Genomic DNA, 115343 nt, shown 5'->3' with positions numbered 1-115343 from the left:
ATGCTACGCCAGTGGGGGTATTAATTGCTTTAGATCGCCAAGAAAAAGGCAATAATGACACATCTGCCATACAAGAAGTTAGTATTTTGTTTCAGATACCGGTTGTTTCTATAATTACATTGGCAGATATCATAGAATACACTAAACTCAGTTCTAACTATTCCGTTGATGTGATTTTGGCCTATCAGCAGCGTTACGGTATTTAAGATAAAAGTATTTTTTCACTTTTCAAAAATAAAAACATCTTACGCTAACAGTTATTTGTATATAGGCTACAATTAACGGGAATCGTTCACTTAATTCACTCGTTCGACTTACATCATAGAATTGTGTTAGCAATAAAAGGCTTGCCATGAGGAATCTGGAATTTAAAGATCAAATGCACGAGTATGCGCTCTGGCGTGCCAAGGTGGTGCAGGCTATAGAAATGTATCATCAGTGGCGCATTCGTTACGGAATGAATGATCCGCACAGCACCAATACGATTTTAAACGCAATCAGTAATTTGCAAACTGACCGTATTACCTTGGCTTTTGTCGCGGAGTTTTCGCGCGGTAAAACCGAGTTAATCAATGCGCTGTTCTTTGCTGAAACGGGAGTGCGTTTATTACCATCCACCGCTGGACGCACAACCATGTCGCCCACCGAGCTTTTTTACGATGAAGAAGGTGGCAGTTATATCCGCTTGTTGAATATAGAAAGTCGTTTAGAAGATATTTCTTTAGCGGAATTAAAGCAGCAACCGCAGCGTTGGACACAATTTAAGCTGGACAGCAATTCACCAGGGCAAATGCAAGAAGCCTTTAAAGAATTGTGCGCTACCAAAATGGTTGATCGGCAAGTGGCTGATAAATTGGGTTTATGGAATGATAGATTGGCCGCTGAACAAGGCGTAGTCAACCCAGAAAAAGTTGAAATTCCGTGTTGGCGACATGCGTTAATCAGTTTTCCACACCCGTTATTACAGCAAGGCTTATGTATTTTAGATACGCCCGGTTTAAATGCCTTAGGCACTGAGCCTGAGCTAACTTTAAATATGCTGCCGAGCGCACAAGCCATTGTTTTTGTATTGGCGGCGGATACTGGCGTTACTAAAAGTGACATGGATATGTGGATGAATCATGTCTGTTTAACACGCGGTGGCAATAAGCAAGGTCTTGCTGTCGTCATGAATAAAATTGACGCGATGTGGGATGATCTTGCCGGAGAGCGTGGCTATCAAGATGCAATTAACTCGCAAATTAAAACCGCAGCAGCTACTTTAAAGCTTGATGAAGCGGCTATTTTTCCCGTGTCAGCCAAGCAAGCCTTATTAGGTAAGGTTAAAAATGACAACGCAGTATTAGAAAAAAGCCGTTTAGCAGCGCTGGAACAATATTTGTCGCGGGATATTTTAAATCAGCGTCGTACCATATTGATGGGATCATTGGTGCGTGATATTGGTTTTTTAGTGAATGAGTCTTCCAGCATTACCGAATTAGCAATGACTAATGCGGGTAAACAGTTAGAAGAGTTTAAGAAAATTGATTTTGAAAATCACGATATGACTGCCAAATTAATGGCCGAAACCCGTGATAGACAACAGCTGTATATGGCCAATATTGAAAATTTCCAAGCCAGTCGTCGGGTATTTTCTGTGCAGGCTAAAATGCTGATTGATTCGTTTTCTAAAGAAAAAATCGATCCGATTATTAGAAGTACCCGCACCGATATGGCCAAAAGCTTAACGACGTTTGGCATGAAGCAAAATATGCGTAAATTGTTTGATGATTTACGGGATTTGCTACAAGATTCTATTGATATTACCAACGAAACACGCCGTCTGGTAAAAGCGATCCACAAAAAATTTAAAGATGAATACGGTTTTAAAGAGATTGAGCCGCCGTTGTTTTCAATAAAACCTTATCAAGTTGAATTAGAGCAAGTATTTGCAGAAGGTGAGGCGTTTCGATTAAGCGCAAAAACCACGATGACCGAACAAAGTTTGGTTATCCATAAGTTGTATAGCACCTTGATTGCTAAAGCCAGAAACGTATTGCGACAAGCACATGCAGATGCTATCTCGTGGAGTAACGGTGTATTAACACCCTTAATGCATCAAATTAAAGACCATAAAAAACAAATAGAAAGTCGGATGCAGTTGCTGAGAAAAATCAATGACTCAAAAGGTTCGGTAGCAGAAAAAATTGCTTTACTGGAAGCTGAGATTGATCCACTGAAACGGCAAAAAGACGAGTTGGCAATGATGATCAGAGCCATGCAGCTGGATGCTGTGGTTAAGGAACGTGCATGAAATAAGTTGAACAACTTAAACGCCACTTCCGTTCGTGCTGAGCCTGTCGAAGCATGAACTTGCTCACGTTATTTCATACACGTTGCTAAGCATTGAAGACAGAGTATCGTTGTGTCGAACAACGATACTCAAACCATCAAACCCTTAGTTTTTAGTAAAAACTAAATCCCATACGCCGTGCCCTAAACGTATTCCGCGTTGTTCAAACTTTGTTAAAGGCCGATAATCAGGGCGCTCGCAGTAAGTGTGTGTTGGGCTGGTATTATTAAAACCTTGCACCGGAGTCAACATGTCCAAGATATGTTTGGCGTAGTTTTCCCAATCGGTTGCAGTATGGAAGTAACCGTTCACTCTAAGTTTTTTCAGTAACACTTCAATAAAACTGGGGCGCACGATGCGTCTTTTATGGTGTCTTTGTTTGGGCCACGGGTCAGGGAAAAACAAATGCACACCGCCAAGGCTATTGTCCGAAATATGGTTTTCCAGAATATCGATGGCATCGTGGTTATAGATTTTTAGATTAGTGATGCCATTTTGCTTAATCAGCATCAGTAAATGCCCAACCCCAGGCCGATGTACTTCGATACCGATATAGTTATTGTCCGGATTTTCTGCGGCCATTTTGGCCAAGCTTTCGCCATTACCAAAACCAATCTCGATAATTAACGGGGCATCACGGCCAAAAACCTGGGCAAAATCATAGTGAATGTTGGTGTCGAGACCGTATTCCATCCAATAATTTTCCAAAGAAAACTCTTGGCCAGCGGTGATGCGGCCTTGGCGTGGCATAAAGCTTCGGATTCTTGGTGTCACAGTAGGAGCGGGTGAGGTCATGCGTGCAGGTTTATGGTTATTGAGAGGGTATAGACAAGAATAATGGCTACATATTTACGTTGGGATATTATTGTAGGTTGGGGGTAAGGTAACGAATCCCAACGATGCAGTGCGTTATGTGTTGGGGTTCCTAGCGTCACCCCAACCTACATGGCCGGTGTTAAAAAAACAAACCATCCAGCGGCGATGATGCCGACGCAAAACGGCGTTTCGGCATACGGCCTGCCAAATACGCCTCACGTCCGGCTTCTATGCCTTTGCGCATGGCAGAAGCCATCAGTATTGGATTTTTTGCTGCCGCGATAGCGGTGTTCATTAACACACCATCACAACCCAATTCCATCGCCAGTGCCGCATCGGATGCCGTGCCGACACCGGCATCCACCAAAATCGGTACGCTGGCGTTTTCCACAATAGTTAAAATATTATAGGGATTGCGGATACCCAAACCAGAACCAATTGGCGCTGCCAGTGGCATCACGGCAATACAGCCAATGTCTTCGAGTTTTTTGGCGGCAATCGGGTCGTCGTTGGTGTATACCATCACGTCAAAGCCTTCTTGCACCAGCATCCTGGCGGCAATAAAGGTTTGTTCGACATCTGGAAATAAGGTTTTTTGATCGGCTAACACTTCCAGTTTTACCAGCTTATGGCCACCGAGCAATTCTCTGCCTAAACGACAAGTACGCAAAGCGTCTTCAGCGGTGTAACAACCGGCGGTATTGGGCAATATAGTGTATTTGTCTGGTGAGATCACATCCAGCAAATTGGGTTCGCCAGGATTTTGGCCAATATTGGTACGGCGAATAGCTACAGTAACAATCTGTGCGCCGCTGGCTTCTATCGCCAAACGGGTTTCTTCCATGTCCTTGTATTTACCGGTACCGACCAGCAAGCGTGACTGATACGCTTTGCCCGCCAGTACAAAACTGTCGTTTTGGCCACCGCCAATGGCATGGACAATTTCCAAGCGATCACCCTCGGCCAGTATTTGGCTGGGGTAGTGTTGGAAGGGCAGGATTTCCAGATTTAATTCGACGGCTATTTTTTTGCCCGTTAAACCTTGTTTAGCAACCACATCCGCCACCGAGATAGCTTCGTTAACATCGTGGGTTTCGCCATTAATAATAATTTTCATACGCTAAAACTCCGGCGACGTTGCACAGCGCTGGCCAGTGTTTGTAACAGCGGCAAGGTATCTTCAAAGCTTAAACAGCCGTCGGTGATACTCTGGCCGTAGACTAAGGGTTGTCCGTCTATTACTTTTTGGCTACCGGACTTAAGATGGCTTTCGATCATGACTCCCATAATGCGGGTATCGCCGCTGGCGATTTGTTCGCTGACATCTTCACCGACGATCAGTTGTCTGTGGCATTGTTTAAGGCTGTTAGCATGGCTGAAATCAATCATGATGTTGGCTCTTAGCTGGGCGTTGTCTAAGCTTTGTGCAACTTTTTCGACGCTGACCGCATCGTAGTTTGGTCCTTCGTTGCCACCACGTAAAATAATGTGTACGTCCTGATTGCCGGTGGTGGAAAAAATTGCTGAGCGACCTGCTTTGGTCAGCGACAAGAAATGATGCGGACTCATCGCAGAGCCGATGGCATCTATGGCGATTTTGGCAGTGCCGTCGGTGGAATTTTTAAAGCCGATAGGGCAAGATACGCCGGAAGCCAGTTCGCGGTGACCTTGGCTTTCGGTAGTTCTGGCACCAATTGCGCCCCAGGCAATCAAATCAGAGACATATTGCGGGGTGATTAAGTCCAGGTATTCGGTAGCGGCCGGCATACCAAGGTTGTTGACATCAATTAGCAATTGTCTTGCAACCCGTAAGCCTTTGTTGATGTTAAAACTGGAGTCGATATCAGGATCGTTGATCAAACCTTTCCAGCCCACGGTAGTACGCGGCTTTTCAAAATACACCCGCATGATGATGAGCAAGTCATCGGCCAGATCGTCTTTGGCTTGTTTTAGCAGTTGTGCGTATTCTAATGCCGCCTGGGTATCATGGATGGAACATGGGCCGACCACCACCAAAAGCCGGTCATCTTCACCAGTAAGGATTTTATGTACCGCCTGGCGTGCTTCCAGCGTGGTTTTGGCCGCTTGTTCGCTGATCGGCATTTCGTCATGTACTTGATTCGGTGCAATCACTTCACGGATTTCACAGATTCGAAGGTCGTCAGTTTTATATTTAGTGTGCATGTAAGGGCTACCACCCCGTTGATTTAGTACAGAATTAGGTGTTTAACTGCCCCATTTTAACCGTTTTTGCCTTGGCTTGGTTAGTTTTTGCCGCGTTTATTTAGGGGCGTTGTGGTATGCAGCTTGAAGAGGGCGTTGTTTCGTCGATTAAATCTGCCCAATTCAGGATTTCCCGTGCTATGTTTTGCGTGAGGAATTCGGCGATTTGCTGGCTATCGGTAAAGTTGCCGTAGGCCAGCGACAACTTGACGTAAGCCGCTTCCAGCGATATATTCCATAACATGCTTACACCCAGTTCCAATAAGACTCGCGTACTGTGGTAAGCCTCTGCGGTTTTTAAGGCGGGTGTCAAATAGATCGGAATGCCTTGTGCTGAGCAGCGTTTGATAAATTCAAGCAAAGAATAATCATCGCCCCAGTGTTGGCTGACACAGGCGGTACCGGAATGGTATAAATCGTGTAAGACGGCCACGGTGTTATCCAGATTAAAATGACTGTAATTAAGGCCAGGGTAGGGCGTTATCAACAGAATTTTGTCAGAGAATAGTGCTTGCAAGGGCGCTATGCTTTGGCTGGGTGCGGGTATGCTGAGGTTGAGTTCTGAGAAGCGCCCGTAGTCATAAATTAAATAGTGTTTGTTCTGTACGCTGATGAAGTCACTGCTCAGTTGTAAGGAGGCGGCCAGGTGTGTGCCTCTGTGGATGTGCATGACATGGTAGGGATTCCGGTACGGCACAAATACGCCGGGTTCACTGACTTGCAAGATAAATTCTACCGCGCAGATGAAGTTCTCCAGGCCGTTGGCTTTGGGGTTATTTAATGGGTAGTTGCTGGATACCAGTAATATGGACTTTTTGATGGCGTAGAAATAATAGCTTAACGCGCAGGCGGTAAAGCTTAAGGTGTCGGTGCCGTGGGTTATTATGATGGCATCGTAGTTTTCGGGTTGTGCGGCTTCTATGGCGGTGATTAAGGTTGTCCAGGCCGGTGGTGCTAGATTTTCGCTTAAGATTTGTAGCGGCTGTATGCTAGTAAAGTTAATGTGATGGTGAGGGTAATGTTGTTGGTACAACTGGATGAGTTGGTAGGCTGTGGCGGGGTTAGTGTTGATGGTGCCTTGAGTAGCGGTGGATCCTATGGTGCCGCCGGTAAATACGACTAGTATTTGTTTGGTCATGATGGTGTCGGCTGTCTAGCTTCTGGGTAATCTATTGTACCGAACTTTTGGATAATGGCTTGTTACGCCAAGTATCGCACATACATTTCAATGGCTTTTTCGACGGTTTTTGCCATATTGGTAATGCGATATGTTGCCCAGCGTAATGCCTATTCGATTAAATTTTCCGTTAACATTTTATCGTTACGTTTTATTTGCTCATCGGTATGTCTCATTTGCACAACCGCGCTTTTGATAGCGGCTTGCCTGGCTTACAACACCCTCAAATGTTCGCCACTTTCGGTATGAACCACATCACCACTGCGTTGCAAAACAAAATAACCGCGTTTTAACGCTTCTTCTTTAGCATCGTCGTTAATGTGGAATGACGCGATAGCACCGTATTGCTTGTAGTGTTGATAGATTGGAAACAGCTGTTTAAAGTGTTTCATCTTGCGATCTAATTTATCCAGATCATGGGTATGGGCTTTGTATTTCACTTCAACAATACCGAGGGCAGTGCCGTTAGTCATAACCAAATCGTATTCTTCTTGAATTTTGCCACGGTGCTTTTGCATATTTTTCGTTATATCATCAAAACGGATACTACCTAAGTGATTGTCTTTTAATAGACTTTGCAAAAAGAACTCTTCCGCCACGTCACCTTGATTTTGTCCTATGTTACCCAGCGTAATGCCGATTCGATCGAGCTTTTCCGTTAACAATTTATCGTTGCGCTGCATTTGTTCGGCAGTACGCTGCATTTGTTCGTCGGTATGCTTCATTTGTTCAGCAGTTTCCCTCTGGGCAACAATCAAGCTAGTAATTTGTTCATCAGTTTCTCTTTGTGCAACAGCAAGACTTGCAACCAAAGCTTTTAATTCATCATCTGTCATTGTATTCTCCAGATAGGCTATTCAATGTCTGAGATTTTAGCATAGCGAAACACCTGTCAAGTTTCAAAAACATCGAATACAAAAAACCGTTTGAGTAATCTGGCGGGGATTAGGATTTTGTGGCTATTTATGGCTTAGGAACGCGCACGAAATAACTTGAGCAAGTTCATGCTTCGACAGGCTCAGCACGAACGGTGGTGGCGTTTAAGTTGTTCAAGTTATTTCATGCACGTTCCTTAGCATCAGTTGTTTAGTACCGATGAAACATGAAAAATAACCGATTAATGCAGTGCCAGGCATCGACCTCGTGGGTTTTTGCCATAGTAATTATCGCCTGGTTTGCTGTCTTCTAATACGTGGATAAAAATGACAAAAGCACCAATAATAGGCAGTAAATAGATTAATTGCCACCAGCCACTGCGGTTGGTATCGTGTAGTCGTCTTGTTGTGACGGCGAGGGTAGGGCAGAGCATTATCAGCATGTAAATGCCGTTTAACAGGCCTATTTTTAGATGCATGGCCAGTTCGATTTGGCTTATATTGCATACAGATTCCACTGTCGCCAACGCGATAATTATCAGCAAATTAATTGAAATAAACCACCAATATTCTTTTCTGCGTGCCCGGCCTTTAAAATCCGAATATTTTTTTAACGCGCGTATAAACCAATTAATACTTTCCATTGTGCGAGTTCTCTCATCTTGTGCCTCTCAAATAGGTGTTAATCAACTTTGAGAGGGTAGTTACAGCTGATTAACTCTGCACGCAGTTAACGACAGTTGTTTACAACTGTAGTTGAGTTTTCTCAGCATTCAAGACAGTATTTAATTTTTTTATATCTAGCTCATTTTCCCATTTAGCGACTACCACAGTAGCCACACCGTTGCCGATTAAATTAGTTAACGCTCTGGCTTCGGACATAAAACGATCAATTCCCAGTATCAAGGCTAAGCCTGCAAGGGGAATCGTCGGTACACTGGCTAATGTGGCTGCTAAAGTGATAAAACCACTGCCAGTTACCCCTGCCGCACCTTTTGAGGTCAGCAATAATACCCCCAATAAAGTCAGTTCTTGTGTAAAGGTAATCGGTGTATTAGTCGCTTGGGCAATAAAAATAGCCGCCATTGCCAAATAGATGGATGTGCCATCTAAATTAAACGAGTAACCGGTGGGAATCACTAAACCCACGACCGATTTCGCACAGCCCAGCTTTTCCATCTTAATCATAATCCGTGGTAACACCGATTCTGACGACGACGTGCCAAGTACAATTAACAACTCTTCTTTAATGTAGATAATAAATTTGATGATGCTAAAGCCGGTGAGTTTGGCAATCAGCCCCAGCACCACAAAAATAAACACTAAACAGGTCAGGTAAAAGCTAGCCATTAATTTGGCCAATGCTAGTAACGAGGCAATACCGTATTTGCCGATAGTAAATGACATGGCACCAAACGCGCCAATGGGTGCAAGTTTCATCAGGGTTTCCACGATACCAAACAACACATGCGATACTTTGCCGATAAAGACAACCACTTCGCTGCCAGTATCTTGCATGGCTGCCAGTGAAAAGCCAAACAGCAATGAAAACAATAACACCTGTAAAATCTCGCCTTTGGCAAAGGCATCAAACACCGTGCTGGGGATAATATTCAGTAAAAACTCTACGGTGCTGTGGCTTTTAGCTTTCTCGGTGTAATCGTGAATATCGCTGATATTTAACGTGCTAACATCAATATTCATGCCGGCACCGGGTTTTAGCGTATGCACGACGATAAGGCCAATAATCAGTGCCAAGCTGCTCACTACTTCAAAATACAATAGTGCTTTGCCGCCAATACGCCCCGCTTTGCCCATATCTTGCATACCGGCAATACCAGTTACTACCGTACAGAAAATAATCGGCGCAATAAGCATTTTTATCAGTTTGATGAAACCCTCTCCTAAAGGCTTCATGTGGGTTGCTAAGTCGGGATAAAATTGCCCTAATAAAATGCCTAAGCTAATAGCAAATAACACTTGCAGGTAAAGATGGTGGTGTGGTTTTTTGACGGTCATAAAATTTTTGTCCTAAACAAATCAGTGAATCCTTCAAAATCCGGGCTACCCAATTAAGACGGGACAGTTTCAGGTTAAGCCGTTCGTGGTGAGCTTGTCGAACCATGAACAACAGCCTTCGACAAGCTCAGGCCGAACGGTAGTTGTAGTTTATTGTTTGGTCTTAAGTGGATAGCCAAAATCCGCTTAGGAACGCGCACGAAATAACTTGAGCACGTTCATGCTTCGACAAGCTCAGCACGAACGGTGGTGGCGTTTAAGTTGTTCAAGTTATTTCATGCGCGTTCCTTAGCTTTTCATAGGAAGGCAAATTGAGTTTTGCTTGTCTCACCGAAGAGCTGGCGAGTTGCTTATCCCCTTTACAATGGCTTTATTAACGCAGCGCTTTTTCCCAACGACTGATAACAGCAGCGGCCATGCTATTACCGAAGACATTGGTGGCGCTGCGTCCCATGTCCAAAATCTGATCTATGCCCAATAGCAGCAGTAAACCGGCTTCTGGAATATCGAACATGGACAATGTTGCCGAGATAACGATGAGTGAGGCTCTGGGTACACCCGCCACGCCTTTGCTGGTAAACAGCAGTACCAGCAACATGGTCAGCTGGTCGGTTAGCGCCATGTCGATACCGTAAGCCTGGGCAATAAACAGTACCGCAAAGGTCATGTACATCATGCTGCCGTCCAAATTGAATGAATAGCCTAGCGGTAAGACTAAGCCACAGACTTTGTCATCGCAGCCAAAGCGTTCCAGTTGCTGTAACAGTTTTGGGTAGGCACTTTCACTGCTGGCAGTGCCGAATGCCAATAGCATGGGTTCACGAATATGGCGCAGCAGCGAAAAAATGCGTCGCCCGATAAATACGCTACTGATGCAGCCTAATAGAGTACACAGCAGCAGCAAGCCAAAATAAAATTCACCAATAAATCGGCCATAAGTGATTAATACGCTGATACCTTGTTGGGCAATAACTGAAGCCATCGCCGCAAATACCGCTATCGGTGCTGAGTGCATGATGTAGCTGGTGACTTTAAGCATGATATGAGACAAAGAATCCAGCGTTTTAACAATAGGCAGTGCCAGCTCGCCCAATGCTGCACAGGCAACACCAAAAAACAGCGAAAACACCACGATTTGCAGGATTTCATTATGTGCCATAGCATCAATAATGCTGCTGGGAAACATGTGTTCGGCAAAGCTTTTTAATGAGGGCGGCACTTTGGCTAGGCCGTTATCTGCGTCAATAGCGGGTAAAGCGATATGTAAAGACGCGCCAGGCTCTAACACATTAACTAACAACATACCCAGTAACAAACTGAAGATAGACGCAGAAAAAAACCAAAAAATTGCTTTACTGCCAATGCGACCAACCGTTTGGGTGTCGCCCATTTTGGCCATACCAACAACCAAAGTAGAAATCACCAGCGGCGCGATAATCATCTTTACCAGACGCAAAAACACTTGGGTTAGTACGGTAAAAACATCAATAATATGGGCAAGTGCGGGATGTGCGTTACCGGTTTCACTGTCGGTAAGGGTTACATTAAGTAACTCACCAACCGCAATGCCAAGTAACAGGGCAATGCTAACATACAAGGTTTGGTGATTGGGTTTTGGAGTGCTGTGCGTGTGGGGTTTCATGGTCATAGCCGTTCCTACGTTAAATTGTAAAACGTGGTTTGACTGCGATTAAGCAGTGTCTGGTTTTTGATTATCCCTAGAAATAACATGAGATGCCATCGTTGCATGGCGAATTGGCGAATTAGCGTTGTGAAATGCCGTTTTTGGGTGGTATAAGCAGCGTTTAATAAAATGAATGGCAGGATAAGTCGCTGATATTTTATGTTTTACAAAGTCTGTATTTACTTGATATAACTGCGTAAAATGTAATCATCCAAATTTATTCGATACCACGCGATGCGTTTTTGTTAAATTGGCTGAACTGATAATGAATAAATAATCTTTTGAAATCAAAGGTAACATGTAAACATTATGGCTTGCTAAGCCAATACCAATATTGAGTCATTATTAAATGAAACATTTTACCCATATCGATGGGCTTCGGGCGATAGCGGTGTTAGCTGTTGTTTTTAATCATCTTGGAATCCATTGGCTACCAGGTGGTTTTGTTGGAGTCGATATTTTCTTTGTGATTTCTGGTTTTGTTATTACCTACGGCATAAAAGACAGGTTAGCCAAAGGCGAATTTTCACTTCTCGATTTCTATGATCGCCGTGTACGGCGTATTTTTCCCGCAATGTTGATTATTGTGGGGTTATCCTTAATCTATGGTTATTTTGCGTTACCTTCCGGAGATTATGCGTCGCTCGGAAATAGTGCGTTCAGTTCAGCGTTGTTTTTCGCCAACGTTTATTTTATGCACAACACCGGTTATTTCGATGCTTCGGCACACGCAATGCCGTTACTTCATCTTTGGTCATTGGCTGTTGAGGAACAGTTTTATATTGTCTGGCCAATAGTTGCCTGGTTGTTGTGGAAAATGACCGAGTTTAAAGGCATTGTATTTGCTTCTATTTTAGGTATTTTGCTGAGTACCAGTTTATTAGCCTGTCTATTTGTTACCTTGCATGAGCCAAAAGCGGCTTTTTTTCTGCCGTATTATCGGGCTTGGGAGTTTTTGTTGGGTACGGCTTTAGCCGTTGGGTATTCACGGTTAAACTTAACCGGTTTTTTGTCAGCTATGTTAGGTGTCATTGGTTTTTTTTGCATGACATACGCACTGTTATTTATCACTGAGGATGATGCCTTTCCAGGTATTTACGCACTGCTACCCGTCATTGGAGCACTGCTATTAATTGCTTCAGGACTCTATACGAATTGGTGGGGCGTGCGCTTTCTTTCAAGTGCAATCCCCCGTTTTTTTGGACATATTTCATATTCACTCTATCTTTGGCACTGGCCGTTGATTGTTTTTTTTATTTTTTACAAAGGAGGAGGGGAATTAACGCGTTATGAGCAAGGCTGTATTTTTATCGCGTCTGTTGTGTTAGCAACTTTAACCATGTATCTGATTGAAAACCCTTTGCGCTATATGAAAATGTCGGCGATACGGCGTGTTTCTATCGGTATTGTCGCTGCGGGTTTGGTTGCACTATCGGGTCATATCATTAACGCTCAAGAGGGATTTCCACATAGGTTGTCAGCGAATGTTCGCGGGTTATCAAGTTTAAAAGTAATGTGGGATTGGCCATGTTCACAAACGCGTGCTATTGAAGGTCTCGCCGGTAACGAATGGTGTGTCTTAGGTGCAGACTGGGATAAAGCAAGCAGAAAAGGCGTGTTATGGGGGGATTCTCATGCAGAACATTTTGCGCCAGAAATCCATGAAGTGGCAAAGCAACAAAATCTTTCATTGTTGCTTTGGCGTGCATGTCCAGCGTATGCCAGTTACGATATAAAGCTGTTTCGATCCAAAATGCCAGAATATTATTTAAAATGTGCAAATTCACGAAAGCGGCTTGAGGAATGGATAGCGGAAAAAAAATTGATACAAACGATGGTATTGGCTGGTGCATGGCGTGATCAACCGGAAGCCATTTATAAATCGGACAGTGATATTCGTTCACGCGCCTATGGCCTTAAGCTTATGAAGGATGGGTTTGTTGATCTATTTAAAGTATTACCTGCCACTATTGACCACATTGTGTTATTGGGTGATGTTCCCCGTTTTTCAAACGATCCAATACCTTGCGCACGACGAAGAATAGATGCCAGCTTGATACAGCAATCTTGTGATTTAGATATTCTTAATTCTGCTGAAGTCATCCGCCGACATGCGGATACTGACGCTGTGTTAAAAGCGGCGGCATTAACGGACAAACGGGTTATTTTTATTCCTAGTGCTGCTCGGATGTGTACTGATAAAAATTGCTTAACGTATGTAAAAAATGAATTTCTCTATCGCGATTCCCACCATCTGCGGCGAAATTTTAGCTTTGTGGCTCGAACCGCTCTTATTACTAAACTTGGATTGACTGAGGCACTTGCGATACAACCTGTAAAGACAGAATAAACGCTTTATATGCAGTGGCGGACAAAAAAGCACTGTCAGCTTATATTTTAAAGCAGATACAAACACCTTTTAAATGGTTATTTGTAAATCAGAAACCGCTGTGTTTTAGAAAACGACCACTCACTTTCGTCGGTGGTCGTTTAATTACGGTGACTTAAAAGCGCTTATTAATCCTTGCCGCGCACATCCAACTCAATCTTCCAGCGGCTGTTATTTTTATGTGATACTGCTTGTAATTCCAACGTACCCACTTCAGTGACTGCTGCACACAAATGCACCGGAATTACTTCGCCGGCACGGAAACCTTCTTCTGGCAAAGTAACTTCAATTTCATCCAGCTCAGAAATTTCATCTGCTGTCCAATGATCTAAGCGCGTACCGACACGGTCTTCACGGCGCGTAGTAGAGGCAAAGAAACGGAAGCGTACTGGTTCACCAATCACTAAACCGAATTCATCATCAGGTAATTCCTGTTGTGTACCCTCTTCCATACCGAACGGTGCAATACACAAGGCTTCAAGTTCTGGTGGTCGCCCTGGCACGGCTGGCATGGCGCTTTCCACGCCGACATAATACGATGCCGCCGTACCGCCTTTAATACGCACGCCTTTGCCTTTACGCACATAACCGTAGTAAGACGCACCGCGTGCTACCGCCAAATCCAGATCAGCACCGGCTAGCAACCGCGCTTCCGGCGCTTGCTCTGTACTTAACCAACTGTTCATTACCTGCATTAAGCGATTGGCTAATGGCTGCGCCTTTAACACGCCACCGTTAAATAACACTGCGGTGGGGTGTAAGAAAGTCGCATTTGCGGGCAGATTGATATCTTTTAAATCTTCGGTAGCGCCTTGTTGCTTGGTTAAAAACGCCGCCAAGTGCCGCGTAATCCCTGCATCTTGTGCATACGGTAAACCGGTGGTGCGCAAACCCGTACGAGTACGGCTCACGGGTCGCTCACTGACATTAACTTGTGGGAAAAACCCCTCCACTAACACGCTATTGACTTCATCGCGGGTTAATTCGGTACGTAAATTACCACCAATTAATGACGAACTGCGGTTAGCCACCACGATGGGCATGGAATCCACATCAGCACTGTTAAAGATTTTTTCTTTGGCTTCGCGGCAAGCATGGGTTAAGGCTTGTAACTGCCACGGCTCTAAACGCTTGCCGTCTTGTTCCAATTTGGCTTTAACGGTATACGCTAACGCCAAATCCATATTGTCGCCGCCGAGTAAAATATGATCACCTACCGCGACACGGGTTAATTCCAGATTACCCCCGTGTTCAGTAACGGCAATGAGCGATAAGTCGGTGGTACCACCGCCAATATCCACTACCAAGATAATATCGCCGCACTTGGCCTGTGTGCGCCATTTGCCTTGGCTTTTTTCTATCCAGCTGTACAGTGCCGCTTGTGGCTCTTCCAGCAAAATCGCCTGACCTAAGCCTACGCTACGGGCAGATTCTATCGTCAATTCCCGTGCCGCAGGGTCAAACGAAGCCGGTACGGTAATAACTAAACTTTGTTCGGATAACGGTGCATTGGGGTGTGCGTATTTCCAGGCATCGCATAAATGTTGCAAGAACGCCGTGGTTGCAGCAAATGGTGAGATACGGGCGATTTCATCCGGTGCATCAACCGGTAAAATTGGCGCTTTGCAATCGACACCGGCATGACACAACCAGCTTTTGGCACTGGACACCAAACGTATCGGGGTTTTGCTGCCCAAATTACGCGCAATCTCACCAACCAAATGTTCAGGATGCGCGGTCCACGGCAACACAATCGTATTTTCAGCCAGTTCCGCTGCGTGTGGCTGGTACAAAAACGACGGCAATTGCTTGCCATCTTCCACCATGCCAGGTGCGGTTAGTTGCGGTATTGGCATAACATGCAGATTAAATTCATCATCCTGTATGTCGGTAATATCCGCATACGACAGCACGCAGTGAGTCGTGCCCAAATCGATACCGATGGAATAATGCCGGTCACTGCGCGTATCTATTGCAGGGGTCGACATTGTTGTGGCTTGTGGGCTGGGTGCTGCTGGTGTATTTACAGCAGGCTCTGTACTGATCGGTGCCGCATCTATAACAGCTTCAACAGGCGCAGGGGTACTGATTTCTGGTTCTGGCTCTGGTTCTACCACAGCTATTAACTCTGGTTCAGGCTCGACGACAGCTGCAACAACAATTTCTGGCTCAGTTGGCGTGGGTGCTTCAGCGATGGTTTCAGTGACTTTAGGTGGCTTAGCCGCACTGACTTCAACGTCTGGGGCAACCGGTTTTGCTTCGGTTTTGGCTGCTTGTTTTTTTTTGATGTGATCGAATAAACTCATATTTCAACTTCCGCTGCGGCGATGATATTGGCGCTATGGCCTTGGGTTAATTTGGGTAATCGGGTGTGGGTAATTTGCCAGCCTTTGTGTACCAACGTGCCATGAAATGGCGCATTACCTACAATATTGCCGGTTAATCGGACTTCTGCGGCATTAAAGCCTTTGAGTAGCGTGATATTGTTGCCTTCGGTTTCGTTACGGATAGGTGCGAGCGTGAAATGCTCGTTAATAACTTTATTACAGCCTTCATGAACCACTCGTGCTGCAATACCGATGTCTTCATCGCTGTATTCGGTAATATTTTCTTTAACAAAGTCAATGAATCTGGCTTCTTTTTGCAGCAAACCTAATAATTGCAACGCCGCATCGGGGGTGGCTTCTTTAAGCACCACAGGTTCTGGCGCAGGCGCATGAACAATTTTTTCCACTTCAACAATCTTTTCGACGATTTTTTCAACGACCTTAATGACCGGTTCCGGCGCAGGTGCTTGCACATATTGAATGATCGGCTCGGCAACGGGCTGTGGTTTTTTACTGCGTCTGGACAGGCTAATAACCATCGCCAGTAACAGACAAATTAGCATCAGCGCCAACACCGCCACGGTGCCTGCCAAACACACATGCCATAAGTCGAAGGTGGTCGGTTTCAAGGCTAAGTCGATTGTATAATTACTCATAACAAGAGGCTCTTCCATATTATTTCTGCTGCCCCGCTTTGCGGGCTGCTTCGCCATACATCATGTTTTGCAGCACGTTACGGATGGTTTGTAGGCGCATTTTTTTTAAATGCCGATCGGCCACTTCGCCAGGCACTTTTTCAGATAAATACATCGTGCGCATTTTGGCTAGCGACGGTTCACATTGCTTGATGATTTTGCCAGTAGCATCACGACTTTCCAGGCTTTGGTAGTCTGGTTTTTGCATTTCATCAGACACACATTTTTTGTATTGGTATTGCGCCTCCTGAATTTTTTTAATCAACTCGTCAGACAAACTGGTGCCTTGCTCCCAATCGTTTTTTGTCTCTGCGGCAAACGTGCAGCTCGCAAACAGTAACATCGCAATAAAAAACAGCGGTTTCATAATCTTCCTCGTGTGGTTTGATGGAATTTGTCTTGATTTTACGTGAATTGGCAATAAATCTCACAATAAACTCGATATGATTTACAGATAATCGAGGCGAGAATGTGTTTTTCAAGCTTTGCTGTGCCAATTTATGATTATTTTGTTACGGATGCGATGCGCCGTCTATGAAAAACGCTAAAGCCACGAAAATATTCTTATAAAACACTTATTAACCAGATTTTGTTCATACTAAGGTTTGTTATCTCTCCCCAACCTATAAAACCTGATCAAGCTTAAATGGGTAGGCTATTTTATTTCAGGTATAATCAGGCTTTGAATAAAAAAGCAATTTAAAGCCGGTATATGTATAAATACAATGGACTTCTGGTTCACCAGAGCCACGATGATGACGGTATTGTAGAGGTGATTGAACGTGGTGGGGTCAGATCGCTGCATTTTGGTTCTGCGGCACGGCAAAGTAGCATGAAAATCGCCGAACCTTACCGGCTAGAACTGGATTACGCACGCGCCATGTCCTGCTGGCTACTGTTTCAAGAAAGCCTAACAAGTGAGGCATTACTGGTAGGTCTTGGCGGAGGCTCGTTGGCTAAACATTTATTGTATCATTTCCCTGACTGCCATCTGGACGCGGTAGAATACCGGCAAAGCGTGGTGAAAATTGCCCGCAGTCATTTTGGTTTGCCGTTAGACAAACGCTTAAAAATCATCATGGGCGATGGCGCACACTATATGCAGCAGCGGGTAGAAACTCACGCACAGCATTACAACCTGATGTTTATTGATGCCTTTGACCATGAAGGCATGGCTCCATCCATGTGCAATGAAGCTTTTTTTAAGCAGTGCAAAACCTTGTTGCAAGCTAATGGCTTATTGCTGGTTAACTTATGGGGCGGCATGAACAACAAGCCTTTTCAAGACTGTGCTATGTGGCTAAGCCGCATGTTTGATTGGCGGGTGTTATTTTTACCGGTACGCGGCAAGGGCAATATTATCGCCATCGGCTTTAATGATGGGGCTGCCTTGTTTTCTATGAAGACATTGAAAGAGCGTGCGCTTGACCTTGAACACCAGTATCAAATCGAATTTCCCGTATTTTTAAAAGACCTTACCAAGCACAACGCTAGCGTAATCAACAACGTGATAAAACCTTAATGTCGGCTATCTTACAATCAGAACCCACTCTTTTTAGTTACCGCAAATATTGGGCGCAGCGTTTTGGCGTGTCTCCCATGCTGCCCATGACGCGTGCGGAAATGGATGAATTAGGCTGGGATAGCTGCGATGTGATATTGGTGACCGGTGATGCCTATATCGATCACCCCAGCTTTGGCATGGCGCTGATTGGTCGCTTGCTGGAAGCCCAAGGTTTTCGGGTTGGCATTATCTCCCAGCCCGACTGGACTAGCGCTAAAGATTTTACCGTGTTAGGCCGCCCCAATTTGTTCTTCGGTGTGACCGGCGGCAATATGGATTCTATGGTCAATCGCTACACGTCTGACAAAAAAATTCGCTCCAACGATGCCTATACACCCGATGGCGCGGCAGGTAAACGCCCGGATCGTGCTGTTAACGTGTACTCGCACCGCTGCCGCGAAGCTTTTAAAGAGGTACCGATTATTATCGGTGGCATAGAAGCCAGCTTGCGTCGTATTGCGCATTACGATTACTGGTCGGACAAAGTGCGTAAATCGGTGTTGCTGGATTCTAAAGCCGATTTACTGGTATACGGCAATGCCGAACGGCAAGTAGTGGAGATTGCCCACCGTTTGGCCAATGGCGAGGCGATTTCTGAGCTAAAAGGCATACGCGGCACCGCGCATTTTGTGAAGCAAATTCCGGAAGGCTGGCAGCTAAAAGATTCCACCGAAATCGACAAACCTGGCAAGATTGCGCCTGTGGTTGATCCGTATCAAGAGCAACCAGCGTGTGATTTAAAAGACGACACCCCCAGCATTGACCCCGAAGTCAAAGTTATTAAATTTGATCGTCAGCTGATTAAAGACCGCCGCGCCAAAACCGTGATTCGCTTGCCGGATTACGAAGCCGTTAAAAACGATGCCATTTTGTACGCCCATGCCTCACGGGTGATGCACGGTGAAACCAATCCGGGAAATGCGCGGCCACTCATCCAGAAGCACGGCACGCGTGAAGTGTGGATCAATCCACCGCCAATTCCGCTCACTACCAAAGAAATGGACGGTGTGTACGATTTACCGTATTCACGCGTGCCGCACCAGTGCTACGGCGATGCTAACGTACCGGCGTTTGAGATGATTCAGCATTCGGTGAATATTATGCGCGGCTGCTTTGGCGGCTGTACGTTTTGTTCCATTACTGAACACGAAGGCCGCATTATTCAAAGCCGCTCGGAAGATTCCATTATCAAGGAAATTGAAAACATCCGTGATATGTCGCCCAAGTTTACCGGCCATATTTCTGATTTAGGTGGCCCGACCGCCAATATGTACCGGTTGGCGTGTAAAGATCCCAAGATTGAAGCTGCCTGTCGCTTGCCATCGTGTGTGTATCCGGGTATTTGTCCTAATTTAAATACCGATCATTCGTCGTTGATAAAGCTGTATCGCCGCGCCCGCGCCTTGCCAGGTATTAAGAAGATTTTTATCGCTTCAGGCTTGCGTTATGATCTGGCAGTAACCTCGCCAGAATACGTAAAAGAGTTGGTGACGCATCATGTGGGCGGCTATTTAAAAATTGCCCCCGAACACACCGAACAAGGCCCGTTATCCAAAATGATGAAGCCTGGCATGGGCAGTTATGATCGCTTTAAGGAAATGTTTGATAAATATTCCAAAGAAGCGGGTAAAGAGCAGTATTTAATCCCTTACTTTATTGCCGCACACCCTGGTACACGCGATGAAGATATGCTGAATCTGGCGCTCTGGTTAAAGAGTCATGGTTTTCGGGCGGATCAAGTGCAGGCGTTTTTGCCATCACCGATGGCGATTGCAACGGCAATGTACCATTCTGGTAAAGATACTTTGAAGAAGGTCAATTATAAAGCCGAGGACATCTCGATACCGAAAAGCGTTAAACAGCGCCGGATACACAAAGCTTTTTTGCGCTATCACGACCCGAAAAACTGGCCGTTATTGCGGGAGGCTTTAAATGCTATGGGGCGTAATGATTTGATTGGTAATGGCAAACACCATTTGATTCCCACCTTTCAGCCTAAAGGCATGGAAGAAGACTCTGGCAAATTTCAAAGCTTTAAGACCAAGCATGTCAATATGGCCAGCCAGTTTGGTAAAAATAAACTGCGCTCTTCAGTAAAACGGTAAAGTAACCGGTTGAAGAGACGCAGGTTTGCGTCTCTTCAATAACACTTAGATAAATTTAGATTTTCGTTGATTAGCTTCTGACAGTGCTTGAGCAATGGCTAAGACAATAATCAAAATATCAACAGTAACCACCGACATCGAAAAAACCGATGCCGTGACTGGCATAATTTGTACAACTGGCAAGGCCATGTTATGCACAAACTCTACAGCCGCCATGCCCGTATAGTGCATGCCGCATACCGCAGTAGCCATAATGAGTGAGCTGATGACCATCTGCCAAAAATGTTGCACATGCACAGCCAGCCATAACGCAACAATGGCAGCGACTACTGCAATAACAATAGAGGCCATAATCAATAGGCTATTCCAATGCGCATCTGCCTGCACTTGCATAGATAATATGCCCGTGTAGTGCATGGCAACAACACCCAATCCGACCAAAACACCCGCTATAATTAATTTTCTATACCTGAATTTCCCCGTCGTCATATACGCTAGGCCTGCGTAAACCACACCGACACCGACAACAAAAGATAAAGCAGTCAGCCATGCGTTATAACTCATAGTCATATCCTGCATATCAAATGCTGACATGCCGATAAAATGCATAGACCAAATAGCCACACCGCCTAAGCACAGTGCCGCTAATATAATTAAACCACGACGACGATCAGCTGGTCGTTGCAAAGCATCGCGGGTCGCGATTAAAGCCATTAAAGACCCAATCACTGCCACAACATAGGACAGTAAAACCAAGGAAATATTGTAATTAGCCACTTTTTAATCTCTGTATAGGTCAAATAAATTGAAAATACTGTTATGACAGAATCGACAATAGGGTTTGTACTTAGTAAAACCATATCTAAACTCTGTAACAACAGTCACCAATATAACTAAGCATTATTCATACCGTAAATAATTTTTTAACCACCCATTTAAATAGTTTAGTTGAATGTAAGAAATATTCTTACTGATGATTAGCTATTGTGAAATACTAGGGTTTTTAAAATTATAAAATCAATAAGTTACATATTTTTTACCAAAATTATTATAAACACGTAGGTGGCTTAGGCAGACCAGCCAATTTACACGCAGTTTTTAAAGGTCCATCGGGAAATAATTGATGCAGGTAACGACTGTTGCCTTTATCTTCGCCCAGTGCTTTAGCAAGCGCTTTAGTGAATACACGGGCATTGGGTAAGTGTTTAAATTGTTTATAATAATGCCGGATAAACGAAATAATTTCCCAGTGACTATCGGTTAGTTGGATATAATTTAAATCTGCTAATGTCTGTGCAATGTCTTCATTCCACTCTGCACTGTTTAATAAAAAACCCTGATCAGTTAAGTTTAAATGCGAGCTTGGCATTACGTCCATGACTGAATAAGTGTGTTACTAACGCTTAAGTTAACCAGTTCGGTATAATCAATAATGTCTAGGCCACATAGCAAGGTATCTGCCGCTATGCCGCGTACGACTAGCTCATCCGCTACCACGCACAGCCGATTAGTTTTTAATTTTTCAGTCAATAACTCACTGAATACACCTGTTTTAAGTAGTTTAAATAATGCACTTTCAAAAAACACTACCACGTCATCGGCATCAATACGCGCTAGTGTGGCAGAGTCTATAGGTAATTGAAAAATAAAGTGTAGCATCTAATGCGTGTCCGTCAATTTAAGACCAACAATGCCAGAAATAACTAAGGTAAGTGCAAGTAAACGATACCAATCAGCGGATTCTTTAAATAATAGGATACCTAATAAAGCAACACCCACGGCTCCCATACCCGTCCATACGGCGTAAGCCGTTCCAAGCGGCAAGGTTTTAATGGCCCACATCAGTAAGCCAAAGCTGCTAATGCCAGACACCATAGTTACCAAACTAGGCCAAAGTCTGGTGAAGCCTTGGTTATATTTGAGACTTAATGCAAAAACTATCTCCACAAGGCCTGCGGAAAACAAAATCAACCACGCCACATATTTCCCCATTTTATTATGAACTAAGCATGTGTTCGTTATTAAAAATGACTGGATTTTTATTTAATCCAGTTATAAAGTTTTAAGTTAATGATTTGTTTGTTGTGTTTGAAAGTTAAACAATAAAATAAAGCTGTTTATATTGTTGCTAGAGCGTAGCACAGCGCTTAAAATGCTTCAGGTAGAGCCAAAGGATAGCTTTTTAATAAAGTAATATACATGGTTACAGATTAACGAAAATATTTTACAAAAATATAATTATTGGTATTATCTAAAGGATGAATTGTATAGTCATTAGCTGTCATTTTGATTTACACAGTGCCCTGTTTAATTTTAGATCATAAACTCATTATTCGTAATAAATAACATAACATAAAGTTATAACTATTCTTTAATTAATTGAACTGTAATGCTTTTTAATTTTTATCTTTGCATGGTTAGGTTTTTAGCGGCTTGTGCGATTTATGGTGTGTGTCGTATTAATTTACACTAGGTAAAAAATAAAAAGCAATTACTTTGGATTTTTAATAAAAAATTAAGTAAAATATTGAAAAGTAAAATAAAAATGTTTTTGGCATAATATATGCTGTGTATTTTGTGAGCGTATCAGTATTACGCAATAAGTGACTGACAAGAAGTGATTATACAATTACGGCCATAAATATTTTTAGCAACCGATACATAATTGTAATAAAGAATCTTTAAAGTCTTCATCTCTACTACCTTCAACTCGCCACATTACATTATGTCTCTTTATAAATATGAAGTTGATAAATTAAGCAAAACCGATTGGCATCAGGTTTTATTGGGCTTTACGGATGCGTCGATTGATCAAAGCCGTTCTTATGCTGAAGCACGTTGGCAAAAAGCCTCTATCAGCAACTTGGTTGTGCGTCGTGATGATCAAATTGTTGCTGCCGCTCAAGTAGCTATTCGCAAAATTCCTTTTTTGCGCTCTGGTGTTGCTCATGTTAAATTCGGTCCGTTATGGCAACAACGTGATCAACCGACTAATCCAGAGCATTTAAAACAAGTACTGCGTTTTTTACGTGAAGAATATGTCGTTAAACGTGGTTTATTATTACGCGTCATGCCGCCGCCGTCCAAAGAGGGTGTCGATATATTTTACAATATTTTACAGCGAACTGGGTTTAAATCGACTGGAGATGTAAGCTCTGAGCGCTTTTTTGTAAATTTATCTTCTTCGCTCGACGATATTAGAAAAAATTTAAAAAGTCGGTGGCGAAATCACCTTAACCGTGCTGAAAAACACAATTTAGTGTGTAAATGGTTAGAAGGCGAAGAAGCTATTAATATATTCATGACGCTGTACGGCAACATGATAAATCGAAAATCATTTATGGATACTTCGGCAATTTCAGAGCTGCCTATTTTTTATCGTGACCTTGAGCCTGCCTTAAAACCCAAAATTTTAGTGTGTTTTGATCAAGATACGCCTGTGGCGGGTGCGGTTATTTCTGTGATGGGTGATACTGCGCAATATTTGTTTGGCGCAACCAATAGCAAAGGATTGGAGCTAGATGCTGGGTATTATATGCAATGGCAAGTAATTAAAGTATTGCACGATCAAGCAATTGCATGGTACGACTTAGGTGGGAGTTGTGATAACCAAGGCTTGCGGCAATTTAAGTCGGGCTTAATTGGTAAAAATGGTGTGGAAGGTGTATTGCCCGGCGAATTTGATTGCTGTGAACATGCGTTTAGTCGAGTAACTGCTACAATAGGCTTTGAGCTACGTAAGTTGCATGCTTTTATGCGCACGTACACTTGGCAAACATACCCTTGATACCTAGTACACCAAATTGTAAATCAACAGGATTTAAATATTAACTTGATGTAGTACACAACAGCGTTTCATTCATGATTTGAAGATTTTTATTATCCTGTTTTTATATGATTTGATGTACTAGTATAGATAACTCAGGCTATACTCTAGGGAAATAAGTTTTTAGCCAAGGCTTAATAGGCTTTGCTTGATGGTCATTATTGTCCATAGTTAAGAGTTTATATTTTTATTTTCAATGAGATAAAAATATAAGTTACAGGATGTGTTGCCTTAGGTAAGAAGCGCATCAATTGCGTTAAATTCAGCAAATGTGCTTCATTTATCCAAATGAGCAAAAAAACCAGCCGATTTAGGGCGGGATGAATGCGACCTGCACAGCAAGCATAGACCGAGCCTTAAAAGGGTTTAGTCACTTGTTTAGTGCGGCTATATTCGCTACAATCAAGACCGCTTAGGCTCGTTTTATAACGGCAATTATGAAATCAACCGTTGGGCTGACGGGGCTAGTCTGTGAAGTGAACGGTGCAACAATGTCGTCAGCAGCAGAAACCAGCAGGTAATAACGATGTACGCCTGCTCCTTAGCAATAAGGAATCCCCTTGCTTTAGCTAGGGGAGGAGGTCAACTTAGTAGTCAATTCACTCACAAAAAATCCATTTTCCAGATAGTATTTTTAGTACTTACAGTGTTTTCACCGTTCAATAGTTACAGCGTAACCGTTCGTGCTGAGCTTGTCGAAGCATGAACGGCACACTTCGACAAGCTCAGTGCGAACGGTGGCTGTAACTGTCCTAAGTTGAAAACGCTGTACAGTGTTTTTATTCTCAATTGATAACAGGTAAAGTGTAGATTAGGTTAGACGTTGCCTGTAACTCACTTAGTGATACTGTGAGAAAATTTTGGGTTACTTCAACTTAGGTCGTTATATTACGGCTTATTCTTATTAAAAATACTGTATTTGCAGGTAAACGCGTTATTAATGAATTGAGGCTACCCATACAAATGGGACAAAAATAATATTATTCAAGTAGGCTGAGCTGCCTGCTGTTTGGCAACCCAACATTTACAATGGGAATGTCGGGTTGAGAAAAGCGTTCAATTCAACCTACATTTTGTCTCTTATTAAGCCGGTAGCCTGAATTGACGATTTTATAAGAAAGCCAAAACACACACACTTACTAACGTCTTTTTATGTTAATTTAAAAATGCTGGATTACCTGAAAAAAAAATTTTATCAAAATATACCACCGCACTTACAGCAGCAAATAAAATCATCTATTTTGCATGTGTGGAGTCGAATGTCTCCGTGCATTCCGGTGTATCGTATTGAAAGTTCGACGTTAACAGTCACCTTCATAGGTCGCAGCAGCTGTGATCCCTATTTGATTTCTTTGCTTTATGGCGAATGCCTAGACTGTAAAAAAATAGCTATAACCGCTACGTGGAATATTAACAAAACCATTTTGTATTGGGAAAAAAACTCTGATCTTATTGTATTTCGAGACCGAGGTTTTCAGCCGTCAGGAGCGCTGGTAGATAGTCTGTTTAATATACCGTATTACGTGACACAAACCGCGAATATACCGCCTAAAGACAGTGATTTATTACCCGCTTTTCGTGATCCCTCTACCGTTAGCGATATACATAAAATTCAAAAAGCCGGATTTGAATACCACATTTCAAGCGATCCTGCACAACTTGAGCATTTTTATCAATGGTTGTATAAGCCTTTTATTCTCAGTCGACACCGCGATTCTGCACGTATACCTTCTTGGCCATCTTTTAAGCGCATCCATGAAAATATGGAATTACTGTTACTCAGTAAAGAAGGGCAACTGGTGGCGGGAGCATTAAATTTACAAACCGATGATTGCTATACGGGTTACGCAAATGGGGTATTAAATGCAGACCGAAAATTAATAAAAGACGGTGTCGTTGCGGCTATTTATTGGTTTGGTATTGTTGAAGCACACCGTCGGGGCTGTCGCACTGTAAATTTAGGTACTTCACGACCTTTTCTTAAAAACGGGGTCTTAGCTTACAAAAAAAAATGGGGCGGACACGTTGTTACTGATGATAATGAGCCAGAATTTCGCGTGTTGACTTGCGGTAATCAATTGGCTGCACAGCGTTTTTTTGAGACCACGCCTTTTATTAGTCAGTATAACAATAAACTCACCAGTCTTATTTTTTTGGGGGAACACACCGTTTTAAATGACAGAGAACTCTCCAGTTATTTAAGAGCCAGTCTGTTTCAGGGGGATCAGCTGAGTACCTGGGTTGTTTTGTTGAATACAGAATGGGTAGCTCGCATGGAAACCATACAGTCAATATTGCCTCGTGCTACACAATCTGTACAGATTATTGATTTATCAGCAGCATCATTACGTGAATTACCGGCTTTGATCCATAAATCACAAGCCACAGCTAATTCAGTGGCGCTTATGTAATGTGTAAGCGGTACTCCTGTGCGATTATTGGCAGGTAGAAAGATATTTTTCTTTTTTAATCAAAGACTATAAAAATGTTTTATTTTATTTACAATATGTAAATAAATATATATTTTCATGCTATTGATTAAAGTATTTTTTAATGAAAGAATAGTGTTTTCTGTAAATTAATTTTACATATATAAGTCAATGAAAAAACATCACCTATTCCCTATAGTACTCAGCGCATTAACGTTGTCTTGGCATGTTGATACGCTTGCTGCAACATATATTAGATATGACGCACACTCCCCGCAAGGTAAAAAAGCCTTGGTTTCCATGCAGAAAGCTTTTGTTAAATTAAAAGCGTTGAATTGCAATAAAACAATGAGCTGGTATTATCAAAGTGCCATGCACGGCGTACCCAATCCAGGCCAAGAAGGAAACTTAACAAGTAATCCTTTGTGCCCATCCTTTATTGTTAACACAGCTCCAAAGCCATCGTGGTCTAAATGTGCCTCACATGACCGTTCTGGTCCGCCATCAGATATTCATTTTTTGCCCTGGCACAGATTGTATGTTGAAAATTTTGAAAAAATAATCCGTAAATATTCAGGCGATCCTAAATTTGCATTACCGTATTGGGATTACGAAAAAACGCCTATTTTACCTGATAGATTTCAGGTAAAAGCCAAAGGCAGTTTGTATGAGCCAGCAAGATTAGATTCATTAAACAAAGGGTTGCGTATTGTAAATAGCGCCACTCAAACTATAAAGCAAGAAAATCAGGCATTAACTGATATTTTTGATTACGCAACTTATAATAGCCAAATTAATAAAGGCTTACATGATTTCTTACACGATTATATCGGTGGCACTACAACCTCTTATAATAAAGTGTATAACCAAGAAATTTCGGCAGGATTAATGGGTAATGTCGCTTCGGCAGCATTTGACCCTATTTTTTGGTTACACCACAGTAATGTTGACCGGTTATGGCAAAAATGGATGGCGGATCATCCCGGTCAAAATGTTACCTTAGAGCAGCTTAACAACGTTAAGTGGCCATATATGTTCTTTAAGGATAATGGTTTAGCGATTAATTATACTATGGAGCAAGTGTTAGCAGCTATTAACAAGCCTAGTTATATCTATGACAAACAATTGGTTACGCGTAGTAAAGCTAAGGTGGCTACACAGCGTTTGGTAGAACACACGATTATGTCTACCCCGCTGAGTGCTGTTGTCACTCAAACTGAATCTGCTCATATTGCGCTTAATTTAACCGATGACAAGCTGTTGCTAGTCACTCAGGCGCTGAATGAGCGTATCATATTGGCGTTGGATACCCACTACGCTGGCAAACCGAAAGGTCGTTACGAAGTTTATGTTAACTTGCCAGAAAATATGCTAACGACAAGTACAGAAGCGCAGGCTTATTTTGCTGGCGCAATCTCATTTTTTGTTAACGATCCCACGGGTAAAGGCGGTGATAGATCGTTCCGTTATGACATTACTGATGAATTAGCAACATCGAAGCAATCACTCAAAACAATACATTTAACTGTAGTAAAAACCATGGGTTCAGAAGATGGCTCAGTGGCTATTAAAAACGCTGAGCTACTGTATTTAAATTAACAACAGTTATTTTATCCGCAAAAAAATCAAAAAAAGCCATATTCCACAGTGGTTAATCTGACCGATAATGGCAGAGTGCCTTTTAACTATTGATCTGATGAGGCATCAAAAGTGGCGCACTATGATTTGAACTTGGTTATTCTGTCTTTTATTGTAACCGTGGTAGGTGCATTCATAGCATTAATCGTTATGCGTGATGCCTTGTTACGCCCTAGCGACAGTCGGCGCGGTTTAATTGCTTTGGCCGCATTGTGCTTAGGCGGTGTTGCTATCTGGTCGATGCATTTTATGGGTATATTGGCCTTCGACCGGGATGGTGTCGCAATAAGCTATAACCTGTGGCTTACGGCATTTTCGTTTTATATCGGTGTGGGTGCGGTTTATGTTGGTCTGACTATTATTGCGATTGATGAATTTAAGATCGGCGCAGTCATTTCAACGGGTATTTTGGTGGGTATTGGTGTTGCAGGCATGTATTACAGCAGCTTATTATCCATGCAAATACAAGCAGATGCACATTGGAATTGGGGGGTGGCTGCGCTTTCGTTGCTCATCGCGATAACGGCTTGTATTATCGCCTTGTGGCTTGCTGTGCATGTTAGCCGCGTGTGGCAGATGTTGATTGGCGCGATGTTGTTGGGTGGTGTTGTGTGTGCTATGCACTATACGGTGATGGCGGCAGTAGAATTTGTATATAACCCTGCTTTGCCTGCTGTTAATGCTATTAATGTCACAGCATTGGTATTTTCACTTAGCATTGCTACGCTGGATATGTTGGTTGTGGTATTAGCGATTGCACAATCCGTGTCAGAAGCCAATCAGCGTAAGTTTTCAGCTTTGTAAAGGCGTTATTATTTTGCAGGCAGCAAGCGGTCAATCAGGTATTACCTTATTTTATCAGGTAAACATTATCAGCGGTTCTTATCGTATGGGGTGTAATATGTCATCACACCCCACGCTTCTATCTTACTAAGTTACTGTATTTTAATTGCAAGTTTTTAAAATCGCAGCTTGCTTTGCTGCTAACGTAAGCCCCGTTACCGCTTGCCCATTGATATTTTTATAGCCATTAACCAGAGAAGTCGTTTTGGTTGGTCTATCGGGTTGATTTAATAACACACTGCCGCAGACAAAATCTCGACGCCACAAACTATTCCACAGGTAGCGCTTGCCTTTAGCATTGCCTAGGTTTATATCATAACCCTGCCACCAGGTGTTGGGTGCATTCCATTTCATTCTATTGGTTGCTAGATTACCAATAAGATCATTGCCTTGGCTGATAAGCAACCAGGTTGCTAACCCATATTCAAGTTTTTGGCTGTTAGTAGCTGCACTGAGGCTGTTGTCCATAATAATGACATCTGCGCCACGTCCGTGCGCATAATCAACAAAATTTAAAAGGCTTTCATAGCCCCATTGGCCATTTCCGCCCGCCAATCCGTCATCATTACCCCCGCGTTCAATCATGATATAGTCCGCTGCATCAATCTCACGGCTAATATAAGGATTTTTGTTATCCAATGCGCCGGCAAACCAAAGGATATTATGCGTAATTTCAGTTTTAGGAAGTGTAGCGCGAACTTGCTCTAAATATTGAGCAAAATATAAGCGCCAATTATCGAGTGTCATGACTTGGCCGGTATTTTTATCAACGGGAGCAACAAAATTTCCATAACCGTCACTGATTCGCCAAGTGAAGTTGATATCATCCAGCCATAAGCCACGATAGCCTTTGGCTGTCAAAGTCGTCATCTTTTGCAGCATATGGTTTCGGAATCCTGGGTTGCTGAAATCGCCGGCATATTGCGGACAAACACCCTTTTTACAAACCCAAGGAATATACAGTTTATTGCCTTTTGTATCACGCATAATCCATTCTGGGTGATTTTTTACCACAGGATCATTCAGGTAAATAGCGTAGGCATCTACATACGCTTGGCCACCGGAATACCACGGCATGTTTTTATCAAAATAAGGTGAGTGAACCAGCATTCGGTAATAATGTGTTTGCATCCAATTTTTTTCAGCAACACTGGGGTTGCTTAGATAAGGATCAAATTCGCTATTAGCATTATGAAAAAATCTGACTTTTCCTGCACTGGTAGGGCTTGTGGTTACAGCGTGTGCAGAGTGATATAACAGAGAGGTCGATAATGCGGTGGATAATAGAAATTGGAGTCCAAAAATTAATTTTTTCATGGGATCTTCCCTAATAAAGTTATGATTATTAAATACCTATGCCAAAATGTGTGTAGTCAGTTAAAAATGATTATTACATTATTTTGGCTACCGACTTAACGCGGGATAAATATTGCACCTGCTCCAGGGGGGGAGGCGGCTGGGATGAGGGGGGGTAATACCTTTTCTAATCCAGATTCTCAGGTATTGTCCTGCATTAAGTCGGTAACCTGTTAAATGTTATAAATAGCTGGGTTACGGTGTTAGTGATTGCGTAAGTTGTGCCAGAAGCTAGCTGGCATAAAATTTTGTTTTGTAGGTATTAATATTTTTAAGGCTGTAGTGTTCAATGAAAATTTTGTTGTGTTATGGGGTTGGTAGTGGGCTTTAAGCTGCAATAATGCCAGCTAATTAAAGTGAGGCACTCAATAGTGTATGGGAATTTATCACTAGCGGATTAAGTGATTCTTTTTTGGCTTGATGATGTATCGGGGTATTTAAATTAAAATGACCTTACCAAAATGAAGGTTGATCTAAATACCAATCGACTGTTTTAGCTAAGCCCGATTGAAAAGTCTCGGTCAGTGAATAACCTAATTCACGGCAAATTTTACTGTTGTCACTGGCGAAATGCCGACAACGTTCGCGCCTGTCGGTAACATAGGTAATGTATTGACTGTGTGGTACATGTGTTGAATGTGAAAAACGGGCATCTAACAATGCACATAATCCTTGTACCAAATTTAAATCAGTTTGCGCATTATTAGCCGTTATATTGTAAGACTCGCCGACTTGTCCAGAACGAATAATCAGATCAACGGCTCGATTATGATCATTGACATACAGCCAGTCGCTCATTTGTTGGCCATCTCCGTAAATGGGTACACACTGGCCTTGTAGCAGTTGAGTAATAACCAGCGGAATAAGTTTTTCTGTGTACTGATAAGGCCCGTAATTATTAGACGAATGACTGATTGTCGTTTGCAGTCCGTAAGCATGATGATATGCTCGTACCATATGATCGGCAGCGGCCTTGCTGGCAGCATAGGGCGAATCTGGCGAATAGGGTGTTATTTCTGTCGCCGCTAATTCTGTGGCTGGCAACGCCCCGTATACCTCATCGGTAGAGACGTGGTGAAAGCGGTGACGTGAATCAGGATTTTCATCCAGCCACACTTTTTTCGCTGCTTTTAATAAACTATGCGTACCCTCAACATTCGTTTTTAAAATAGCATCTGCGCCATAAATTGAATCATCTGCCTGAGATTGCGCCGCAAAATGCACTAAGGTGTCAATTTTTTCATCACGCAATAGCTGTTCTACTAGCGTTTGATCGAGTATATCGCCTTCAACAAATCGAAAATGGTTATCACCCTCTAAAACCAGTACATTTTCGTAACATCCTGTCTCCGTTAGCGCATCCAATACCACAACTCGTGTATCTGGGTATTGGTGTCGCCAATAATGCACAAAATTACTGCCTATAAAGCCAGCACCGCCGGTGACTAATAAATTATTAGGGTGATATAGCGTCATCATAGTGTCATCGTTTGTTGTTTGAGCTTGCTTTGTCTGGATACAGGGCTAGCTCACCTGTGTGTATGAATCAAGTTGAACAACTTGAAAATTAATTGCGCTCGTGTTGTATTTTTAAAGGATGGGATTGATTGAAATTAATCATGCCTAGTTTAGTATAAAAAAATTAGTACACTATTTTTAAGGTTAAATTTTTTAGACACCCCAGAGGCCGCACACCATAAACAGCATTAATTAATGCTGAGGTATTAAAATAATTTTTAGACGTTCTGTATTTTCTGTATTTATTGGTTTTTTTTGGGGCGCTGTGCATAATAAGGACAATCAATATAATGTAAAAAAAATAGACATAAATGCTTGTTTTATTGCAGTGCAGTGGCTAAAAAATGCTGTAAATCTGGCAATAAGCATTGTAATCTTACTTGTTAAATAACATAGCAAGTCTTGCGCCAATTTTTGAATTACTTGAAAAAATCTTTACAGTCTCATTAAAAACTAACTATAAATTTATCTGCCTAGACAAAACATCAAAATCCATAGCATTCATATAGGGCAAAATACCTAATAATGGCGTATTTAATACAGCGCTTAACGTGTGAATATTATTATCCAGACACAATAACTGTGGCTCGGTACACACGCCAATCCAGCCCGCGCATGCCAATCCAGACTGCCCAATCGCCTGAAAAGTCAATCTGGCATGATTAATACAGCCTAACTTAATAGCCACCACCAAAATAACCGGCAAGCCTAAAGTTTGTGCCATATCGCTGACATCGTGCTGGTTATTGATCGGCGCATACCAGCCACCAACACCTTCAACCAAGACAATATCAGCCAAGGTGCTCAGTTGCTTAAACGTGGCCGACACCACCGCTAAATCGACCGGGTTATCAACACCGGCAATATGTGGCGATACTGGCAATAGATAAGCATAAGGATTAATTACATCATAAGTCACTGGCACAGAAGCATTTTCCTGAATCAACAACGCATCTAAATTCCTGAGCGAACCTTTTTCCATAAAACAACCGGATGCCACCGGCTTCATGCCAACTACCGATTTACCCTGGCGTTTAAAATAGCGCATTAACGCCACGGTAGACCAGGTTTTGCCCACGTTAGTATCGGTGCCGGTAATAAAATAGCCTTGTTGCATAAGTAGTTACACAATAGAAAGATGAATGGGGTATTACAAAAACCTGCTAGGTTTAACGGTAACATTAGGTGATTTCTAATAATGAACCTACCAAAAGGTAGATCACCAGAAAACATAAAAAGCATGGAATATAAAGACTTTTTTTGTGTTTTTCGTGCCTTTTGTGGGCATATAAAGCTTTTATTTGGGATATTCTTTCGTGAAAATTAACTTACTTGGGAGTACGAGCAACGACGCTAATCACTTCAAACGTCGCGCAAACTCCGGTACTGTCTTTATTATGAGGATACGCTGCTAACATGGCGTGTAGCTGAGATTTGCTGGTCAACTGCTTATTACGCTGACTGTTAACATTGTGCGCACCGATGGCTTTTAGCTCTTTCATTAAAGCCCATACCGAATCATACTGAGAAATATAGTGTTGCTGATGAGTTTTGATAATTTCAAAACCTGCATCCTGTAAAAACTGCTCTAGCTCATGCAGAGCGTAAAAATAATTGACATGGCTATAGTCATCCACCGCCGCCCATGCGTGCTTCAGTTCTTGCAAGGTAGCAGGACCAAAAATGGAAAAAATCAGTTGTCCATTGGGTTTTAGTGTGCGTTTAATCTCGGTAAAAATCGCTGCCAAATCTACACACCATTGCAGCATAAGATTTGAAAAAATACTGTCAAACGATTGATTTAAAAACGGTAATTTTTCTGCATCGGCACATACATAAGTCACTTTATTGAGCGCAGACAGTTTATGACGCGCCGCGTACAGCATAGGCAATGCCAAATCTACCGCCACCATGCGTTCACAACGCAACATAGCCACTAACTCAGCGGTTAAAAAGCCCGTGCCACAGCCTAAATCCGCCACGCTATCTGTGGTACGGGTTATTTCTAAATGCTGTAATAAGGCATTGCCGATCGTGCGTTGCAATTGCGTTACCGAGTCATAGCTTAGTGCCGATTGAGAAAATGCCTGCTTAAGCTGTTGTTTATCAAGTTTAAAACACTCAGTCATTGTTGCTCCATAAAACGCGACACAGCTTCCAACACCTCATCTGCGTGGGATTGAAATACGGCATGCCCCGCATTTTCTATAAGGTTTAACTGTAGCCTTGGCTGGCACGTCAGCAGATAATGACCTAATGCAGCCGGTACTAAAGCATCTTTTTCAGCCATTATGGCCAACACCGGAATATCCAGTGCAGCCAGTGTTGCACGCAGATCGCTGTGCTGCAATAAGGCTAATCCAGACTGTAAAATATTTAGACACGGAAACTCACAGCCAGCTAAGCGCTGCTTAAGCTGTAGTAACTGGCTTTTAGCGCCAGACAATCCTATGCTTTGTAAAATTAAAAACTGTTTTAGCGCTGCCACACGATCTTGTTGTAAGCTTTGGCTGAACGCGGTAAATATATCGTTGTGCATACCAGGCCAAGCATCAACACCGGTGGCAGTTTGCACAAAACGTGGATTACCGGCCAGTAAAATCACCGAACTGACTCGCTCAGGGTATCGTGCCGCCAAATCCAGCACCACACTGGCACCTAATGACCACCCTAACCAGCAACTTTTTTCTTCAACCGTATCCGCCAACGCAGCGCTAATCGTTGCCAAAGACAGGTCATCACAGGCTGCACTGTAGCCATGTCCTGGTAAATCTAGGCAAGTCACCCGATAATACTGTGCTAATTGTTCGGCAAAATTATTCCATACGCCGCTGTGCATGCCCCAGCCGTGTACTAATACGAGGGATTTACCTGCCCCCACGGTGCGCTGATAAAGTTTGCTCATAGTTTTACGGTGGACAAGGCATCGAGTAAGCCATCAACGTGCTGTATTTCATGCAAGGCAGAAAAAGTGATGCGCAAACGAGCGCTGCCTTGCGCTACAGTGGGAGGCCGAATGGCGCTGACCAAAAATCCTGCCTTGAACAGTGTGTTACTTAAGGCGACCGCCGCTTGGCTATCTCCAACCAGAAGTGGTTGAATCGCCGATGCCGATGGCATGAGTGGTAAACCCAAGTCGTTAGCGCCCGCTTTAAAACGATCAGATAAGACGTGTAATTTCTCTCGTCGCCATTGGTCTTTTATCAGCAGGAGCAAGCTGGCACGGGTTGCCGCTGCAACTGCTGTGGGCATGGCGGTGGTATAGATATAGGTTCGGGCTTTTTGAATCAAGGTTTCAATCAGGGTTTCAGAACCTGCTACAAACGCGCCGAACGTACCAAAACCTTTACCCAGCGTACCCATTAATATCGGCACATCATCTTGAGACACGCCGTAATAATCCAGTACGCCTTTGCCTTGTGTACCGATCACGCCCAAACCGTGCGCATCATCCACCATTAACCAGGCGTTGTGCTGTTTTGCTAAAGCAGACAATCTATCTAAGGGTGCAAAATCACCGTCCATGCTAAACACGCCATCGGTTACGATCAATTTATTGCCGCTGGCTGCTTGCAGATGCCGCGCCAAAGCATCGGTGTCCGCATGGGCATAGCGTTTAAATATAGCCCCCGATGCCAAGCCGCCATCTAACAACGAGGCATGATTTAAACGGTCTTCAAACACCGCATCGGTACGCGCCAATAACGCGGTGATGATCCCCACATTGGCCATGTAGCCAGTAGAGAACAACAGTGCCCTGTCACGGCCGGTAAAATCGGCTAATTCGTCTTCAAGCGCGTGATGAATTGCACTGTGCCCGCAAATCAAATGCGCCGAGCCGCTGCCCACCCCAAATTCATCCACAGCATTTTTAAAGGCATTGATGACATCAGGATGCTGCGCTAAGCCCAGATAATCGTTGCTGCAAAAATTAACCAACTTTCTGCCGTCCATCTGCACGTAAACGCCTTGCACAGATTGCACAACACGCCGAGAACGGTAGCGGTTTTGTTGGCGCAGATTGTCAAGATCATCCGCCAAATGTGCAAACGCTGGCCGCATTACACAGCGTGGCTAGAACCGCCGGAATACACACCCAAGCGTTTGAACAAGGCCAAATCATCATTGGTCATCGGGTTGTCGGTGGTCAGTAATTTATCGCCGTAGAAAATGGAATTAGCACCGGCCAAAAAGCACAGTGCCTGCATTTCATCACTCATTTGATTGCGCCCTGCCGACAAACGCACACGGGATTTTGGCATCATGATCCTGGCGACAGCCAGCGTGCGAATAAATACCAGCGGGTCTAGCGCTTCTGTGCCCATTAACGGTGTACCTTCCACTTGTACCAGCATATTCACCGGCACACTTTCGGGGTGCTTGGGCATATTGGCCAGTTGTATCAGCAAATTAGAGCGGTCCACATCGCTTTCGCCCATGCCAACGATGCCGCCGCAGCACACGTTAATACCGGCATTTCTGACCCGCTCCAGGGTATCTAAGCGGTCTTGATAAGTGCGCGTAGTAATTACTTCGGTGTAATATTCTTCCGAGGTATCCAGGTTATGATTGTAATAATCCAGTCCGCCTTCTTTTAAACGCTCGGTCTGGGCATCGGTTAACATACCGAGCGTGACACAGGTTTCCATACCCATCGCTTTTACGCCTTGTACCATTTCAATCACCCGCTCGACATCTTTGTCCTTGGGTTTGCGCCAGGCAGCACCCATGCAAAACCGTGACGCGCCCTGATCTTTAGCACGTTGCGCCATCAGCAAGACTTCATCCACCGGCATTAAAGCTTCGGCTTTAACACCGGCATCGTAACGGGCGCTTTGTGGACAATAGCCGCAATCTTCTGCACACGCGCCGGTTTTAATGCTCAACAGACTGCTGATCTGGATTTCATTGGGATCAAAATGGGCTCTGTGTACGGTTTGGGCTTTAAAAATCAAATCATTAAATGGCATAGCGTACAGGGCTTGTACTTCTTCCAACTGCCAATTGTGGCGTATAGCCGGTGCAAGATGACCGATATTTGCGAGGTTTGCAGACATTTTAGAAAACTCCAACTACAGTTAAGTGGCAACACTGCTAACACACTCGTCAACTTGTCACCATGAAAATAGGATACAACTGGCTTAATATTATACAGAAGAACCTGTTACCGCCTATCTGTATCTTATGCGGCAATCAAGGCATGGCAGATTTGGATTTGTGTACGTCATGCTACCGGCATTTACCGCATAACACGCATTGTTGTCCGCAATGCGCTGAGGCATTGGACGTAAACACACCTGCATCCAGTGTGTGCCAACGTTGCACACACGGCAAACCAGCTTATGATTGCAGTTATGCACCGTTTTTACACCAAGGCACGCCGCGCTTTTTGATCGCGTCTTTAAAATTTAGCGCCCACTACAAAAATGCACGGCTATTGGGACATCTCATGGCTGATTATTTACGCCAGCATGCACAGCAACCGGAATTAATTATCCCTATCCCCTTGTATAAAGCCCGCTACAGTGAACGCGGCTTTAACCAATCGATAGAGATAGCCCGCACGGTCGCCAAGCAATTGGCACTACCACTGGATGTTACCAGCTGTGTGCGCCAGCGCGATACCGGCCACCAAGCGGCATTGACCGCCAAAAAGCGCCGACACAATATAAAAAATGCCTTTGCGCTCATCAAACCAATAAACGCATGCCACGTTGCGATTGTTGATGATGTGATGACCACTGGCTCAACCGTACATGAATTGGCGGCGGTGTTGAAAACAGCCGGGGTGCGGCAAGTGGATGTGTGGGTGTGTGCCAGGGCGTAATACGCCCTTTCAATAGCGCGCTATTGGGCAATAATTAAGATTTTGCGGTTGTATTGCTCGGTGTAATCCAGTTTATTTTTTGCCCGACCGTAGTTTTGGTGTGTTTAGTTATTGGGCACGATTAAGATTGTTGTAAATAGCATCACACAGCTGTGCCAGTTGTTGCGTTTTAGCTTGCCTTGAATGTTGATTGATAACGGCGTTTGATGCTATCGGGGCTTGCTGTGTTTTAAGTTGCTCAAGAAAAGCGCTGAGTGCTACGATAATAGCGTCTTTATCATCCAACGCTACAATGCTTGATAAACCTGCTTGTTTCAGTACACTCGCGGTATCGCCCGCAGGGTCGGTTAAGGCAAAAATAGGGCGTTTAGCACGTAAATACTCGTAGATTTTGGCCGGAATCTGGTGATTGCAATTAGCCGCCTGAAAAATCAGCAAGGCATCTGCACTCAACATTTCGGCCAGTGCCGTCTCGTAAGCAATATTAGGTGCAAAGTGGACAATATCTTGTAAATGATAGCTGTTTAATAATGGCTGATATAAAGCGTCGTGACCTGTCGCCCTGAGAATGATTTTTAAATTGTCAGCACCGATAATACCTTGCTGTTGCAGTGCTGCCAGGGCTTGAAAAAACTGACTAGGATCACGTTCAGAAGGGTATAGCACGCCGCTGTGTAATAATACGAGTTGGCCGGATTTTTTGGCGCTTTTAAGCGCGGCTAAGTCTGTGGACTGTTCGGCGCGAACAAAATTTTCTTCATCATAACCATTAGCAATCAGTGCCCATTTAGACGTGCAAATGTCAGGGTAACGTGCACGGTACATACGAATTGCGCCAGGGGTAGTAAATATGGCGCGTGTGCAATAGGTGATAGTTTGGCGTTCTATCCAGCGGTAGAGTGTGCGTTGCAATGGATTAGCGGGGTAATTGTCTTCGGTCATCGAATCACGAAAATCTGCTATCCAAGGCAATTTGGTAAAACGTTGCAACAGTAAAGCCAGTAAATGTGCGCTGGCGATGGGGTAGGTAGAAAAAATAATGTCTGGACGATGTGTGTGGATCAGTGTCAGTCCAGACCATAGGCCGCCAATACACCAACTTACCCAGCGGTCAGGCAAAGCCATCCAGCTGATATAGCGACCTTTAAAGGCTAAATGTTTGGCGGTATCTAAAGCAAATACTCGCTTAACCAGTACTTGTGGCGAGATTTCTTTGATTTGGTCATTGCTAATCAAACTATAGGCGCGAGGATGTACGGTTAAGATTAAGGCTCGCCAGTGATGATCTAACAAGTAGTGTGAAAATTTGAGCGTTCGTTGTATGCCACTGCTGCCTTTAATCGGCGGAAAGTGATAGGCAATCATCAAGATATTTTTCATTAATATTATTCAGCAGGGTTACAAATTAATTTTAGGGCTACTAGCTTATGACGGGACATCCGTTCATCCTGAGCTTGTCGAAGGATTTGTGGTTCATGGTTCGACAAGCTCACCACGAACGGTTTTATTTAAAGTTGTCTATTTTTAAGTTGGTAGCCAATTTTAGAAATTAGCTAATACGCTGTGCTTAGGAACGTGCATGAAATAACTTGAACAACTTAAACGCCACCACCGTTCGTGCTGAGCCTGTCGAAGCATGAACTTGCTCAAGTTATTTCGTGCGCGTTCCTTAGCTACTTACAAACAAATAGGGTTTGTGTCGAAAGTATAGCCATAGACGTTAAGTTATTTTTGTATTTGTATTTGTTCTTGTCATTTTTTAGCCTACTTCATTGTTGTGTGCAAACAATGTAGCGCTCAATAACGCGTTATAATAACCACTGTGTGTATCTTCATTAATTTTCCTCAGCTTGTTTGGTTTATCACTTAACAGTACGATAGTAACGGTGCGGCTTGTCGTGTGGTGGGTAAGCAGCTGATGGTTAGTAAGCTCATCATGAACGGTTTTACTTGTTGCATTGGTGTTAAGTGGCAAGCTTAACTGTATGAGTCTCGGATTAAAGAGTCTTTATTTTTGTATGGCGTACTATGTCTGAAAATTATGTGTTTGATCGTGATTATGCAATGGAATCTTTAAAAGTTCCACCCAGCTCTATTCAAGCCGAACAATCGGTTTTAGGGGCGTTAATGCTGGATAATCAAACCTGGGATTCCATCGCTGATAAAGTCAGCGAGGTTGATTTTTACCGCAGAGATCATCGGTTGATTTTTAAAACCATTGAGCAATTAGCGGAAAAACAAATTCCGTTTGACGTAATCACTATTTCGGAAGCGTTGGAAGTATTGGGTGAGTTAAGTGATGCTGGCGGTTTAGCGTATTTGGGTATGCTAGCCAAAGACACCCCTAGCGCGGCCAATATTGTTAATTATGCCAATATTGTGCGTGACCGTTCTGTGTTACGGCAGTTGATTCATATTGGTACAGAAATTTCCGACTCAGCCTTTAATACCGATGGCCGCGACACTTCCGAGCTGTTAGAGAGTGCTGAGCGGGCAGTGTTTAAAATTGCTGAACAAAAACAACGTGGCCAAAACAGTGGGTTTACCTCGATTAAATCTTTACTTGCTAAAGCGGTTGATAAAATTGAAACGTTATACGGGCAAGAAGGCACAATTACCGGTGCCGCAACCGGATTTACTGATTTTGATGAATTAACCTCTGGCTTGCAACCTGCGGATTTAATTATAGTGGCGGGTAGGCCGTCCATGGGTAAATGTTTTGGCAAAGGCACGCGTATTTTAATGTACTCCGGTGCAATCAAGGCGGTAGAAGACATACAGGTGGGTGACGTTTTAATGGGTGATGATTCCACGCCAAGACAGGTATTATCGTTGGCACGCGGCCAAGAGGCCATGTATTGGGTGCGACAAAATAAAGCCTTGGATTACCGCGTGAATGCGTCACATATTTTGTCATTAAAACGCAGTCGTAATGAAAATAACTCTAAAAACGGGGATGTTCTCAACCTGCCGCTCACTGATTATATGGCGGCCTCAGCTAAGTTTAAGTCTAATTACAAAGGTTATAAAATGGCTGTAGAGTTTGCAGAGCAAACTTTGCCGCTGTGTCCGTATTTTTTGGGTTTATGGTTAGGTGATGGTACGAGTGCTTCGGTAGATATTGCCACGACGGATAGCGAAGTGGTTGCGTATTTACGAGATTATGCTGAGCAATTAAATTTGCATTTGACTGAAAAATTGTCTACAGATAAAGACGGCAATCATAAATGTCTATTGTATAGTATCAGTTCTCAACAGTGTGGTAATCATCAGCACACTTTTTCGTTGCAGAAAATCTTAAGGCAATTGGCGTTACTTAATAATAAACATATCCCATCGCTGTTTTTAATCAATTCTCGCGCTAATCGATTAAAGTTGTTAGCAGGCTTGATAGACAGTGATGGCCATTATGCACAGTCGTATAAAGTGTACGAAATCACCCAGAAGAATTTTGCATTAGCGACACAGATTAAATTTTTATGCGATAGCTTGGGTTTTAGAACGTCTCTTGTTGAGAAGCAGGCGCGTATTAAAAAAACAGGCTACGAATGCACGGTGTATCGGCTACGTTTTTCGGGTAATATCAGTGATATTCCGGTCAAAATTGTGCGCAAAAAAGCCGCTATCTGGACATCTAACCGAACCTGGCAACACACGGGTATTAAAATTGAATACGACAAGGTAGACGATTATTACGGTTTTGTTTGTGACGGTAATCGATTGTTTTTATTAGAAGACATGACGGTGGTGCATAACACCACTATAGCGATGAACATGGCGGAAAATGTCGCCATACGCAGTGGGATGCCGGTTGCGGTTTTTAGTATGGAAATGCCCGGTGATGCACTCGCTATGCGGATGATGTCGTCCCTAGGGCGTATAGATCAACACCGTGTGAGAACCGGTAAATTGGAAGACGATGAATGGCCACGGTTAACCTCGGCTATTAATATGTTGGCAGAAACTAAGCTGTTTATTGACGATACCCCCGCGCTAACCCCCACGGAAGTGCGTGCCAGAGCGCGTCGATTAACCCGTGAGCACGGGCAATTGGGTTTGATTGTGTTGGATTATCTGCAATTAATGCAATCGCCTTCTAGCGGCGAAAATCGGGTGCAGCAAATTTCTGATATTTCCAGAGGTTTGAAAGCGTTAGCCAAAGAATTACATGTGCCGGTTGTGGCCTTGTCTCAGCTTAACCGCAATCTTGAACAGCGGCCTAACAAACGTCCGGTGATGTCGGATTTGCGTGAGTCTGGTGCGATTGAGCAAGATGCCGACTTGATTGTCTTTGTCTATCGTGATGAAGTGTATAACGAAGACAGCCCTGATAAAGGCGTTGCCGAAATAATTATCGGCAAACAGCGTAATGGGCCTTTAGGCACGGTTAGATTGACATTCTTAGGGCAATACACGCGCTTTGAAAACTTCTCTGGCGCGTATACAACCCAGGATTATGAATGATTGTTGGGGCGTATGCACAGCTTAATGACGAGGCTTTACGCCATAATTTGGCGCTGGTTCGTAGCCATGCACCACATGCTAAAGTGATGGCGGTAATAAAAGCCAATGCGTATGGGCATGGCTTGTTACGTGTTGTCAGTGCCTTAGCCGATGCGGATGCGTTTGCTGTTGCCAGAGTGGATGAGGCTATTCGCTTACGGACAGCGGGCTGTACAAAGGCAATCACGGTATTAGAAGGTTTTAGCACAGCGGAACAATTGGCGGCTATCGTGCATTATCAACTGGATACGGTGGTGCATACGGTTGAGCAAATACGCTTGTTAAATAACAACGCACACCCACAGGCGCGGATTACGGTATGGTTAAAAATTGATACTGGTATGAATCGCTTAGGTTTTAAAGTCAATGATTTTTCTATGGCGTATCAGGCGTTAAACGGCTGCGCTATGGTAAAACATCCTGTGGGATTAATGACGCATCTTGCCAATGCGGATGATAGCAGCGATGATTTTACCTTAAGGCAAATGGCTTTATTTAATAAAGTAACACAAGGCTATTTAGCGCCGCGCAGTCTTGCCAATTCCGCAGGATTATTAGCATGGCCAGCAACTTTGAGTGATTGGGTTAGACCAGGCATTATGTTGTATGGTATTTCGCCTTTTTCTGATCGGGTAGGGCAAACGCTTGGCTTGCAGCCGGTGATGAGTTTGCACTCACAGCTGATCGCGGTAAAATCCATCGCAGTAGGTGAGACAGTGGGCTATGCGGGCAGTTGGCGTTGTGAGCAAGCCACACGTATTGGCGTGGTTGCTATGGGCTATGGCGACGGTTATCCACGATGTGCCAAAGTGGGCACGCCGGTATTGGTTAATGGTTACCGTGTGCCGCTGATCGGTCGTGTGTCTATGGATATGATGACGGTGGATTTGGCCAGTCAACCGCAAGCTAAAATGGGCGATCCGGTTATGTTGTGGGGTAAGGCATTACCGGTTGAAGAAATTGCCGGTTGCGCTAATACCATTGCTTACACTTTGGTATGCGGTATTACCCCGCGTGTTCAATTTGTGTAAAGCTTGGCGATTATGGCTACCCACATAAGACGGGACACAGTACAAGGATTAACCGTTCGTCCTGAGCTTGTCGAAGGGTGGGCGGTTAATCCGATCATGGTTCGACAAGCTCACCACGAACGGCTTAAGCTGAAACTGTCCCGTCTTATGTGAGCAGCCGCGGTTATTCTTTTAATAGGCTGTCAGCAAACTTTTTTCTGTCCATCAAGCTAATGGATTCATGGTTAATAATATTGCCATCGTCATCAAAACTGACACTGATGTACTTAGAGGATTGTTGTTCTATTAAGGAAAACAAATTGACATTAAAGTGATCCGCCAAATCTTTGCCTACTACATGAAATGCTTGACCTCTTCTTTCGATATATCGAAAGCGGTAATAATTGTAAGATACCCACGCAGCAAAAGTCAGGCCAAAAACGGTTAATACTTTACCAAAAAAATACAGCTCGCCAAAAAATTTTGCATTGTGTTTTAGCTCAATAATCTGAAAATGGATTAAGTCGAAACCCATATACCAACTGAGAAAGGTGGATAACGGTATCCACAGATAAAACCAGATAAGCCAAAAAATAAATGACAAAAACGCAGATGAGGATTTTTGTTTTAAGTTAAGGATGGACGGTGTGTTAATAATAAGCTCTTTCATCGATTTCCTCGGTCTGGGCTAGTCCAAACGGCGCGTTTTTTCTTGCCTTTAGCAAAAAACGTTTTACGTACGGCAAGATAAAGCCCAGTGACAGCCACTAACACATTAACTGCCCAATAGATAATGGGATACCAGATAATCCAGTAATATTCTTTACCCATGCCTTTTTCATAGCGTGAGTCAATCACTAAGCTGACCGCGAATTGCAGTAAACAGGTTAAACCCAGTAACATGCCGCCCCAGGTTGGATACATACCTGGCACCATGACACCGTCAGGCAGTTTAGTAAACAGGCTGATGACCCAGAGGATAAAAAACATCATCATGACATAAGCCCAAAATACACTGATCATGTATTCCAGGTAAATAGGTATCATGCGACGGGATTTCCAGGTAAGCATGTTTCTAAAGTGTTTTAGCAGCACTTCTGAGCCGCCTTGTGACCAACGTTTACGCTGACTCCACAGGCCTTTAAAGGTCTCTGGCATTAAAATCCAGCACAGCGCACGCGGTTCGTAGCGTATGTCCCAATGATCCAGTTGTAATTTACAAGTGATATCAATGTCTTCGGTAATCATGTCGGTACTCCAGTAACCAACACGATGCAACGCCGCTTTGCGAAAACCACACACCACACCAGACACGGTAAAAATACGCCCGTATATTTGCTGGCAACGTTTGATTAAACCAATAATCGCTGAAAACTCACCCACTTGTATTTTACCCAGTAGCGTTGAGCGCGTTCTGATTCTAGGATTACCGGTTACTGCCGCCACGCGTGTACCAGAATGAAAATGCTGCATAATTAATCGGGTAGCGCCCGGATCAAGTAGGGCATCGCCATCAATGCAAATAAGAAATTCATTTTTTGAAAACAACGCGGCGGTGTTTAAACCCATGGCTTTACCCTGGTTTTGCTCCAGGTTAATTACCCGCACCCGCTCATGCTTAGTGGCTAGAGACAATAATACTTCTAAGGTGTTATCGGTGCTGCCGTCGTTAATAGCAATAATTTCAAAGTCAGGGTAATCTTGCTGTAATAAAAATTCGATAGTCTCTAAAATATCATAGCCTTCATTATGGCAAGGGATAAGAATGGATACAGGTGGGTATTCTGTTAACTCAAGCTTCTCGACTGAGTTGTTATTTTCTTTGCGTTCCCACCGATAATAATAAATAAGCCCGCCGATAATCCACATGTAGGCCATTAATAACGGATAGTAAAAAGCAAAATCCATTAAAAATCGAAAAATACTGGTTACGCTTGCTGTGCTAGGGTGAAAGATAGCATTACCTATGCTATCTGAGTGGTTTAAAAAGGCTCGCCACAGCGCCGAAAAAAAATCTGACCACTTGGATGCGAGCGTGGCATCAATAACAGATTCGTAAAGTTTCATACCTAGTTACCGTATGGGTGGGTTTCCAGCGACATCATCGTTTTTAACATTGTCAGTGAAGGTTGGTTAAGAAGGAAATTGTCAGGGTAATAACCAAAATTTAAGGCATTATGTCTTTGCAATAATTCCATTTGTGATGCAACTTCTTCATCTGGTATTGGTTGTCGTGTTTTCCAGTCTACGGCTTGTAATTCAAAAACAGTTTTTTTCAGGCCTTGCGGGTGTAAGGCAATTTTATTGATTAACTCGGTTAACCATTCGCTAGGTTTTTCTGCATTTTCCATTTGTGGCATAGCCATAACCGCGACATAGTCATAGCTTTGTAAAAAATTAGGTAAAGATTGCGATAGCCAGGCGCTGCTAGCAGGGTTTAAAGCGACGTTGGCATAAAGATTACGCGCGGTTTTAATTTCTGGGCGGTAATGCCGTACTTTTTCGGCGAGGTGTAAAGTAAAATCGGTTAAGGCCGATACTTTAACAGCCATCTGTTCTTCGGGTTTTAAGCCTTTGGTATGCGATAACGCCGCTGGGCTCATGTCTTCAAAGTCGGTTAACATAGCATCATCGTGAAACAATACGCCGTAAAAATGCGCGTTTTTAGCTAAGTCTTCATAAATTTCAGTAATAAATTCACGGGCTTCGTGATGAAACGGTGACAAGCGTTGGTAACTGTTTTTACTGCGCATTGTTTTGCCGTCTTTTAATTCATGAACCCACCAATCATCGGGCGCATCCACCGCAAAAGCCAATACGGGCAACCAGGCAAATACGTTTACTCTGGCTCTGGTTTTTAATTGCCAAGCGACACGGTTAAATAAGTCGCTGCGCATGGGTAAGTGTCGGTTGGGGAAATACAGGGCATCGGCATTGCCGTTACCATCTGGATCGGCATAGGCTTGCAGATAAACTGTATTGATGTGCAGGCTTAACATACGATCCAGCAATTTATCCAGATTGCGATCAAGTTGCAGCGGATCTTTATCGTAGACGTAGTCAAGGTCAACATGGGCAACACGAACCGGCTCAGATTCATTAAAGTGTGTCAATGTATAAGCAAAATCGGCTAATGTTTTGTTGTCTGTTATTAAATGCCGTTTCACTGCAATCAGATCATACAGATTGTTCATGCCATCTTGCAGGCTCATAGTAACAGAAAAACCATTGTCACGGGCAATGCCAATAGTTTCGTGGCTGAAACTACCATAAGGCCAGATTAAGGCTCTGGGTCTTTTGCCTAAATGCTGGAATAAGGTATCAGCGCTTTTTTGTAAATCGGCATCAATACGCGCTCTAAAAGCGTTGTCTGATTCGTAACTTTTGGTATCGGGATTATAGCCGCGTGACGTAGCGGCAGGTTCTGAGCTATTTTGTGGGTTGCTGATAATACCGTGATGTAAATCATCGGTGTGGGAAGCCATTTCAATGAGACCGGAGTCAACCATTTCTTGCACTTGTGGCCAACTGATAAAGTCTTCGCGTGGTTTTAATTGACTACCGTATTTTACCATTTGGCCTTGCTGTATTTCCATCCAGCTGGTGACTAAGCCATAAACGGCAGGGTAGTGAAATGATTTTAAAGCGGGGTAAATACGGCTGTAAAAACTGCTGTAACCGTCGTCAAAAGTCAGTAATACGGCATTTTCCGGCAACGGTTTATCACCATTCCGCGCATCGACAATATCTTGTATGCTAACCGGATGAAAATTGTGGGTTTTAATCCAAGATAAATGGCTGAGTAATACATCAACGCTAACCGTGGTTGGGTCGTCGTCCCAGCTGTCTTTAACATCGTGATAACACAGTGCAATAAAGCTATCTTGGTAAGCACTAGCTGCCGAGCTAGCCAGTAAACACAACACAAAAGCGAGTTTTTTAAACATGTTTAGAATCTTAAATCGGTATTCAGGTAAAAAATCCAGTTTTCTGTTGGCGTTCCATCGTAAGATGTATAACCTCGGCTTGCGCCGTAGGTTAGTTCAAAGCGGTCAAGGGTTTTCCAGCGATGTTCATATTGAATACTTCCTATTAAGTCAGAGCCATAGCCTTGTTGCCAATAATTGCCTACGGACAAAGCCAGTCTTTGATGGAATGTCGTGTCATAATAACGGTAGGTCAGGTAGTCGTTATCTACTGTTAAAGATACCGTCGCATCATTTTTAGGATTAAAGTAGGGTAGGCCGCTGCGTAACGTAGGCGTGTATCCTTCTGAGTTATTGGAGTAGCCCGCGTTTAACCGTGTGGAAAATTTGTAGCGCGGACCACTGTACCAGCGCTCATAGTAACTGCCGCCGACTTCAAAGCGATTATTATTGTCTGAGTAAGCGGCATACTGTGTATTGAGATCAAACTGCCTAGACTCATGCACTCGGTAGGTTACACCCAGTTTACCTGACGTTGCGGTAGTGCCAGCGCTAAGTGCGCGTAAAGAAATATTGTTGTCGAGGCTATCAAATCCTGCGGACAGTTGCCAGCGATCATTAAATTCATAGCTGACAGCACCATTTATGCCAACGTGCGCATGGTCTTGGCTAAAGTTATCATAGTGAATTTCAGAGGTGGCGATCAGATTTCTAGCAGAATATTCTAGTCCTAATCCGTAAGTTCTTAAGTAGGCACGCAAATCAGGCTGTGGCTCTAGAGGCGGGCGAGCTTGCCCTGGCTGTGCCGGTCTTTGAATTGATTGCATAGGAAATAGCCCTGTACTCCAGCCTTGATGCGCAAAAATGCGGAAATTGTAATCAATAGGCGGTGTGTACAGATAGTTTTCCGTACTGATATCTTCACTACCTCTGGGGTTGTTATTGGTATCTGACTTGGGATTGGTGCTGATTCCGCCGTTATTAGAGGATTTAAACTGCCAATCGTTATGAATATCCCAAAGCTGTTTTTGTTTTTGCACGCCTTTATCTTCGGGGTAATCGCGGAATAATGTCAGTGTTTCTTTTTCTGCTTTGCGGTAAGACTGTAATTCGCGCATTATTTCAGCATGACCTACTTTAAGACCTAAGTGTTTAGGCGCGATATTTAACGCCATATCAAAATGTTTTTCGGCGCGGCGCGGCCAACCACGAAAATAGTAAGCACGGGCTAAATCGTGGCGGATGTCGGTATTAAAAGACGCTCTATTATATAAAGCTTCTAGCTTATCCACAGCGTCGTCAAGTTTGTCGGCATAAGCACTCATATCAGCAAGTGTTAATTCGGTACTGGTTTTTTTAGGATTACCTTTGGTGTATTCTGCCGCATTAGCAGGTTTAAAGCGTAATTTAGCAGGCTGTTCTTTGGCCAGTTGTGCGGCCAGTTTAACGGCCTCATCAAATTGTTCTGTTTCAAGATAGGCATATACCAGCGCTGAACGGGCGCTAAAATCTTGCGGCAGTTCTTTTATAATGGAAAGATAGATATCGCGGGCTTTTTCGGGTTCTTCTAAATACAGATAAGCATCCGCCACTGGTGCGCGTCCGTAGGCGGGTATCGCAATTTTTTGCTGCTGTAAAATGTCGTACTGTTTAATGACATCTTGCATTCTGTATCGATAACGCAGCGCTATAATTAAATCAATACGTGCACGCCTAAGCCAGACTTCAGGTTCTTTAAGTTTTAGCGTTTTAATAAGAGCGATATTGTCTTCAACGGCTTTGATGGCAATATCTGTTTCATCAAAACGCTGTTTTTCTTCAAATGGCGTGGCCTCACCCCAGCGGATTAACGTCGCTGCAGCATCCCAATGAAAGTGCGCCCATTCATCATCAGAAAATAACCCTTTGTTGGCCTGTGCTTTTTCATAGGCGAGCGGGATAGCGCCGGTTGCTGTTAAAGCAAAAATTTGGCCGCGCAACGCGCCTGTATGGTCAGGCTGAAGGCTAAGAATGTTTTCGTATAACATAATTGAAGTCAGGTATTGCTTTTTGACTTCATAGGCCGATGCCAACGCCATCAGTATATCAATATTTTGCGGGTATGTTTGGGCAAGATTGGTCAGTAGAGGAATGGCAGAATCTGCTTGTTGTTGATCAATCATGACCCATGCTAAGCCCAGTTGTGGATCAAGGCGTGCAGGGTCTGCTGCCATAGCACGGCGATACAAGACTTCTGCATGATGAAAGTCTTTAGTATTTCTGGCGGATTTGGCAACGGCTTCAAGGACAAAAATAGGTGCAGTATTGATATTGATAACCGCCTCTTGTTTAAGCACTTCGCTATCGCGGTTTTCCCATGACAATATCTGTATATAATCGTAACGATAACGTTGAATACCGGGGTTATTTTGCAAGATATGCTCAAGTAGCTTTAGTGCTTGTGCTGTGTCACCTGTGCGTGCAATTTGTATGGCTTGTTGGTACTGCGCGTCGGAAGCCATTTCACTCAATGCTGCGGGTACGTGCAGGCACATACTGAGTAAGAGTATTTTTTTAACGGACTTTGACGCAGACGCTCTTAGTCTTTTCATAAAAAATTTTAAAATGCCCTTGTTTTTTTTAAAATATGGCCTAGCAGCTTAGTAGGTATGTTAAGCATATAATTTTTTATTTGCAAATAAAAAATTATTGTTTGGAGTCATAGATAATGTAATAAAAATTGTGAGACGCGCATATCTTTACTTTTTTTAGTGATTTTTTGTAGATATATCAATTTGATTTATAACAAAATTAATTTTTAGGTGTCACATTATTTAACGCCAACAGTGCAGATATTTTGTTGTTGCTTTTAAGCTAGTGTTTTGTTGTTTTTATCCAAAACAGTTTTTTTATCGCCTACTTAGTAATGCAGAAATTAATCTAGGTGCTAGGGTGATGGGTATTATTTTGCCACTCATTTTTGATGTTAACAAGCCATCGTGATAAATTAGGCACTGCTATATGTCGAGATTACGGCATTTTATTGCTTAATTTTACAATTTTTGTAATTCATGTGCAGTATAACATTAGGTCTTTAATAGGCTGCTGGTAATAAAGGAAGAACGTATTTTTCATAATGCGTGGGTTAATCGGGGTTTGATGAAAGGATGTTTTAAACATGAAAATGAAATTCGATAGGCGAACACAAAAATTTTATAAAGAATTAGGTCAAGGTCCTGTAGATGCAATGCCGAGACAAGAGAAAATAAAGTTAACACCGTGGCGAGTGACTTTGCTTATGCTGCTTATATGTAGCCCGTTAGTTTTTTTTCTTATTAAATTTGGTATGCATTTATTAACGGTGCGTGTCTCCGGTTATATTGCTGTGCCACAGATAGAAGTCAGGGCAAATGAGGATGGCTATATAGCAAATATATCTGTTAAATCGGGACAAAAAATTAAAGCGGGCGAGTTTTTGTGTCGACTTGACCAGCCTGAGCTGAAGAAAAAAGAAAGTTTAATTAAATCCGAATTGGATTATTTACAGCACAATCCGTCTGCAAAAGATATCAAAAATCGAGATTCTATAAAGCATGTTAATCTCAATTTTGCAATCAGCCAGAAAGTGTATATGAAAAAACGGTTGGATGAGGTGACGCAGTTATTTAATCGGGGCGCGGCAACCGATGCCGAAGTTAAATTTTCTCGATTTCAGTATGAAGAAACATTGGTGCATCTGGCTGATTTAGAAGCGGCGATAGCGCGTGCCAAGGCAACTACCCGTATGATGCAATCGGCTGAAATAGGTCAAGAAGCATTGCGTATTAAAGAGTTGGTTCTAGAAAGAAAGAAGTTGGATTTACAAGCTAAAGCGCTGGCTATTTTTTCACCCATTCCTGGTAGTATTTCTGACATATTGGCGGTTGAAGGTAGCTATGTCTCTCGGGGGGATTTGATTTTTACGCTAACAAAAAATGAAAAAATTTATATAACTGCGTATTTGGCACCCGATAATATTGATTATGCCGTTGCAGGACGGTCGGCAAAAATACTGTTTGCCGATGGTGAAAAAGTATTCGCAAAAGTGTTGGAGGCCTCTAAAGTGGCAAAACTTACGCCTTTAAATAAGCCGACTTTATCGGGCAATGAAGTTATGATACAGCTAGAGTTTATGCAGCCTATTAAACAAAAATTGATAAATGGTTTACCGGTTGAGATATTTTTTTAGGCTAACAGGCGATAGATTGTCAGGTAAATAATTTCTGCTATAGACTCAATGCAGATGATATCTTGCAGAACCATGTTATTGCACAATGGCTGTCTCTGAAAAGGTAGCGAATGCAGAGGCATTCGCCACCCGTGATCACTGATTTTTACAGGCTTTAGCTAAATAGCGCTTTAATTTTGGCAAGTAACCCTGTCGGGCTGCTTATGTGTTCTTCAACTTCTTCCATTACTTCGGTGCTGACTGTGTTCCATAGGCCTTCAGCTTCAGCAATAAGGCCGCTTAAAGCCTCTTCTGTTGCGTCTTTTATTTGATCAAACTTAACTTCAGCTTCTGAAAATTTAATTTTTAAGTTAGCGATTTGTTCATCGAGCTCTACTTTAAGGTCGTCTGTCGCGTCACCGGCTTTAGCTTGCAAAACATCTAAGTCAGCTTGTAAGCTGGTTAGATGTTCTTGTAATTTAGCTTGAATTTCATCTTTCGTCATAGCAGTGTTATCTCCATCTCAGGTTAAAAGACGCTTTTGTTTAAGCAATAAGCGTGAAACAATTATTATTATTTTACAGTTTTTTCTCTGTTTTCCATAAACTCCAACCGCCGTAGGCCAAGCCAATCCACGCCGCGTATTTTATGAGAGGGGATGCAATCAACGCCAAAATACTGATGACAATAATTGTAAATCCATCCCAGGATGAGCGCTCGGTTATGCGTTTTTGTACCCAGTCGATGACAGAATTTACTATCGATAACCACGATGTTTGCGCCATTCAGTTCTCCTCATTAATTTTAGGTTATAGCAAAAACGGGAGCTTAATGATGCCGTATTATTGCGGTGACGGCTCGGCTCAATCGACAAAATACTATAAAATATTAAAACTTACAATACTAATGCACAATACAGTGAATGGTTCAGATAATGGCCTAAAATTAACGTGCTTATTTTTTAGAGAATATGGCATCGACTTCCTCCCCTAGCTAAAGCAAGGGGATTCCTTATTGCTAAGGAGCAGGCGTACAGTGCTATTACCTGCTGGTTTCTGCTGCTAACGGCATTGTTGCATCGTTCACTTTACAGACTGGCTCCGTCAGCCCGACAGTTGATTTCATGATTGCCGTCATAGTAGCGATCCTAAGCAGCAGTCTTGATTGTAGCGAATATAGCCGCACTAAACAAGTGACTAAACCCTTTTAAGGGTTCGGTCTGTTGCAGTGTGGGTCGTTTTCATCCTCGCCCTAAAGCGGCGGGGTTTTTCGCTCACTTGGATAAATTGTGTAAAACCAGTAAATTCTGACAAAAAAAGCACAATTTAGAGGAATTGCTAACGGATTTATCTGATTTTACGTTTCGTAGCGTACTCTCACGGGCACGTTATGGGGAAGTGAATACTTACAGAAATTTAAGCAAAGACGTTACCACAGGTTAGAGGTTGTTGAGTTAAACTGGGGCAAAATGCCGCTTGGCTTGAGCGCTTCGGTAGATTTATTTAGGGGACTCTAAAATACGTTTATTTTTATAAACAGCCAGTGTGCCGAATAAAATATGCGATAAACCCGCGTATAAAAGACATAGATCAAGATTGGGGTCTGTTTCTATGCTGTTTATCTCACCATAAAATTGCACTGAACCGATCATGACGATGAGAAAAAATCCTACAAAAATAAAATGTTGGTATTGTTTGGTAAGAAAACAAAACAAAAAAACCATAATTTCTGTCAATGCCAAGTACGCCATAATAGATCGTAGATTATTGGCCAGCTCGCCATAAAGATCGACATTAAATTCAAAAATACTGTAATTTTCAGTGAGTGATAACAGGCTACCTACCGACATCATGAGTAAGGATACATAAAAATTAGCCTCAATGGCATATTGAGCGCATTGCAAGGCAATGGCAGAAATATTACGCACGGGAGATCCTTGCTGTTCAGCTAAAAGACCCTCCAAGAGACTACTTTGGAGGGATTATAGAGGAGTCATATAAACTGAGAATATCGAATAAGCCCACGAAAGCTTATATCCGATAAGTATGCCCAGTCTGACCGTACACTTAATTTTAAGTTCCCAATGAAATGACCTATTTTTTATAAAAATTAGCCGTCATTACGAAATTATCATTGTGTGCATACATGAGCAATAATCCGCGCACCCAACTGCAAGTAAATATTTTATTATCAATTTGTTTTTTATGGTAGTTTAATGAATATAGTGCAGTAATAAATGCAAGATCAATACCGCACACCGTATAAAACAATATGTAATGCCCGTGTTATAAGATAGCGATTGGCGTTGCTTAACACTTTATTTTTTAAAAATTACTATGTCCGCTGCCTTAAAAAATTATTGGCTAATGAAGTCTGAACCCGATGCCTTCAGTATTAACAATTTGCGTGACCGACCTAATCAAACCGAACACTGGGATGGTGTGCGTAATTATCAAGCCAGAAATATGATGCGCGATGATATGAAGCGTGGTGATTTAGTGTTTTTTTACCATTCCAATTGCGAGATACCAGGTATCGTCGGCATTATGGAAGTTGTAAAAGAAGGTTATCCTGATTTTTCGGCCTTTGACCCAGATGATCATCATTTTGATCCGAAAAGCGACCACACTAAACCACGTTGGATGATGGTTGATGTAAGATACGTTAAAACGCTGTCGCGTACTATTACGCTAAGAGAGCTTAAAGACAGGCCAGAATTAGAGGGCTTGGCCTTGGTAAAGCGCGGTAACCGGCTGTCGATTATGCCGGTTAGCCAGCAGCAATGGCAATTTATTCTTACTTTGGAATGATGGCTGTTAATGGCTATACGTCTTTGCTAAACAGTTACTGTGACTGGGTTGATGTATTTGGCTTGCGCGTTAAGAAGTACCGGCGCAACACGTCTAACGACATTAACGCGGCTTGCTTTTGTTTGCGTTGCAAAGTTCCGCCAATGGAATGAGTTTCGTGTTGATACATATCCCCTGCCAATAATACCGTGTGTACAATAATGGATTGATTTTTATCGCACAAAATGTCACGTTGTTCCGCGTATAATTGTACCAAGGCAAAATCAGCACCTTGCTGCTGCTGTAAATGCCGCGCAATGATTTTGGCAAATGCGATAATATCATCCGTCATCGGCACTAAAGAAAATTGTGTTGCCACGCGTGGCAACGACTGTATATAGCTGGCGCTAAGCAACCACTCCATGCCCAGACACTTAGCCGCTAACAGGCCTTGGCTGGCAGTTTCTAACACGGCTAAACGATGGCCGCCACTGAGCATCAGTTTGTCCAATGTCGCCACCAAATCGCCGGACTCCTCGCCCAATCCATCAATAGCATACACACACGCCGCCAAGCACTCTGCAATGTCGGCGACTAATTGCCGCAGCATTAATTCTGAATAAGCAAAAGGAAATAACAGTTTAACTTGCACATCTTCTGCGGCTCGAAAGCCCAATTGCACATCGTGTGGAATCGTAACACCGGCAATACATTCTTGTATGGCAGATTCGCCCATGCCGATAGTTTTTAAGGTGATTAATCGTGCGGGGTGTAATTGAAATCGCCCCGTTAAACTTGGCAGAATTTTTGCCAAATACATGTGTTGCATCTCGGACGGTACGCCTGGCATAAACGCAAACCAGCAGCGCTGAAATTTAACTGCAAAGCCAGGTGCTGTGCCCATGTCATTATCTAAGCGTTCTGCACCCGTGGGTAACCAGGCTTGTTTGCTGTTGGACTCTGGCATGGCGCGGCCACGGTGCGCAAAAAATTGTTTAATCTGCGCGTAAGCAGTGTCATCAAATAATAAAGGTAAGTTGAAGGCTTTTGCTACCGCTTCGGCGGTTAGATCATCAGTCGTCGGCCCTAAGCCACCCGTACACAAGCAGCAGTCGGCACGTTGGGCGATTTCTTGCAGCAAAAGCACCAAGTCTGCCAATTTATCCCCTACCGCCGTGTGCCTAACAACATTAAACCCCAGTTGTACTGAATGTTGCGACAGCCAGGTTGCGTTGGTATCGGTGATTTGCCCTCGGATGATTTCTTCACCCTGGGAAAAAATTTCCAGTAATGGATTCATAGTGTTAACTTAATAGTAAGTGTGATTATTGAAGCCTCATTTTTCAACGGGGCAGCTGAGTGTCTCGTTTGATTTAAGGCGTTAATACGCTATACCAAAATGGCAAAGTGAAGAAACTGAGTATTGTTGTTACAGTAACTGTCATGGCATACAGCGCACTGTCTAAGTGATAGCGATCACAAAAAATAATGCCGACCACCATGCTGGGCATTGCCATTTCCAACACCGCCGCTGCTTTATGTGGTGCATCAAACCATAGCCAACCCGCTAACCATAATGAAAACAACGGCATCAATAGCATTTTAATGATAACTACCGGCAATAAAAACGGCAGATTACGGCAGCGTACCGTTGACCAACTCAAAGCTAATCCTAAGGAAAATAGCATTAACGGCACTACGGCGGCGGATAATTTTTGCAAAATGTCTGCCAATACCGTCGGCATAATAACGTGATTGAGGTTGAGTAGCACCGCCACTGCTGCTGCCCAAAACGGTGGTGCGTTTAAAAATGATAACACCGGTTTATGCTGTTCGGTAGCACCTTCACCAAAATGTCGTGCTATCACAATACCCAAAGTAAACACCAATGGCGCGATTGCAAAAACATCAATTTGTATGGCTACTGATCGCGCCCATCCGCCAAAGGTTTGTTCCAGAACCGGTAACCCCAAATAAGTTACATTGGAAAAAGCCGCTGCAAGTAGCATGGCCCCCTGCTTTTTGTGATTAAATTTAAACAGTAATCCCAGTAAACTCATGCTTAGCAGACCCATAAAAACACCGGCCATACCCAAGATGGTATATTGAATCGACTGTATACCAATATTTGACCGCCACAACACCTCTAATACCATCGCGGGTAAAAATAAATAATACACCACAGTCGTCAACACGGGCCGAACTTGTTCGGCAGATAAGTTGCCAGGTTGTAGCGCGCGCCAAACCGCGCCACAGGCGATCAGCGCGGCCATTTGTAACAGGGTTTGCGTCATGATTTACGTTATCTCTTTTAAAAGAGGAGGAATATTAACGGTTTGATGGGGAAATGTGCGAATTTTAAAAATTAACCGCCCGATTAAGTGGACGGTTAATATAACTATATTGTTAATGTAACAAAAGCACCGAGCAGACTAATTAGGCTGGCTCACTAAGGCTACAATACTGTCAGTTTTTGGTGTCGCATTGCCGGTATTTTCAGTAATACGACCGTGCACAGTGATCATTTGACTGCCTGGATCGACTTTGCCGCCTAAACTGGTCAATGTAATGGTATACGGCTTAGCGGTTGCATTATGATTTACTTGGTAAGACTGCCCGACTTTAATGAACGGCATTTGATTTGATTGTATCAATAGCTCGACTTCTTGGTTGTCATCCATAATTTCCATGAGATTGTCGCCGGTACGTAGCACTTGAGATGATTTGGCCAGTAACTTGACTATTTTTCCTGCAAAAGGTGCATAAACCACGCAGCGATCCACCCATGCTTTTGCGACGCGCGCATCCGCCTGGGCAATTTTGTACTCCGCATTAACCAAGTCGATTTCCAAAGTGTTAATAGAATGTGCTGCTTCTAATTGCTGCTTAATCTTCGCTCGATCATTCAGTATCAGGTTAACTTTCTTTAGGTGCGATGTCTCTTTAGGGCAATCGATATTGGCCAATACTTGGCCAGCAACAAAATGCTCGTTATTACCTAGTGTGAAATTTTTAATATGTCCTGGCATTTCACTGGTGATTAAAATGCCTTGTTTAATTTGTATTTGTGCATGTTGTAAAAGTAAGGCAGATTTATCGGCCTCAGACGATAAATCAGGAATGTCAGTAGAAAATGGGGTGGTTTCCGATTCAGAGTAAGAAAATTGAGTGTGTGTTAAGGCGATAACTAAAAAAACAAATGTCCGTTTCATTTACAGGGCAAGATAGGGTGTATAAAGAGCTAATAATGGTATAGATTAATTGAAAATTTTAGTTTTGCACAGCGATTACGAGACTTTATTTACCTGTATTAAGACAGCAAGCAAAATCATTAAGAATATATTTTAAATAAGCTTTTAGTGTAAGAAATACGCCATAAATACATAATGTTTTGACATTGATTGGTCGATTTTGCTGGATACTAAGTACAGATTTTGCTAACACTAAAAATATCGTGTCTTGTGTTTGTTATACAGCGTTTTCAACTTAGGACAGTTACAGCCACCGTTCGTGCTGAGCTTGTCGAAGCACGAACGGCACACTTCGACAAGCTCAGTGCGAACGGTTACGCTGTAACTATTGAACTGTGAAAACGCTGTAACACAGTGAAAATAGCTAACCTTGATTGCCGTTAAGCGTGGCAACTAAAAAACTTGTCTACTAAAGGACGTAAATTATAACGCTTAATAGCGCAGCCAAGCATTGCTATACTAATTAAAATCAATGTGTTAGGTTCTGATACTGCGATGGGGTTAACCAAAACACTATTACTCATTGTAAACATATAGCTCACAGGTGTATTAAAATCAATTGCACTACTCGCTAATGCCAGATTGTCGTTGTCTAACAATGCACCGTTTATGTCAGAATCAACCAAAACACTATTACGCATTGTAAAAATATAATGCCCAGGTGTATTTGAATTGCTGGTGTTCGTGGTTAATGCCAGATTGCTGCCATCTAGCAATGCACTGTTAATGCCTGATCCTGCGAATTCATGGTATGTCTGTGAACCGTTTGTCCAGCCCGATAAAGCAGAACTGCCACCCAAGCCTTTTATACCTCCGCTGGCATCACCGCTTTCCCATTGAATTTTGTCATAATTAAATTCGAAATCGAAGTTACCTAGGCCAGTATCGTTGCGATCAGTAATAATAAGCTGAAAACTATTGAGCTTGTCGGTGTGCCTGTTGTAATACCCTACATCTATCCAGTTGACACCGAATACAGTGCGACCATTAATAGTTGTGTTACCGTACGTTATGGTATTACCTGTGCGAGTATCAACATCAGCAAAAAAAGGTGCCAAAATAGATTTGTTTATACTAGAAATAGGCCCTGTTTGATAATTGCCATTCGCCGCATCAAAAGATACATTGCCGTTGGTGTTAATGTATACGTCACTGTAGGATGTACCAAAAAAATTGATAGTCATGCCTAGCGCAGTCAGTGTAGAGTTGTCATCATTTTCTGCAATACGGGTCGTAAAGCTGTCTTGATCATGAATGGCTCCGGCATAGACATTGCTACTGGCGGATAATATGAATAATAATGTACAGGCCTCGGCTGTTTTTAGTATTGTGCGCTTCACTTTTTGATCCTTTGCTGTAAATCTATGGTTAATCAAATAAAAGCGGAAATGCGAGCCTTTATTTATATACTGCAAGCATGATTTATGCCAAATTTTGTCATTATCTAACAAAGAAAATTAATGATTTTTATTTTGTAAATCAATATGATGCGATAAATTTTGCTGGGTTGGTTCAATTTTAGGTGCGTGTCGTTATCAAAATCGCACAGCGCTTACTAAAAAATGTCACTTTGTGACAATTTTTGGCTATCTTGTTAATCGATAAGCTTAGTTTTTAGCGCTTTATCTTTCAAGACACTTATTAAATCCCACGCTGATATTTTCAGTGTCACAGCGCATACCGATCTCAGAATTGTGCGCGTATAATTTGCGTTAATTTGGCTGACGGAGAGACTTGATGCCCCCTATTACGCCGCGTTTTTTTGATAAAGAGCGCACTATTGCCGATGCGAATTTTAATCGCTGGTTATTGCCACCAGCCGCACTGGCTATTCATTTGTGCATAGGTATGGCTTATGGTTTTTCGGTATTTTGGCTGCCGCTCTCTAAAGCGCTGGGCATTAAAGAAAGTATTGCTTGCGAAGCGGGCTCTGGTTTTTTTCAGGCGCTAATAAGCACGCAATGCGATTGGAATATTGCTACATTAGGCTGGGTTTATACGTTATTTTTTGTATTTTTAGGTTGTTCGGCAGCATTATGGGGTGGCTGGCTGGAACATGTAGGGCCACGCAAAGCCGGCGTAGTCAGTGCTTTATGCTGGTGCAATGGGATGTTAATTTCTGCGCTAGGCGTGCATTACCATCAATTTTGGTTGCTGTTGCTGGGTTCAGGTGTTATTGGTGGCATAGGCTTAGGTTTAGGGTATATTTCACCTGTATCAACCTTAATTAAGTGGTTTCCAGACCGGCGTGGTATGGCCACCGGTATGGCAATCATGGGCTTTGGTGGCGGTGCAATGATAGGGTCGCCGCTGGCAGTGACTTTAATGAAGCATTTTGCCACCCCCACTAACGTCGGTGTTGAAGCAACGTTGGTGATTATGGCGGCCATTTATTTTGTGTTTATGATGACGGGTGCATTAGGTTATCGAATTCCCCCAGCCGGCTGGAAGCCGCACGGTTGGTCAGCGCCACAAAAAGATAGTAGCAACACCATGATTACCCAAGGCCACGTACACGTTAAAAACATTTTTAAAATTAAGCAGTTTTGGCTACTGTGGGGTGTGTTATGTATGAATGTCAGTGCCGGTATTGGTATTATCGGTATGTCATCTCCTATGTTACAAGAGGTATTTGGCGGCCAGTTAATAAGTGTTGACACGCCATTTGCTGCATTGGATAAAACGCAGCTGGCTGCCTGTGCAAGTATTGCCGCTGGTTTTACTGCTTTGCTGAGTTTGTTTAATATTGGCGGGCGTTTTTTTTGGGCGAGTTTGTCTGACAAAATGGGACGCAAGTTGACTTACTGCGTGTTTTTTGTGGTTGGGGCTTTGTTATATATCAGTATTCCTGGCAGTGCCGACGCAGGTAATCGACCTTTATTTGTGGCTGCGTTTTGCTTAATTCTTAGCATGTACGGTGGTGGTTTTTCTACGGCTCCTGCTTATCTTGCGGATTTATTTGGCACACAAATGGTTGGGGCGATACATGGCCGTTTGCTTACCGCTTGGTCAACTGCGGGTATTTTAGGGCCGGTGATTGTTAATTACATGCGTGAATACCAGTTAGCGCAGGGTATTCCTCTCGAACAAGTGTACAATCAAACCATGTTGATATTAGCCAGCATGCTGGCGATTGGCTTTGTGTGTAATGTATTGATACGTCCGGTAGACGATAAATGGTTTATGACGGATGCGGAGTTGGCGGAAGAAAAACGTCTTGCTCATGAAAAAATTGCTGTCACTAAGAGCGTACCGCAAATTTCTGCAACCAATCAATTCAGTAATATTGCTGTGGTTTTTATGGCGTGGCTGGCGATTGCCATTCCGTTGCTTTGGGGTATTTACAAAACACTGGCCAATGTTGTCAAGTTTTTTTCTTGAGAAATGTACGGTGGGCAATGCGATATTGCCCACCATTTTTATTTTACCGTAGCTTCCTCGTGAGCATTAAAAGTTATTTGGCTTTGGAAAACTGTTTATTACTGTTGCATGATGACCGCATGTTGTAACAATTACCCCGCTGTTCCCGCTACAATATAAGCAGTGGCTAACGCATAGATAATGCAATATAAGATATCTAAGCGACTCCATTTGGTTCAGCCCTGTTTAAATCACGCCATTTTCAAGCACCGGCAATACCCAATACTGAATTCCTGCGCCAGAAAATTCCTGTTTTAATTGTGCCAACAGCGTGGCTAACCCCTGTTCGGCGACATACATTTGGAAACGAATTTTCTTTTGTCGACCGCTCACCTGTTCGCTCAGCGATAAGCCTTTATTGTTATGATGATGGGCATTGACCGGAAAACTGCTGAAACCGTGTTCTGATTCCAACAGTAACAAACAATCCACGACTAACTCTTCCAAGCTCGGCGCTACGTTTAAAGTAACCAAATATTCTTGCGTTTTCATTGTGCAGTTTCCTTGGCAACACCAAATAATTTAAACAAAATAGGCAGTAAAAATAAGGTTAAAAAGGTAGATGATACCAAGCCGCCAATCACCACAATCGCTAAGGGTCGCTGGATTTCAGAACCTGGCCCTGTGGCAAATAATAACGGGATCAAGCCAAACGCGGCTATGCTGGCCGTCATCAGTACAGGCCGTAACCTACGCGACGAACCCAAGGTAACCACTTTCATCATCTCCATACCCGTAGCCTTAAGCTGGTTAAAATAACTCACCATCACCACGCCATTTAACACAGCAATCCCCAATAGCGCGATAAAACCGACGGACGCGGGGACTGATAAATATTCGCCCGACAACCACAGCGCAAACACCCCACCGACCATCGCCAGCGGAATATTGGACAACACCAGCACCGCTTGGCGCACCGAGCCAAAGGTGGTAAACAGCAGCAAAAAAATCAACCCCAACGAAATCGGCACAACTAATGATAGCGTAGCCGCAGCACGTTGCTGGTTTTCAAACTGGCCACCGAATTCCACCGTGTAACCGGGCGGCAATGTCACTTTCTCAGCCACCACTTTGCGGGCTTCATCAACAAAGCCCACTAAATCGCGGTTTTTGACATTGCTGGTAATCACCACAAAACGTTGGCCTTTCTCGCGCTCCACCGACACCACGCCTTCCACTTTTTCAATCTTGGCCACTGCCGTCACCGGCACATGGCCGCCGTTGGGCAAGGTGAGCTGCAAATTGTCAAAATTGGCAGTGTTGCTGCTGCCACGTAAAATAAGTGGCGTGCGCTTAATACCTTCTTGCACAATACCAACGTTTAAGCCTTCAATCTGGGCGCGTAGCAGAGTTTCTATGCTGTCGCTGTCTAAACCCAATCTTCCCGCTGCGGATTTATCGATGGTCAACTGCAAAAACTGCATGCCTTCGTTTTGTTTGGTTGATACATCCGACGCGCCAGTGATGGCTTTGATGACGCTGGTGATTTGCCCCGCTTTTTCGTTTAACACCGCCAAATCCGCACCGAACAATTTAATCGCCACGTCACCGCGTGTGCCGGTGAGCATTTCCGACACCCGCATTTCTATCGGCTGGGTGAATTTAAACGCGATGCCAGGGGTGTGTGCCATCACTTTGCGTATCTCCTCGGTTAAGGCTTCTTTGCTGTGCATACGCCATTGATCTTTGGGTTTTAAGATGAGAAAAGTATCAGTATCATTCAGGCTCATAGGATCAAGCCCCAACTCATCGGTACCGACACGGGCGACAATATCGGTGATTTCTGGAATGTGTTCACGCAGGTTTTTTTGCACCCTGCCATCCAGCGCCACCGATTGTTCCAGAGTAATTGATGGCAATTTTTCCAGTTGCACGATGATGTCGCCTTCGTCCATCGTCGGCATAAAGGTACTGCCGATTTTACTAAATACAAATATCGTCACCACCAATAACACACCGGCAAACACAAAAACTTTTTTGCTATTGCCCAAACACCAGACTAACGCGGGCTGGTACAGACGCTGTAGCTGGCGCGGCAACCACGGTTCTTCATGCGAGACATTTTTGAGCAAATACGAAGCAATCACCGGAATAACGGTAAGCGACAATACCAGCGAACCGCCCAGTGCAAACACGATGGTCAGTGCCACTGGGGTAAACAGTTTGCCTTCCAAACCTTGCAAGGTCAGCAGCGGCAAAAACACGATGATAATGATTAAAATACCGGCAGTAACGGAACCTGCCACTTCTGCGGTCGCACGGTAGATGACATGTAAGCGCGGCAAGCGTTTGGCTTTTTCGGTATGCGCTAGGTGGGTGATAAGATTTTCCACCACCACCACAGCACCATCCACCAACATGCCGATGGCAATCGCCAAGCCACCCAAGCTCATCAGGTTGGCGGACATGCCCATTGCGTTCATTAAAATAAAGGTGAACAAGGCGGCCAGCGGTAATGACAGTGCCACCACCACGGCGGCGCGTAAATCACCCAGAAACAAAATCAGTAACACGATTACCAACACGATGGCTTCCAGCAGCGCGTGCGTTACGGTGTCTACGGCTTTGTCTACCAGATTGCCACGGTTATAAAACACTTTGGTGGACACGCCTTTAGGAAAGCCCTTGCTGATTTCTGCTAATTTTTCTTCAATACCGACGATGGTTTGCCGTGCATTGGCACCGCGCAAACTCAGCACCAAGCCGGTTACCGCTTCACCTTCGCCATTTTTGCTGACCGCGCCGTAGCGGGTCAATGCGCCGATCTTAATTTCGGCGACATCGCTGACGGTGACCGGAATGCCGTTCTTGTTATCGACCACGATACGGGCAATATCGGCCAGGTTCTTGATGCGGCCTTCGGCACGGACGATCAACGCCTCTTCGCCGTCGGTCATCCGGCCTGCGCCGTCGTTGCGGTTATTGGTTTGCAGGGCGTGCATCAAAGTGTCAAGGCTAATGCCCCGTGCCGATAGCTTGATGCTGTCGGGAACGACCTCAAAGCTACGCACCAGGCCGCCCAGGGAATTGACATCCGCCACGCCTGCCACGGTACGCAGTGCAGGACGGATGACCCAATCCAGCAAGTCGCGGCGCTCCATTAAGCTTAAGCCGCCACCTTCCACGGAAAACATGAACATCTCGCCCAGTGGCGTGGTCATCGGCGCTATGCCGCCAGAGACACCGGCAGGCAGATCACCCCACAGCGTGTTCAAACGTTCGGCAATTTGCTGGCGTGCCCAGTAAATATCGGTACCTTCGGCAAAGTCTACGGTAATATCGGTCAGTGCGTATTTGGCCAGCGAGCGCAACATGGTTTGGTGCGGAATGCCCAGTAACTCCACTTCTATCGGCGCAGTAATGCGGGCTTCGACTTCTTCCGGTGTCATGCCCGGGGCTTTAACGATGATTTTCACCTGGGTAGGTGATACCTCTGGAAACGCATCAATCGGGATATGTTTAAAGGCATGATAACCACCGCCCGCCAATAGCAACACGAAAATCATCATCAACAGTCGCTGGCTGAGTGCAAAACGAATCAGACCCGCCATTATTCTTTACCTCCCAAGCCTAACCAGTTGGCTTTTAGGGCGACTGCACCTTGGGTGGCGATGTCTTCGTTGCCAGTGAAATCACCGGTTACCGTGGATTGACTGTCTTGCTTGCCGACGATGTCTATCGCGTTAACGCTAAAGCCTTTCGGTGTGCGGACAAACACAAATGATTTACCTTCATTTTGTGCGATGGCGGTATTGGGGATTTTAAAAAGGCTGCTGTCACTGTCCTGAATAATTTGGATATTAACGCGCTGCCCTGGCCTTATGCCGGTGTGATCCGCTTGAATTAAGGCTCTGGCAATGACGGTTTGGTTGTCAGGATTAACACTTTGCCCTAATAAGCTGATTTTGGCGTTGAGTGAGGTGTTTTCTATGACGACCTGATTACCGATGTTAATGTCGCTGAGGCGTTCTTGTGGAATGCTGATTTCCAACCATAACTCGCTCAAATCAGCAATGCGGTACAGCGGTGCCAACATATCCACGCGCGTGCCAGCCACCGCCATGCGTTCTATCACCGTGCCCGAAATAGGCGCGTGAACACGCAGCGCACTGTTTAGCTGGTGCGTGGCTTTCAGCTGATTAATGTCAATGGCCGTCATGCCTGCAATTTCTAACAGTTGCTGGGCTTCATTCACGTCCAGCACGGCGGCGTTGTACAAACTGAGGGTTTCTTGTTCGCGGCGACTGGCAATCACACCTTCTTTTAATAATTTTTTATCCCGTTCATGGGTCACGACCGCTAAATTGAGGGCACTCAGCGTTTTAAGATAGCGTCCTTGTAAGGCTAATAATTCAGGACTGTTAATCTGCGCCAATAACGCGCCTTTTTTAACGTTTTCGCCTACCGAGCTATGCAAGCGGCTAATTAATCCGGCTTGTGAAGCACTGACAATGTATTCATGCGCGGAAGGGATGACCACTGTAGCGGGTGCGGTTAATAGTGGCTGTTGGTTTACCGCTTCCAGCTTGCCCATTTGTATGCCCAGATTATTGATTTGTTCGGCATTGATATCTATCGTGTTGTTTTCAGCCATCGCTGTTGTGCTGAATGCTGCTAATAAGACGGTGAGCGCTAACATTTTACGTTGGGTCATTTGTGTGTTAAGAATATAAGTGGCTTTCATGGCATAACTCCTACGGCCTGGTTGTACAGGGCTTTGTCGCGCTCAATAATGATGGCACGTTCTTTGGCGCTCAAAATGGCTAACTGGGCTCTGGCTTGCACTTTCAGCAAATCCATCAAATCAATTTCACCGGCAGAAAAACTGAACTGCATCATCTTGAAATGATCTTCTGCCACTTCTTGTAATTGCTTGGCGATATCAAACTCAGCAGCATTCACTTTTAAATTATGTTCGGCTTCATGGTGCGCCTGTTCCAAATCGCGGAACAATTGCTCGCGTTCAGATATCAGCTTGGCCATTTCCACCTGCGCGGCGGCTATGTGTGGTGCGAGATGCGCTTCACCACCAAACGGTACATTTACGCCAATGTTAAAGCTTTCGGTTTCATTGGAGCGCGAATCATTGGAGCCGTGGTCGCTGTTAATGCCGATCGCGATATTAGATTGACCAGACCCTACCAGCTTGATGGCCTTGATTTCCGCCTGCTTGCGTTCAATCTGGCTGTTGATGGCGGCCAATACCGGATGGTTATGTTGAATTTCTTTTAAATCAACCAACTCTTCAGCGTATTTAGCCGGCAGTTTGGTGGATTGGGTGATGCTGGTATAGCGTTTACGGGCGTGCATTAACTCCGCTTCGGCCAGTGTTAAGGTGGATAGCTTTTGCAAACGCTCGGTTTCTGCCAATAACACATCGGCCAGTGGTAAATCGCCTAGCTCAACGCGGCGTTGCACCTTGTTATACAGTTGCTCGGTAATATCAAGATCAGCAACCGCTTGTTCGTGGCGTATTTTTTGTAAGGCAATATCCCACAAGGCGCTACGGACTAATCCGGCCACCCGCAATTTAACGGAAGCGGCCTGGGCTGCACCGCTGCTTTCGGCTTGCCTGGCAATAGCGCGTTCAGCACTGCGTTGGCCAGGATTCCATAACGGCACTTGTACGCCGGCATCGACATAATGTAACGTGCCGCTGGCGGCTTCTTGAAAGCGTAAGCTGGCTTGCGATGCGCCCGCCGTCCAGCTTTTACCGCGCTGTGCAATGGCATTGGCTTCATTTTCCAAAGATTTTAGCCAACTGCTGTCGGGAAATTTTTCCATCGCATCGCTGATCACTTTGGACAAGGTTAACTTGTCGTCCACTTCAATGGGATCTTCATGTTCGACGATGGGCGGTGGCGGTTTTGCCAGCGCCAACGAGCTTGCCAATAAAAATATCGGTAAACTTATTTTGAGTAAATGTAAAACTAGCATAGATGAACTCGGTGCGGGTTAGCGCGTATTAAGGTTCAGGTCGATGGGTATCAGTGATATAAAAGTAGCCGATACAGCACTTTGGGCATGATACCGAAAAACAGTGGCAACAGCATAAGCTGTGTCCAGATTAAGCGAGGGGGTGTTGGGGTGGTGCGCGTGCGGGGTGAGCAGAGATTAGTGTTTGTAGAGCAGGCGGTAGCGGCTGCGGGGAAAAATTGCTATCAAACTGCGACAGCGTGGTTTTAACAATGGCTGCTGTGGGGATAATATAAACAGGGCTGTCGTTGTCATCTAACGCAGTGCTGTGCTTGGCTTTAAGGCCGGTGTTGATGCCTATTAGCAAGCCTTCGGAATTGTGGGCGGATGCGCTTTGTAATAGCAACGGGGTATCGGAATTATGGGCGTGATCAAACGCCTCAAGTCCTGGGATATGAAGGCCAGTATTGAAAATCTGTTCGCCGGTATGCGCATGCACCAAAGGTGCAATGAGTTGCAATAAAACCAGGAAAAAGAGGATGACTGTGCGTAAGGGTAGAAACATGGGCTAATTATGCCATTAAAAGACTGCTAACGAGGAAAATTTATAGGCTTACAAAAATAATCGTACACTGAATACGACAGAACAAAATTGTAGGGGACGCACCAGCAAGCCGCCAATCAACGCGCAATGCGTATTGTAGCGGATTGCCTGGCGGCGAATCCACCCAACAAAATAAAGCTCATTAAATACTAGAATGCTAAAAATGAACCACTTTCCATCAACAAGCGTAAAATATGGGTTGATTTTATTTTTTGGAAAAATCATACCTAAGTTGTATGAATGCTTTGGGTTAATTATCCTGTTCTACGCAAATGAACATGAGCTTGTACATGTTGTATAAATCTGTAAAACCAGAACGTATCACGAGGAGATTAAAATGAGCCATGCAATAATCAATATTATTTCGGTAGAAAAAATGGAGGATTATCGTCTACACTTCACATTTAACGATAACAAACAACAAACAATCGATTTTAAAGCGTTTTTAACCAATACTCGACATCCTGATATTCGACGTTATCTCGATCCAGAAAAGTTTGCTGAATACCGCATTGAATATGGAGAATTGATTTGGGGAGATTATGAATTGTGTTTTCCTATTATCGATTTATACCGAAATCAATTGGATCATAATGTCACCCAAGAAGCTGCTGCCTGATTGGCGTGCTGACCCGATAAAGCTGTCGCCTTACACACTTGGCACAGCACTCATTACCGCCAACGATGCATCACCGTAAAACACACGGTGTTGGCCAAATTGTGCGCTTGCAGGATTATGCACTATGAACGAACATAACGCAGTTGTCCCAGAACCACTTGATTCAGCCCATGATGAACCTGCGGCGCACGACCATAACCAGTGTGTACAAGGTGCATTGACGCTGGCGGCGCAGTTATGCCAGCAACGCGGTGTACAGCTCACCGCCATTCGCCAGCAGATATTGAGACTGATTTGGGACAGCCACAAGGCCGTTAAAGCGTATGATCTGCTTGACCGCCTTAAGCCTTTGCAAGCTGCGGCCAAGCCAGTGACAATTTACAGGGCATTGGATTTTTTGACCGAACAAGGCTTGGTACACCGCGTAGAAAGCCTGAACGCTTTTATAGGCTGTAGTTGCCCCGATTTACAGCACGAACAATTATTGCTTATCTGCAAACAATGCAACGAAGTTGAAGAACGTGCCGCCAAGCAGGTGATGCAGGCTTTGGTACAGGAAATCAAATCGGCACAGTTTGCTGTCCACAGTAAAGCCATTGAGATTCATGGCATCTGCCAAAAATGCACACTATTAAATGCAGACAAGCCTTAAAATACACCGACAGCCGCTGGCTATAAGAAGTGATATGTTATAACATATCAATTGATCAATAAAGCCTTCCGATTTCTCGAATTTCAGATTATGAAAAAACACCTACTTGCCACATTTTTACTTTCTAACAGCGTTTTGATGACTCTCGTTAACGCTGATGACAATACGCCCCAAGAACTCGAAGAGGTCACCGTCACCAGCGATAGCTTAAAACAAGCCACCTCGCAATTCGCCAAGCCCGTAACGATTCTATCGGGCGAAAGCTTGCGTACTCAAGTTGGCCAAACGTTGGGCGATACCTTGCAAAATGAACCTGGCATCACCAGCCAGTCGTTTGGCGCGGGCGTGGGTACGCCGGTTATTCGTGGGCAAAGCGGTTCGCGAGTTAAGGTCATGCAAAATAGCTTGGGCAATAACGATGTATCATCATTAAGCCCTGACCATGCTACCGGTGTCGATCCCATTATTGCTGAACGCGTGGAAGTGTTGCGCGGGCCATCAACCTTGTTGTATGGCTCTGGTGCTATCGGCGGTATTGTCAACGTGATTGATAATCGTATTCCTGAGCAAGTCCCTGGCAAGTTAATAGGCGGTGCGGCGGAGCAGCGTTATGATTCCGCCACCAGCGAAACGTCCAGCGCCCTTAAATTGGAAGGTGGCAAGAGTGGCTATGCCTATCATGTCGATGGCTTTTACCGTGACCAAAACAATACCCACATTGGTGGCAGGGCGATTGATGAAGCTGCCGCGCGTTTAGCAGATCCTGGTTTTTTCAATACAGCCATCGTGGATAACCCTGACGGCGTAATAAACGGCTCACAGGCGCGTTCGCGCGGCGGTTCAATAGGTTTTTCTAAAGTCGGTGATTTAGGTTTGGTTGGCGCGGCCATCAACAGTTTAGAAAAGAAATACGGTATTCCGCCCGATGGCAAAAACAACGACCGCGTGACAGTTGATATGCGCCAAACCAAAATCGATTTTAAAGCTCAGCTGAATAAACCTTTCAGTTTTGCCGAACAATTACGCATGAAGTTTGGCTATACCGATTACCAACACGTTGAATTAGTGAATGATGCACCGGAAACCACTTTTTTAAACACCGCCTATGAAAATCGCTTGGAATTAGAGCATAAGCCAATAGGTATTGTTAAAGGTACGGTAGGATTTCAATCTACTAATAGCCAGTTTTCTGCCTTGGGTGATGAGGCGTTAGTGCCGCCTTCTGACATTGATACTTACAGTTTGTTTGCGGTTGAGTCCTTCGACATCGGTGCAGTCAGTTATGATTTTGGCTTGCGCGGTGAATGGCAGACGATTCGTCCGCAAGGCCAAGACAGTCTAACCTTCTTGCCGCTCAGTGGTTCAGCTTCGGCATTGTGGCAAATTAACGACCAGCATCAATTAACGTTGGCGTATACGCACAGTGAGCGTGCGCCGCAAATTCAGGAGTTGCTGTCCAAGGGGAGGCACGAGGCTACGCACAGCTACGAAATAGGCAATCGCTCACTCAGTAAAGAATTGTCTAACAATCTGGATTTAAGTTATCGTTTTAATGGTAGCTGGATGACGGCGGATATTAGCTTGTTCCATAATTGGGTGGGCGATTATATCTATCAGCAGCGCAGCGGTGCGGTTAAAGAAGGGTTACCGGTACTTAATGCTCAACAAGGGGCGGCCACCTTTAAAGGCTTTGAGGCACAGGCTATTTTTCCTCTTATGGAAAACAGCTACGGGGCGCTTGATCTTACCCTGTTTAGTGATTACACCCGTGGCACGTTTGATAACGGTGGCGATGTGCCGCGACTGCCACCGCTGCGTTATGGCTTTCAGTTGAGTTACGAAAAAGCGGATTTTTCTGGCAATTTGCGCTTTACCCGTGCCGAGGCGCAAAACAATCCTGGCCAACATGACACTAACACTTCTGGCTATTTATTGCTGAATCTGCAAACTCAATACCGTTTAGCCAGCTTTCATGACTCGGAGGTATTGCTGTTTGCCAAAGGTAAAAATTTGCTGGATGAAAATATCCGCAACTCGACATCGTATTTACGTAATTTTGCGCCGGAGCCTTCGCGCAGTGCGGAGTTGGGGATTCGTATCAATTATTAAGCCCGCCTAAAGTACCGATAAGGTCAACAGAAACACAAACGCGATAATCACGTACAGCGTAAACACACCTTTGCGGCTTAAGCCGTCTTTAAAGTGTTTATATTCGGCCAGCAGTTCAGCTTTAATATTGCCCGATTGCAAAATGCGCTTACATTGGCCACGAAACGTTAATAATTCTTCTTCGGCGGCTTCTGCCGAAATAATATCGATAACTTTTGAAAATAACCGACCACATTGTGTGCATTTAACGGTATCGTCAGTACGCACACAGCCACATGAGGGACATTTATTCATATCAGGTCTCTAAAATATTAAGTGTTAATATACAATCGGTGCAGAAGATTAATCGTTCCGCAAACGATACGGCTCCATCACGATAGATTTAACCTTGTTACCGAGCATAATAATTGTTCCGCTGTAGCGCTCGTAACCGGTAGATGAAAACTCAAAGGTAAATAAGCGTCGAATTTGCATTTTCCCTAGATTATCACGTTCAAATCCCAGCTTGCTTAAGGCAATGTAGGCATCTAACATCTGCACTTCCATTGCAAAGCAATAATCTTCAGTGGCACGTAAAGCAATTTCTTTTACTTTTTGCGCGGTAGTCCAATACAAAAAAGCGCACAGCAACAAGCTAATAAAGAGAATATCATCTATCATTGTTTAAAAAATAGTCAAAAAAGTGCTTAGAATCGAAGTTATTTGCCACATTTTACCCATAAATCGCGCAGGGCGTGATCAAATAAGTTCCTATAATTTTTTTTGTGTAGTGTAATGAGCAAAAAAATACGTTTATCATTGACGATGAATTTCTGTTTATCTACGGCCTATCAGCAGTTTCCTAAATAGCGTCACAATATCGAGAAGGTATACAATGCGGTCATTGGTTTTAATCTTAAATCTTGTGGTTAGTGCGTCTTTATTAAGTTATTCCGCCGATATGTTAGCGGCTTCAAAACATAAAAATAGTCATAAAGCACATAGTAAAGTAAGGCATCAGCGTGGACGCGGGAAAGTTGTTGTGCGTGATCCAGGCAATATTTGGGATCGTATTCGACATGGGATGAGAATTCCTAAACCGCTGCCGCCGCAATCATTTACCAGCGTATACCGTTCGCCAGCGCCCTCAGCAATCGATCGCCCCACATCCACACAGCTTGCGCCAGAACAGATCAGTGATGAGGCTAAAGATAATGCCGCTTTGGAAAGTAAGTATACGCGCCTGGGCGTTCATCATCAGTTATTAAGTCGTAATAGATTGGCAGAGCCGAGTATTGTGCGTGCGCCATTGCAAAATTATACCCGTTACGGTCGGCAACGACTGAACACCTCGCGTTCTGCGTTAGGGGATACTAACGCAGCTATTGCACAATCCCTACAAAATCGGCATGGTCACTTGCTGCAACCGAGCGCCAATTATTTAACCCCAGGCTCTAAGGCACGCACACGTATTCGTACTCAGTTAGCGCCGCCGAGTGAGTCTTCTCCAGGCCGTAATCCGGTGATCAGTTCCGAGGTGATTGGCCGTGGTGATGCGTCTGGCGGTGAGAGTTTGGGTCGTCAGCATGCTGAAATCAGTGTGCATGGTAATAAGCCATTAACAGCGCCGCCTAAAATAAATACTATGCCCGTGCCGTCTTCCACGCAAACAGTCCAAGACAGCGTGCAGCCAGCGACACCTTCATCGGGTATGTATGTACCCAAGCCTAGTGTGATTGACAGACAGCGTACCCGTGAGGAAGAATTGTGGCATCGGCAAGCAACGATTTATGGGCGTTTTAAGAAACAGGTGAATGGTTACGCGCAGCGCCCTGATTATCTCAGTCGTATTGCTGAGCGGTCGCGGCCTTATATTTACCATGTGGTTGAAGAACTAAGTCAGCACGATATGCCGTTAGATTTAGCATTGTTACCGGTGATTGAAAGTGCTTATCAAGCGACAGCTTTGTCACCGATGAGTGCTGCCGGTATCTGGCAATTTATTCCAGGTACTGGGCGTGATTTTAATTTGGTGCAAAATGCCAACTACGATAGTCGTTTGGATGTGACGGCTTCGACACGCGCGGCAGTGCGATTTTTGTCAGGATTACGTAATCATTTTGGCGATTGGTTATTGGCGCTGGCTGCGTATAACTGTGGACAAGGCACAGTCGATGCCGCTATTAATGCCAATAGAGCGGCGGGCTTGGGTACGGATTATTGGTCGCTTAATTTGCCAGCTGAAACTATGGACTACGTGCCACGTTTATTGGCAGTAGCGCATATTTTTGCCAATCCGCATGGTTTTGGCGTGAGTCTTAATCCGATCAGAAATGAGCCTTATTTTGTTAAGCTTAGGTTGGATAAGAAAGATGATATTGGTTTTTTAACGGGTAAAGATTTAACGACAGTGGCACAAATGGCTAGTCTCAGTTATGAGCATTTTTGTCGACTTAATCCTGGTTTTATTCAGCCCAAGTTAACTAAAGATGGGCCGTTTACTTTCTTATTACCAGGCGCTAATGCCAATCAATTACGTGACCAATTAAACAGTATCGCAAAATTTTTAGGAAAGCCTACGCCATTACCGAAAAATGCGCCGGTCAATATGGCAACCAGTAAACAAGCCGAGCAACTGACATTGCCATCGGCTATCAGTGAGCTTGTTCCGACTGAGCCTTTAAAACCTGCGGCGATTAGCAGTCCTTTTATATCGTTACACATTGACACCGGTAAAACAGCGCCTTAATACACGTTATAGTCTGACTAGGTTTTACTACCGCTTTGGTCTTTCGGTGATCATTGCTTATTTGCTATTTTGTTAGGCTTTACCTGTACTACTGTGCTCGGTAATACTGATAATTTACCAACGAAGTTAACCTCATCTGTTAAGCAACCATGTTAAAATCTTCGCATATTTAATTTGGAACTTGATAGATAACATGAAAAATATTCCACTGAACGAACGCATCATTTTTGCACTTGATGTTGCCCACCCTGACGAAGCAAAAAACTGGGTTAAAAAGCTCGACAGCGATATGAAGTTTTTTAAAGTAGGTCTGGAGCTGTTTTTAGCCGGTGGTTGGGATATGGTGGAGTACATCATTGATCGGGGCAATAAAGTGATGCTGGATCTTAAGTTTTTCGACATCCCAGAAACCGTGCATTTAGCCGTACAACAGCTGAAAGATAAGGGTGTATCGCTCACCACTGTTCACGGTAATGATGCCATTATCAGAGCGGCGGTAAAAGACAAAGGCGATTTAAATGTATTAGCTGTTAGCGTACTGACCAGTTTTGATGAATCCGATATGCGTCAAATGGGTATGACTGGATCAGTAGCGGATTTGGTATTGATTCGTGCCAAAAAAGCGCTGGAGTTAGGCTGTGATGGCGTAGTGTCATCGGCCTTGGAAGCGCACGCGATACGTAGCCAATCCAGCAGTGATTTTATCATTGTAACGCCAGGCATACGTCCTGCCTCCACCGCTGTGGGTGACGATGATCAACGCCGTATTGCTACTGCCAAGCAAGCCATTATTAACGGTGCAAACCATGTGGTTATTGGTAGGCCAATCAGAACATCAGCTGATCCTATTGCAACAATTAAACAGCTTCATGAGGAAATTGAACAAGGATTAGCGCAAATTTAGGTAGCCTGCCTTTATTCATTAGCCAATTTATTTTTCTGAGAGAACCCCATATGGATATGCTGCAATTTTTTTTAAGCTTGCTAAAAGACCCGCTCGGTACGTTGCAAGATTTATTAACGCACTACAATACCTTCACCTACGTAATTATAGCGTTGATTGTTTTTGTGGAAACCGGTTTGATTGTTATGCCGTTACTGCCCGGTGATTCGTTGTTATTTGCCGCAGGCTTACTGGCTTCAAGCACGGGTAAATTAAATATTGAATGGTTGATTCCGCTGTTGATTGCAGCGGCTTTGCTGGGTGACAATGTGAATTACTTTGTTGGTAAATATTTTAGTGGCCTTATTAAGTCGCGTGAGAAAACCTTGTTTTTTAAACGTGAATACATTACCCAAACCGAAGCATTTTACGATAAACACGGCGGAAAATCGGTCATTTTAGCGCGCTTTGTGCCTATTATTCGCACGATTGCGCCGTTTGTAGCCGGTGCCGGCAGTATGAAATATTCAAAATATATTCTATTTTGCGTTATTGGTGCGGTATTGTGGGTAACCAGCTTAACCTTAGCCGGTTACTTTTTAGGCGCTAATGAATGGGTAAAGCACAATTTTGAGAAAGTGGTACTGAGTATTGTCTTGTTGTCTGTGTTGCCTATTGTTTGGCATTCAGTAAAAGCTAGATTTTTTAAAGCCGCCTAGTAAAGTAAATGTGGTAAGGTTAAGCGAGTAGGGTGGTTTGCTGACGTGAAACTACCCTACGATTCATACGTCGTAATAAGGCTATAGCAATATTTGACACCAAGGCTGTCGATTTTATAATCGCTGGCGCTAAACCAAGCAGTGACATGGCCGCAAGATAACCAGTAGCCCCATCATGACCTACTGCGGAATGCAGTAAAGCCGCTAGTGCAATAAGCGTTATTAGTAATATACTAGCCGTATAAAAGTTCATTGTTATGTACTATACAAGTCGCCGATTTTTAAATGGTTGATCGGCCTAAATCCAACAACTGCCACAGACACTTTTCACATGAACACTAGCGTAAATTATTTATCCGCTGAAGAATTGGAAGTTGTTAAGGACAGCCTGAAACGCTGCCTTGCCAACGCCGAATTTCTTGATCGGTTTTACAAAAACTTTATGGCGATGTCGACACAAATTGCCGAGCAGTTTAAAGACACCAATTTTGCTTATCAACAAATTATGCTTAAATCGTCTTTGCACATTATGGTAATTATGGCAGCTGGCGGCATGCAAAATTCGGCTGCGATGGATAAACTTTCAACCATACATAATCGCGATCATCGCAATATTAAACCTGAATGGTACTTCGACTGGCTTGATGCGTTAATTAAAACCGTCAAGGAAATTGACCCCTCATATAATGTCAAGCTTGAGCAACTTTGGCGCACTGCTATGCAGCCTGGTATTAACTATATGCAATCTAAATACTAAGATCTAGTTATAAAATAATTTATCTTTAGCATGTAGGGTGGTTTTGCGTAACAAGCCCAAGCCACCCTGCTGAATACACCACCAAAGCCAAACAAAACAAGGCTGTTTGCAAAATCTCTAAAACATTCAACATTGGCCATGCTGGTTGTGCTAGTTTGCTGACGCGAAACCATCCTACGATTTATAGGTCTTACGAGCTTTTCAAATTAGCCATGCCAATGGAATGCCGTGTTCAGCAGGATTAAGCATCACACCGCGTTCCGTCACAATCGCATCAATCAACCCCGCTGGTGTCACATCAAACACCGGATTCCAGCCACTAACCAATGAATCTTCCACCACATAGCAAGGTGGCAACAATTCATTCGGGTTGCGTTGCTCAATGTGTATGTCTTTGCCGCTGGCAATACTGCCGTCCAATGTTGTTGTGGGTGCAACCACCATCACCTTAACGCCGTGCTGCTTGGCCAACACCGCTAACGAATACGTGCCAATCTTATTAGCCGTGTCGCCATTTTTGGCAATGCGATCCGCACCGACAATCACCCAGTCAATCGCCCCGGATTGCATCAACCAAGCTGCCGCAGAATCTGCTATTAAGGTAACCGGAATGCCGTCTTGCGATAATTCCCATACCGTTAAGCGGGCACCTTGTAACCACGGGCGGGTTTCGCCCGCGTAAATAGTTACCGCTTGCCGTTGATAAACACTACGAATCACCCCCAGCGCCGTACCATAACCCCCTGTCGCTAAAGAACCGGTATTGCAGTGCGTCAAGATGCCTTTAGCACCCGCCAATAAATCAGCCCCCAATTCGCCCATCGTGTGGTTATCGTTAATATCATCGGCGTGGATTTTTACGGCACAAGCAGCCAGTGCGGCAACGGGATCGGCCTGTGGCCTATCCAGCACCGAACGCATTTTATCCAGCGCCCAAAATAAATTCACTGCGGTCGGGCGAGAGTTTGCCAGTAGCTCAATATCAGTAGCAATGGCTTGTTGCCAATGCCCTGGATTGCTGGAAAAATGCTGTAAAGCCGATAACACAACGCCATACGCTGCGGCAATGCCAATCGCTGGCGCACCACGTACCCGCATACTGGTAATGGCTTCGGCGACACCGGCCGCATCGGTGTATTCGTCGTAGCGTAAAGTATCGGGTAATTGGCGCTGGTCGAGTACCCGTAAGCTCGTGCCTGTCCAGTGCAATGCCTGAACGGTTAATGTGTGTGCTGTTGTCATTTGTTATCACAAGCCAGTGTAAAAAGTTATAATCAGGCGACCCACAAAAGGATGCACCCATGATAGTTGATACGCTTATTCACGCTCGGTGGATTATACCGATTGAACCCGCCAACGTAACCTACGATCACCACAGTTTGGTGATTAACGAAGGCCGAATTATTGATCTTTTGCCTAGCCCCGAAGCCAAACAAAAATACCAAGGCATCAGCACCGAATATTTAAACCAACATGCACTGCTGCCAGGCTTTGTTAATTGCCATACCCACGCAGCGATGAGTTTAATGCGTGGCATTGCCGATGATTTGCCGTTGATGGACTGGCTGCAAAACCATATCTGGCCGTTAGAACAGCAATGGATGAACGAAGAATTTGTGAAAGACGGCACCGATTTGGCCATTGCTGAAATGATTTCAAGCGGTACAACCTGCTTTAATGACATGTACTTTTTTCCAGAGATTACTGCACAGCAAGCCATTCAAATCGGCATGCGTGCTAATTTAGGTATGGTGGTGATTGATTTCCCGACCGTGTACGCGCAAAACAGCGAGGAATACATTACAAAAGGCTTAGCGTTACGTGAGCAAGTGCAGGATGAGCCGTTGATTAGCGTGGCGTTTGCGCCGCATGCGCCGTATACCGTATCTGATGCGCCGTTGCAAAAAATCAAGTTGCACGCTGATGAGTTAGGCTTGTCGGTTAATATGCACGTTCATGAAACCCTGCATGAAGTGGAGCAAGCCCAGGCCGATACCGGCAAACGCCCGTTGCAACGCTTACAAGAATTGGGTTTGCTCAATGCGGCGTTTGTCGCTGTTCACATGACGCAACTTACAGATGCAGAGATTGAGATGATGGCCACCGCCAACGCGCATATCGTGCATTGTCCGGAATCCAATTTAAAACTGGCCAGTGGTTTTTGTCCAGTGGCGCGGTGTTTACAGGCAGGGATTAATGTCGCTTTAGGCACAGATGGCGCGGCCAGCAATAATGATCTGGATATGCTGGGCGAAATGCGCACCGCTGCCTTATTGGCCAAGGCGGTGGCTAATGATGCCCGTGCCGTACCCGCAATGACTGCCTTGCAGATGGCGACGCTTAATGGTGCGAAAGCCTTGGGTTTAGATAAAGACATTGGCTCGCTGCTTATTGGCAAAGCCGGTGATGTGATTGCCATTGATCTGGATTGTCTGTCTACCCAGCCGTTGTACGATGCCATCTCGCAAATTGTTTATGCGGCAAGCCGCCAACAGGTGACGGATGTGTGGGTAAACGGTAAGCGTGTCTTGAAAAAACGCCAGTTGACCACCATTGATGTAATAGCGTTAAAAACTAAAGTTGCGCAGTGGCAAGCGCGAATGGTGCGATAAATTATTTTGTATTTTTTGTGTTACTCATAAATGAATAAATTTTTAAATAAAAGCTTTATCACCAATGCACTATCGGTTGTTATTATTGTTATGGGCTACGCGAGTGGCAATCAGCTCATAAGATCCATTGGCTATTTTGCGCTGTCAGGTGCAATCACCAATTGGCTGGCTATTTATATGCTGTTTGAAAAAGTGCCGTATTTATACGGTTCTGGCGTTATTCCTGAGCGTTTTGAAGAATTTAAAAGCTCGATTAAACACTTGATGATGAATCAATTTTTTACCGTGAGTAATATTGAACAATTTATTCAAGCCGAAGAAGAAAAAGGTGGTCAGTTATTAAATCTTGATCCTTTTTTAAAAGCGGTGGATTACGACCGTATTTATGAGAGCTTGGTATCGTCGATTATGGGTTCTTCATTTGGTGGTATGTTGATGATGATGGGCGGCGAAGAAGCCTTGGTGCCGTTAAAAGAGCCATTTATTGAAAAAATGCGTGTCACTTTAACAGAAATGACCCAATCAGAAGCCTTTATTACAGCACTGAAGCACGGTTTAAATGCGCAAAAAATTGGCGGTGATATCATCAGCAAAATTGAGGCGGTGATTGATAAGCGCCTGAATGAACTCACCCCGCAAATGGTCAAAGAAATGGTGGAGGCTATTATTCACCAGCATTTGGGTTGGTTGGTGGTATGGGGCGGTATTTTTGGCGGTGTTATGGGGGCGTTGTTCGCGTTTGCATGAGTAACACGGTAGATTTGGCCTTTGAAGCGTTTGGCGATACGACCGCGCCGCCGCTGTTAATTTTGCACGGTTTTTTTGCCTCGTCGCGTAATTGGCGCAGCGTGGCACAGCAACTGGCCGATAAGTTTCATGTGTATGTGCTGGATATGCGTAATCACGGTGCATCGCCGCATAACCCTGTTATGGATTATGAGGTTATGGCCAACGATGTGTTGCAGTTTATGGATGCGCGGCAAATAGTCGCAGCCGCTATACTAGGGCATAGCATGGGCGGTAAGATAGCCATGTGGTTGGCGCTAAACCATCCGCAGCGTGTTGCTAAGCTGATGGTGGTTGATATTGCACCCGTGAGTTATCAACATAATTTTGCTGCAATTATTGGCGCGTTAACGGCGTTGCCTTTGGCAGAGGTGAATAATCGCAAACAAGCGGAAGTATTGCTGGCAGAAAACATACCTGAACTGAGTTATCGGCAATTTTTGTTGCAAAATTTGGTATTGCAAGACGGGCACTATGGCTGGCGTGTTGATCTGGCTATTTTTGCGCACACCGCGCCGACTATTGTTGCTTTCCCCCATACCGAGCATGTTGTACCGTTTACAGGTAAAGCCTTGTTTATTGCCGGTGCAGACAGTGATTTTGTGCGCGAAAAAGACATTAAGCGCTTATTTCCACAGGCTAATTTAGTCTTTATTGAACACGCAGGGCATTGGCTTCATGTACAACAGCCCACTGTTTTTATAACCGTTATTACAGATTTTTTACAGCAAAGTTAAAATAATTCAGCTTGTGTGTAGATTGTAACTCTGGGTACAGGTAAGATTAAAGCCGATCGTTCAGCGGCTTTTAGGTTAGAAGGTTTGATTAGTAAAGTTCACACAATGCGCTATACGCCGTATTATTAACGTGTATCAGTATTTATCATTGAACTTTAAGCGTGCAATATTATCTGAACGATCATGTTGCACTGTCGTGTTTTCTGCCTTGGAATTGTCGTATTTAAAGGTATTTTTTGAGAAAACATTGATTTTTATGTTGTTAACTATTATTTATCCAAAAAGAATAAGGAAAATCGGATGTCAAAAGGCCAAAACTTACAGGATAACTTCCTGAACGCACTCAGAAAAGATCACACACCGGTATCAATTTTTCTTGTCAATGGCATTAAATTGCAAGGTAAAGTCGATTCGTTTGATCAGTATGTCATCATGCTGAAGAACACCGTCAGCCAAATGGTATACAAACATGCCATCTCTACCATTGTACCCAGCAAAACCGTTAAATTAACGCGTGACGACGACACCGGCGAAGAATAATCTTGTTAAATTATTTCAGAACGCAGAAAAAATACCCACTACGTTTTTGTGTTAAGTGTGTAAATCATGCTTGAAAACGAACGCAAAGAAGCCGGTGAACGCGCTGTTTTGGTACACATTACTTTTCGAGCTAATCAAGAAGAGCTGTCTGAACTGAAAGAGCTGGCTAAATCCGCCGGTACGGAGACGGTGTATGTGTTAACGGGATCCAGGCAACGGCCTGATTCTAAACATTTTATCGGTAAAGGCAAGCTAGAAGAACTCAAAGCCATTGTCGATAGCTATGAAGCCAATGTGGTGTTGTTCAATCACGCGCTGTCACCTAGCCAGGAAAGAAACCTTGAAACTTATTTGGGGGTGCGGGTTGTTGATAGAAATGGCTTAATTTTAGACATTTTTGCCCAGCGTGCGCAGTCTTTTGAAGGCAAGTTGCAAGTTGAATTGGCGCAGCTTAAACACTTATCGACCCGTTTAGTACGCGGCTGGACGCATCTGGAACGCCAAAAAGGCGGTATCGGTTTGCGCGGCCCTGGTGAAACCCAATTGGAAACTGATAGACGGCTGTTAGCCGTGCGTATCAAACAAATCCAGCAGCGTTTAGATAAGGTGGATAAGCAACGTAGCCAAGGCCGTGGTAAACGCAAAAAAGCCGAAGTGCCAACTATTTCGTTGGTGGGTTATACCAATGCCGGTAAATCGACGTTATTTAACCGATTGACCGGTGCTGATATTTACGTAGCGGATCAGTTATTTGCTACCCTTGACCCTACATTACGCAGTTGTCGCTTATCCACAAATACCGAAATTGTATTGGCTGATACGGTAGGATTTATTCGGCATTTGCCGCACGAATTGGTGGCGGCGTTTAAATCGACCTTGCAAGAGGCCAGTGGTGCGGAGTTATTGCTGCATGTGATTGATGCCCATGCCGAAGACCGTGATGAAATTATGCGTCAGGTTAATCACGTTTTAGACGATATTGACGCTAGCGATATCAGACAAATTGAAGTGTTTAATAAAATTGATTTAATGACTGATATTGTGCCGCATATTGATCGCGATGACGAAGGTAATCCAGTACGAGTATGGTTGTCGGCTGAAACAGGTGCGGGTGTCGAGCTGTTGTTGCAAGCCTTAACAGAGATTTTTGCCAATACAAAAATTAAGCGGCGGTGTTTTTTGCAGCCGGATCAAGGGGGTGTTAGAGCCAAATTATTTACTTGCGCAAAAATAATTGCCGAGCATATTAACGATTCTGGTGTCACCGAGTTGGTTATCGAAATGGACGCTAAGCATTTGGGGTTGTTAAAAGCGGTGGAAATTGAAGAAGTCACCTAGCTTTTAGGCTAATTTGCCGGTCAAATGCAAAGATTAAACATATATACGATAGAATGCTTAAGATGCCGTTACGAAATACAGTTCGCGCTTATGCACAATGAGATCAACTATCCCTTGGGATAACAAAAAATAATAACTGAGTAATCCAATATGGAGCATAAATATGTCCTGGAATGAGCCTGGCGGTGATAAGAAAGACCCGTGGAGCGGTCGAGGTGACCAGAAAGGTCCGCCTGATCTTGATGAAGCAATACGCACGTTGCAGGAAAAATTAGGCAAGATTTTTGGAGGCGGCGGTGGAGGTGGTGACGGCAATAACGGCGGCGCACCCAGCCAGTTTAACCCAGCCAATATAATAAAAAATCTCGGTTATGTGGCTGGGATAGCGATAGGCTTATGGGGTTTAACCGGTTTTTATATTGTTGATGAAGGTAATCACGGTGTGGAAACTCGCTTTGGCCGCTATATTGGCACAACGCAGTCCGGTTTAAACTGGCATATCCCTGCGCCGTTTGAACGTGTTGATATTGTTAACGTTAAAAAGAACCGCGTTATCGAAGTGGGTTTTAGCAGCCGTAGCGCAGAACAAAGCGTGGCTAATGATGCGTTAATGCTCACTAAAGATGAAAACATCGTCGATGTACGTCTGGGTGTGCAGTATCAAATTAAAGATGCTAAAGACTTTATGTTTAATATGGCCAACCCTGAAGCCACTTTGATACAAGTCACCAAAAGTGCTGAGCGTAGCGTTATCGGCAGCAGCACAATGGACTTTGTCTTAACCGAAGGCCGTAGCGAAATTGTGACTCGCATTAAAAAAGAAATTCAAAATGTGCTGGACAGCTATAAATCAGGGCTGCAAGTCACCAGTGTTAACTTACAAGATGCCCAGCCACCTGAGCAAGTGCAAAATGCCTTTGCCGATGCGATTAAAGCGCGGGAAGATCAGCAGCGCTTAATTAACGAAGCAGAAGCCTATTCCAATGCGGTCGTACCAGAAGCACGCGGCGCGGCGGCCAGAAAAGAACAGGAAGCGGAAGGCTATAAACAGCAGGTAATTGCCCAGGCCGAAGGTGAAACCAGTCGTTTTACCAAATTGCTGGGTGAATACACCAAAGCGCCGGAAGTGACCAAAAAACGCTTGTATCTGGAATCTATGGAAACCGTATTATCCAGCACCAGCAATGTGATGATTGATGTTAAAGCCGGTAATAATGTGATGTATTTGCCGTTGGATAAAATCATGCAGCAACAGCAAGCACAACAACCATCGATCTCCTCTAATCCTGTAGTCAGTTCTGATTCGAACAGTAACTTGCGTACTTCCCATTCGCAAGCGGCGGTAGAAGAGGCGGCCGCAGCGGAAAGAGCGGTTTCGTCACGCGGTAGAGAAAATGATGCGAGGGGACGTTAATGACTCAAAATAAAATAGCCGCAGGCGTAGTTGGCGTATTACTATTTGTCGGCTTGTCGTGCGTATTTACGGTAGCAGAAACCGAAAAAGCCATTAAATTTCGCTTGGGTGAAATTGTAAAAAGTGATTACGACCGTGGTCTGCATTTTAAATGGCCGGTGATCAATCAGGTAAAAACTTTTGATTCGCGTATACAAACGATGGTGTCCAAGCCGGAACGTTTTTTAACGGCAGAAAAGAAAAACGTTATCGTAGATTCGTTTGTTAAATGGCGTATTGGCGATGTGAAAACCTATTACACCGTTGTCGCCGGCGATGTTGACCAAGCTAATTTACGCCTGGATCAAATCATTAAAGATGCGTTTCGTGGCGAGTTCAGCAAGCGCAGCATTAAACAACTGGTGTCTACCGATCGGCAGATCATCCGTGAATTGCTGATTAAAAACTCCAAAATGGTAGCGGCCGATTTGGGTGTCGATATTGTTGACGTACAAGTCATGCGTATTGATTTACCGGACGAAGTCAGCACCTCGGTGTATCGGCGTATGGAAGCGGAACGTGAGCGGGTTGCGCGTGAGTTCCGTTCGCAAGGTGCGGAAGCGGCGGAAAGAATTCGTGCTAATGCCGACAGACAGCGCGTAGTTACCTTGGCTAATGCCTTTAAAAATGCCGAAACCCTGCGCGGTGAAGGCGATGCGAAGTCCGCTGAAATTTATGCACAGGCGTACGGCGCTAATCCTGAGTTCTTCAGTTTTTACCGCAGTTTAAATGCCTATAAGAAAACTTTCGCCAATTCCGGCGTTATGGTGCTGGATTCTAATTCGGAATTCTTTAAGTATTTTAAAAATCAGCAAAATTAAAGTAAACTGTCCCTCTTTTAGTGAAACATAAAAACGCTCCGCTCGCGGGGCGTTTTGTTTGAGTGGACATACAAAACTATGCAACGAAAAGATTCTTGGCTTTTACCGGAAGGCATTGAAGAGGTTTTACCGGACGAAGCCAGACATCTGGAAAATCATCGGGCTAAATTACTGGCTTTGTTTGCCTGCTGGGGCTACGAACTGGTTGATCCGCCGCTGATCGATTTTTTAGATTCCTTATTGACAGGCTCAGGTCATGACCTGGCACTGCAAACCTTTAAACTCACCGATCAATTAAGTGGCGAAATGCTGGGTGTACGTGCGGATATGACCCCGCAAGTGGCCAAAATTGATGCGCATAATCTTAAGCAGGAATGGCCGACGCGTTTGTGTTATGTCGGCACTATTTTGCATACCCGTGGTGATCCCTTGGAAAAAACCCGCAGCCCCATGCAAATAGGCGCGGAGCTGTATGGCCATGCCGGTAAAGAAAGCGACGAAGAAGTGATTTGCCTGATGCTGGACATGTTGGCGATGACCGGTTTGCTGGATGTGCATCTTGATTTAGGCCATGTGGGTATTTATCGCGCGCTCTCCAAACAAGCGGGCTTAAGCAGCGATCAGGAAAGCGAATTGTTTGATGTATTACAGCGCAAAGCCAAGCCAGAATTGCAGGAGTTAATGGCAGGTTATGCTATCGACCCTGATTGCAAGCAAATGCTGATGAAGCTGGTGGAACTGAATGGTGGTAAAGACACGCTCAGTAAAGCAAAGCTGATACTGGCCAACGCGGATGAATCGGTTAAACAGGCCTTGGCAGACTTAGACAGTATTGCCAACACGTTAGCGCAACGTTTGCCGAACTTACCGATCAGTTTTGATTTGGCAGAATTGCGTGGTTATCATTATCACACCGGTATTGTGTTTGCAGCATTTGTACCGACGGTGGGCAGAGAGATTGCCCGTGGTGGTCGCTATGATAATATTGGCGCCATTTTTGGCCGCTCGCGTCCTGCCACCGGTTTCAGTGCCGATTTGAAATTATTGTCTGCGCTCAGCAAACAGCAGTATTACATTCCACGCCGAGACATGATTTTTGCACCGTACCTGTCGGATACAGCGTTAAGCGAAAAAATCCGCGAATTACGTGCGCAACACAAAACAGTGGTACAGCAATTGCCAGGCCAAGTCGGTAGTGCCCAACAACTGGGCTGTACGGCGATTTTAGAACAGGTTAATGAACAGTGGGTTGTAAAACCCGTCGCTTAAGATACTGCACTGCGTTGCACTCCCCGTGCAATCGCCAATTAGGAAGAATTATGGGAAAAAATGTGGTAGTAATCGGCACTCAATGGGGTGACGAAGGTAAAGGTAAGTTGGTTGATTTATTAACCGAGCAAGCGGCAGCTGTGGTGCGTTTCCAAGGCGGCCATAATGCAGGGCATACCTTGGTTATCAAGGGTATAAAAACCGTTTTGCATCTGATTCCGTCTGGCATCTTGCGCGATAATGTTAAGTGCATGATCGGCAATGGCGTGGTGTTGTCGCCAGCGGCATTAATGGAAGAAATTGGCATTTTGGAGCAAGCCGGTATTTCGGTTAAAGATCGCTTATTAATCAGTGAAGCCTGTACTTTGATCTTGCCGGTGCATGTGGCGATTGATCAGGCGCGGGAAAAAGCCCGTGGCAATAAAGCCATTGGTACCACAGGACGTGGTATTGGTCCGGCTTATGAAGACAAAGCCGGTCGTCGTGGTTTGCGGGCGGGTGATTTACTGAATGCCGACAGCTTTGCCGAAAAACTCAAAGAACTGGTTGATTACCATAACTTCATGTTGGTTAATTATTACCATACCGATCCAGTGGATTATGACCAGACTTTACAAGACGTTTTGCAATTGGCCGAGCATATTAAACCCATGCTTACCGATGTCAGCGAAGTGTTATACCGTCACCAAAGTAACGGCGATAACTTATTGTTTGAAGGCGCACAAGGCGCGTTGCTGGATATTGACCACGGCACGTTCCCTTATGTCACCTCATCCAGCACTACGGCAGGTGGCGCGGCCACAGGCAGTGGTATCGGGCCGTTGGATCTGGATTATGTGCTAGGGATTACCAAGGCGTATTCCACACGGGTGGGCAATGGTCCGTTTCCCTCAGAATTGCACGATGCCAATGGTGAACATTTAGGTATAGTGGGGCATGAATTTGGTGCAACCACAGGGCGCAAGCGCCGTTGCGGCTGGTTTGATGCGGTTGCGATGCGTAAATCTGCTAAGTTAAATAGCTTAAGCGGTATTTGTCTGACCAAGCTTGATGTGTTGGACGGTCTGGAAAAAATCGGTATTTGTACAGCATATAACATCAATGGCGTGATGACTGAGACCGCGCCGCTGGGTGCAGACAGTTACGCACAGTGCCAGGCGATTACTGAAGAAATGCCGGGCTGGACGGAAAAAACCGCTGGTGTCACACAGTTTGATGATTTGCCAGCCAATGCTAAAGCTTATATTAAACGCCTTGAAGAATTGGTTGGGGTTAAGATTACTATCTTGTCTACAGGGCCTGACAGGGATGAGACGATAGTGCTGGAAAATCCGTTTGCCTAGGTATTAATGGTGTAATACGTCAAAATAATCACTTTCATTAGCATTGGGTAATTGCCAACCTTGTACAGCGTTTTCAACTTAGGACAATTACAGCCATCGTTCGTGCTGAGCTTGTCGAAGCATGAACGGCACACTTCGACAAGCTCAGTGCGAACGGTTACGCTGTAATTATTGAACTGTGAAAACGCTGTCTTTATTATCGTATTATTGTGGGTACAAAAATATGTGCCCACACTACCCTTTGTGAATCAAAATATTTAACTTAACGGTGGTGAACCTTTAGGTTGAGAACCAAAGCTTCTTATTCCACGACATCAAGCACATGTTTGAGGTCGAGAACAGCACATACGAGAATTAAATGACCGCACCAAACGTAGGATTTATTAGCTTGGGTTGCCCCAAGGCGTTAGTAGACAGCGAAAGAATTTTAACTAAATTACGCTCTGAGGGTTATAACATATCACCTACGTATAAAGATGCGGATTTAGTTATAGTTAACACCTGTGGCTTTATTGATGCAGCGGTGGAAGAATCGCTGGACAGCATTGGTGAAGCTTTGGCAGAAAACGGTCGGGTAATTGTCACCGGCTGCTTGGGTGCGCGTGAGGCGGAGATTCGTGCTCGTCATCCGCGAGTACTAAAAGTTACTGGCGCTCACGCGATTGATGAAGTGGTGAATTCGGTGCATGAGCATTTGCCGCCGCCGCATAACCCGTTTATCAGTTTGTTGCCACCACAGGGTATAAAGTTAACCCCCGCGCATTATGCGTATTTAAAAATTTCCGAAGGCTGTAATCACCGCTGCACATTTTGCATTATTCCGTCTATGCGTGGCGATTTGGTCAGTAGGCCGGTGGATGATGTGTTGTTGGAAGCCGAACGTTTAGCCAATGCCGGTGTTAAAGAGTTACTGATTGTATCGCAGGATACCAGTGCTTATGGTCTGGATTTAAAGTACCAGGAGCGTGATTGGTATGGCCGTCGCGTTAAAACCCGTTTTTATGATCTGGCCAATGCATTGGGAGACTTGGACGTGTGGGTGCGTATGCACTATGTATACCCGTATCCGCATGTGGATGATGTGATTCCGTTAATGGCGGAAGGTAAAATTCTGCCGTATCTGGATATTCCGTTCCAACACGCCAGCCCGCGCATTTTAAAGCTAATGAAACGGCCAGCGGCCAGCCAAAATAATCTGGAGCGCATTAAGGCATGGCGTAGCATTTGCCCTGATATTACCTTGCGCAGCACGTTTATTGTCGGCTTTCCTGGCGAAACCGAACAGGAGTTTGAAGAGCTGTTGGAGTTTATGACCGAAGCGCAACTGGATAGGGTTGGCTGTTTTGCTTATTCACCGGTAAAAGGTGCGGCGGCTAATAATTTGCCCGATAGCATCCCTGAAGAGGTGAAAGAGGAACGTTTGGCGCGGTTTATGGCACATCAGGCGGAAATCAGTGCAGAGCGTTTGCAGCGCAGAGTCGGCAGAATTGAAACTGTATTAGTCGATGAAGTCGTGGAAGAAGGTGCCGTGGCCAGAAGTATGGCCGATGCACCGGAAATTGATGGCTTGGTGTTTATTGATGGCGCGACCCATCTTAAAGTGGGCGAGTTTGTCGATGTGCAGTTAGAAGAAGCCGATGAACATGACATGTGGGGATTTTTGGTATAGCTTTGTGAGATAAGGCTATTAGCTTAATACAAAACAAAAATTTATTTATATGCTGTATATATTTATCAAGTAAAATCAAGCTTCGTTGTGAATATTTTTTGTTCATAAAGCAATAGAAATTTAAGTAGCTGCTCAATCGATAGAAAAGTAGGACAGCAAGGGATAGCGTAATTTAAATGGTTTTACAGTGGTTCTATTTGTGTAATTTAAAAGTGCCAGTTAAATCCCATATTCCTTGCGTTTTATTTTATAGCAGAGATTGTATTTGCTAAAATAACGTTTTGGTTCATAAGTTTGTAAGTTTTCCAAAAAGGTTTTTTTATGCGACATAAATTAAAATTGTGTTTAATGCTGGCTGTAACGGCTAAAGCATTGTTGCTTACGGGGGTTGCATATGCTGCCTCACTCGTCCCCTTTAATCTGCAAATGAATGATGTCGGTGTTGGTATTGATGGTCGTAATACCACAAAGCCTCGTCTATTTGTTTCCTTAGATAAAGGTTTTTCTAAGGCCAAGCCTTTTGATCCGGTACTGAAATACAACCGGATTGGTGGCTATGTTTTTGAATGTGGTGGTGTCAAAGTAAAAAGTGGTGAAATCTGTCATTTTAAGCCGTTAAAATACGGCGATTCGTCTCAAGTCATTAGTTTGTATAAAGGTGCTGTACTCGACAGTACGTATACGGTAGTTTTTACCAATCTCCCCGTTATAGAACTCAGGACTGCCAAAGCCATTGTTGATAACCCTAAGGTGCAGGGTACACTGCGTTTAATGAGTGCCGAGTTTAAGCAAGATACCGGCTTATTACCGATGGGTATTGAAACCGCCGGACAAACATCACAAAATTACAAAGAAAAACCTTACGGTGTGCAATTAGGCACATCCACTGCTGGATGGAATGTTGCAAAAAATTACCCATTGCTTGATATGCCGTCAAGAGATGATTGGCGTTTAGATCCTGCTTACCGTGACACCACCAAAGCACGTAATAGAGTCGTTGCAGATCTGTATCGTACGATTGCCAATCAGGATAAAAACCGTCCAAAAGCGGCGGCATCAATTAAAGGTCAGTCAATTGAACTTATTTTAAATGGTGTTTATCAGGGTATTTATGTTTTAGAAGAGAAAGTTGATCGTGCTTTACTGGATCTTAAAAAAGTTAACGTGTTGAAAGCCGCCAATGGTCAACCTGATTGGGCGGCGGTAGATTTTTCTAAGCCTGAAAATTTCAGCGTACTGTATAAAGCAGATTACGAGGATTGGAATACGCCGGATGGCTCACTTCCCGTCGATGCAGGTACTGATTTTGTTGGGCCAACTTCAACCTTATTCGCTGCATATACGCCTGGTGAAATTGAACGTAATTTTTCTGTTGTGTACCCTAAGACCACAGGAACACCTCAGTATGCGCCATTGATAGATCTTATCGATTTTGTGGTAAATTCTGATGATGTTAGCTTTACTCAAGAAATTGGCACGCGTATTGATTTAAAAAGTTTAGCGAATTGGTGGCTGCTGGTTCAGTTGTCGCAAGGCAACGATAATATAGGTAAAAACTTTTTTATTGCCAGAAATGCAGGGCCAACACCCGTTGATCGTAAGTTTTTTGTTGTACCTTGGGATGGGGATGCAACATTTGGTATGCTTTGGAACGGTAAACCGGAAGCGCCTTCATCTTATTTTGATGTCTCGTCTAATAATTTGATACGCCGTCTGCTTGAAAATCCAGGAACAGGCTTTAGTGCATTATTAAAGTCTCAGTGGAATGGCTTTCGTCAAGGTGTTGATGCGCCTTTTACAGAAGCCAAAATTTTGGCGCGTTTTGCTAGTTACGAGAGCCAACTAACCTTAGGCGGGGCTAAGTTAAGAGATGCTGAAAAATGGCCAAAACCCGATACGGCGGGTGTAGGTAATCCAAAAATTGCTACTGCCCGCTATATTGGTAATTTTCTTAAGCTGCGCTTGCCCGCTATGGACAGTTATATAAGTAAGTTATAAGTACAGCGTTTTCACAGTTCAATAGTTACAGCGTAATCGTTCGTGCTTCGACAAGCTCAGCACGAACGGTGGCTGTAACTGTCCTAAGTTGAAAACGCTGTAACTGCTGAGACGTTATTGGCTATTGAATAAAAGTTAGGTTGGGTTGAGTGTTTTTCTCAACCCAGCAACACCTAAGGAACGTGCATGAAATAACTTGAACAACTTAAACGCCACCACCGTTCGTGCTGAGCCTGTCGAAGCATGAACTTGCTCAAGTTATTTCGTGCGCGTTCCTAAATATTGTAATGTGTCAGTAAGAGATGGCGGTGTAAAAACATAGAAAATCAAGGTGCAGGGTTTATGTTGTGGTTACAAATCTGTTACCGAAAGTCTTTTTTGCAAAATTAAACTGTTCGCTATTGTTGCATAAAAATAAAGGTAGCCTATTTTCTGCTCTTTTTCTTCTCTCAGCCCTTCCTACTAAAAACAGTAAGCGCAAGCTGCTTAAGTGCGATTTTTGTAACAACCCTGTAAACTATGCAGTATTTACAGCGTTTTTATTCTCGATTGATAACAGGTGAAGTGTAGGTTGGGTTAGGCATTAGCTGTAGCCCAATATAATGGTTTGAGAAAATAGTGGGTTACGTTATTACTAACCCAGTTTACACCGATACATCGCAATTCATCCTGATTAAAAATATTGTATGTGATCATGACGTATACTCTAACCAATTATCTACTTAATGACCCCAGCCAAACAAGTGATTGCCGCTTTACCTTATTTTGCAGACAGCGCCGAACTGTTTTCTACTATTGCTCAGCAACCGTGGTCTATTTTTTTAGACAGTGGTTATCCTCACAGTCAACAAGGGCATTATGACATTCTGGTAACTGACCCCATCTGCACCCTGGTAACCCACGGCGATATCACTGAAATCACCCAGCAAGATAGCAGCATACATTCCAACGCCAATCCTTTTGATCTAGTAAAACAGTATTTATTGCCGCTCTGCCCAGAACAGGCTCTGAATCTGCCATTTAATGGCGGTGCTATTGGCTATTTTTCTTACGACTTGGCACGCAGATTGGAGAAATTGCCCACACTTGCTGAAGATGCTGAACATATTGCCGAAATGGCTGTCGGTATTTATGCCTGGGCAGTGATTGTGGATCATCACCAGCAACACAGTTATTTAGTGGGGCACGGGATTGATAGTCTGCGCTGGCAGCAACTTATTGACCAATTCAGCCAGCTGCCCACGCAAGCACAGCAAGATGACTTCAGCGTGATCAGCGACATTACCACAAACATGGACAAAGCGTCTTACAGTGCTGCCTATCATCGGGTCAAGGCCTATCTTAAAGAAGGTGATTGTTACCAAGTCAATTTATCGCAGCGTTTTGTTGCACAGTGTCAAGGCAATTTGTGGACAGCCTATAAACGTTTACGATCGCTTAATTCAGCGCCTTTCAGTTGCTATCTTAACTTGCCTGAAGTACACATTTTAAGCTCTTCGCCGGAGTGTTTTTTAAAAGTCAGCCACGGTGTGGTAGAAACCAAGCCCATTAAAGGCACGCGGCCACGCAAACCAGGCGTAATAGCTGATGACGCACAAATCACTCATTTAAGTAACAGTGCCAAAGATAAAGCCGAAAATGTGATGATCGTTGATTTGTTACGCAATGACATCAGTAAATCGTGTAAGAAAGGTTCGGTAAAAGTACCGACCTTATTCGCGGTAGAAAGCTATACCACGGTGCATCATTTGGTCAGTACCATCACTGGGGTATTAGCCGATGGACAGCACGCATTGGATTTACTCAAAAGCTGCTTTCCGGGTGGTTCTATTACCGGTGCGCCTAAAATTCGTGCAATGGAAGTGATTGAAGAACTAGAGCCAAATCGACGCGGTGTGTATTGTGGCGCTATTGGTTACATCGGCTTTAATGGCAATATGGACAGCAATATTGCTATTAGAACTTTGGTACACTCAAACGGCAGTATTCGATTTTGGGCGGGTGGTGGTATCGTTAATGATTCTGTACTGGAAGAAGAGTATCAGGAGTGCTTTGATAAAGCCGCTGCGATGTTGAGTTTATTGCGCCAGTCGATGTAATCAAACGAATTATCGCTGAATATGTTAGCAAAAAACAAAGCTAAAATGGCGCGCCCGAGCGGATTCGAACCTCTGACCTCAGCCTCCGGAGGGCTGCGCTCTATCCAGCTGAGCTACGGGCGCGTAACGGGCTATTTTAACTGATTACACTTGTAATTACGATAACATTGTTTTTAAATTAGCCAGATTAGCGCGGCCGCGTTCTTTTATCACTTCCGGTGATAGCTGTTTTTTGTTAACCCATTCCAGATCATCTACCGGTAATTCTGTTAAAAACCGGCTGGGTTCGCACTCGCTTATCTCGCCGTAACGCTTACGGTGTGTGCAATAGCTGAAGGTTAGCGTACGTTGGGCACGGGTAATGCCTACATAAGCCAAGCGCCGCTCTTCTTCAATATTATCGGTTTCTATACTGTTTTGGTGCGGTAAAATATTTTCTTCCATACCAATTAAAAATACATGGGGAAACTCCAAGCCTTTAGCCGCGTGCAGCGTCATCAAACTTACTTGCTCTAGCACCTCTTCTTCTTGATTACGCTCTAAAATATCCATCAGCATCATTTTAGACACCAGTTCGGCCAGGGATTTTTCATTGTCGGTATCTTTGTCGGCAATGCGTTTAAGCCAATCTACCAACTCGGTGACATTTTTCATTTTACGCTCAGCAGATTCCTTGGTTTTGCTATTTTCGCGCAGCCATTGCGGGTAATCAATCTGTCGGATCATTTCATCAATTACGCTAAAGGTATCGCCCCGCTCTATGCGTTCTGCGGTATCGCTCACCCAATGGGTAAATTTTCCTAGCCGCTGTATGGATTTTTCCGATAATTTTTGTGTTAAGCCAAGCTCGGTGCTGGCGGTAAATAAACTCACTTGCCGCTGATTGGCATACGCACCCAGTTTTTCCAACGTAGTTGGGCCAATCTCACGTCGTGGCGTGTTAATAATGCGCAAGAACGCAGCATCGTCATTGGGATTAACACACAAGCGCAGATAACCGAGAACGTCCTTGATTTCTGCATAGGCAAAAAACGAGGTGCTGCCGCTGATAAAATAGGGCACGTTATTTTCTCTAAGACCTTTTTCAAATAGCCGCGATTGGTGATTGCCACGGTATAAAATCGCATAGTCTTTGTAACTGCCGCCGCTCTTAAATTTATGGTGAATAATTTCCGAAATCACTTGCTGCGCTTCGGTCACCTCGTCTTTGTGGCTTAACACTCTGAGTGCCTCGCCGTAGCCTAATTCACTCCACAAGCGTTTTTCAATAGTGTGTGGGTTGTTGGCTATCAGATGATTGGCGACTTTTAAAATACGTCCGGTGGAGCGGTAATTTTGCTCCAGTTTAATCACTTCTAAACGTGAATAATCCTGCTGTAACTGGGTAAGGTTTTGTGGTGATGCACCACGCCACGCATAAATTGATTGATCGTCATCACCCACCACAGTAAACCGTCCTAAACTACCGGCCAGTAATTTCACCAATTGGTATTGGGTAACGTTGGTATCTTGGTATTCATCTACCAATAAATAACGGATTTTATTTTGCCATTTTTCCAGCACGGCGGGGTGTTGCTGAAACAATAAAACCGGTAACAAAATAAGATCATCAAAATCAACCGCATTATAGGCTTTTAAGCTGCGGGTATAGTCTACATACAGTTGTGCAGCGGGGAGTTGGTCGCCTCTTGCAAGGCTTAAAGATTGTTCCGGCGTAATAAAAGCATTTTTCCATTGACCAATTTGCCCAGCGTAGCTGTCAACATTGTCAATATCGCAGTTTTTAGCACCGTGAGTAATTAAATTACGTAACAGAGTGTGCTTGTCCTGCTCATCAAATAAGGTTAAGCCCGATTTGTAGCCCAGTGTTTTACTTTCTGCCCGTAATATATCCAAACCTAAAGAATGGAACGTCGATACCCGTAAGCCACGGCTGTTAGTGCTATCGAGCAATTTGGCAACACGGTGTTTCATTTCTCGTGCGGCTTTGTTGGTAAAAGTTACTGCGGCGATATGCCGTGCAGCGATGCCTTGTTTAACCAAATAAGCAATTTTTTCGGTAATAACACGGGTTTTACCGCTGCCAGCGCCCGCTAATACCAATAAAGGATGGTCAATGGCTTTAACCGCCGCGTTTTGTTGTGGATTGAGCTTGGACATATCCTCGTGTAAATATCTCTGCTGATGGTGCGAGGTTCATTATACCTACAACATACCAGCAATGGCTGTGCGCTATATAATAATCACTACGCTAAAGCCACAAACAAAAGCAATTAGTCACCAATGTGATAAAATTTTCGGCTGTTGGATACCGCGACTAAAAAGCGCGGGACTATCCCTTTTTGCACGGTGGCCGTTGTACATGGCTATTGCTTATTTAACCCTATCGCCTGAGTTTTTCATGAACAAACCTAAAAAAGTCGCTATTTTAACTGCCGGTGGCCTTGCGCCGTGTCTTAACTCTGCCATTGGCAGCCTGATTGAACGTTACACCGAAATTGATCCCAGTATCGAAATCATCTGTTACCGCAGTGGTTACAAGGGTTTGCTGCTAGGTGATTTTTACACAGTAACACCAGCCATCCGTGAAAAAGCCGGTCTTTTGCACCGTTTTGGCGGTTCAGTGATTGGTAACAGCCGCGTTAAATTAACTAACGTCAAAGACTGCATCAAGCGTGGCTTGGTACAAGAAGGTCAAGATCCACAAAAAGTCGCTGCTGACCAATTGGTTAAAGATGGGGTGGATATTCTGCACACCATCGGCGGTGACGATACCAATACCGCAGCAGCGGATTTGGCAGCTTTCCTGGCTTCTAACAATTATGGCCTGACCGTTATCGGCTTACCAAAAACCGTTGATAACGACGTGTTCCCAATCAAGCAATCTCTGGGCGCGTGGACGGCGGCCGAGCAAGGTGCAAACTATTTTTGGAACGTGGTCGCAGAAAACAATTCTAATCCCCGCATGTTGATCGTTCATGAAGTGATGGGACGTAGCTGCGGCTGGCTGACGGCGGCAACCGCTGTGGAATACCGCAAATTGCTTGATCGTGCCGAATGGCTGCCTGAGTTGGGCTTAAGCCGTGACAGTTACGAAGTACACGGTGTTTTTATCCCTGAAATGGCGATTGATTTGGCTGCGGAAGCGGCACGTCTGCGTAAAGTAATGGATGAAGTGGATTGCGTTAACATTTTTGTCTCGGAAGGTGCGGGCGTAGAAGCGATTGTTGCAGAGATGCAAGCCAAAGGCCAAGAGGTGCCGCGTGATGCGTTTGGTCACGTTAAACTGGATGCGGTTAACCCTGGCAAATGGTTTGGCGAGCAATTTGCCCAAATGATCGGCGCAGAAAAAACCCTGGTACAAAAATCCGGTTATTTTGCTCGTGCGTCTGCGGCTAATGTCGAAGATATTCGTTTGATTAAATCGTGTGCGGATTTGGCAGTGGAGTGTGCGTTTAAACGCGAATCCGGTGTTATTGGCCACGATGACGACCAAGGCTTTATCTTGCGTGCAATTGAGTTCCCACGTATTAAAGGCGGCAAGCCGTTTAATATTAATACACCGTGGTTTGATAAAACCTTGGCTGAAATTGGCCAAACCAAAGGTTCTAAGGTAGAAACTAGCCACTAAATTTTGATCCTACCTTAGGGAAAGCAAGGCGGAATTGCGAAAGCAATCCGCCTTTTAACTTGCCATATGTGGTGTATTGCCTAGTGGCGAATACACCCTACCGTTCTCAATTTAGCCATAAGAATGACAATACCTCAAGAACATTTTCTATCATGAGATTGTGTACAGCGAACGAATCAGTTATCAAACAAGCCGTTAACCTACTGCATCAAGGCTGCTTAGTCGCTTTCCCCACCGAAACTGTTTACGGCCTGGGCGCAGATGCCAGTAACCCAGAAGCCGTAGCACGTATTTTTGCAGCCAAAGGCAGGCCAGCCAATCACCCACTCATCGTGCATATTGCTGACAGTGCGTGTTTATCCGACTGGGCAGAAAATATACCGGATAACGCATTCAAGTTAGCTGAACACTTCTGGCCAGGGCCTCTCGCTATTATTTTAAATAAAAAAGACTGTGTGCCGATGTCGGTAACCGGCGGTCAAAACACCGTAGGGCTGCGTGTGCCTAATCATCCGGTGGCATTACAATTATTACGCGAGTTTGGTGGCGGTATTGCAGCACCGTCTGCCAATCGTTTTTGCCGCATCAGCCCCACGCAAGCAGCGCATGTTGCAGAAGAACTGGGCGATGCCGTGGATTTAATTTTGGATGGCGGGGCTTGTGAAGTCGGTGTGGAATCCACCATTATTGATTTAAGCGGCAACACACCGCGTTTACTTCGGTATGGCTATATTACCGTCGAACAAATTCAAGCTGTCTTGCAAACTGAACTGATTGTGCCAGGCAATGCAAAACAGATCCCATCAGATGAAATACGCGCACCGGGTATGATGGCCGTACACTATGCCCCGCTTACCACCGCGCTACTTTGCCCCAGTGATCACTTGCAGAATCTGATTAACACACTGACATCGGAAAATAAAAAAATCGCGGTTATGAGCTACCAAACAAGCATTACAGAAACCAGCCAAATATATGTAATAAAAATGCCTGCAACAGCAGAAACTTACGCACAGTATTTATACGCAGCACTGCGTGAGCTGGATCATCAGCAACATGATGTGATTGTCGTGGAACAGCCACCCACTGGGGCACAGTGGTCGGCGATTAATGATCGTTTAGAAAAAGCGACGCTGTCGGCTCGGTAAGTACGGTATTGGTTTTTGGTGTGCAAACTTGGCTAATCGGGAAATAACAACTGAAACAACTGCCTTTGCCCACATCACTGGTAATTACCAAACGTGCATCATGGCGCATTAAGGCATGTTTAACTATCGCCAAGCCCAAGCCAATACCTTGCACTTTTTTACTGCGTTTAATTTCAACACGGTAAAATCGCTCTGACACACGCGGAATATCGGCGGCGGCGATGCCCTCACCATTATCTTCCACCGACATAATCACCGCTTCGGCATTTTGATACCAACGCACTTTAACCGGCGCATCATCGGGTGAGTATTTTAGTGCATTGCTCAGTAAATTACTAAAAGCGCTGCGTAACGCTAGCTCTTCACCAACAATATGCACCTGCGCACCCAGGATAAGTTCTATTCGTTCAGGGTTATTTAATATCACGCTGTGTTCTTTGCAGATTTGCGTTAACAAAGCGGGTACATTAATGCATTGAGTTTTGCGCTGCTGGGTCTCAAGTCGCGTTAATAACAGCAAATCATCCACCAAATTCTGCATCCTTTCAGTTTGTGCCTGCATTTGCTGTACCGAATTGGTTAATAGCGACGATTCGCCATCATCCATATCTTGCAGGGTTTCCAAATAACCTTTCAATACTGTCAGTGGCGTACGTAGCTCATGCGACACATTGGCGACAAAATCTTTGCGCATGCGCTCCATTTTTTTCAGTTGTGTTACATCTTGCGCTAGCAGTAAACGCAATCCCGCACCGTAACTGACCACACGCACCGCCAAAGTAATCTGACTATTAATTGGCGAAGGCATTATCACGGCTTCGTCATAATTACCGGATTTGAGGTAACGGATAAACTCAGGAAACCGGATCAGGTTAGGAATACGTTGACCCTTATCAGACTGTTGCAAGCCTAATACGCTACGTGCGGTTTTATTGGCCCATTCAATTTCATCATTAACCCCTAGAACCACGGCGGCATCGGGCAAGGCTTCGGTAGATTGGCGAAATTGTTCAATCACCTTGCTGAGTTTTTTCTTACGGCGTTTCTCGTTCTTTTTTATGCGGTAAACGTGATAATAAATTTCTTCCCACACGCCGGTGGTTTTTGGATATTGGCTTCTGCCACCGGTACTGATCCATCTTTCAAAACGGTTGATTTGAAAGATTTGGTAAATCAATAATATTAATGTTAACAGCAACAACAAAGGCAAGAACCAGCCGGTCAGCCCGCCTAAAACAGTGACCAACAAAAACAGTAAAACAACGGAAGTAAATTCCTTTTGCCAAATACCCATGAGATTTATTTAATGTGTAGTGTTGGCCACAACAGTTGCATCAGTCAAAGAAAACTTATAACCAAAGCCGCGTACTGTTTGTAATAAATCGCCACGTCCGTATTCATCAAGAATTTTACGCAAGCGACGGATATGCACATCAATGGTACGCTCTTCTATAAACACACTACGCCCCCAGATTTGATCTAATAATTGACTACGACTAAACACTTTATCAGGATGACTAATAAAAAATTGTACCATGCGAAATTCAGTAGGGCTGATTTCAACCTGGCGTTGGTCAATACTAAAACGGTGTTGTCCTATGTCTAATTGCAAATCGCCTAGGGTTATTATATCAGTTGCCGATATTTTGCCCGCACGGCGTAATACTGCGCGAATACGAGCGATCAATTCTTTGGGCGAAAATGGTTTGGTCATGTAATCATCGGCTCCGACTTCCAAGCCTTTTATCTTATCTTCTTCTTCACCACGCGCTGTTAACAAAATAACCGGTATTTCTTGGTAGAGTGCATCTTTCTTTAAGCGCCGCACCCATTCAACACCACTGGTCACCGGCATCATCCAGTCCAATACTATGAGATCGGGCAGGGTTTTATACAGTGCATTTTGTGCCTCTGCTGCACTGTCAGCCGCTAGCACTGCAAAACCTGCTTGTTCCAACACCAATACCAACATTTGTCTAATGGCTTCTTCATCTTCAACCACAAGAATATTAAATTGCGACATCGGTTGCCCCTATAATTAAGCTTAAAAGTTTACATTTTAGCTATAGCAATATTTCCATTTGATGACAGCCAGTGCGCTTACTAAAAGCACCGTCTATCCACGTATAACCGATAATATTTTGTAATTTTTGTACACTTATCCAGTAATTTGCATTAATTAAATAATTTTTTTAAAAATTACTATACTTTATCTGTGTATATTTAAGCAAGTAAGCTTACGGGTAGTGTTATTGTCAGCTAAGAGGTGTCTTAAAAGCTGCCATTGTATAGTAATATCTACCGATAATGGATGGATTGCGTTCACGCTAAGTATTTATACTTATTGCGTAGGAAGCTTATTTATTCCACACTACAATAGAAAATTTCTGATAATAGCTCGCTTTGCCTAAGCTTGATAAAATACAGCCCGTAATGTACAGCGCTAGACAAGCCCCAGCAGTATTATGAGGTTTAGATGGCTGGCAGAAGCAAAAAGAACCAAAACTATCAAGCGTATAAAACGTGCTAAATGTGTACGAGATTTTTAACTCAGCTTAAAGTGTGCTATGTATTTTATTAACATTTGATTTTTAAAGCCCTTCTCTGGCATTAACTTTGGAGAAGTACCAAACTAGAAAAAATAATTTAAAAGGGGATTATTTATGAGTATGCTAAAAGAGTTTAAAGAATTTGCAATAAAAGGCAATGTAATTGACCTAGCCGTCGGTGTCATTGTTGGCGCTGCATTCGGTAAAATTGTTTCATCGTTTGTGGCCGATATTGTTATGCCGCCAATAGGCGTAATGGTGGGCGGTGTAGACTTTTCTAAGCTGGCGGTAACCTTAAAAGACAAGGTAGGCGATGTGCCTGCGGTCACTTTAAATTACGGTAATTTTTTGCAGGCCATGGTAGATTTCACTATTGTTGCGTTTGCCATCTTTATGGCTGTTAAGTTGATTAACAGCCTTAAAAAAGCCGAAGCGGCTGCACCAGAAGCAGCGCCCGTACCCACTAATGAAGAGATTTTACTAAGAGAAATCAGAGATTTGTTGAAGAACAAGAATTAAATATAAGTCGTCCTTTCAGGGTGTTAACACCCTGAAAGGACTGACTGTCATTACTAAATCATTTTTTGCTAAAGTGCAATGAATCGTTAAGCACATTCACCACTATCGTATCACCTGCGACAAACTCGCCTGCCAATATTGACTGTGCCAATGGATTTTCTAGCTGCTGCTGAATCGCACGCTTCATGGGTCTTGCGCCATAGACCGGATCAAAGCCCGCTTCGCCTAATATATCCAAGGCATTATCGTCAATCTCAAAGCCAATGTCACGATCCAGCAAACGCTTGCGCAAGAATTCAATTTGTATGCACGAAATAGCGCGTATTTGCTGCTGATCCAAGGGATGAAATACCACTGCTTCATCAATACGATTAATGAATTCCGGCCTGAACTGATGTCCCACAATCTCCATCACCGCTTCTTTCATCGCATGGTAATTGACTTCACCGGCCAACTCCTGAATCCGTGTCGAACCCAGGTTTGAAGTCATCACAATCACAGTATTTCTAAAGTCCACCGTTCTGCCTTGCCCGTCTGTTAAACGGCCATCGTCTAAAACCTGTAATAATACGTTGAATACATCGGGATGGGCTTTTTCAATTTCATCCAGCAAAATCACCGAATACGGTTTACGTCTGACCAATTCAGTGAGATACCCCCCTTCTTCATAGCCGACATACCCTGGCGGTGCGCCAATTAACCGTGCCACCGAATGCTTCTCCATAAACTCGGACATATCTATACGCACCATCGCATCCGGCGTGTCGAATAAGAATTCCGCCAAGGCCTTGCACAACTCGGTTTTACCCACGCCGGTAGGCCCTAAAAACAAAAACGAACCGTTCGGGCGATTAGGGTCAGAAAGACCGGCTCTGGAGCGGCGTATGGCATTACTGACCGCTTTCAAGGCTTCTTCCTGACCGATCACCCGTTTATTGAGTTGCTCTTCCATACGCAACAATTTGTCGCGCTCGCCTTCCATCATTTTGGACACCGGTATACCTGTCCATTTGGACACCACTTCGGCGATTTCATCCTCAGTGACTTTGTTACGTAACAAGGTCATTTTTTGGCCTTCTGAAGAAACGACTGTGTCTAACTGTTTTTCCAGAGCCGGAATAATGCCGTATTGCAACTCGGACATCTTGGCTAAATCATTGGTACGACTGGCAGCTTCCAGTTCGCCCCGGGCGTGTTCCAGCTTTTCTTTAATTGCCGCTGAACCTTGCAAAGACGCTTTCTCTGCTTTCCAGATTTCTTCCAAATCCGAATATTCTTTCTCTAATTCGCCAATATCTTGTTCCAAAATCCCCAAACGTTTTTTAGAAGCCGCATCGGCCTCTTTTTTCAAGGCGACCTGTTCAATTTTCAATTGAATCAAGCGTCGGTAAAGCTTGTCCATTTCTTCCGGCTTGGAATCCATTTCCATACGGATGCGACTGGCCGCTTCATCAATTAAATCAATAGCTTTATCAGGCAGTTGTCGGTCGCTAATATAGCGATACGACAAAGTAGCTGCCGCAACAATGGCTGGATCGGTAATATCCACACCGTGATGCACTTCGTATTTTTCTTTCAAACCGCGCAAAATGGCAATGGTATCTTCCACCGATGGCTGATCAACCATTACCTTTTGGAAACGCCGTTCCAAGGCCGCATCTTTTTCCACGTACTTGCGGTATTCATCCAGCGTAGTTGCACCTACGCAGTGCAATTCGCCCCGCGCCAATGCCGGTTTTAGCATATTACCGGCATCCATCGCGCCTTCAGCTTTACCCGCGCCAACCATGGTGTGCAGCTCATCAATAAATAAGATCACTTGACCTTCTTGCTTGGCCAAATCGTTCAATACCGCTTTCAATCGCTCTTCAAATTCACCCCGAAATTTAGCACCGGCAATCAACGCCGCCATATCCAGTGATAATACTTGCTTATGCTTCATGCTTTCTGGCACTTCGCCGTTCACAATGCGTTGTGCCAGCCCTTCGACAATCGCGGTTTTGCCCACGCCCGGCTCACCAATCAACACCGGATTATTTTTGGTTCGGCGTTGCAATACTTGTATGGTGCGACGTATTTCATCATCACGACCTATGACCGGATCAAGCTTGCCTTGTTCGGCACGTTCGGTCAGGTTAATGGTGTATTTTTTCAGTGCCTGACGCTGGTCTTCGGCATTGGCATCGCCTACTGCCTCACCGCCGCGCATGGCATCAATGGCTTTTTCGATGTCCTGTTTAGTCAGGCCAATTTTTTTGAACAGGTCTTGCAGAAAGCCTTTCTCTTCAAAGATGGCCAATAAAAACAGTTCGCTGGAAATAAACGCATCGTTACGTTTTTGCGCCAACTTGTCGGTCATATTTAATAAGCGCGACAATTCGTTGGAGATTTGCACGTTGCCACCGGAGCCACTTACGGTAGCAATGCGGGCGATTTCCTTGGTCAATTCAGCCCGCAAAATTTGTACATTACCGCCTAATTGCGCTAATAAGGGTTTGATGCTGCCGCCTTCTTGATCCAATAAAGCAATCAATAAATGCACCGGTTCAATAAATTGATGGTCTTTGCCCAATGCCAAGCTTTGGGCATCGCTCAGCGCAGTTTGAAATTTGTGGGTTAATTTGTCCATACGCATGGTGTGGCCTCAAAGTTATGTTTAATTAACTGTGAAATGGGGTGCGATTAGCTGTTTTTCAAGCAGGCGCTACAGCAACAATCCTGAACAGAAGAATTTCATTTTTGTGAATCGCGTCACAAACCTAATTTAACGACTGATGTATGCTTATTTTCACCATTTTATAATCACTAAGGTCAGCCATGAAAGCACATCGACTATCCACATTTTTGGCAATCGCCATTGCCAGTACACCTACTGTCACTTTATCAGCGGTCAAGCACGTAACAAAACATTTTGGGAAGAATACCCCCTTTCAAATTACCGATCTTCCTGAGGGCTCAGTTAAAGCCAAGCTCAATGCATTAGCGGCAACAAAACAAAAAAATGCTTTAGCGTGGCTACACAAAATCAATTTTACCGATGATGATTTAACCTACATAAAAATCGATGATGAAGGTGGGGTTTTATATGCTGATACTTTTTTACCAGCACCTTTAGCAACCGCACCACAACAAGCTATGGCATTCAGTACAACTGACACGTTTACCTTACACAGCAAACCCGGCGCAACAAAAATAATTTATCTTGATTTTGACGGTCATGTGATTACCGGAACAGCATGGAACTCAACCGTTAGCAGTTATAATGCCAAAGCCTTTGATACCGACGGCAATCTCACTGCTTTTAGTGCCACAGAATTAGGTCAAATTGCAGAAGTTTGGCATCGTATTGCCGAAGATTATGCACCGTTTAATGTCGACGTAACCACAGAATTACCGGCTGCTTTCGGCCCCACAGTAGGTCGTATTCTCATTACGAGTAATGTCGATGCCAATAACGTTCAGATGCCAGCTTTCGGCTCGGGTGGGGTGGCTTACGTGGGGGTGTGGGGGGCTAGCAACTACAGCTATTATTCACCCGCACTGGTGTATTACAACGCATTAGGTGGCGGCTTTGCACCGTATGTTGCTGAAGCGGCTTCACACGAGATGGGACACAATCTGGGGTTGTCACATGACGGCTTCAATGATGGCACAACGTCGCTAGGCTATTATGCGGGCAACGGTACCGGCTTTGTATCTTGGGCACCTATCATGGGTGTTGGTTATTACAATAATGTTACGCAGTGGAGTAAAGGCGAATACGCTTTTGCTACTCAAACTCAAGATGACATCGGCATTATTACGAGCAATTTAACTGCGCGAGCTGATGATCATAGCAATACACAATTAAATGCTACGCCTTTATTACTTTCTACAACAGGGCAAATTAGCGCAACCAATCCCGAAACTGATCCACACAATACCAGCCCCAGTAACAAGGGTATTATTGAAAGTCGTACCGATGTTGATTACTTTAGCTTTAATGCCGGTGTAGGCGCGTTACAAATTAGCATTAGCCCTGCCTGGGCAGCCTTTCAAAGAGCTGATAAAAAAGGCGCTAATTTAGATATACAAGCCACACTATACGACCAGGCAGGCACACAAATAGCGCAGATTGATCCGCTTGATGATACCAATGCGGTCATTTCTGCAACCATTGTCAGCGATGGCCAATATTACCTGGCTGTTAGCGGCGTGAGTAATAACATTACACCTTACTCAGATTACGGCAGTTTAGGAAAATATTTTATTAGTGGTTCGGTAACGCCATCGAATATAGCACCTGATACAACAGCCCCCACGCCTAACCCTATGGCTTGGGATGTGTTACCGAATGCAGGAGCCAGCACTAACAGCATCAGCATGACAGCAACGCCTGCTACGGATGAGGGCGGTGGTGGTGTTCAATATCTGTTTGCTTGTGTTTCAGGTAGCCAAGGCTGTGTTAATAGCAATTGGCAAACCTCTAATCAATACACAGCACCCGGATTGGCTGCTAATACTACCTATAACTATCAAGTTAAAGCCAAAGATGCCAGCGGTAACGAAACTGGCTATTCGATCACAGCGGCGGCCACCACAGCAGCCGTGCCCGCCGATACTACAGCACCAACACCAAGCCCAATGACCTGGGCTACTAAACCAACAGCGGCCAGCAGCTCTAGTATTAGTATGAAAGCCACAGTAGCAACCGATAACTCTGGTACAGCGGTGCAATATATGTTTGTTTGTACAACTGGTGGTACAGGCTGTGTTAACAGTAGCTGGCAAGCATCTAACTTATATACCGCTTCTGGTTTGGCGGTGGCAACCGCGTATACTTTCCAGGTTAAAGCCCGCGATATTTCTGGAAATGAAACCGCACTATCAGCCAGTGCTTCTGCCACCACCAAAAATGCCATTCCGCTCACACCTACTAATTTGTCTGGTGTTCGTAAAACCACAACCTCTACGGCATTAACCTGGGGTAAAGTCAGTAATGCCAGTAGTTATGAAGTTTGGCGTTGTACAGTAGTCGGCACAACCTGCAATTACGGCACTAAACGTTATGCATCTGTAACAACAAATGCGTATTCCGGAACTGCTCCAACGGGTGTGGTGCGTTACAAAGTTAAAGCTGCTAATTCTTTAGGCAAGTCTGGCTACAGTAATGAAATTAACTTGTAAAAATTTTTAAAATACAGTTTTTGGCTTGTTAAGTTGTGTGATTTTCCACATGGCGCAACACTAAATCCCGTGATAATTACCTGGTACTCAGTCAATCTTGATCGGTCGAATATATTTTTGATTAGCGTGAAACCTGCGAGGTTTTAAAAACTTCGCAGGTTTTTGCAGCACACAAGTAGCTCATGTTTAAATCAATACTTATTCCAGCGTTTTCACAGTTCAATAATTACAGCGTAACCGTTCGCACTGAGCTTGTCGAAGTGTGTCGTTCATGCTTCGACAAGCTCAGCACGAACGGTGGCTGTAACTGTCCTAAGTTGAAAACGCTGTAATTGCACGGTCAGTTCAGAAAAATACATTTCTCTAATTTGTGAAATATATCACAGACTGCAAATAACAACTGCTTTAGGATACAACGTGGCTTTTAAAATACGCGATCCGTAAGATCACGCTTTTTGTTCACCGCTGAATAAGGTTAACTATCATGGAAAATATAAGCAATTTTCAATCAATCACCCAAAATTTTGACTCCAATGATACGCTGGACACCCGGCTGGGTATAGAAGGCTATTATGCAAATACACAAATATCCCGCTACCTGAAACAAGCGGAAGAAGATGATTATTTAACGCTGGTGGGGCTTCATCAGCTTGCTAAATCAATTGGTGTTATCAATTCAGAAAAAATTACCCATAAAGTCGAACTGATTAGAAATATTCAAAAAGCTATAAATTGTCAACCTTGTTTTCGTTCTGAGATACGTAATATTTGTTACGATAATGACTGCAATTGGCAAAAAGAATGCAAAAAAATGATTGCAGAGTGGTATCGTTAAACGCCAACAATTACCGATAAAATCAGTATGCAATAATATGCTGATTTTATGTAATAGTGTCAGTTGTGTCATGCTTTTAAAGCCAAGGTCTTCTGGTTGTGCGTTACAATAGCGCATGTCTGACAAAACTTTAAAAATCTGGCGATTGTATGCACATTACTGCTTTGTATCCTGGTACTTTTGACCCGATCACCAATGGTCATTTGGATTTGATTATTAGAGCATCTAAGCTTTATTCGCGAGTCATTGTCGCCATTGCTGCCAATGTCGGTAAAAATCCGTTATTTTCTCTGGCTGAAAGGGTTACGTTAGTAAAAGCCGTCACAAAAAGTTATGCCCATGTTGAGGTGATTGGCTTTGAAGGTCTGTTAGCCGAGTGCGCAAAACAACAACAGGCGCGGGTTATTCTACGCGGCTTACGTACGGTTGCAGATTTTGAATATGAAAGCCAGATGGCAAACTTAAACCGGCATTTAGCAGCAGATTTGGAAACCGTATTTTTAATGCCAACTGAACAGCATACTTTTATTTCTTCCAGCATGATCCGCGAGATTGCGTGTTATCGGGGCAATGTTTCGCACTTTGTGCCGGAGATTGTACAACAGCAACTGCATGCAAAATTTAATCAGGAGTAAGCATGTCTCTTATTATTTATGACGAATGTATTAATTGTGATGTGTGCGAACCAGAATGCCCTAATGGGGCGATTTCGCAAGGTGAAGACATTTATGTCATTAATCCGGCTTTATGCACTGAATGCGTGGGGCATTATGATTTACCACAGTGTGTTGAGGTGTGCCCGGTAGATTGTATTACCAAAGATCCGCAGCATGTGGAAGATCAAGCCAGTTTGTATCAAAAATATGTGCAATTGACACAGTAATTATTTAGCCTACAGGTGTGTAAGCCAGTGTAAACTCTTTGCTGTAGTACCCACAGGATTATATTCTGCACCGACCCAGCCCTTGTAAGTAGAGGTGCTGATCGTTGTAAAAACACCCTCAAAATTAATATTACCCGTCCCTGGTTGGCCTCGACCAGGGCAATCAGCAAACTGAATATGGCCAATTTTATCCGCGTAAGCGCTGATAAATCGGTTCACGTCTTCACCCATTTTGTGCAGATGGTAAATATCGTATTGCATGAGTAGCGTGGGTTGTTTGAGTGCATTGAGTATACTGAGCATATGCTCACCATTAGAAATAATAAACCCTGGCATATCAATCGTGTTGATGGCTTCGAATACCGTTTGAATACCCAGTACTGTAAAGGCTTGCGTGGCAAATAGCAGATTGTCTTTAAATGTATCTACATAAGTTAGATAATGAGCCGGTTCTGAACAACGCCCCGGCAGAACATTAATTGCTGTGGGCTTTAAAATATCAGCGTAATGGCTGGCAATATCTACCGCGCGTTGAAATTGTTGGCGTTTTCCAGGTACACATGCCAAGCCTTCGCCGCCTTGCAATAAGTCATCGGCATCGACATTAAATAATACCAGTTGTAAATCATTGTCTTCCATGACATCTCGTAATAAATTAGCGTTGATACAGTAAGGAAATTGAATTTCTACCGCTGTAAATCCGTATTGTTTAGCCAGTTTAAAGCGCTCGATTAATGGCACTTCTGTAAACAATAAGCTGAGATTGGCGCTAAATTTAAGCATCTGGACGGTTGTATAAATTAATCAGCGTGGCAGGGTCTTGTTCTAAATAACCATTTAAGCCATGCAGTTGCAGTAATTGCGCGGCTAAACCAGACATAGGAATACTATTGCCATGTTGTTTGGCAATATCAACCGCCATGTTTAAATCTTTGAGCAGGGTTTTAACGCGCCATTTAATGGGTTCAAAGGTGGCGGTTGCCATTTCAGAGCCAGTTATCTGTAATGGTTTAGAGTCTGCAAAGCCGCCAGCCAGTGCTTGAGGAATTTTTTCGGCATCAACACCGGCTTGTTGTGCCAAGGCCATCATCTCAGCAAGCACTAATACGTTGCAGCTGACGATCATTTGATTGCAGATTTTAGTCATTTGGCCACTACCAACTGAACCCATATGGGTTAATTGCTGATACAACGGTGCAAGTACGACACGGGCAACAGCAATGTGCTGTTCACTTCCGCCCGCCATGATGGCAAGACTACCTTGCTCGGCACCTTTTACACCACCAGACACTGGCGCATCTACCCAGCCCATGCCACAATGCGCGTATAATTGCTCGGCTAAGTGTCTAGTGGTTGTGGGATGGATGCTGGATAAATCTATGACTAATTTGTCTTGGTTGCCCTGTACCAATAAAGCTGAATTGACAACGCTTTCGACAGCCGCTGTGTCGGCTAAACACAGCAGTATCACATCTGACGCTTTAATCAATTCGCTGAGCGTGTTGTAGATACAAGCCCCCGATTCAGCAACAAGCGTTAGTTTTTCAGGGCTGCGATTCCAGACATTGACATGGAAACCGGTGGCCAATAAGCGCAGCACCATAGGTTGACCCATTAAGCCAATGCCAATAAAGCCGAGTGTGGGAGAGGTATACATGCAAGGTCTCACGGGGTTTGAAAATACTCATTATAATCGCGTACAGGGTAGCCATCCTTTATTGTTTTTCTAAAAATATAGGCAGTTTATCCAAATGAGCGAAGAATCTTGCTGCTTTAGGGCGGGGATAAAAGTGACCGGCACGGCAAGAGACTGAACCCTTAAAAGGGTTCAGTCTCTTGTTTAGTGCGGCTATATTCGCTACAATCAAGACTGCTACCAGAGGATGCTTAGGCTCGCCTTGTGACAGCAATCATGAAATCAACCGTTGGGCTGACGGGGCTAGTCTGTGAAGTGAGCGGTGCAACAATGTTGTTAGTAGCGGGTAATAGCGCTGTTCGCCTGCTCCTTAGGAACGTGCATGAAATAACTTGAACAACTTAAACGCTACCACCGTTCGTGCTGAGCCTGTCGAAGCATGAACTTGCTTAAGTTATTTCGTGCGCGTTCCTTAGCAATAAGGAATCCCCTTGCTTTGGCTAGGTGAGGGGGTCAATTGTATCTGCTTTAAAATGTAGAATGGGTAACGCTTTTCTCAACCCAACTGACCCACTCGTTGAATATGCTGAATTGTCAAACAGCAGGTAGTCTAGTCGTTAGCCAATGTAGTTTTGTTGGATGTTGCAAAGAGTTTGTAGGGTGGTTTTGCGCCAGCAAACCGCCAAGCAACGCTCAATGCCAATGTCCAGTAGACGTATTGTGGCGGATTGCCTAGCGGCGAATGCACCCTACAGTTTGTTCTGTCGTATGTTGCAAAGACTTGTGGGGTTTTTAAAACCTCGTATATCTCACGCTGGCCAAAAACATACCCGACATACAGCGTTTTCAACTTAGGACAGTTACAGCCACCGTTCGTGCTGAGCTTGTCGAAGCATGAACGGCACACTTCGACAAGCTCAGTGCGAACGGTTACGCTGTAACTATTGAACTGTGAAAACGCTGTATCAAAATTGACTGAGTACTAGCCTACTTAAACATTATTATTTTTGTCCCGCTTTAAGTGGATCGCCACTGTCGAGTTTTAGAAAATTATCCGTTCGCCCTAGCTTGTCGAAAGGTGAGTAGTTAAGCCGATCAAGGTTCGATAGGTTTGTCACAAATAGCTTTTTGTAATATTGTTTTGGCTTAAGCGGGTTGCTGAATCAACTGTCATATTATCATGGCAAAAGTATCTATCTTCATGTAATTCATATCAATTATTTATCCACTATAATTCATTTACCTTTAAACATTTCTATCCTTCCAAACCCATCAAATATGAACAAACCACCACTGTCTAAGGAATTATTATGACAATCACCACCGTTATACTGGCCGCAGGCAAAGGCACTCGGATGCGCTCTGAACTGCCCAAAGTCCTACACAAAATTGCTAACAAAGCCTTGCTTGAACATGTTTACGACATGAGCCGCCAACTCGATGACAATCGTATCAAAGTGGTTTATGGCCACGGCGGCGAGCTGGTTAAGGATAGCCTAAGCTATTTTGAGGCAAACTGGATTGAGCAAAAGCAGCAACTGGGTACTGGTCATGCTGTGCAGCAAGTCAGCGATCAAATTGCCGATGGCGATACTGTGCTGATTCTCTACGGTGATGTGCCGTTACTGAAGCTGTCTACCGTTAAGGAACTGCTAGCCAACGTCAGCGACAACACCTTAGCTTTGTTGACAGTTAATCTGCAAAATCCCACCGGTTATGGCCGCATTATCAGAAACACTGATGGGTTGGTTGTTAAAATTGTTGAAGAAAAAGATGCTTTGCCACATGAAAAATGGGTGACAGAAGGCAATACCGGTATTTTGGCACTCAAAGGCGATAAATTAAAACATTGGCTAACGCGCTTAGGAAACAGCAATGCTCAGGGCGAATATTATTTAACCGATGTCATTGAGATGGCAGTGGCTGATGGCGTTACTGTTGTTACCAGCCAGGCGGCAACCGAAGCCGAGGTGTTAGGAGTTAATAACCGCATGCAGCTGAGCTATCTTGAGCGCATTTATCAAACTGAACAAGCTAATAAGCTAATGGAGCAAGGTGTCACCTTGGCAGACCCTGCACGCTTTGATTTGCGTGGCACGATTGATAACTTGGGGCAAGATATTGAAATTGATGTTAACGTCATTATCGAGGGTAAAAACAGTATCGGTAGCAACGTTAAAATCGGGGCCAATACCCAGATTAAAAATATGATTATTGAAGATGGCGTAGAAATCTTGGCCAATTGCGTGCTAGAAAACTCTACCATTGGACGCGGCAGTCGCATTGGACCGTTTGCACGATTACGCCCAGACGCGGTCTTGGCCGAAAACGTCCATATCGGTAATTTTGTTGAAATTAAAAAATCAACCGTCGCTAAAGGCAGCAAAATTAATCATTTAAGTTATATTGGTGATACTAGCGTGGGCAGTGGCGTTAATATTGGCGCGGGCACGATTACCTGTAACTATGACGGGGTGAATAAATTTAGAACGGTTATCGAAGATGGCGCGTTTATCGGTTCGGACACGCAATTAATTGCACCGGTTACCATTGGTAAAAATGCAGTGATTGGTGCAGGCTCGACCATCACTAAAGACAGCCCTGAAAATCAACTGACATTAAGTCGTACTAAACAAATAACAATAACGGGATGGCAACGCCCCGTTAAAAAGGAGAATTAATATGTGTGGAATTGTCGGTGGAGTAGCGCAGCGTAATGTCGTACCTATTTTAATAGAAGGCTTGAAGCGCCTGGAATACCGTGGCTATGATTCGGCGGGCTTGGCAGTTATTAATAACGGCGATATTTTCCGTAAGCGTGAATTGGGCAAGGTAAAAGGTCTGGAATTATTGGTCAAGGCCGATCCTGTACCTGGTTTTGTTGGCATTGCTCACACCCGCTGGGCAACGCATGGCAAACCCAGTGTGGCTAACGCGCATCCGCACGTATCACGCGATACCATTGCGGTGGTACATAACGGTATCATCGAAAACCATGAGCAATTACGTGCTACGCAAAAACAGGATGGCTACGAGTTTACCTCAGAAACCGATACCGAAGTGGTGGTGCATCAAATTCATCAGGCATTGGAAACTGCCGATAATTTATTGGCTGCGGTGAAAGCTACCATTAAAAAACTAGAAGGTGCTTATGCGTTGGGCGTGATGGGTACGCAAGAACCCGATACTTTGATTGCATGCAGAAAAGGCAGTCCTTTAGTAATCGGTGTCGGTTTTGGTGAATACTTTATTGCCTCTGATGTTGCCGCGTTGTTGCCAGTTACCCGGCGTTTTATTTTTTTGGAAGATGGCGATATTGCCGCCATTACCATTGATAGCCTGGTGATTTACGATAAAGATGACAAGATTGTCACTCGGTCTATTAAAGAAAGTCAGCTGACATCTGATTCAGCCGATAAAGGCGAATACCGCCATTACATGCTGAAAGAAATTTACGAGCAGCCATTTGCGGTAGCGCAAGCATTGGAAGGCCGTTTTATTAATGGTCGCTTGCTGGAAAATGCCTTTGGCCATAACGCCGCTGAGGTGTTTGATAAGATCAAGTCGATACAAATTTTGGCTTGTGGTACCAGTTATCATTCTGGCCTAGTAGCAAAATACTGGTTTGAAGATTTGGCGCGTGTGCCGTGTCATATTGAAGTGGCCAGTGAGTTTCGCTACCGTAACCCAGTGCTAGCGCCTGATACGTTAATCGTTACTATCTCGCAATCCGGTGAAACTGCTGATACCTTGGCGGCGTTACAAGAAGCCAAGAAAATGGGTGCTAAATATTCGTTAGCGATTTGTAACGTGCCTGAAAGCTCGTTGGTGCGCGAATCCGATTTGGTATTAATGACCCGTGCTGGGCCTGAAATTGGTGTGGCATCAACAAAAGCGTTTACTACCCAGTTAGTTACGCTAATGTTATTGGTGATTGCCGTCGGTAGACGGTTTGCCTTGAGTGAAAAATTAGAGCAGAAGATCACTTCTGAATTATTTGGCTTACCTGGAAAGATTGAAAAAGTATTGGCGCTGGACAGTGAAATTGAAGTGCTATCTAAACAGTTTGCTGAAAAAGAACATGCGTTATTTTTGGGCAGAGGCACGCATTATCCAATAGCGATGGAAGGGGCGCTGAAGCTTAAGGAGATTTCTTACATCCATGCAGAAGCGTATCCTGCGGGCGAATTAAAACACGGGCCGTTGGCGTTGATTGATGCGGATATGCCGGTGATTACGGTTGCGCCTAATAACAGTTTGCTGGAGAAATTAAAATCCAATATGCAGGAAGTCAGCGCCAGGGGCGGGCAGTTGATTGTATTTATGGATGAGACCTTGCATGCGGTGAGCGATAGCAATGTGCAAATTGTAAAAGTACCGCAAGTGGAAAATGAGATTTCACCAATTGTCTATACCATCCCGTTGCAACTATTGTCTTATTACGTTGCGGTTATTAGAGGCACCGATGTCGATCAGCCTAGGAATTTGGCTAAATCGGTGACTGTCGAATAATTTAAAAATAATCAGAAAACACGGCATTACTTTAAGTAATGCCGTGTTTTATCAATTTTAGTAAATAATCATCGACAAATAGCTGATAAAACAGTGTCAGGCTATTGATTTTTCGTTTAAAAAATATAGCAGATTTAATGAGTGCGTGAATAATCTGAGTCGTACCTAGTATTTCCCCATATCCCATCTAAAATAAATTACTCAGCACTTGCGCGGTTAATATAGATTAGACGATAGGGAGAGGTAGTTGAATACAGCCTGTTCAAAAGAATATTAACTGGTGCTTCTAAAAAACTAGCAGCCAGGAAAACATTCTAATGATTAAATTAATAACTTTGTGTCGACTCTTACGCTATAAAAATTTTTCGACCACCTTCTCCCATCAACCCCGTGCGCTTACGACTAAAAGCCTTGTTTATGTGTTTTTTTTTAGCGTATCCGGTTTTAGTATTGCAGCGACAACTCCCAATTTAATCAAGATTGAAAATGCCCTGCCAGGTAATCCTGCGTGGCATAATTTTTATGTGCTGGGTAGTCAGGCAACGGATAATATGCACAATTTGGAGGGCTACGCAAACAAGGACTCTGTTAACATTGGTCAAGCCATTAAATTTTATGTTAACGCTAATCCTAAAACTGACCCGACTTACAGCATAACGGTGTATCGTTTAGGGTGGTATCAAGGTTCCGGTGCTAGGCAGATTGTAGCGCCGGTATTGCAAACCAGTATAAAGCAAATTATACCTAAGCCTTATGCTAATGGTATGGTACAAGCCAATTGGATCAAACCTTATACTCTCAATATACCTAAAACCTGGGTCAGTGGTATTTATGTTGCCACTCTCATTGGTAGTTGGACAAACAAAGGCCAATACATCCCTTTTGTGGTACGAGATGTTCAGCGTAAATCAGATTATTTATTCCAAACCAGCACAACAACGTGGCAAGCTTATAACGCATGGGGGGGTAAATCGCTTTATGGCTACAATTCCACTGAAAGAGTGGCGGCGCGTAAAGTATCTTTTAATCGACCGTATGATGTGGATGGTGGCTTAGCGGCATTACGTACGTGGGATATCAATATGTTGTATTTTCTGGAGCGCGAAGGTTACGATGTTACCTATCAAAGTGATCTAGACACACATACGGGTAATGGAGGTGTTTTCAATCACAAAGCTTTATTGTCAGTTGGTCATGATGAGTATTGGACTAAAGCCATGCGTGATAATTTCGAAAATGCACAAAAACACGGTATTGGTCTTGGTTTTTTTGGTGCTAACCAAGCGTATTGGCAAATTAGAATGGAAAATGCTATTGCACCACAGGCAACCGAACAAAACCGTACTATTGTTGCCTACAAAGGTTTTTCTGAGACTGAAGATCCTTTGGCAATTGATGCCAACCCCAAAAATAATCACTTAGTTACTGCGCAATGGAGAGATTCAAGGTTCGCTAATCGCCCTGAAAATGCCTTAATTGGGGTTATGTATGCTTTTGGCCCCAAGGATAAAGGCGATCTTAATGGTGATATTATCGCGTCAAAAAATGATCCTTTGCAAAATAAAACCGCGTCACACTGGGCTTATACTAATACTGACATAACGATAGGCGCTACGATAGGCAATTTTAAAGGCTTTTTGGGGTACGAGGCGGACAGAGTATTCGATAATGGCTATACTCCAGCAGGTTTAAGTATCATTGCCTCATCGCCGGTGTCGCAGGATTTCGTTGACCAAGACAGTCCATTATCTAAACATTACGATCCTAAAAATCCCAAAGCACATGCGACTATTTATAGTAAGCCATGCTCAGTGTTGCCTTGCAAAAATGCGCTTTCAACGGTATTTGCGGCCGGTAGTCTACAGTGGGTTTGGGGATTAGATACCGGCTTTAAATATCCAAAACTTATTGAAAATCATTATATTAAGCAAGTTACACGCAACGTGCTTGCCAAAATGATCAGTGCGCCATTGCCTTATTAATGGGACGTACAGCGTTTTCAACTTAGGACAGTTACAGCCCCGTTCGTGCTGAGCTTGTCGAAGCATGAACGGCACACTTCGACAAGCTCAGTGCGAACGGTT

At 44.0% G+C, this 115343-nt stretch carries 92 protein-coding genes and 1 tRNA gene (1 of these 93 running past the window's edge); 44 read left to right on the top strand and 49 right to left on the bottom strand.

Annotation, left to right across the window (positions count from 1 at the left end; all coding sequences use genetic code 11):
• Both pyrE and CRENPOLYSF2_RS05640 read left to right on the top strand, forming a co-directional pair.
• Positions 1 to 206: the final stretch of an orotate phosphoribosyltransferase gene (gene pyrE, locus CRENPOLYSF2_RS05645; RefSeq protein ID WP_087142985.1), read on the top strand. It extends 430 nt beyond the left edge of the window; only the last 206 of its 636 coding nucleotides appear in the window; the start codon falls outside the window, past its left edge; its stop codon occupies positions 204 to 206.
• A gap of 146 nt (positions 207 to 352) precedes the next feature.
• Entirely contained in the window at positions 353 to 2293 is a 1941-nt protein-coding gene (locus tag CRENPOLYSF2_RS05640; RefSeq protein WP_087142967.1) for a dynamin family protein, read from the top strand.
• A gap of 144 nt (positions 2294 to 2437) precedes the next feature.
• On the opposite strand, the gene trmB is transcribed toward CRENPOLYSF2_RS05640, so the two are convergent.
• From trmB to CRENPOLYSF2_RS05600, 8 genes are all read right to left on the bottom strand, one after another.
• On the bottom strand, positions 2438 to 3127 hold the full coding sequence (gene trmB / locus CRENPOLYSF2_RS05635; RefSeq protein ID WP_087142966.1) for a tRNA (guanosine(46)-N7)-methyltransferase TrmB: 690 nt from the start codon (positions 3125 to 3127) through the stop codon (positions 2438 to 2440).
• A 160-nt stretch (positions 3128 to 3287) separates the two neighbouring features.
• Entirely contained in the window at positions 3288 to 4265 is a 978-nt protein-coding gene (thiS, locus tag CRENPOLYSF2_RS05630; RefSeq protein ID WP_087142965.1) for a sulfur carrier protein ThiS, read from the bottom strand.
• Complete coding sequence (locus CRENPOLYSF2_RS05625; protein ID WP_087142964.1) at positions 4262 to 5332, bottom strand: 3-deoxy-7-phosphoheptulonate synthase; 1071 nt, start codon at positions 5330 to 5332, stop codon at positions 4262 to 4264. Before CRENPOLYSF2_RS05625 ends, thiS begins: the two co-directional genes overlap by 4 nt.
• A gap of 100 nt (positions 5333 to 5432) precedes the next feature.
• Positions 5433 to 6509 carry an asparaginase gene (locus tag CRENPOLYSF2_RS05620; protein WP_087142963.1) on the bottom strand — a complete coding sequence of 359 codons (1077 nt, stop codon included), beginning with the start codon at positions 6507 to 6509 and terminating at the stop codon, positions 5433 to 5435.
• A 251-nt stretch (positions 6510 to 6760) separates the two neighbouring features.
• A complete protein-coding gene (locus CRENPOLYSF2_RS05615; protein ID WP_087142962.1) occupies positions 6761 to 7384 on the bottom strand; it encodes a hypothetical protein in 624 nt (207 codons plus the stop codon).
• A gap of 281 nt (positions 7385 to 7665) precedes the next feature.
• The gene (locus CRENPOLYSF2_RS05610; protein ID WP_245807911.1) at positions 7666 to 8067 is read right to left on the bottom strand and encodes a DUF805 domain-containing protein; all 402 of its coding nucleotides are present in this window, start codon (positions 8065 to 8067) and stop codon (positions 7666 to 7668) included.
• A 100-nt stretch (positions 8068 to 8167) separates the two neighbouring features.
• The gene (locus CRENPOLYSF2_RS05605) at positions 8168 to 9442 is read right to left on the bottom strand and encodes a dicarboxylate/amino acid:cation symporter (RefSeq protein WP_087142961.1); all 1275 of its coding nucleotides are present in this window, start codon (positions 9440 to 9442) and stop codon (positions 8168 to 8170) included.
• Positions 9443 to 9815: 373 nt separating this feature from the next.
• On the bottom strand, positions 9816 to 11090 hold the full coding sequence (locus tag CRENPOLYSF2_RS05600; protein ID WP_245807910.1) for a dicarboxylate/amino acid:cation symporter: 1275 nt from the start codon (positions 11088 to 11090) through the stop codon (positions 9816 to 9818).
• A 385-nt stretch (positions 11091 to 11475) separates the two neighbouring features.
• Between CRENPOLYSF2_RS05600 and CRENPOLYSF2_RS05595 the strand changes: the two genes are divergently transcribed.
• Positions 11476 to 13476, top strand: a complete 2001-nt coding sequence (locus tag CRENPOLYSF2_RS05595) for an acyltransferase family protein (RefSeq protein WP_087142959.1) — start codon at positions 11476 to 11478, stop codon at positions 13474 to 13476.
• A gap of 167 nt (positions 13477 to 13643) precedes the next feature.
• Here the strand turns inward: CRENPOLYSF2_RS05595 and CRENPOLYSF2_RS05590 are convergent, their stop codons facing one another.
• The 3 genes from CRENPOLYSF2_RS05590 to CRENPOLYSF2_RS05580 form a co-directional block, all read right to left on the bottom strand.
• The gene (locus CRENPOLYSF2_RS05590; protein ID WP_087142983.1) at positions 13644 to 15503 is read right to left on the bottom strand and encodes an Hsp70 family protein; all 1860 of its coding nucleotides are present in this window, start codon (positions 15501 to 15503) and stop codon (positions 13644 to 13646) included.
• A 314-nt stretch (positions 15504 to 15817) separates the two neighbouring features.
• The gene (locus tag CRENPOLYSF2_RS05585) at positions 15818 to 16498 is read right to left on the bottom strand and encodes a DUF2760 domain-containing protein (protein ID WP_087142982.1); all 681 of its coding nucleotides are present in this window, start codon (positions 16496 to 16498) and stop codon (positions 15818 to 15820) included.
• Between the two features lie 19 nt (positions 16499 to 16517).
• Positions 16518 to 16904 (bottom strand): hypothetical protein, encoded by a 387-nt coding sequence (locus CRENPOLYSF2_RS05580; RefSeq protein ID WP_087142958.1) that lies wholly within the window; start codon positions 16902 to 16904, stop codon positions 16518 to 16520.
• Between the two features lie 345 nt (positions 16905 to 17249).
• Between CRENPOLYSF2_RS05580 and CRENPOLYSF2_RS05575 the strand changes: the two genes are divergently transcribed.
• Both CRENPOLYSF2_RS05575 and CRENPOLYSF2_RS05570 read left to right on the top strand, forming a co-directional pair.
• Positions 17250 to 18059: a spermine/spermidine synthase domain-containing protein gene (locus CRENPOLYSF2_RS05575; protein WP_087142957.1), complete on the top strand. Its 810-nt coding sequence runs from the start codon at positions 17250 to 17252 to the stop codon at positions 18057 to 18059.
• On the top strand, positions 18059 to 20206 hold the full coding sequence (locus tag CRENPOLYSF2_RS05570; RefSeq protein WP_087142956.1) for a YgiQ family radical SAM protein: 2148 nt from the start codon (positions 18059 to 18061) through the stop codon (positions 20204 to 20206). The genes CRENPOLYSF2_RS05575 and CRENPOLYSF2_RS05570 overlap by 1 nt, the downstream gene beginning before the upstream one ends.
• 45 nt (positions 20207 to 20251) lie before the next feature.
• Here the strand turns inward: CRENPOLYSF2_RS05570 and CRENPOLYSF2_RS05565 are convergent, their stop codons facing one another.
• The 4 genes from CRENPOLYSF2_RS05565 to sugE form a co-directional block, all read right to left on the bottom strand.
• Positions 20252 to 20983, bottom strand: a complete 732-nt coding sequence (locus CRENPOLYSF2_RS05565; RefSeq protein ID WP_087142955.1) for an MHYT domain-containing protein — start codon at positions 20981 to 20983, stop codon at positions 20252 to 20254.
• Between the two features lie 271 nt (positions 20984 to 21254).
• The gene (locus CRENPOLYSF2_RS05560; RefSeq protein WP_419185544.1) at positions 21255 to 21575 is read right to left on the bottom strand and encodes a TusE/DsrC/DsvC family sulfur relay protein; all 321 of its coding nucleotides are present in this window, start codon (positions 21573 to 21575) and stop codon (positions 21255 to 21257) included.
• Positions 21575 to 21865, bottom strand: a complete 291-nt coding sequence (locus CRENPOLYSF2_RS05555) for a DsrH/TusB family sulfur metabolism protein (RefSeq protein WP_087142953.1) — start codon at positions 21863 to 21865, stop codon at positions 21575 to 21577. Before CRENPOLYSF2_RS05555 ends, CRENPOLYSF2_RS05560 begins: the two co-directional genes overlap by 1 nt.
• A complete protein-coding gene (sugE, locus tag CRENPOLYSF2_RS05550; RefSeq protein WP_087142952.1) occupies positions 21866 to 22186 on the bottom strand; it encodes a quaternary ammonium compound efflux SMR transporter SugE in 321 nt (106 codons plus the stop codon).
• A gap of 745 nt (positions 22187 to 22931) precedes the next feature.
• Here sugE and CRENPOLYSF2_RS05545 point away from each other — a divergent pair.
• From CRENPOLYSF2_RS05545 to CRENPOLYSF2_RS05530, 4 genes are all read left to right on the top strand, one after another.
• On the top strand, positions 22932 to 23993 hold the full coding sequence (locus tag CRENPOLYSF2_RS05545) for a lipid II:glycine glycyltransferase FemX (protein WP_087142951.1): 1062 nt from the start codon (positions 22932 to 22934) through the stop codon (positions 23991 to 23993).
• A gap of 1298 nt (positions 23994 to 25291) precedes the next feature.
• Positions 25292 to 26443 (top strand): GNAT family N-acetyltransferase, encoded by a 1152-nt coding sequence (locus CRENPOLYSF2_RS05540; RefSeq protein ID WP_176371044.1) that lies wholly within the window; start codon positions 25292 to 25294, stop codon positions 26441 to 26443.
• Between the two features lie 189 nt (positions 26444 to 26632).
• Positions 26633 to 28060 (top strand): tyrosinase family protein, encoded by a 1428-nt coding sequence (locus tag CRENPOLYSF2_RS05535; protein ID WP_140396807.1) that lies wholly within the window; start codon positions 26633 to 26635, stop codon positions 28058 to 28060.
• A 111-nt stretch (positions 28061 to 28171) separates the two neighbouring features.
• A complete protein-coding gene (locus CRENPOLYSF2_RS05530; protein ID WP_087142949.1) occupies positions 28172 to 28903 on the top strand; it encodes an MHYT domain-containing protein in 732 nt (243 codons plus the stop codon).
• A 141-nt stretch (positions 28904 to 29044) separates the two neighbouring features.
• Here CRENPOLYSF2_RS05530 and CRENPOLYSF2_RS05525 read toward each other — a convergent pair whose 3' ends face one another.
• From CRENPOLYSF2_RS05525 to bioB, 7 genes are all read right to left on the bottom strand, one after another.
• Positions 29045 to 30259, bottom strand: a complete 1215-nt coding sequence (locus CRENPOLYSF2_RS05525) for a putative glycoside hydrolase (RefSeq protein ID WP_087142948.1) — start codon at positions 30257 to 30259, stop codon at positions 29045 to 29047.
• 492 nt (positions 30260 to 30751) lie between these two features.
• A complete protein-coding gene (gene rfbB, locus CRENPOLYSF2_RS05520; RefSeq protein ID WP_087142947.1) occupies positions 30752 to 31777 on the bottom strand; it encodes a dTDP-glucose 4,6-dehydratase in 1026 nt (341 codons plus the stop codon).
• A gap of 496 nt (positions 31778 to 32273) precedes the next feature.
• Complete coding sequence (bioD, locus tag CRENPOLYSF2_RS05515) at positions 32274 to 32933, bottom strand: dethiobiotin synthase (protein WP_087142946.1); 660 nt, start codon at positions 32931 to 32933, stop codon at positions 32274 to 32276.
• Positions 32934 to 33144: 211 nt separating this feature from the next.
• A complete protein-coding gene (gene bioC, locus CRENPOLYSF2_RS05510; RefSeq protein ID WP_087142945.1) occupies positions 33145 to 33945 on the bottom strand; it encodes a malonyl-ACP O-methyltransferase BioC in 801 nt (266 codons plus the stop codon).
• Positions 33942 to 34721: a pimeloyl-ACP methyl ester esterase BioH gene (gene bioH, locus CRENPOLYSF2_RS05505; RefSeq protein WP_087142944.1), complete on the bottom strand. Its 780-nt coding sequence runs from the start codon at positions 34719 to 34721 to the stop codon at positions 33942 to 33944. The genes bioC and bioH overlap by 4 nt, the downstream gene beginning before the upstream one ends.
• Positions 34718 to 35878, bottom strand: coding sequence for an 8-amino-7-oxononanoate synthase (gene bioF, locus CRENPOLYSF2_RS05500; protein WP_087142943.1), 1161 nt, complete (start codon positions 35876 to 35878; stop codon positions 34718 to 34720). Before bioF ends, bioH begins: the two co-directional genes overlap by 4 nt.
• Entirely contained in the window at positions 35878 to 36873 is a 996-nt protein-coding gene (bioB, locus tag CRENPOLYSF2_RS05495; protein ID WP_087142942.1) for a biotin synthase BioB, read from the bottom strand. Before bioB ends, bioF begins: the two co-directional genes overlap by 1 nt.
• A gap of 62 nt (positions 36874 to 36935) precedes the next feature.
• Here bioB and CRENPOLYSF2_RS05490 point away from each other — a divergent pair, with 62 nt between their 5' ends.
• Positions 36936 to 37643, top strand: a complete 708-nt coding sequence (locus CRENPOLYSF2_RS05490) for a ComF family protein (protein ID WP_087142941.1) — start codon at positions 36936 to 36938, stop codon at positions 37641 to 37643.
• A gap of 108 nt (positions 37644 to 37751) precedes the next feature.
• Here the strand turns inward: CRENPOLYSF2_RS05490 and CRENPOLYSF2_RS05485 are convergent, their stop codons facing one another.
• On the bottom strand, positions 37752 to 39023 hold the full coding sequence (locus tag CRENPOLYSF2_RS05485; protein ID WP_087142940.1) for a glycosyltransferase: 1272 nt from the start codon (positions 39021 to 39023) through the stop codon (positions 37752 to 37754).
• A 648-nt stretch (positions 39024 to 39671) separates the two neighbouring features.
• On the opposite strand from CRENPOLYSF2_RS05485, the gene dnaB reads away from it, so the two are divergent.
• Entirely contained in the window at positions 39672 to 42107 is a 2436-nt protein-coding gene (gene dnaB / locus CRENPOLYSF2_RS05475) for a replicative DNA helicase (protein WP_087142938.1), read from the top strand.
• Positions 42104 to 43177, top strand: coding sequence for an alanine racemase (gene alr / locus CRENPOLYSF2_RS05470; protein WP_087142937.1), 1074 nt, complete (start codon positions 42104 to 42106; stop codon positions 43175 to 43177). Before dnaB ends, alr begins: the two co-directional genes overlap by 4 nt.
• A 163-nt stretch (positions 43178 to 43340) precedes the next feature.
• On the opposite strand, the gene pgaD is transcribed toward alr, so the two are convergent.
• Genes pgaD through pgaA form a run of 4 tightly spaced genes read right to left on the bottom strand, consistent with a single transcriptional unit; the run spans position 43341 to position 49673 of the window.
• The gene (pgaD, locus tag CRENPOLYSF2_RS05465) at positions 43341 to 43826 is read right to left on the bottom strand and encodes a poly-beta-1,6-N-acetyl-D-glucosamine biosynthesis protein PgaD (protein ID WP_087142936.1); all 486 of its coding nucleotides are present in this window, start codon (positions 43824 to 43826) and stop codon (positions 43341 to 43343) included.
• Positions 43823 to 45223 (bottom strand): poly-beta-1,6-N-acetyl-D-glucosamine synthase, encoded by a 1401-nt coding sequence (gene pgaC / locus CRENPOLYSF2_RS05460; RefSeq protein WP_087142935.1) that lies wholly within the window; start codon positions 45221 to 45223, stop codon positions 43823 to 43825. The genes pgaD and pgaC overlap by 4 nt, the downstream gene beginning before the upstream one ends.
• A 2-nt stretch (positions 45224 to 45225) precedes the next feature.
• Positions 45226 to 47103, bottom strand: coding sequence for a poly-beta-1,6-N-acetyl-D-glucosamine N-deacetylase PgaB (gene pgaB / locus CRENPOLYSF2_RS05455; protein ID WP_087142934.1), 1878 nt, complete (start codon positions 47101 to 47103; stop codon positions 45226 to 45228).
• A 2-nt stretch (positions 47104 to 47105) separates the two neighbouring features.
• Positions 47106 to 49673 carry a poly-beta-1,6 N-acetyl-D-glucosamine export porin PgaA gene (pgaA, locus tag CRENPOLYSF2_RS05450; protein WP_087142933.1) on the bottom strand — a complete coding sequence of 856 codons (2568 nt, stop codon included), beginning with the start codon at positions 49671 to 49673 and terminating at the stop codon, positions 47106 to 47108.
• 566 nt (positions 49674 to 50239) lie between these two features.
• Between pgaA and CRENPOLYSF2_RS05445 the strand changes: the two genes are divergently transcribed.
• Positions 50240 to 51289, top strand: coding sequence for an HlyD family secretion protein (locus CRENPOLYSF2_RS05445; protein ID WP_087142932.1), 1050 nt, complete (start codon positions 50240 to 50242; stop codon positions 51287 to 51289).
• Between the two features lie 154 nt (positions 51290 to 51443).
• Here the strand turns inward: CRENPOLYSF2_RS05445 and CRENPOLYSF2_RS05440 are convergent, their stop codons facing one another.
• The 3 genes from CRENPOLYSF2_RS05440 to CRENPOLYSF2_RS05430 form a co-directional block, all read right to left on the bottom strand.
• Positions 51444 to 51773 carry a sll1863 family stress response protein gene (locus CRENPOLYSF2_RS05440; protein WP_087142931.1) on the bottom strand — a complete coding sequence of 110 codons (330 nt, stop codon included), beginning with the start codon at positions 51771 to 51773 and terminating at the stop codon, positions 51444 to 51446.
• A gap of 73 nt (positions 51774 to 51846) precedes the next feature.
• Positions 51847 to 52053, bottom strand: coding sequence for a hypothetical protein (locus tag CRENPOLYSF2_RS05435; protein ID WP_087142930.1), 207 nt, complete (start codon positions 52051 to 52053; stop codon positions 51847 to 51849).
• 713 nt (positions 52054 to 52766) lie between these two features.
• Entirely contained in the window at positions 52767 to 53195 is a 429-nt protein-coding gene (locus tag CRENPOLYSF2_RS05430; protein WP_087142929.1) for a hypothetical protein, read from the bottom strand.
• A gap of 409 nt (positions 53196 to 53604) precedes the next feature.
• Between CRENPOLYSF2_RS05430 and CRENPOLYSF2_RS05425 the strand changes: the two genes are divergently transcribed.
• Positions 53605 to 54078 (top strand): EVE domain-containing protein, encoded by a 474-nt coding sequence (locus CRENPOLYSF2_RS05425; protein WP_245807909.1) that lies wholly within the window; start codon positions 53605 to 53607, stop codon positions 54076 to 54078.
• A gap of 34 nt (positions 54079 to 54112) precedes the next feature.
• Here CRENPOLYSF2_RS05425 and CRENPOLYSF2_RS05420 read toward each other — a convergent pair whose 3' ends face one another.
• The 4 genes from CRENPOLYSF2_RS05420 to CRENPOLYSF2_RS05405 form a co-directional block, all read right to left on the bottom strand.
• Entirely contained in the window at positions 54113 to 55357 is a 1245-nt protein-coding gene (locus CRENPOLYSF2_RS05420; protein WP_087142928.1) for a competence/damage-inducible protein A, read from the bottom strand.
• A 73-nt stretch (positions 55358 to 55430) separates the two neighbouring features.
• Complete coding sequence (locus CRENPOLYSF2_RS05415; RefSeq protein WP_087142927.1) at positions 55431 to 56351, bottom strand: AEC family transporter; 921 nt, start codon at positions 56349 to 56351, stop codon at positions 55431 to 55433.
• Between the two features lie 138 nt (positions 56352 to 56489).
• Positions 56490 to 57269 carry an efflux RND transporter periplasmic adaptor subunit gene (locus CRENPOLYSF2_RS05410; protein WP_087142926.1) on the bottom strand — a complete coding sequence of 260 codons (780 nt, stop codon included), beginning with the start codon at positions 57267 to 57269 and terminating at the stop codon, positions 56490 to 56492.
• A gap of 419 nt (positions 57270 to 57688) precedes the next feature.
• On the bottom strand, positions 57689 to 58648 hold the full coding sequence (locus tag CRENPOLYSF2_RS05405) for a nidogen-like domain-containing protein (RefSeq protein ID WP_140396806.1): 960 nt from the start codon (positions 58646 to 58648) through the stop codon (positions 57689 to 57691).
• A gap of 397 nt (positions 58649 to 59045) precedes the next feature.
• On the opposite strand from CRENPOLYSF2_RS05405, the gene CRENPOLYSF2_RS05400 reads away from it, so the two are divergent.
• Positions 59046 to 60689, top strand: a complete 1644-nt coding sequence (locus tag CRENPOLYSF2_RS05400; RefSeq protein ID WP_087142924.1) for an OFA family MFS transporter — start codon at positions 59046 to 59048, stop codon at positions 60687 to 60689.
• Positions 60690 to 60914: 225 nt separating this feature from the next.
• Here the strand turns inward: CRENPOLYSF2_RS05400 and CRENPOLYSF2_RS05395 are convergent, their stop codons facing one another.
• The 5 genes from CRENPOLYSF2_RS05395 to CRENPOLYSF2_RS05375 form a co-directional block, all read right to left on the bottom strand.
• Positions 60915 to 61220, bottom strand: coding sequence for a DUF3240 family protein (locus CRENPOLYSF2_RS05395; protein ID WP_087142923.1), 306 nt, complete (start codon positions 61218 to 61220; stop codon positions 60915 to 60917).
• Positions 61217 to 64279, bottom strand: a complete 3063-nt coding sequence (locus CRENPOLYSF2_RS05390) for an efflux RND transporter permease subunit (protein WP_087142922.1) — start codon at positions 64277 to 64279, stop codon at positions 61217 to 61219. Before CRENPOLYSF2_RS05390 ends, CRENPOLYSF2_RS05395 begins: the two co-directional genes overlap by 4 nt.
• A complete protein-coding gene (locus CRENPOLYSF2_RS05385; RefSeq protein WP_245807908.1) occupies positions 64279 to 65412 on the bottom strand; it encodes an efflux RND transporter periplasmic adaptor subunit in 1134 nt (377 codons plus the stop codon). The genes CRENPOLYSF2_RS05390 and CRENPOLYSF2_RS05385 overlap by 1 nt, the downstream gene beginning before the upstream one ends.
• Complete coding sequence (locus CRENPOLYSF2_RS05380; protein ID WP_087142921.1) at positions 65409 to 66665, bottom strand: TolC family protein; 1257 nt, start codon at positions 66663 to 66665, stop codon at positions 65409 to 65411. Before CRENPOLYSF2_RS05380 ends, CRENPOLYSF2_RS05385 begins: the two co-directional genes overlap by 4 nt.
• A gap of 130 nt (positions 66666 to 66795) precedes the next feature.
• Positions 66796 to 67209: a hypothetical protein gene (locus CRENPOLYSF2_RS05375; RefSeq protein WP_087142920.1), complete on the bottom strand. Its 414-nt coding sequence runs from the start codon at positions 67207 to 67209 to the stop codon at positions 66796 to 66798.
• 376 nt (positions 67210 to 67585) lie between these two features.
• Between CRENPOLYSF2_RS05375 and CRENPOLYSF2_RS05365 the strand changes: the two genes are divergently transcribed.
• The 3 genes from CRENPOLYSF2_RS05365 (at position 67586) to CRENPOLYSF2_RS05355 (ending at position 70628) form a co-directional block, all read left to right on the top strand.
• A complete protein-coding gene (locus tag CRENPOLYSF2_RS05365) occupies positions 67586 to 67867 on the top strand; it encodes a DUF2442 domain-containing protein (protein WP_087142918.1) in 282 nt (93 codons plus the stop codon).
• Positions 67868 to 67991: 124 nt separating this feature from the next.
• The gene (locus CRENPOLYSF2_RS05360) at positions 67992 to 68519 is read left to right on the top strand and encodes a transcriptional repressor (RefSeq protein ID WP_087142917.1); all 528 of its coding nucleotides are present in this window, start codon (positions 67992 to 67994) and stop codon (positions 68517 to 68519) included.
• 90 nt (positions 68520 to 68609) lie between these two features.
• Entirely contained in the window at positions 68610 to 70628 is a 2019-nt protein-coding gene (locus CRENPOLYSF2_RS05355; RefSeq protein ID WP_087142916.1) for a TonB-dependent receptor, read from the top strand.
• Positions 70629 to 70634: 6 nt separating this feature from the next.
• On the opposite strand, the gene CRENPOLYSF2_RS05350 is transcribed toward CRENPOLYSF2_RS05355, so the two are convergent.
• Both CRENPOLYSF2_RS05350 and CRENPOLYSF2_RS05345 read right to left on the bottom strand, forming a co-directional pair.
• Positions 70635 to 70922, bottom strand: a complete 288-nt coding sequence (locus tag CRENPOLYSF2_RS05350) for a hypothetical protein (RefSeq protein WP_087142915.1) — start codon at positions 70920 to 70922, stop codon at positions 70635 to 70637.
• 48 nt (positions 70923 to 70970) lie between these two features.
• The gene (locus tag CRENPOLYSF2_RS05345) at positions 70971 to 71288 is read right to left on the bottom strand and encodes a DUF3301 domain-containing protein (RefSeq protein WP_087142914.1); all 318 of its coding nucleotides are present in this window, start codon (positions 71286 to 71288) and stop codon (positions 70971 to 70973) included.
• A gap of 214 nt (positions 71289 to 71502) precedes the next feature.
• On the opposite strand from CRENPOLYSF2_RS05345, the gene CRENPOLYSF2_RS05340 reads away from it, so the two are divergent.
• The 4 genes from CRENPOLYSF2_RS05340 (at position 71503) to CRENPOLYSF2_RS05320 (ending at position 75715) form a co-directional block, all read left to right on the top strand.
• Complete coding sequence (locus tag CRENPOLYSF2_RS05340; protein ID WP_087142913.1) at positions 71503 to 73356, top strand: transglycosylase SLT domain-containing protein; 1854 nt, start codon at positions 71503 to 71505, stop codon at positions 73354 to 73356.
• A 193-nt stretch (positions 73357 to 73549) separates the two neighbouring features.
• Positions 73550 to 74260, top strand: a complete 711-nt coding sequence (pyrF, locus tag CRENPOLYSF2_RS05335; protein WP_087142912.1) for an orotidine-5'-phosphate decarboxylase — start codon at positions 73550 to 73552, stop codon at positions 74258 to 74260.
• 50 nt (positions 74261 to 74310) lie between these two features.
• Entirely contained in the window at positions 74311 to 74958 is a 648-nt protein-coding gene (locus tag CRENPOLYSF2_RS05330; RefSeq protein WP_087142911.1) for a VTT domain-containing protein, read from the top strand.
• Between the two features lie 331 nt (positions 74959 to 75289).
• Entirely contained in the window at positions 75290 to 75715 is a 426-nt protein-coding gene (locus CRENPOLYSF2_RS05320) for a globin (RefSeq protein WP_087142909.1), read from the top strand.
• A 201-nt stretch (positions 75716 to 75916) separates the two neighbouring features.
• Here the strand turns inward: CRENPOLYSF2_RS05320 and mtnA are convergent, their stop codons facing one another.
• The gene (gene mtnA / locus CRENPOLYSF2_RS05315; protein WP_087142908.1) at positions 75917 to 76957 is read right to left on the bottom strand and encodes an S-methyl-5-thioribose-1-phosphate isomerase; all 1041 of its coding nucleotides are present in this window, start codon (positions 76955 to 76957) and stop codon (positions 75917 to 75919) included.
• A 59-nt stretch (positions 76958 to 77016) separates the two neighbouring features.
• On the opposite strand from mtnA, the gene CRENPOLYSF2_RS05310 reads away from it, so the two are divergent.
• From CRENPOLYSF2_RS05310 to pabB, 12 genes are all read left to right on the top strand, one after another.
• Positions 77017 to 78327 carry a TRZ/ATZ family hydrolase gene (locus CRENPOLYSF2_RS05310; protein WP_087142907.1) on the top strand — a complete coding sequence of 437 codons (1311 nt, stop codon included), beginning with the start codon at positions 77017 to 77019 and terminating at the stop codon, positions 78325 to 78327.
• Positions 78328 to 78357: 30 nt separating this feature from the next.
• A complete protein-coding gene (locus CRENPOLYSF2_RS05305; RefSeq protein WP_087142906.1) occupies positions 78358 to 79074 on the top strand; it encodes a DUF445 domain-containing protein in 717 nt (238 codons plus the stop codon).
• The gene (locus CRENPOLYSF2_RS05300) at positions 79071 to 79850 is read left to right on the top strand and encodes an alpha/beta fold hydrolase (protein ID WP_087142905.1); all 780 of its coding nucleotides are present in this window, start codon (positions 79071 to 79073) and stop codon (positions 79848 to 79850) included. Before CRENPOLYSF2_RS05305 ends, CRENPOLYSF2_RS05300 begins: the two co-directional genes overlap by 4 nt.
• Before the next feature lie 300 nt (positions 79851 to 80150).
• Positions 80151 to 80390, top strand: coding sequence for an RNA chaperone Hfq (hfq, locus tag CRENPOLYSF2_RS05295; RefSeq protein ID WP_087142904.1), 240 nt, complete (start codon positions 80151 to 80153; stop codon positions 80388 to 80390).
• Between the two features lie 66 nt (positions 80391 to 80456).
• A complete protein-coding gene (gene hflX, locus CRENPOLYSF2_RS05290; protein ID WP_087142903.1) occupies positions 80457 to 81728 on the top strand; it encodes a ribosome rescue GTPase HflX in 1272 nt (423 codons plus the stop codon).
• A 163-nt stretch (positions 81729 to 81891) separates the two neighbouring features.
• Complete coding sequence (gene hflK / locus CRENPOLYSF2_RS05285; RefSeq protein WP_087142902.1) at positions 81892 to 83142, top strand: FtsH protease activity modulator HflK; 1251 nt, start codon at positions 81892 to 81894, stop codon at positions 83140 to 83142.
• The gene (gene hflC, locus CRENPOLYSF2_RS05280) at positions 83142 to 84002 is read left to right on the top strand and encodes a protease modulator HflC (protein WP_087142901.1); all 861 of its coding nucleotides are present in this window, start codon (positions 83142 to 83144) and stop codon (positions 84000 to 84002) included. The genes hflK and hflC overlap by 1 nt, the downstream gene beginning before the upstream one ends.
• Positions 84003 to 84056: 54 nt before the next feature.
• Positions 84057 to 85271 (top strand): ATP phosphoribosyltransferase regulatory subunit, encoded by a 1215-nt coding sequence (locus CRENPOLYSF2_RS05275; protein ID WP_473206030.1) that lies wholly within the window; start codon positions 84057 to 84059, stop codon positions 85269 to 85271.
• A 50-nt stretch (positions 85272 to 85321) separates the two neighbouring features.
• A complete protein-coding gene (locus tag CRENPOLYSF2_RS05270) occupies positions 85322 to 86614 on the top strand; it encodes an adenylosuccinate synthase (protein ID WP_087142899.1) in 1293 nt (430 codons plus the stop codon).
• A gap of 358 nt (positions 86615 to 86972) precedes the next feature.
• Positions 86973 to 88283, top strand: coding sequence for a 30S ribosomal protein S12 methylthiotransferase RimO (gene rimO / locus CRENPOLYSF2_RS05265; protein ID WP_087142898.1), 1311 nt, complete (start codon positions 86973 to 86975; stop codon positions 88281 to 88283).
• A gap of 321 nt (positions 88284 to 88604) precedes the next feature.
• Positions 88605 to 90281, top strand: a complete 1677-nt coding sequence (locus CRENPOLYSF2_RS05260) for a CotH kinase family protein (RefSeq protein ID WP_087142897.1) — start codon at positions 88605 to 88607, stop codon at positions 90279 to 90281.
• 725 nt (positions 90282 to 91006) lie between these two features.
• Positions 91007 to 92380: an aminodeoxychorismate synthase component I gene (gene pabB / locus CRENPOLYSF2_RS05255; protein ID WP_087142896.1), complete on the top strand. Its 1374-nt coding sequence runs from the start codon at positions 91007 to 91009 to the stop codon at positions 92378 to 92380.
• Between the two features lie 46 nt (positions 92381 to 92426).
• On the opposite strand, the gene CRENPOLYSF2_RS05250 is transcribed toward pabB, so the two are convergent.
• Both CRENPOLYSF2_RS05250 and rep read right to left on the bottom strand, forming a co-directional pair.
• A tRNA-Arg gene (locus tag CRENPOLYSF2_RS05250) sits at positions 92427 to 92503 on the bottom strand.
• 33 nt (positions 92504 to 92536) lie between these two features.
• Positions 92537 to 94540, bottom strand: a complete 2004-nt coding sequence (rep, locus tag CRENPOLYSF2_RS05245; RefSeq protein ID WP_087142895.1) for a DNA helicase Rep — start codon at positions 94538 to 94540, stop codon at positions 92537 to 92539.
• A gap of 241 nt (positions 94541 to 94781) precedes the next feature.
• On the opposite strand from rep, the gene CRENPOLYSF2_RS05240 reads away from it, so the two are divergent.
• Both CRENPOLYSF2_RS05240 and CRENPOLYSF2_RS05235 read left to right on the top strand, forming a co-directional pair.
• Positions 94782 to 96011 (top strand): pyrophosphate--fructose-6-phosphate 1-phosphotransferase, encoded by a 1230-nt coding sequence (locus CRENPOLYSF2_RS05240; RefSeq protein WP_087142978.1) that lies wholly within the window; start codon positions 94782 to 94784, stop codon positions 96009 to 96011.
• 152 nt (positions 96012 to 96163) lie between these two features.
• Positions 96164 to 97159: an L-threonylcarbamoyladenylate synthase gene (locus CRENPOLYSF2_RS05235; RefSeq protein WP_087142894.1), complete on the top strand. Its 996-nt coding sequence runs from the start codon at positions 96164 to 96166 to the stop codon at positions 97157 to 97159.
• Here the strand turns inward: CRENPOLYSF2_RS05235 and phoR are convergent.
• Positions 97119 to 98453: a phosphate regulon sensor histidine kinase PhoR gene (gene phoR, locus CRENPOLYSF2_RS05230; RefSeq protein ID WP_087142893.1), complete on the bottom strand. Its 1335-nt coding sequence runs from the start codon at positions 98451 to 98453 to the stop codon at positions 97119 to 97121. The genes CRENPOLYSF2_RS05235 and phoR overlap by 41 nt on opposite strands.
• A gap of 9 nt (positions 98454 to 98462) precedes the next feature.
• Positions 98463 to 99182, bottom strand: coding sequence for a phosphate regulon transcriptional regulator PhoB (phoB, locus tag CRENPOLYSF2_RS05225; RefSeq protein ID WP_087142892.1), 720 nt, complete (start codon positions 99180 to 99182; stop codon positions 98463 to 98465).
• A 640-nt stretch (positions 99183 to 99822) separates the two neighbouring features.
• Between phoB and mscL the strand changes: the two genes are divergently transcribed.
• Positions 99823 to 100227: a large-conductance mechanosensitive channel protein MscL gene (gene mscL, locus CRENPOLYSF2_RS05220; RefSeq protein ID WP_087142891.1), complete on the top strand. Its 405-nt coding sequence runs from the start codon at positions 99823 to 99825 to the stop codon at positions 100225 to 100227.
• Positions 100228 to 100285: 58 nt separating this feature from the next.
• Here mscL and clpB read toward each other — a convergent pair whose 3' ends face one another.
• Positions 100286 to 102862, bottom strand: coding sequence for an ATP-dependent chaperone ClpB (gene clpB / locus CRENPOLYSF2_RS05215; RefSeq protein WP_087142890.1), 2577 nt, complete (start codon positions 102860 to 102862; stop codon positions 100286 to 100288).
• A 182-nt stretch (positions 102863 to 103044) separates the two neighbouring features.
• Here clpB and CRENPOLYSF2_RS05210 point away from each other — a divergent pair, with 182 nt between their 5' ends.
• The 4 genes from CRENPOLYSF2_RS05210 (at position 103045) to CRENPOLYSF2_RS05195 (ending at position 107111) form a co-directional block, all read left to right on the top strand.
• Positions 103045 to 105393 carry a pre-peptidase C-terminal domain-containing protein gene (locus tag CRENPOLYSF2_RS05210; RefSeq protein WP_087142889.1) on the top strand — a complete coding sequence of 783 codons (2349 nt, stop codon included), beginning with the start codon at positions 103045 to 103047 and terminating at the stop codon, positions 105391 to 105393.
• Between the two features lie 484 nt (positions 105394 to 105877).
• Positions 105878 to 106228, top strand: a complete 351-nt coding sequence (locus tag CRENPOLYSF2_RS05205) for a hypothetical protein (protein ID WP_087142888.1) — start codon at positions 105878 to 105880, stop codon at positions 106226 to 106228.
• A 149-nt stretch (positions 106229 to 106377) separates the two neighbouring features.
• Positions 106378 to 106863, top strand: coding sequence for a pantetheine-phosphate adenylyltransferase (coaD, locus tag CRENPOLYSF2_RS05200; protein WP_087142887.1), 486 nt, complete (start codon positions 106378 to 106380; stop codon positions 106861 to 106863).
• A gap of 2 nt (positions 106864 to 106865) precedes the next feature.
• Positions 106866 to 107111: a YfhL family 4Fe-4S dicluster ferredoxin gene (locus CRENPOLYSF2_RS05195; RefSeq protein ID WP_087142886.1), complete on the top strand. Its 246-nt coding sequence runs from the start codon at positions 106866 to 106868 to the stop codon at positions 107109 to 107111.
• A 9-nt stretch (positions 107112 to 107120) separates the two neighbouring features.
• Here the strand turns inward: CRENPOLYSF2_RS05195 and CRENPOLYSF2_RS05190 are convergent, their stop codons facing one another.
• Together CRENPOLYSF2_RS05190 and CRENPOLYSF2_RS05185 are read right to left on the bottom strand one after the other, a co-directional pair.
• Entirely contained in the window at positions 107121 to 107894 is a 774-nt protein-coding gene (locus CRENPOLYSF2_RS05190; protein ID WP_087142885.1) for a hydroxypyruvate isomerase family protein, read from the bottom strand.
• Positions 107887 to 108768 carry an NAD(P)-dependent oxidoreductase gene (locus tag CRENPOLYSF2_RS05185; RefSeq protein ID WP_087142884.1) on the bottom strand — a complete coding sequence of 294 codons (882 nt, stop codon included), beginning with the start codon at positions 108766 to 108768 and terminating at the stop codon, positions 107887 to 107889. The genes CRENPOLYSF2_RS05190 and CRENPOLYSF2_RS05185 overlap by 8 nt, the downstream gene beginning before the upstream one ends.
• A gap of 1289 nt (positions 108769 to 110057) precedes the next feature.
• Here CRENPOLYSF2_RS05185 and glmU point away from each other — a divergent pair.
• The 3 genes from glmU to CRENPOLYSF2_RS05170 all read left to right on the top strand — a co-directional run bounded on the left by glmU (position 110058) and on the right by CRENPOLYSF2_RS05170 (position 115241).
• Positions 110058 to 111428: a bifunctional UDP-N-acetylglucosamine diphosphorylase/glucosamine-1-phosphate N-acetyltransferase GlmU gene (glmU, locus tag CRENPOLYSF2_RS05180; protein ID WP_087142883.1), complete on the top strand. Its 1371-nt coding sequence runs from the start codon at positions 110058 to 110060 to the stop codon at positions 111426 to 111428.
• A 1-nt stretch (position 111429) separates the two neighbouring features.
• Complete coding sequence (gene glmS / locus CRENPOLYSF2_RS05175) at positions 111430 to 113259, top strand: glutamine--fructose-6-phosphate transaminase (isomerizing) (RefSeq protein WP_087142882.1); 1830 nt, start codon at positions 111430 to 111432, stop codon at positions 113257 to 113259.
• Between the two features lie 317 nt (positions 113260 to 113576).
• A complete protein-coding gene (locus CRENPOLYSF2_RS05170) occupies positions 113577 to 115241 on the top strand; it encodes a N,N-dimethylformamidase beta subunit family domain-containing protein (protein ID WP_087142881.1) in 1665 nt (554 codons plus the stop codon).
• Positions 115242 to 115343: the final 102 nt, after the last annotated feature.

This window comes from Crenothrix polyspora, assembly GCF_900163755.1.
GTDB lineage: Bacteria > Pseudomonadota > Gammaproteobacteria > Methylococcales > Methylomonadaceae > Crenothrix > Crenothrix polyspora.
Note: the sequence above shows the minus strand (reverse complement) of the source record. Positions and strands in the feature narration are given on the sequence as shown.

Coding starts and splice junctions, on each gene's coding strand:
- CRENPOLYSF2_RS05640 (WP_087142967.1), top strand. CDS start 353: ATGAGGAATCTGGAATTTAAAGATCAAATGCACGAGTATGCGCTCTGG.
- trmB (WP_087142966.1), bottom strand. CDS start 3,127: ATGACCTCACCCGCTCCTACTGTGACACCAAGAATCCGAAGCTTTATG.
- thiS (WP_087142965.1), bottom strand. CDS start 4,265: ATGAAAATTATTATTAATGGCGAAACCCACGATGTTAACGAAGCTATC.
- CRENPOLYSF2_RS05625 (WP_087142964.1), bottom strand. CDS start 5,332: ATGCACACTAAATATAAAACTGACGACCTTCGAATCTGTGAAATCCGT.
- CRENPOLYSF2_RS05620 (WP_087142963.1), bottom strand. CDS start 6,509: ATGACCAAACAAATACTAGTCGTATTTACCGGCGGCACCATAGGATCC.
- CRENPOLYSF2_RS05615 (WP_087142962.1), bottom strand. CDS start 7,384: ATGACAGATGATGAATTAAAAGCTTTGGTTGCAAGTCTTGCTGTTGCA.
- CRENPOLYSF2_RS05610 (WP_245807911.1), bottom strand. CDS start 8,067: ATGGAAAGTATTAATTGGTTTATACGCGCGTTAAAAAAATATTCGGAT.
- CRENPOLYSF2_RS05605 (WP_087142961.1), bottom strand. CDS start 9,442: ATGACCGTCAAAAAACCACACCACCATCTTTACCTGCAAGTGTTATTT.
- CRENPOLYSF2_RS05600 (WP_245807910.1), bottom strand. CDS start 11,090: ATGACCATGAAACCCCACACGCACAGCACTCCAAAACCCAATCACCAA.
- CRENPOLYSF2_RS05595 (WP_087142959.1), top strand. CDS start 11,476: ATGAAACATTTTACCCATATCGATGGGCTTCGGGCGATAGCGGTGTTA.
- CRENPOLYSF2_RS05590 (WP_087142983.1), bottom strand. CDS start 15,503: ATGTCGACCCCTGCAATAGATACGCGCAGTGACCGGCATTATTCCATC.
- CRENPOLYSF2_RS05585 (WP_087142982.1), bottom strand. CDS start 16,498: ATGAGTAATTATACAATCGACTTAGCCTTGAAACCGACCACCTTCGAC.
- CRENPOLYSF2_RS05580 (WP_087142958.1), bottom strand. CDS start 16,904: ATGAAACCGCTGTTTTTTATTGCGATGTTACTGTTTGCGAGCTGCACG.
- CRENPOLYSF2_RS05575 (WP_087142957.1), top strand. CDS start 17,250: ATGTATAAATACAATGGACTTCTGGTTCACCAGAGCCACGATGATGAC.
- CRENPOLYSF2_RS05570 (WP_087142956.1), top strand. CDS start 18,059: ATGTCGGCTATCTTACAATCAGAACCCACTCTTTTTAGTTACCGCAAA.
- CRENPOLYSF2_RS05560 (WP_419185544.1), bottom strand. CDS start 21,575: ATGCCAAGCTCGCATTTAAACTTAACTGATCAGGGTTTTTTATTAAAC.
- CRENPOLYSF2_RS05555 (WP_087142953.1), bottom strand. CDS start 21,865: ATGCTACACTTTATTTTTCAATTACCTATAGACTCTGCCACACTAGCG.
- CRENPOLYSF2_RS05545 (WP_087142951.1), top strand. CDS start 22,932: ATGTCTCTTTATAAATATGAAGTTGATAAATTAAGCAAAACCGATTGG.
- CRENPOLYSF2_RS05540 (WP_176371044.1), top strand. CDS start 25,292: ATGTCTCCGTGCATTCCGGTGTATCGTATTGAAAGTTCGACGTTAACA.
- CRENPOLYSF2_RS05535 (WP_140396807.1), top strand. CDS start 26,633: ATGAAAAAACATCACCTATTCCCTATAGTACTCAGCGCATTAACGTTG.
- CRENPOLYSF2_RS05525 (WP_087142948.1), bottom strand. CDS start 30,259: ATGAAAAAATTAATTTTTGGACTCCAATTTCTATTATCCACCGCATTA.
- rfbB (WP_087142947.1), bottom strand. CDS start 31,777: ATGATGACGCTATATCACCCTAATAATTTATTAGTCACCGGCGGTGCT.
- bioD (WP_087142946.1), bottom strand. CDS start 32,933: ATGCAACAAGGCTATTTTATTACCGGCACCGATACTAACGTGGGCAAA.
- bioC (WP_087142945.1), bottom strand. CDS start 33,945: ATGACTGAGTGTTTTAAACTTGATAAACAACAGCTTAAGCAGGCATTT.
- bioH (WP_087142944.1), bottom strand. CDS start 34,721: ATGAGCAAACTTTATCAGCGCACCGTGGGGGCAGGTAAATCCCTCGTA.
- bioF (WP_087142943.1), bottom strand. CDS start 35,878: ATGCGGCCAGCGTTTGCACATTTGGCGGATGATCTTGACAATCTGCGC.
- bioB (WP_087142942.1), bottom strand. CDS start 36,873: ATGTCTGCAAACCTCGCAAATATCGGTCATCTTGCACCGGCTATACGC.
- CRENPOLYSF2_RS05490 (WP_087142941.1), top strand. CDS start 36,936: ATGAAAATAGGATACAACTGGCTTAATATTATACAGAAGAACCTGTTA.
- CRENPOLYSF2_RS05485 (WP_087142940.1), bottom strand. CDS start 39,023: ATGAAAAATATCTTGATGATTGCCTATCACTTTCCGCCGATTAAAGGC.
- dnaB (WP_087142938.1), top strand. CDS start 39,672: ATGTCTGAAAATTATGTGTTTGATCGTGATTATGCAATGGAATCTTTA.
- alr (WP_087142937.1), top strand. CDS start 42,104: ATGATTGTTGGGGCGTATGCACAGCTTAATGACGAGGCTTTACGCCAT.
- pgaD (WP_087142936.1), bottom strand. CDS start 43,826: ATGAAAGAGCTTATTATTAACACACCGTCCATCCTTAACTTAAAACAA.
- pgaC (WP_087142935.1), bottom strand. CDS start 45,223: ATGAAACTTTACGAATCTGTTATTGATGCCACGCTCGCATCCAAGTGG.
- pgaB (WP_087142934.1), bottom strand. CDS start 47,103: ATGTTTAAAAAACTCGCTTTTGTGTTGTGTTTACTGGCTAGCTCGGCA.
- pgaA (WP_087142933.1), bottom strand. CDS start 49,673: ATGAAAAGACTAAGAGCGTCTGCGTCAAAGTCCGTTAAAAAAATACTC.
- CRENPOLYSF2_RS05445 (WP_087142932.1), top strand. CDS start 50,240: ATGAAAATGAAATTCGATAGGCGAACACAAAAATTTTATAAAGAATTA.
- CRENPOLYSF2_RS05440 (WP_087142931.1), bottom strand. CDS start 51,773: ATGACGAAAGATGAAATTCAAGCTAAATTACAAGAACATCTAACCAGC.
- CRENPOLYSF2_RS05435 (WP_087142930.1), bottom strand. CDS start 52,053: ATGGCGCAAACATCGTGGTTATCGATAGTAAATTCTGTCATCGACTGG.
- CRENPOLYSF2_RS05425 (WP_245807909.1), top strand. CDS start 53,605: ATGTCCGCTGCCTTAAAAAATTATTGGCTAATGAAGTCTGAACCCGAT.
- CRENPOLYSF2_RS05420 (WP_087142928.1), bottom strand. CDS start 55,357: ATGAATCCATTACTGGAAATTTTTTCCCAGGGTGAAGAAATCATCCGA.
- CRENPOLYSF2_RS05415 (WP_087142927.1), bottom strand. CDS start 56,351: ATGACGCAAACCCTGTTACAAATGGCCGCGCTGATCGCCTGTGGCGCG.
- CRENPOLYSF2_RS05410 (WP_087142926.1), bottom strand. CDS start 57,269: ATGAAACGGACATTTGTTTTTTTAGTTATCGCCTTAACACACACTCAA.
- CRENPOLYSF2_RS05400 (WP_087142924.1), top strand. CDS start 59,046: ATGCCCCCTATTACGCCGCGTTTTTTTGATAAAGAGCGCACTATTGCC.
- CRENPOLYSF2_RS05395 (WP_087142923.1), bottom strand. CDS start 61,220: ATGAAAACGCAAGAATATTTGGTTACTTTAAACGTAGCGCCGAGCTTG.
- CRENPOLYSF2_RS05390 (WP_087142922.1), bottom strand. CDS start 64,279: ATGGCGGGTCTGATTCGTTTTGCACTCAGCCAGCGACTGTTGATGATG.
- CRENPOLYSF2_RS05385 (WP_245807908.1), bottom strand. CDS start 65,412: ATGAAAGCCACTTATATTCTTAACACACAAATGACCCAACGTAAAATG.
- CRENPOLYSF2_RS05380 (WP_087142921.1), bottom strand. CDS start 66,665: ATGCTAGTTTTACATTTACTCAAAATAAGTTTACCGATATTTTTATTG.
- CRENPOLYSF2_RS05375 (WP_087142920.1), bottom strand. CDS start 67,209: ATGTTTCTACCCTTACGCACAGTCATCCTCTTTTTCCTGGTTTTATTG.
- CRENPOLYSF2_RS05365 (WP_087142918.1), top strand. CDS start 67,586: ATGAGCCATGCAATAATCAATATTATTTCGGTAGAAAAAATGGAGGAT.
- CRENPOLYSF2_RS05360 (WP_087142917.1), top strand. CDS start 67,992: ATGAACGAACATAACGCAGTTGTCCCAGAACCACTTGATTCAGCCCAT.
- CRENPOLYSF2_RS05355 (WP_087142916.1), top strand. CDS start 68,610: ATGAAAAAACACCTACTTGCCACATTTTTACTTTCTAACAGCGTTTTG.
- CRENPOLYSF2_RS05350 (WP_087142915.1), bottom strand. CDS start 70,922: ATGAATAAATGTCCCTCATGTGGCTGTGTGCGTACTGACGATACCGTT.
- CRENPOLYSF2_RS05345 (WP_087142914.1), bottom strand. CDS start 71,288: ATGATAGATGATATTCTCTTTATTAGCTTGTTGCTGTGCGCTTTTTTG.
- CRENPOLYSF2_RS05340 (WP_087142913.1), top strand. CDS start 71,503: ATGCGGTCATTGGTTTTAATCTTAAATCTTGTGGTTAGTGCGTCTTTA.
- pyrF (WP_087142912.1), top strand. CDS start 73,550: ATGAAAAATATTCCACTGAACGAACGCATCATTTTTGCACTTGATGTT.
- CRENPOLYSF2_RS05330 (WP_087142911.1), top strand. CDS start 74,311: ATGGATATGCTGCAATTTTTTTTAAGCTTGCTAAAAGACCCGCTCGGT.
- CRENPOLYSF2_RS05320 (WP_087142909.1), top strand. CDS start 75,290: ATGAACACTAGCGTAAATTATTTATCCGCTGAAGAATTGGAAGTTGTT.
- mtnA (WP_087142908.1), bottom strand. CDS start 76,957: ATGACAACAGCACACACATTAACCGTTCAGGCATTGCACTGGACAGGC.
- CRENPOLYSF2_RS05310 (WP_087142907.1), top strand. CDS start 77,017: ATGATAGTTGATACGCTTATTCACGCTCGGTGGATTATACCGATTGAA.
- CRENPOLYSF2_RS05305 (WP_087142906.1), top strand. CDS start 78,358: ATGAATAAATTTTTAAATAAAAGCTTTATCACCAATGCACTATCGGTT.
- CRENPOLYSF2_RS05300 (WP_087142905.1), top strand. CDS start 79,071: ATGAGTAACACGGTAGATTTGGCCTTTGAAGCGTTTGGCGATACGACC.
- hfq (WP_087142904.1), top strand. CDS start 80,151: ATGTCAAAAGGCCAAAACTTACAGGATAACTTCCTGAACGCACTCAGA.
- hflX (WP_087142903.1), top strand. CDS start 80,457: ATGCTTGAAAACGAACGCAAAGAAGCCGGTGAACGCGCTGTTTTGGTA.
- hflK (WP_087142902.1), top strand. CDS start 81,892: ATGTCCTGGAATGAGCCTGGCGGTGATAAGAAAGACCCGTGGAGCGGT.
- hflC (WP_087142901.1), top strand. CDS start 83,142: ATGACTCAAAATAAAATAGCCGCAGGCGTAGTTGGCGTATTACTATTT.
- CRENPOLYSF2_RS05270 (WP_087142899.1), top strand. CDS start 85,322: ATGGGAAAAAATGTGGTAGTAATCGGCACTCAATGGGGTGACGAAGGT.
- rimO (WP_087142898.1), top strand. CDS start 86,973: ATGACCGCACCAAACGTAGGATTTATTAGCTTGGGTTGCCCCAAGGCG.
- CRENPOLYSF2_RS05260 (WP_087142897.1), top strand. CDS start 88,605: ATGCGACATAAATTAAAATTGTGTTTAATGCTGGCTGTAACGGCTAAA.
- pabB (WP_087142896.1), top strand. CDS start 91,007: ATGACCCCAGCCAAACAAGTGATTGCCGCTTTACCTTATTTTGCAGAC.
- rep (WP_087142895.1), bottom strand. CDS start 94,540: ATGTCCAAGCTCAATCCACAACAAAACGCGGCGGTTAAAGCCATTGAC.
- CRENPOLYSF2_RS05240 (WP_087142978.1), top strand. CDS start 94,782: ATGAACAAACCTAAAAAAGTCGCTATTTTAACTGCCGGTGGCCTTGCG.
- CRENPOLYSF2_RS05235 (WP_087142894.1), top strand. CDS start 96,164: ATGAGATTGTGTACAGCGAACGAATCAGTTATCAAACAAGCCGTTAAC.
- phoR (WP_087142893.1), bottom strand. CDS start 98,453: ATGGGTATTTGGCAAAAGGAATTTACTTCCGTTGTTTTACTGTTTTTG.
- phoB (WP_087142892.1), bottom strand. CDS start 99,182: ATGTCGCAATTTAATATTCTTGTGGTTGAAGATGAAGAAGCCATTAGA.
- mscL (WP_087142891.1), top strand. CDS start 99,823: ATGAGTATGCTAAAAGAGTTTAAAGAATTTGCAATAAAAGGCAATGTA.
- clpB (WP_087142890.1), bottom strand. CDS start 102,862: ATGCGTATGGACAAATTAACCCACAAATTTCAAACTGCGCTGAGCGAT.
- CRENPOLYSF2_RS05210 (WP_087142889.1), top strand. CDS start 103,045: ATGAAAGCACATCGACTATCCACATTTTTGGCAATCGCCATTGCCAGT.
- CRENPOLYSF2_RS05205 (WP_087142888.1), top strand. CDS start 105,878: ATGGAAAATATAAGCAATTTTCAATCAATCACCCAAAATTTTGACTCC.
- coaD (WP_087142887.1), top strand. CDS start 106,378: ATGCACATTACTGCTTTGTATCCTGGTACTTTTGACCCGATCACCAAT.
- CRENPOLYSF2_RS05195 (WP_087142886.1), top strand. CDS start 106,866: ATGTCTCTTATTATTTATGACGAATGTATTAATTGTGATGTGTGCGAA.
- CRENPOLYSF2_RS05190 (WP_087142885.1), bottom strand. CDS start 107,894: ATGCTTAAATTTAGCGCCAATCTCAGCTTATTGTTTACAGAAGTGCCA.
- CRENPOLYSF2_RS05185 (WP_087142884.1), bottom strand. CDS start 108,768: ATGTATACCTCTCCCACACTCGGCTTTATTGGCATTGGCTTAATGGGT.
- glmU (WP_087142883.1), top strand. CDS start 110,058: ATGACAATCACCACCGTTATACTGGCCGCAGGCAAAGGCACTCGGATG.
- glmS (WP_087142882.1), top strand. CDS start 111,430: ATGTGTGGAATTGTCGGTGGAGTAGCGCAGCGTAATGTCGTACCTATT.
- CRENPOLYSF2_RS05170 (WP_087142881.1), top strand. CDS start 113,577: ATGATTAAATTAATAACTTTGTGTCGACTCTTACGCTATAAAAATTTT.